The organism is Streptomyces sp. NPDC053513, from assembly GCF_044544765.1.
GTDB lineage: Bacteria > Actinomycetota > Actinomycetes > Streptomycetales > Streptomycetaceae > Streptomyces > Streptomyces litmocidini.
Window position 1 is genome coordinate 1 of record NZ_JBITXP010000015.1, and the last position, 110,624, is coordinate 110,624.

111 protein-coding genes (1 of these 111 running past the window's edge) are annotated in these 110,624 nt (G+C 73.5%); 59 read left to right on the plus strand and 52 right to left on the minus strand.

Going from position 1 to position 110,624, the window contains the following annotated elements:
• The 5 genes from ACIGW4_RS24335 to ACIGW4_RS24355 form a co-directional block, all read left to right on the plus strand.
• On the plus strand, positions 1–1,581 hold a 1,581-nt coding region (locus tag ACIGW4_RS24335; protein ID WP_399582816.1), incomplete at its 5' end, for a vitamin B12 dependent-methionine synthase activation domain-containing protein.
• Complete coding sequence (metF, locus tag ACIGW4_RS24340; RefSeq protein WP_399582818.1) at positions 1,578–2,441, plus strand: methylenetetrahydrofolate reductase [NAD(P)H]; 864 nt, start codon at positions 1,578–1,580, stop codon at positions 2,439–2,441. The genes ACIGW4_RS24335 and metF, both read left to right, overlap by 4 nt.
• The gene (ahcY, locus tag ACIGW4_RS24345) at positions 2,434–3,837 is read left to right on the plus strand and encodes an adenosylhomocysteinase (protein WP_399582819.1); all 1,404 of its coding nucleotides are present in this window, start codon (positions 2,434–2,436) and stop codon (positions 3,835–3,837) included. Before metF ends, ahcY begins: the two co-directional genes overlap by 8 nt.
• Before the next feature lies 1 nt (position 3,838).
• Positions 3,839–4,507, plus strand: coding sequence for a maleylpyruvate isomerase family mycothiol-dependent enzyme (locus tag ACIGW4_RS24350; protein ID WP_123454191.1), 669 nt, complete (start codon positions 3,839–3,841; stop codon positions 4,505–4,507).
• Positions 4,508–4,888: 381 nt separating this feature from the next.
• The gene (locus tag ACIGW4_RS24355; RefSeq protein ID WP_399582821.1) at positions 4,889–8,560 is read left to right on the plus strand and encodes an amino acid adenylation domain-containing protein; all 3,672 of its coding nucleotides are present in this window, start codon (positions 4,889–4,891) and stop codon (positions 8,558–8,560) included.
• Here ACIGW4_RS24355 and ACIGW4_RS24360 read toward each other — a convergent pair.
• On the minus strand, positions 8,529–9,287 hold the full coding sequence (locus ACIGW4_RS24360; RefSeq protein WP_123454195.1) for a helix-turn-helix domain-containing protein: 759 nt from the start codon (positions 9,285–9,287) through the stop codon (positions 8,529–8,531). The genes ACIGW4_RS24355 and ACIGW4_RS24360 overlap by 32 nt on opposite strands.
• A 245-nt stretch (positions 9,288–9,532) precedes the next feature.
• Between ACIGW4_RS24360 and ACIGW4_RS24365 the strand changes: the two genes are divergently transcribed.
• Together ACIGW4_RS24365 and ACIGW4_RS24370 are read left to right on the plus strand one after the other, a co-directional pair.
• Positions 9,533–10,198, plus strand: coding sequence for a DUF4097 family beta strand repeat-containing protein (locus ACIGW4_RS24365; protein ID WP_399582823.1), 666 nt, complete (start codon positions 9,533–9,535; stop codon positions 10,196–10,198).
• A gap of 128 nt (positions 10,199–10,326) precedes the next feature.
• Positions 10,327–10,740 (plus strand): VOC family protein, encoded by a 414-nt coding sequence (locus ACIGW4_RS24370; RefSeq protein WP_359591511.1) that lies wholly within the window; start codon positions 10,327–10,329, stop codon positions 10,738–10,740.
• A gap of 9 nt (positions 10,741–10,749) precedes the next feature.
• Here the strand turns inward: ACIGW4_RS24370 and ACIGW4_RS24375 are convergent, their stop codons facing one another.
• On the minus strand, positions 10,750–11,622 hold the full coding sequence (locus tag ACIGW4_RS24375; RefSeq protein WP_399582825.1) for a hypothetical protein: 873 nt from the start codon (positions 11,620–11,622) through the stop codon (positions 10,750–10,752).
• Between the two features lie 225 nt (positions 11,623–11,847).
• Here ACIGW4_RS24375 and ACIGW4_RS24380 point away from each other — a divergent pair, with 225 nt between their 5' ends.
• From ACIGW4_RS24380 to ACIGW4_RS24390, 3 genes are all read left to right on the plus strand, one after another.
• A complete protein-coding gene (locus tag ACIGW4_RS24380) occupies positions 11,848–12,306 on the plus strand; it encodes a group II truncated hemoglobin (RefSeq protein ID WP_123454203.1) in 459 nt (152 codons plus the stop codon).
• 205 nt (positions 12,307–12,511) lie between these two features.
• Positions 12,512–12,874, plus strand: a complete 363-nt coding sequence (locus tag ACIGW4_RS24385; protein WP_398714140.1) for a DUF2087 domain-containing protein — start codon at positions 12,512–12,514, stop codon at positions 12,872–12,874.
• A complete protein-coding gene (locus tag ACIGW4_RS24390; protein ID WP_399582830.1) occupies positions 12,871–13,500 on the plus strand; it encodes a LysE family transporter in 630 nt (209 codons plus the stop codon). Before ACIGW4_RS24385 ends, ACIGW4_RS24390 begins: the two co-directional genes overlap by 4 nt.
• 25 nt (positions 13,501–13,525) lie before the next feature.
• On the opposite strand, the gene ACIGW4_RS24395 is transcribed toward ACIGW4_RS24390, so the two are convergent.
• The gene (locus tag ACIGW4_RS24395; protein ID WP_398714144.1) at positions 13,526–13,933 is read right to left on the minus strand and encodes a PIN domain nuclease; all 408 of its coding nucleotides are present in this window, start codon (positions 13,931–13,933) and stop codon (positions 13,526–13,528) included.
• The gene (locus ACIGW4_RS24400; protein WP_398714145.1) at positions 13,930–14,148 is read right to left on the minus strand and encodes a type II toxin-antitoxin system VapB family antitoxin; all 219 of its coding nucleotides are present in this window, start codon (positions 14,146–14,148) and stop codon (positions 13,930–13,932) included. The genes ACIGW4_RS24395 and ACIGW4_RS24400 overlap by 4 nt, the downstream gene beginning before the upstream one ends.
• A gap of 191 nt (positions 14,149–14,339) precedes the next feature.
• Between ACIGW4_RS24400 and ACIGW4_RS24405 the strand changes: the two genes are divergently transcribed.
• Positions 14,340–15,677, plus strand: a complete 1,338-nt coding sequence (locus ACIGW4_RS24405) for an amino acid permease (RefSeq protein WP_399582833.1) — start codon at positions 14,340–14,342, stop codon at positions 15,675–15,677.
• On the opposite strand, the gene ACIGW4_RS24410 is transcribed toward ACIGW4_RS24405, so the two are convergent.
• From ACIGW4_RS24410 to ACIGW4_RS24420, 3 genes are read right to left on the minus strand one after another with little or no spacing between them, the layout of a single operon-like run.
• Positions 15,631–16,314 (minus strand): TetR/AcrR family transcriptional regulator, encoded by a 684-nt coding sequence (locus ACIGW4_RS24410; RefSeq protein WP_123454212.1) that lies wholly within the window; start codon positions 16,312–16,314, stop codon positions 15,631–15,633. The two genes, ACIGW4_RS24405 and ACIGW4_RS24410, sit on opposite strands and share 47 nt — an antisense overlap.
• A 34-nt stretch (positions 16,315–16,348) precedes the next feature.
• Positions 16,349–17,545 (minus strand): MFS transporter, encoded by a 1,197-nt coding sequence (locus ACIGW4_RS24415; RefSeq protein WP_399582836.1) that lies wholly within the window; start codon positions 17,543–17,545, stop codon positions 16,349–16,351.
• Positions 17,542–18,414, minus strand: coding sequence for a pirin family protein (locus ACIGW4_RS24420; protein WP_399582837.1), 873 nt, complete (start codon positions 18,412–18,414; stop codon positions 17,542–17,544). The genes ACIGW4_RS24415 and ACIGW4_RS24420 overlap by 4 nt, the downstream gene beginning before the upstream one ends.
• Before the next feature lie 142 nt (positions 18,415–18,556).
• Here ACIGW4_RS24420 and ACIGW4_RS24425 point away from each other — a divergent pair, with 142 nt between their 5' ends.
• Positions 18,557–19,126 carry an NADPH-dependent FMN reductase gene (locus ACIGW4_RS24425; protein ID WP_123454218.1) on the plus strand — a complete coding sequence of 190 codons (570 nt, stop codon included), beginning with the start codon at positions 18,557–18,559 and terminating at the stop codon, positions 19,124–19,126.
• Positions 19,123–19,923: an MBL fold metallo-hydrolase gene (locus tag ACIGW4_RS24430; protein ID WP_359591530.1), complete on the plus strand. Its 801-nt coding sequence runs from the start codon at positions 19,123–19,125 to the stop codon at positions 19,921–19,923. The genes ACIGW4_RS24425 and ACIGW4_RS24430 overlap by 4 nt, the downstream gene beginning before the upstream one ends.
• A gap of 133 nt (positions 19,924–20,056) precedes the next feature.
• Here ACIGW4_RS24430 and ACIGW4_RS24435 read toward each other — a convergent pair whose 3' ends face one another.
• From ACIGW4_RS24435 to ACIGW4_RS24445, 3 genes are all read right to left on the minus strand, one after another.
• Positions 20,057–20,356, minus strand: coding sequence for a hypothetical protein (locus ACIGW4_RS24435; RefSeq protein WP_123454222.1), 300 nt, complete (start codon positions 20,354–20,356; stop codon positions 20,057–20,059).
• A gap of 9 nt (positions 20,357–20,365) precedes the next feature.
• Complete coding sequence (locus tag ACIGW4_RS24440) at positions 20,366–21,529, minus strand: Cmx/CmrA family chloramphenicol efflux MFS transporter (RefSeq protein ID WP_399582839.1); 1,164 nt, start codon at positions 21,527–21,529, stop codon at positions 20,366–20,368.
• A gap of 244 nt (positions 21,530–21,773) precedes the next feature.
• Complete coding sequence (locus ACIGW4_RS24445) at positions 21,774–22,157, minus strand: DoxX family protein (RefSeq protein ID WP_399582841.1); 384 nt, start codon at positions 22,155–22,157, stop codon at positions 21,774–21,776.
• A gap of 187 nt (positions 22,158–22,344) precedes the next feature.
• Between ACIGW4_RS24445 and ACIGW4_RS24450 the strand changes: the two genes are divergently transcribed.
• Both ACIGW4_RS24450 and ACIGW4_RS24455 read left to right on the plus strand, forming a co-directional pair.
• The gene (locus ACIGW4_RS24450; RefSeq protein ID WP_123454228.1) at positions 22,345–22,818 is read left to right on the plus strand and encodes a carboxymuconolactone decarboxylase family protein; all 474 of its coding nucleotides are present in this window, start codon (positions 22,345–22,347) and stop codon (positions 22,816–22,818) included.
• A 12-nt stretch (positions 22,819–22,830) separates the two neighbouring features.
• On the plus strand, positions 22,831–23,754 hold the full coding sequence (locus ACIGW4_RS24455; protein WP_123454229.1) for an RNA polymerase sigma-70 factor: 924 nt from the start codon (positions 22,831–22,833) through the stop codon (positions 23,752–23,754).
• Here ACIGW4_RS24455 and ACIGW4_RS24460 read toward each other — a convergent pair.
• A complete protein-coding gene (locus ACIGW4_RS24460; RefSeq protein ID WP_399582844.1) occupies positions 23,751–23,954 on the minus strand; it encodes a DUF397 domain-containing protein in 204 nt (67 codons plus the stop codon). The genes ACIGW4_RS24455 and ACIGW4_RS24460 overlap by 4 nt on opposite strands.
• On the minus strand, positions 23,935–24,786 hold the full coding sequence (locus ACIGW4_RS24465) for a helix-turn-helix domain-containing protein (protein WP_399582845.1): 852 nt from the start codon (positions 24,784–24,786) through the stop codon (positions 23,935–23,937). The genes ACIGW4_RS24460 and ACIGW4_RS24465 overlap by 20 nt, the downstream gene beginning before the upstream one ends.
• A 115-nt stretch (positions 24,787–24,901) precedes the next feature.
• Between ACIGW4_RS24465 and ACIGW4_RS24470 the strand changes: the two genes are divergently transcribed.
• Positions 24,902–25,102, plus strand: a complete 201-nt coding sequence (locus tag ACIGW4_RS24470; protein ID WP_123454235.1) for a hypothetical protein — start codon at positions 24,902–24,904, stop codon at positions 25,100–25,102.
• Positions 25,102–25,455, plus strand: coding sequence for an ATP-binding protein (locus tag ACIGW4_RS24475; RefSeq protein WP_399582847.1), 354 nt, complete (start codon positions 25,102–25,104; stop codon positions 25,453–25,455). Before ACIGW4_RS24470 ends, ACIGW4_RS24475 begins: the two co-directional genes overlap by 1 nt.
• 80 nt (positions 25,456–25,535) lie before the next feature.
• Here ACIGW4_RS24475 and ACIGW4_RS24480 read toward each other — a convergent pair whose 3' ends face one another.
• Entirely contained in the window at positions 25,536–25,874 is a 339-nt protein-coding gene (locus ACIGW4_RS24480; protein WP_399582849.1) for a hypothetical protein, read from the minus strand.
• 20 nt (positions 25,875–25,894) lie between these two features.
• Positions 25,895–26,278 (minus strand): DUF4440 domain-containing protein, encoded by a 384-nt coding sequence (locus tag ACIGW4_RS24485; protein ID WP_399582850.1) that lies wholly within the window; start codon positions 26,276–26,278, stop codon positions 25,895–25,897.
• Positions 26,279–26,352: 74 nt separating this feature from the next.
• On the opposite strand from ACIGW4_RS24485, the gene ACIGW4_RS24490 reads away from it, so the two are divergent.
• Together ACIGW4_RS24490 and ACIGW4_RS24495 are read left to right on the plus strand one after the other, a co-directional pair.
• A complete protein-coding gene (locus ACIGW4_RS24490; RefSeq protein WP_399582851.1) occupies positions 26,353–27,711 on the plus strand; it encodes a TerD family protein in 1,359 nt (452 codons plus the stop codon).
• A 246-nt stretch (positions 27,712–27,957) separates the two neighbouring features.
• Positions 27,958–29,481, plus strand: coding sequence for a glycosyl hydrolase family 18 protein (locus tag ACIGW4_RS24495; RefSeq protein ID WP_399582853.1), 1,524 nt, complete (start codon positions 27,958–27,960; stop codon positions 29,479–29,481).
• A gap of 102 nt (positions 29,482–29,583) precedes the next feature.
• Here the strand turns inward: ACIGW4_RS24495 and ACIGW4_RS24500 are convergent, their stop codons facing one another.
• Positions 29,584–30,552, minus strand: a complete 969-nt coding sequence (locus ACIGW4_RS24500) for a hypothetical protein (RefSeq protein ID WP_399582855.1) — start codon at positions 30,550–30,552, stop codon at positions 29,584–29,586.
• Between the two features lie 121 nt (positions 30,553–30,673).
• Positions 30,674–31,399, minus strand: coding sequence for a PIG-L deacetylase family protein (locus ACIGW4_RS24505; RefSeq protein WP_123454247.1), 726 nt, complete (start codon positions 31,397–31,399; stop codon positions 30,674–30,676).
• Between the two features lie 167 nt (positions 31,400–31,566).
• On the opposite strand from ACIGW4_RS24505, the gene asnB reads away from it, so the two are divergent.
• The 6 genes from asnB to ACIGW4_RS24535 all read left to right on the plus strand — a co-directional run bounded on the left by asnB (position 31,567) and on the right by ACIGW4_RS24535 (position 39,128).
• The gene (gene asnB / locus ACIGW4_RS24510) at positions 31,567–33,366 is read left to right on the plus strand and encodes an asparagine synthase (glutamine-hydrolyzing) (protein WP_123454249.1); all 1,800 of its coding nucleotides are present in this window, start codon (positions 31,567–31,569) and stop codon (positions 33,364–33,366) included.
• Positions 33,367–33,898: 532 nt separating this feature from the next.
• Positions 33,899–34,813 (plus strand): hypothetical protein, encoded by a 915-nt coding sequence (locus ACIGW4_RS24515; RefSeq protein ID WP_399582857.1) that lies wholly within the window; start codon positions 33,899–33,901, stop codon positions 34,811–34,813.
• Between the two features lie 102 nt (positions 34,814–34,915).
• Positions 34,916–35,662, plus strand: a complete 747-nt coding sequence (locus tag ACIGW4_RS24520; protein WP_123454253.1) for an SDR family oxidoreductase — start codon at positions 34,916–34,918, stop codon at positions 35,660–35,662.
• A 29-nt stretch (positions 35,663–35,691) separates the two neighbouring features.
• Positions 35,692–37,257, plus strand: a complete 1,566-nt coding sequence (locus ACIGW4_RS24525; RefSeq protein WP_359591558.1) for a class I tRNA ligase family protein — start codon at positions 35,692–35,694, stop codon at positions 37,255–37,257.
• A gap of 142 nt (positions 37,258–37,399) precedes the next feature.
• The gene (gene mshA / locus ACIGW4_RS24530; protein WP_399582958.1) at positions 37,400–38,710 is read left to right on the plus strand and encodes a D-inositol-3-phosphate glycosyltransferase; all 1,311 of its coding nucleotides are present in this window, start codon (positions 37,400–37,402) and stop codon (positions 38,708–38,710) included.
• Positions 38,711–38,927: 217 nt separating this feature from the next.
• On the plus strand, positions 38,928–39,128 hold the full coding sequence (locus ACIGW4_RS24535) for a hypothetical protein (RefSeq protein ID WP_123454257.1): 201 nt from the start codon (positions 38,928–38,930) through the stop codon (positions 39,126–39,128).
• 216 nt (positions 39,129–39,344) lie between these two features.
• Here ACIGW4_RS24535 and ACIGW4_RS24540 read toward each other — a convergent pair whose 3' ends face one another.
• From ACIGW4_RS24540 to ACIGW4_RS24570, 7 genes are all read right to left on the minus strand, one after another.
• A complete protein-coding gene (locus tag ACIGW4_RS24540) occupies positions 39,345–40,397 on the minus strand; it encodes a helix-turn-helix transcriptional regulator (protein WP_123454259.1) in 1,053 nt (350 codons plus the stop codon).
• A 142-nt stretch (positions 40,398–40,539) separates the two neighbouring features.
• The gene (locus ACIGW4_RS24545) at positions 40,540–41,571 is read right to left on the minus strand and encodes a LuxR C-terminal-related transcriptional regulator (protein ID WP_399582860.1); all 1,032 of its coding nucleotides are present in this window, start codon (positions 41,569–41,571) and stop codon (positions 40,540–40,542) included.
• A 131-nt stretch (positions 41,572–41,702) separates the two neighbouring features.
• Positions 41,703–42,143 (minus strand): Fur family transcriptional regulator, encoded by a 441-nt coding sequence (locus tag ACIGW4_RS24550; RefSeq protein ID WP_260174427.1) that lies wholly within the window; start codon positions 42,141–42,143, stop codon positions 41,703–41,705.
• A gap of 214 nt (positions 42,144–42,357) precedes the next feature.
• Entirely contained in the window at positions 42,358–43,218 is an 861-nt protein-coding gene (locus tag ACIGW4_RS24555; RefSeq protein ID WP_359591560.1) for a methyltransferase domain-containing protein, read from the minus strand.
• Positions 43,219–43,470: 252 nt separating this feature from the next.
• On the minus strand, positions 43,471–43,953 hold the full coding sequence (locus ACIGW4_RS24560; RefSeq protein WP_123454267.1) for an N-acetyltransferase: 483 nt from the start codon (positions 43,951–43,953) through the stop codon (positions 43,471–43,473).
• Positions 43,954–44,069: 116 nt separating this feature from the next.
• A complete protein-coding gene (locus ACIGW4_RS24565; protein ID WP_123454269.1) occupies positions 44,070–44,987 on the minus strand; it encodes a M56 family metallopeptidase in 918 nt (305 codons plus the stop codon).
• Complete coding sequence (locus ACIGW4_RS24570; RefSeq protein ID WP_399582862.1) at positions 44,984–45,391, minus strand: BlaI/MecI/CopY family transcriptional regulator; 408 nt, start codon at positions 45,389–45,391, stop codon at positions 44,984–44,986. Before ACIGW4_RS24570 ends, ACIGW4_RS24565 begins: the two co-directional genes overlap by 4 nt.
• Before the next feature lie 83 nt (positions 45,392–45,474).
• On the opposite strand from ACIGW4_RS24570, the gene ACIGW4_RS24575 reads away from it, so the two are divergent.
• Positions 45,475–45,630, plus strand: coding sequence for a hypothetical protein (locus ACIGW4_RS24575; RefSeq protein WP_398714192.1), 156 nt, complete (start codon positions 45,475–45,477; stop codon positions 45,628–45,630).
• An 18-nt stretch (positions 45,631–45,648) separates the two neighbouring features.
• On the opposite strand, the gene ACIGW4_RS24580 is transcribed toward ACIGW4_RS24575, so the two are convergent.
• From ACIGW4_RS24580 to ACIGW4_RS24590, 3 genes are all read right to left on the minus strand, one after another.
• On the minus strand, positions 45,649–45,930 hold the full coding sequence (locus tag ACIGW4_RS24580; RefSeq protein ID WP_015035316.1) for a metal-sensitive transcriptional regulator: 282 nt from the start codon (positions 45,928–45,930) through the stop codon (positions 45,649–45,651).
• A gap of 42 nt (positions 45,931–45,972) precedes the next feature.
• A complete protein-coding gene (locus tag ACIGW4_RS24585) occupies positions 45,973–48,237 on the minus strand; it encodes a cation-translocating P-type ATPase (protein ID WP_123454271.1) in 2,265 nt (754 codons plus the stop codon).
• Between the two features lie 163 nt (positions 48,238–48,400).
• Complete coding sequence (locus tag ACIGW4_RS24590) at positions 48,401–48,682, minus strand: heavy-metal-associated domain-containing protein (RefSeq protein WP_041130551.1); 282 nt, start codon at positions 48,680–48,682, stop codon at positions 48,401–48,403.
• 187 nt (positions 48,683–48,869) lie between these two features.
• Between ACIGW4_RS24590 and ACIGW4_RS24595 the strand changes: the two genes are divergently transcribed.
• The gene (locus ACIGW4_RS24595) at positions 48,870–49,844 is read left to right on the plus strand and encodes a hypothetical protein (protein WP_399582865.1); all 975 of its coding nucleotides are present in this window, start codon (positions 48,870–48,872) and stop codon (positions 49,842–49,844) included.
• A gap of 53 nt (positions 49,845–49,897) precedes the next feature.
• Positions 49,898–50,587 carry a copper homeostasis protein CutC gene (locus ACIGW4_RS24600; RefSeq protein WP_399582866.1) on the plus strand — a complete coding sequence of 230 codons (690 nt, stop codon included), beginning with the start codon at positions 49,898–49,900 and terminating at the stop codon, positions 50,585–50,587.
• Positions 50,588–50,600: 13 nt separating this feature from the next.
• Here the strand turns inward: ACIGW4_RS24600 and ACIGW4_RS24605 are convergent, their stop codons facing one another.
• Entirely contained in the window at positions 50,601–51,191 is a 591-nt protein-coding gene (locus ACIGW4_RS24605; RefSeq protein WP_123454277.1) for a DUF2867 domain-containing protein, read from the minus strand.
• A 111-nt stretch (positions 51,192–51,302) separates the two neighbouring features.
• On the opposite strand from ACIGW4_RS24605, the gene ACIGW4_RS24610 reads away from it, so the two are divergent.
• Entirely contained in the window at positions 51,303–51,923 is a 621-nt protein-coding gene (locus ACIGW4_RS24610; protein WP_398714199.1) for a TetR/AcrR family transcriptional regulator, read from the plus strand.
• Positions 51,924–51,933: 10 nt separating this feature from the next.
• Positions 51,934–52,809, plus strand: coding sequence for an aminoglycoside phosphotransferase family protein (locus ACIGW4_RS24615; protein ID WP_399582869.1), 876 nt, complete (start codon positions 51,934–51,936; stop codon positions 52,807–52,809).
• 15 nt (positions 52,810–52,824) lie between these two features.
• Here the strand turns inward: ACIGW4_RS24615 and ACIGW4_RS24620 are convergent, their stop codons facing one another.
• Positions 52,825–53,229, minus strand: a complete 405-nt coding sequence (locus ACIGW4_RS24620) for a VOC family protein (RefSeq protein WP_123454283.1) — start codon at positions 53,227–53,229, stop codon at positions 52,825–52,827.
• Entirely contained in the window at positions 53,226–55,277 is a 2,052-nt protein-coding gene (locus tag ACIGW4_RS24625; RefSeq protein ID WP_399582870.1) for a HelD family protein, read from the minus strand. Before ACIGW4_RS24625 ends, ACIGW4_RS24620 begins: the two co-directional genes overlap by 4 nt.
• A gap of 426 nt (positions 55,278–55,703) precedes the next feature.
• Between ACIGW4_RS24625 and ACIGW4_RS24630 the strand changes: the two genes are divergently transcribed.
• A complete protein-coding gene (locus tag ACIGW4_RS24630) occupies positions 55,704–55,907 on the plus strand; it encodes a hypothetical protein (protein ID WP_260174429.1) in 204 nt (67 codons plus the stop codon).
• A gap of 109 nt (positions 55,908–56,016) precedes the next feature.
• On the plus strand, positions 56,017–57,351 hold the full coding sequence (locus ACIGW4_RS24635; protein ID WP_399582871.1) for a hypothetical protein: 1,335 nt from the start codon (positions 56,017–56,019) through the stop codon (positions 57,349–57,351).
• A gap of 55 nt (positions 57,352–57,406) precedes the next feature.
• On the opposite strand, the gene ACIGW4_RS24640 is transcribed toward ACIGW4_RS24635, so the two are convergent.
• A complete protein-coding gene (locus ACIGW4_RS24640; RefSeq protein ID WP_398714291.1) occupies positions 57,407–59,044 on the minus strand; it encodes a DNA repair helicase XPB in 1,638 nt (545 codons plus the stop codon).
• Between the two features lie 132 nt (positions 59,045–59,176).
• Between ACIGW4_RS24640 and ACIGW4_RS24645 the strand changes: the two genes are divergently transcribed.
• Positions 59,177–59,455: a hypothetical protein gene (locus ACIGW4_RS24645; RefSeq protein ID WP_399582873.1), complete on the plus strand. Its 279-nt coding sequence runs from the start codon at positions 59,177–59,179 to the stop codon at positions 59,453–59,455.
• A gap of 2 nt (positions 59,456–59,457) precedes the next feature.
• A complete protein-coding gene (locus tag ACIGW4_RS24650) occupies positions 59,458–59,802 on the plus strand; it encodes a type II toxin-antitoxin system PemK/MazF family toxin (protein ID WP_399582875.1) in 345 nt (114 codons plus the stop codon).
• Between the two features lie 14 nt (positions 59,803–59,816).
• Here the strand turns inward: ACIGW4_RS24650 and ACIGW4_RS24655 are convergent, their stop codons facing one another.
• Complete coding sequence (locus ACIGW4_RS24655; protein WP_398714289.1) at positions 59,817–62,405, minus strand: helicase C-terminal domain-containing protein; 2,589 nt, start codon at positions 62,403–62,405, stop codon at positions 59,817–59,819.
• Between the two features lie 72 nt (positions 62,406–62,477).
• Between ACIGW4_RS24655 and ACIGW4_RS24660 the strand changes: the two genes are divergently transcribed.
• Positions 62,478–63,362 carry an HAAS signaling domain-containing protein gene (locus ACIGW4_RS24660; protein WP_398714287.1) on the plus strand — a complete coding sequence of 295 codons (885 nt, stop codon included), beginning with the start codon at positions 62,478–62,480 and terminating at the stop codon, positions 63,360–63,362.
• A gap of 553 nt (positions 63,363–63,915) precedes the next feature.
• Here the strand turns inward: ACIGW4_RS24660 and ACIGW4_RS24665 are convergent.
• The 3 genes from ACIGW4_RS24665 to ACIGW4_RS24675 are packed head-to-tail and all read right to left on the minus strand — an operon-like array spanning position 63,916 to position 66,811.
• The gene (locus tag ACIGW4_RS24665; RefSeq protein ID WP_123454294.1) at positions 63,916–64,722 is read right to left on the minus strand and encodes an ABC transporter ATP-binding protein; all 807 of its coding nucleotides are present in this window, start codon (positions 64,720–64,722) and stop codon (positions 63,916–63,918) included.
• On the minus strand, positions 64,719–65,810 hold the full coding sequence (locus tag ACIGW4_RS24670; protein WP_260174432.1) for an iron chelate uptake ABC transporter family permease subunit: 1,092 nt from the start codon (positions 65,808–65,810) through the stop codon (positions 64,719–64,721). The genes ACIGW4_RS24665 and ACIGW4_RS24670 overlap by 4 nt, the downstream gene beginning before the upstream one ends.
• Positions 65,807–66,811 (minus strand): FecCD family ABC transporter permease, encoded by a 1,005-nt coding sequence (locus ACIGW4_RS24675; RefSeq protein WP_398713736.1) that lies wholly within the window; start codon positions 66,809–66,811, stop codon positions 65,807–65,809. Before ACIGW4_RS24675 ends, ACIGW4_RS24670 begins: the two co-directional genes overlap by 4 nt.
• Positions 66,812–66,911: 100 nt before the next feature.
• On the opposite strand from ACIGW4_RS24675, the gene ACIGW4_RS24680 reads away from it, so the two are divergent.
• Positions 66,912–67,571, plus strand: a complete 660-nt coding sequence (locus ACIGW4_RS24680; RefSeq protein ID WP_399582877.1) for an HAD family hydrolase — start codon at positions 66,912–66,914, stop codon at positions 67,569–67,571.
• Here ACIGW4_RS24680 and ACIGW4_RS24685 read toward each other — a convergent pair.
• Complete coding sequence (locus ACIGW4_RS24685; protein WP_185094597.1) at positions 67,559–67,837, minus strand: hypothetical protein; 279 nt, start codon at positions 67,835–67,837, stop codon at positions 67,559–67,561. The genes ACIGW4_RS24680 and ACIGW4_RS24685 overlap by 13 nt on opposite strands.
• 143 nt (positions 67,838–67,980) lie before the next feature.
• Between ACIGW4_RS24685 and ACIGW4_RS24690 the strand changes: the two genes are divergently transcribed.
• Complete coding sequence (locus tag ACIGW4_RS24690; RefSeq protein WP_030694234.1) at positions 67,981–68,364, plus strand: cold-shock protein; 384 nt, start codon at positions 67,981–67,983, stop codon at positions 68,362–68,364.
• Between the two features lie 8 nt (positions 68,365–68,372).
• On the opposite strand, the gene ACIGW4_RS24695 is transcribed toward ACIGW4_RS24690, so the two are convergent.
• The 4 genes from ACIGW4_RS24695 to ACIGW4_RS24710 all read right to left on the minus strand — a co-directional run bounded on the left by ACIGW4_RS24695 (position 68,373) and on the right by ACIGW4_RS24710 (position 72,045).
• The gene (locus tag ACIGW4_RS24695; RefSeq protein ID WP_398713731.1) at positions 68,373–69,224 is read right to left on the minus strand and encodes a 1,4-dihydroxy-6-naphthoate synthase; all 852 of its coding nucleotides are present in this window, start codon (positions 69,222–69,224) and stop codon (positions 68,373–68,375) included.
• The gene (locus tag ACIGW4_RS24700; protein ID WP_359591582.1) at positions 69,221–69,946 is read right to left on the minus strand and encodes a futalosine hydrolase; all 726 of its coding nucleotides are present in this window, start codon (positions 69,944–69,946) and stop codon (positions 69,221–69,223) included. Before ACIGW4_RS24700 ends, ACIGW4_RS24695 begins: the two co-directional genes overlap by 4 nt.
• Before the next feature lie 7 nt (positions 69,947–69,953).
• Positions 69,954–70,433, minus strand: coding sequence for a DUF2771 domain-containing protein (locus tag ACIGW4_RS24705; protein WP_123454299.1), 480 nt, complete (start codon positions 70,431–70,433; stop codon positions 69,954–69,956).
• Between the two features lie 214 nt (positions 70,434–70,647).
• Positions 70,648–72,045, minus strand: coding sequence for an MFS transporter (locus tag ACIGW4_RS24710; protein WP_185094599.1), 1,398 nt, complete (start codon positions 72,043–72,045; stop codon positions 70,648–70,650).
• A 383-nt stretch (positions 72,046–72,428) separates the two neighbouring features.
• On the opposite strand from ACIGW4_RS24710, the gene ACIGW4_RS24715 reads away from it, so the two are divergent.
• Positions 72,429–73,358, plus strand: coding sequence for a DUF3027 domain-containing protein (locus ACIGW4_RS24715; protein ID WP_123454301.1), 930 nt, complete (start codon positions 72,429–72,431; stop codon positions 73,356–73,358).
• Between the two features lie 722 nt (positions 73,359–74,080).
• Positions 74,081–77,230 (plus strand): sacsin N-terminal ATP-binding-like domain-containing protein, encoded by a 3,150-nt coding sequence (locus tag ACIGW4_RS24720; RefSeq protein WP_398713741.1) that lies wholly within the window; start codon positions 74,081–74,083, stop codon positions 77,228–77,230.
• A gap of 64 nt (positions 77,231–77,294) precedes the next feature.
• Here the strand turns inward: ACIGW4_RS24720 and ACIGW4_RS24725 are convergent, their stop codons facing one another.
• A complete protein-coding gene (locus tag ACIGW4_RS24725) occupies positions 77,295–78,491 on the minus strand; it encodes a calcium-binding protein (RefSeq protein ID WP_399582881.1) in 1,197 nt (398 codons plus the stop codon).
• Between the two features lie 178 nt (positions 78,492–78,669).
• Between ACIGW4_RS24725 and ACIGW4_RS24730 the strand changes: the two genes are divergently transcribed.
• Both ACIGW4_RS24730 and ACIGW4_RS24735 read left to right on the plus strand, forming a co-directional pair.
• Entirely contained in the window at positions 78,670–78,984 is a 315-nt protein-coding gene (locus ACIGW4_RS24730; protein ID WP_123454303.1) for a helix-turn-helix transcriptional regulator, read from the plus strand.
• Positions 78,981–79,385, plus strand: a complete 405-nt coding sequence (locus ACIGW4_RS24735) for an SRPBCC domain-containing protein (protein ID WP_398713725.1) — start codon at positions 78,981–78,983, stop codon at positions 79,383–79,385. The genes ACIGW4_RS24730 and ACIGW4_RS24735 overlap by 4 nt, the downstream gene beginning before the upstream one ends.
• Before the next feature lie 53 nt (positions 79,386–79,438).
• Here ACIGW4_RS24735 and ACIGW4_RS24740 read toward each other — a convergent pair whose 3' ends face one another.
• Both ACIGW4_RS24740 and ACIGW4_RS24745 read right to left on the minus strand, forming a co-directional pair.
• A complete protein-coding gene (locus tag ACIGW4_RS24740) occupies positions 79,439–81,886 on the minus strand; it encodes a cation-translocating P-type ATPase (RefSeq protein ID WP_399582883.1) in 2,448 nt (815 codons plus the stop codon).
• A gap of 57 nt (positions 81,887–81,943) precedes the next feature.
• Positions 81,944–82,240: a DUF2530 domain-containing protein gene (locus tag ACIGW4_RS24745; protein WP_123454309.1), complete on the minus strand. Its 297-nt coding sequence runs from the start codon at positions 82,238–82,240 to the stop codon at positions 81,944–81,946.
• Positions 82,241–82,403: 163 nt separating this feature from the next.
• Between ACIGW4_RS24745 and ACIGW4_RS24750 the strand changes: the two genes are divergently transcribed.
• Entirely contained in the window at positions 82,404–83,858 is a 1,455-nt protein-coding gene (locus tag ACIGW4_RS24750) for an NCS2 family permease (RefSeq protein ID WP_123454311.1), read from the plus strand.
• On the opposite strand, the gene ACIGW4_RS24755 is transcribed toward ACIGW4_RS24750, so the two are convergent.
• Entirely contained in the window at positions 83,828–84,061 is a 234-nt protein-coding gene (locus ACIGW4_RS24755; protein ID WP_123454313.1) for a hypothetical protein, read from the minus strand. The two genes, ACIGW4_RS24750 and ACIGW4_RS24755, sit on opposite strands and share 31 nt — an antisense overlap.
• A gap of 238 nt (positions 84,062–84,299) precedes the next feature.
• Between ACIGW4_RS24755 and ACIGW4_RS24760 the strand changes: the two genes are divergently transcribed.
• Both ACIGW4_RS24760 and ACIGW4_RS24765 read left to right on the plus strand, forming a co-directional pair.
• Positions 84,300–84,743 (plus strand): MarR family winged helix-turn-helix transcriptional regulator, encoded by a 444-nt coding sequence (locus tag ACIGW4_RS24760; RefSeq protein ID WP_123457423.1) that lies wholly within the window; start codon positions 84,300–84,302, stop codon positions 84,741–84,743.
• A 26-nt stretch (positions 84,744–84,769) separates the two neighbouring features.
• A complete protein-coding gene (locus tag ACIGW4_RS24765) occupies positions 84,770–86,107 on the plus strand; it encodes an MFS transporter (protein ID WP_398713721.1) in 1,338 nt (445 codons plus the stop codon).
• 112 nt (positions 86,108–86,219) lie between these two features.
• Here ACIGW4_RS24765 and ACIGW4_RS24770 read toward each other — a convergent pair whose 3' ends face one another.
• Positions 86,220–86,720 carry a GNAT family N-acetyltransferase gene (locus ACIGW4_RS24770; RefSeq protein WP_398713719.1) on the minus strand — a complete coding sequence of 167 codons (501 nt, stop codon included), beginning with the start codon at positions 86,718–86,720 and terminating at the stop codon, positions 86,220–86,222.
• An 83-nt stretch (positions 86,721–86,803) separates the two neighbouring features.
• On the opposite strand from ACIGW4_RS24770, the gene ACIGW4_RS24775 reads away from it, so the two are divergent.
• From ACIGW4_RS24775 to ACIGW4_RS24785, 3 genes are all read left to right on the plus strand, one after another.
• Positions 86,804–89,080 carry an FG-GAP repeat domain-containing protein gene (locus tag ACIGW4_RS24775; RefSeq protein ID WP_399582886.1) on the plus strand — a complete coding sequence of 759 codons (2,277 nt, stop codon included), beginning with the start codon at positions 86,804–86,806 and terminating at the stop codon, positions 89,078–89,080.
• A gap of 37 nt (positions 89,081–89,117) precedes the next feature.
• Positions 89,118–89,702: an RNA 2',3'-cyclic phosphodiesterase gene (gene thpR, locus ACIGW4_RS24780; RefSeq protein ID WP_399582888.1), complete on the plus strand. Its 585-nt coding sequence runs from the start codon at positions 89,118–89,120 to the stop codon at positions 89,700–89,702.
• 176 nt (positions 89,703–89,878) lie between these two features.
• Complete coding sequence (locus tag ACIGW4_RS24785) at positions 89,879–90,868, plus strand: aldo/keto reductase (RefSeq protein WP_123454322.1); 990 nt, start codon at positions 89,879–89,881, stop codon at positions 90,866–90,868.
• A 56-nt stretch (positions 90,869–90,924) separates the two neighbouring features.
• Here the strand turns inward: ACIGW4_RS24785 and ACIGW4_RS24790 are convergent, their stop codons facing one another.
• Positions 90,925–91,470: a MarR family winged helix-turn-helix transcriptional regulator gene (locus tag ACIGW4_RS24790; RefSeq protein ID WP_398713712.1), complete on the minus strand. Its 546-nt coding sequence runs from the start codon at positions 91,468–91,470 to the stop codon at positions 90,925–90,927.
• A gap of 38 nt (positions 91,471–91,508) precedes the next feature.
• Between ACIGW4_RS24790 and ACIGW4_RS24795 the strand changes: the two genes are divergently transcribed.
• Positions 91,509–91,913 (plus strand): carboxymuconolactone decarboxylase family protein, encoded by a 405-nt coding sequence (locus ACIGW4_RS24795; RefSeq protein WP_398713740.1) that lies wholly within the window; start codon positions 91,509–91,511, stop codon positions 91,911–91,913.
• Positions 91,914–91,916: 3 nt separating this feature from the next.
• Here the strand turns inward: ACIGW4_RS24795 and ACIGW4_RS24800 are convergent, their stop codons facing one another.
• A complete protein-coding gene (locus ACIGW4_RS24800; RefSeq protein ID WP_123457425.1) occupies positions 91,917–92,597 on the minus strand; it encodes a GDSL-type esterase/lipase family protein in 681 nt (226 codons plus the stop codon).
• Positions 92,598–92,657: 60 nt separating this feature from the next.
• The gene (locus ACIGW4_RS24805) at positions 92,658–93,506 is read right to left on the minus strand and encodes an alpha/beta fold hydrolase (RefSeq protein ID WP_398713710.1); all 849 of its coding nucleotides are present in this window, start codon (positions 93,504–93,506) and stop codon (positions 92,658–92,660) included.
• 70 nt (positions 93,507–93,576) lie between these two features.
• Here ACIGW4_RS24805 and ACIGW4_RS24810 point away from each other — a divergent pair, with 70 nt between their 5' ends.
• Positions 93,577–94,563 (plus strand): WD40 repeat domain-containing protein, encoded by a 987-nt coding sequence (locus ACIGW4_RS24810; protein WP_398713708.1) that lies wholly within the window; start codon positions 93,577–93,579, stop codon positions 94,561–94,563.
• A gap of 18 nt (positions 94,564–94,581) precedes the next feature.
• Here the strand turns inward: ACIGW4_RS24810 and ACIGW4_RS24815 are convergent, their stop codons facing one another.
• Complete coding sequence (locus ACIGW4_RS24815) at positions 94,582–95,166, minus strand: peptidase inhibitor family I36 protein (RefSeq protein ID WP_399582891.1); 585 nt, start codon at positions 95,164–95,166, stop codon at positions 94,582–94,584.
• Between the two features lie 186 nt (positions 95,167–95,352).
• Here ACIGW4_RS24815 and ACIGW4_RS24820 point away from each other — a divergent pair, with 186 nt between their 5' ends.
• Positions 95,353–96,423: a helix-turn-helix domain-containing protein gene (locus tag ACIGW4_RS24820; RefSeq protein WP_399582892.1), complete on the plus strand. Its 1,071-nt coding sequence runs from the start codon at positions 95,353–95,355 to the stop codon at positions 96,421–96,423.
• Here the strand turns inward: ACIGW4_RS24820 and serC are convergent.
• Positions 96,407–97,525 (minus strand): phosphoserine transaminase, encoded by a 1,119-nt coding sequence (serC, locus tag ACIGW4_RS24825; protein WP_359591240.1) that lies wholly within the window; start codon positions 97,523–97,525, stop codon positions 96,407–96,409. The two genes, ACIGW4_RS24820 and serC, sit on opposite strands and share 17 nt — an antisense overlap.
• Before the next feature lie 51 nt (positions 97,526–97,576).
• Here serC and ACIGW4_RS24830 point away from each other — a divergent pair, with 51 nt between their 5' ends.
• Both ACIGW4_RS24830 and ACIGW4_RS24835 read left to right on the plus strand, forming a co-directional pair.
• Positions 97,577–100,366 carry an FAD-binding and (Fe-S)-binding domain-containing protein gene (locus ACIGW4_RS24830; RefSeq protein WP_399582893.1) on the plus strand — a complete coding sequence of 930 codons (2,790 nt, stop codon included), beginning with the start codon at positions 97,577–97,579 and terminating at the stop codon, positions 100,364–100,366.
• 64 nt (positions 100,367–100,430) lie between these two features.
• Positions 100,431–101,360, plus strand: a complete 930-nt coding sequence (locus ACIGW4_RS24835) for a DUF2199 domain-containing protein (RefSeq protein WP_399582895.1) — start codon at positions 100,431–100,433, stop codon at positions 101,358–101,360.
• Here ACIGW4_RS24835 and ACIGW4_RS24840 read toward each other — a convergent pair.
• Positions 101,347–102,204, minus strand: a complete 858-nt coding sequence (locus ACIGW4_RS24840; protein ID WP_398713696.1) for a LysR family transcriptional regulator — start codon at positions 102,202–102,204, stop codon at positions 101,347–101,349. The genes ACIGW4_RS24835 and ACIGW4_RS24840 overlap by 14 nt on opposite strands.
• Before the next feature lie 143 nt (positions 102,205–102,347).
• Here ACIGW4_RS24840 and ACIGW4_RS24845 point away from each other — a divergent pair, with 143 nt between their 5' ends.
• Positions 102,348–103,283, plus strand: coding sequence for an EamA family transporter (locus tag ACIGW4_RS24845; RefSeq protein ID WP_399582896.1), 936 nt, complete (start codon positions 102,348–102,350; stop codon positions 103,281–103,283).
• A gap of 58 nt (positions 103,284–103,341) precedes the next feature.
• On the opposite strand, the gene ACIGW4_RS24850 is transcribed toward ACIGW4_RS24845, so the two are convergent.
• A complete protein-coding gene (locus tag ACIGW4_RS24850) occupies positions 103,342–103,929 on the minus strand; it encodes a GNAT family N-acetyltransferase (protein WP_398713693.1) in 588 nt (195 codons plus the stop codon).
• A gap of 178 nt (positions 103,930–104,107) precedes the next feature.
• Here ACIGW4_RS24850 and ACIGW4_RS24855 point away from each other — a divergent pair, with 178 nt between their 5' ends.
• The 5 genes from ACIGW4_RS24855 to ACIGW4_RS24875 all read left to right on the plus strand — a co-directional run bounded on the left by ACIGW4_RS24855 (position 104,108) and on the right by ACIGW4_RS24875 (position 109,377).
• Positions 104,108–104,290, plus strand: a complete 183-nt coding sequence (locus tag ACIGW4_RS24855; RefSeq protein WP_123454346.1) for a DUF1272 domain-containing protein — start codon at positions 104,108–104,110, stop codon at positions 104,288–104,290.
• A 10-nt stretch (positions 104,291–104,300) separates the two neighbouring features.
• Positions 104,301–104,672 (plus strand): hypothetical protein, encoded by a 372-nt coding sequence (locus ACIGW4_RS24860; RefSeq protein ID WP_148086891.1) that lies wholly within the window; start codon positions 104,301–104,303, stop codon positions 104,670–104,672.
• 253 nt (positions 104,673–104,925) lie between these two features.
• Positions 104,926–106,554, plus strand: coding sequence for an arginine decarboxylase (locus ACIGW4_RS24865; RefSeq protein ID WP_399582897.1), 1,629 nt, complete (start codon positions 104,926–104,928; stop codon positions 106,552–106,554).
• Positions 106,555–106,588: 34 nt separating this feature from the next.
• Positions 106,589–108,187, plus strand: a complete 1,599-nt coding sequence (locus ACIGW4_RS24870; RefSeq protein WP_399582899.1) for a class I adenylate-forming enzyme family protein — start codon at positions 106,589–106,591, stop codon at positions 108,185–108,187.
• 146 nt (positions 108,188–108,333) lie between these two features.
• Positions 108,334–109,377: a DMT family transporter gene (locus tag ACIGW4_RS24875; RefSeq protein WP_398713688.1), complete on the plus strand. Its 1,044-nt coding sequence runs from the start codon at positions 108,334–108,336 to the stop codon at positions 109,375–109,377.
• A gap of 95 nt (positions 109,378–109,472) precedes the next feature.
• Here ACIGW4_RS24875 and ACIGW4_RS24880 read toward each other — a convergent pair whose 3' ends face one another.
• Positions 109,473–110,198 (minus strand): ScbR family autoregulator-binding transcription factor, encoded by a 726-nt coding sequence (locus tag ACIGW4_RS24880; RefSeq protein WP_359591252.1) that lies wholly within the window; start codon positions 110,196–110,198, stop codon positions 109,473–109,475.
• A 133-nt stretch (positions 110,199–110,331) separates the two neighbouring features.
• On the opposite strand from ACIGW4_RS24880, the gene ACIGW4_RS24885 reads away from it, so the two are divergent.
• On the plus strand, positions 110,332–110,624 hold the start of the coding sequence (locus ACIGW4_RS24885) for a ScbA/BarX family gamma-butyrolactone biosynthesis protein (RefSeq protein ID WP_399582901.1). 742 nt of this gene lie beyond the right edge of the window; the window shows 293 of its 1,035 coding nt (coding positions 1–293); its start codon is at positions 110,332–110,334; its stop codon lies beyond the right edge, outside the window.

Genomic DNA, 110,624 nt, shown 5'->3' on the forward strand with positions numbered 1-110,624 from the left:
AAGGCCGGCAAGGCGGAGGAGCTCCTCGCGCTGTCGCTGGAGGAGCGGCTCAAGCGGCGGATCGTCGACGGCGAGAAGAACGGCCTGGAGGCCGATCTGGACTCCGCTCTGGCGGAGAGGCCCGCCCTGGAGATCGTCAACGACGTGCTCCTGGACGGCATGAAGACGGTCGGTGAGCTGTTCGGCTCCGGCCAGATGCAGCTGCCGTTCGTGCTCCAGTCCGCCGAGGTCATGAAGACCGCGGTGGCCCACCTGGAACCGCACATGGAGAAGTCCGACGCCCAGGGCAAGGGCACGATCGTCCTGGCCACCGTCCGCGGCGACGTCCACGACATCGGCAAGAACCTCGTCGACATCATCCTGTCCAACAACGGCTACAACGTCGTCAACATCGGCATCAAGCAGCCGGTCTCCGCGATCCTGGAAGCCGCCGAGCAGCACGACGCCGACGTCATCGGCATGTCCGGCCTCCTGGTGAAGTCCACCGTGATCATGAAGGAGAACCTGGAGGAACTGAACAGCCGCGGCCTGGCGTCCCGCTTCCCCGTGATCCTCGGCGGCGCGGCCCTGACCAGGGCGTACGTCGAGCAGGACCTCCACGAGATCTACGAGGGCGAGGTCCGCTACGCCCGCGACGCCTTCGAGGGCCTGCGCCTCATGGACGCCCTCATGGCGGTGAAGAAGGGCGTCCCCGGAGCCGTACTGCCCCCGCTCAAGCAGCGCCGCGTGCCCCGGCAGCCGGTGGTGGAGGTCCGGGAGCCCGAGCCGGCCGGCCGCTCCGACGTCGCCGCCGACAACCCCGTACCCGAGCCCCCCTTCCTCGGGACCCGGGTCACCACCGGCATCCCGTTGTCCGAGTACGCCCCCTGGCTCGACGAGACCGCCCTCTTCAAGGGCCAGTGGGGACTGAAGGACGCCGCGACCGTGGAGACGGAGGGCAGGCCACGCCTGCGTGCCCTCCTCGACCGGATCGAACGCGAGAACCTGGTCGAAGCGGCTGTCGTCCACGGCTGGTTCCCCTGTGTGTCCAAGGGCGACGACCTGATCGTCCTGGACGAGGACGGAGGCGAGCGGACCCGCTTCACCTTCCCCCGCCAGCAGCGGGGCCGCCGCCTCTGCCTGGCCGACTTCCACCGCGCCGAGGACTCCGGCGAGGTGGACGCGGTCGCCCTCCAGGTCGTCACCGTCGGATCGAGGATCGGGGAGGAGACGGCCCGGCTCTTCGCCGCCGACGCCTACCGCGACTACCTCGAACTCCACGGCCTGTCCGTGCAGCTCGCCGAGGCCCTCGCCGAGTACTGGCACGCCCGCGTCCGCGCCGACTGGGGCATCGGCGGGAAGGACCCGGCGTCCATGGCCGGCATGTTCCGCACCGAGTACCAGGGCTGCCGCTACTCCCTCGGCTACCCGGCCTGCCCCGACCTGGAGGACCGGGCGAAGATCGCCGAGCTGCTCCGGCCGGAGCGGATCGGGGTCGTGCTGTCGGAGGAGTACCAGCTGCACCCCGAGCAGTCGACGGACGCGATCGTCGTCCACCACCCGGAGGCGAGCTACTTCAACGCGGGAGGCCGACGCCTGTGAACCCCACGTACTCCTTCGAGTTCTTCCCGCCGAAGACCGACAAGGGCGAGCAGACCCTCTGGGACGCGATCCGGCGCGTGGAGGCGTTGAAGCCGGACTTCGTGTCGGTGACGTACGGGGCGGGCGGCTCGTCCCGCGACCGGACGATCGAGGTCACGAAGCGGATCGTGACGGAGACGACGATGCGGCCCGTGGCCCATCTGACGGCCGTCGGGCACTCGGTCGCCGAGCTGCGGGCCATCATCGGCGCCTACGCGGACGCCGGGGTCCGGGACGTGCTCGTGCTGCGCGGCGACCCGCCGGGCGACCCGCGCGGCGCGTGGACCCCGCACCCGCAGGGCTTCACGTACGCGTACGAACTCGTCGAACTGGTCCGTTCGCTGGGCGAGTTCAGGATCGGCGTGGCGGCCTTCCCGGAGGGCCATCCGAGGTCCGCCGACGCGAAGACCGACCTCGCGCACTTCGTGGCGAAGTGCCGGGCGGGGGCGGACTACGCCATCACGCAGATGTTCTTCGACCCCGAGGACTACCTGCGGCTCCGGGACCGGGTCGCCGCCGCCGGCTGCGAGACCCCGATCATCCCGGAGATCATGCCCGCCACCGACGTGCGCCAGATCCGCCGCTTCGCCGAACTGTCGGACGCGGCCTTCCCCGAGGACCTGGCGCACCGCCTGGAGGCGGCGAAGGACGATCCGGCCGCCGCGTACCGCATCGGCGTCGAGCACGCGACGCGGATGGGCCTGCGGCTGCTCGACGAGGGCGCGCCGGGCCTGCACTACATCACGCTCAACAAGTCGACGGCGGCCCTGGAAATCCACCGAACCGTCATGAGTGCAAGGAGAGTCGCAGCACATGTCTGACACCACCCCCTTCTCCGACTACAAGGTCGCCGACATCTCGCTGGCCGAGTTCGGGCGCAAGGAGATCACCCTCGCGGAACACGAGATGCCGGGTCTGATGGCGATCCGCCGCGAGTACGCGGAGACGCGGCCGCTGGCCGGGGCCCGCATCACCGGCTCGCTCCACATGACGGTCCAGACCGCCGTCCTCATCGAGACCCTCGTGGCGCTCGGCGCCGAGGTCCGCTGGGTGTCCTGCAACATCTACTCGACGCAGGACCACGCGGCCGCCGCGATCGCCGCCGCCGGCATCCCGGTCTTCGCCTGGAAGGGCGAGACCCTGGAGGAGTACTGGTGGTGCACCGAGCAGGCCCTGACCTGGCCCGGCGCCGACGGCCCCAACATGATCCTGGACGACGGCGGCGACGCGACGCTGCTCGTCCACAAGGGTGTGGAGTACCAGAAGACGGGGGTCCTGCCGGAGGCCTCGAACGAGGAACTGGCGGTCGTGCGCGCCCTGCTGGAGAGGACCGCCCTGGACTGGACGGCGATGGCCGTCGGCATCCGCGGCGTCACGGAGGAGACGACGACGGGCGTCCACCGCCTGTACGAGATGCACCGCGAGGGCGGGCTCCTCTTCCCGGCGATCAACGTGAACGACGCCGTGACGAAGTCGAAGTTCGACAACAAGTACGGCTGCCGGCATTCGCTGATCGACGGCATCAACCGGGCGACGGACGTCCTCATCGGCGGCAAGACCGCCGTCGTCTGCGGCTACGGCGACGTCGGCAAGGGCTCCGCGGAGTCGCTGCGCGGCCAGGGCGCCCGCGTCGTCGTCACCGAGATCGACCCGATCTGCGCCCTTCAGGCGGCGATGGACGGCTACCAGGTCGCCACGCTGGACGACGTGGTGGAGACGGCCGACATCTTCATCACGACGACGGGCAACAAGGACATCATCATGGCGTCCGACATCGCCCGGATGAAGCACCAGGCGATCATCGGGAACATCGGCCACTTCGACAACGAGATCGACATGGCGGGACTGGCGCGGATCCCGGGGATCGTGAAGGACGAGGTCAAGCCGCAGGTCCACACGTGGACGTTCGAGGACGGCAAGGTCGTCATCGTCCTCTCCGAGGGCCGCCTGCTGAACCTCGGCAACGCGACCGGCCACCCCTCCTTCGTGATGTCGAACTCCTTCGCGGACCAGACGCTGGCCCAGATCGAGCTGTTCACGAAGACGGAGCAGTACCCGATCGGCGTGTACACGCTCCCGAAGCACCTGGACGAGAAGGTCGCCCGCCTCCACCTGGACGCGCTCGGCGTCAAGCTGACGACCCTCCGCCCCGAGCAGGCCGCCTACATCGGGGTCCCGGTGGAGGGCCCGTACAAGCCGGACCACTACCGCTACTGAGATGTGTACCGAAGACATCCGTGACCCCTGGCTCCCGGACCGGCTCCTCCGCACGGAACGGGACCTGCTGATGCCGCTCCTCCGGCGCACGCCCGAGGAAGCGTACGAGCTCCGCACCGCGTGCCCCGGCTGGACCGCCCGCCAGGTCCTCGCCCACTGCGGGGCGGCGCTCGTCCGGATCGTCGAGGACCGCCTCGAAGAAGGCGTGTTCCTTCCGGAGGCCAACGCCTGCGACGTCGCCGAACGCGAGGACTGGCCCATCGGCCGCGTCCTCGACGAACTCGAACGCGGCCTGACGGAGGCGGGGCCGGTCATCGCGGAACGCGAGGACGGGCGGCTCGACGCGGTCGCCCTCGGCGAGTGGATCCACGCCGGAGACGTACGGGAGGCCTTCGGCGAGCCCGGCGCGTACTGCGGCGCGGCGCTCGACCTGGCGCTTCCGCTGCTGTCGGTGACGAGCCGCCGCCGGGAGACGCCACGGCTGATCGGCGACCTGGCGGGCCGCTCCGGCGGGCCGGTGGCCCTCGGCAACGAGATCGAGGGGCGGGAGCCGGCGCGGTTCCGCGGGGACGCGGCGACGCTGATCCGGATCTACTCGGGGCGGCCGCTGACCCGGACGCGCTACTCCCTCACCGGCGCCACAGAACAAGAACTCCTCATCTACCGCTGACCCAGCCCCCGCGCCCGTGCGGGGCGGCGCCCTCCCGCACCCCCGTGTGGGCAATCGTCCCGCAGGGGCGGGACGGGTGGGCACACGGGACGGCGCCCTTAGCGGCGCCTCCGCGTTCCGCGCCCTGACCCGCACCACGAGCTGGGTGTGCAACCCGGTGCGGGTTCAGGCGCAGAAGCCTCGGGCGCCGGCAGGGCGCGGGTCCGTTGTGCCCACCCTCCCCCAAGCTCTCGGCTTCGCTCGAGCAGGGGGGACCCCCTTGCCCCAGCGGAACGACTGCCCACAACGGTGGCGGCGGGGGCACCGCCCCGGCGGGCGCAGCCACAGCGGGGCGTGAAGTCCGCCCGCAGCGGCGGGTGGTACGAGTCCGAAGGGAAACCCATGTCCACGCTCGACCGGCTCCTCCGTACCCACGTCGAGGCCACGCCCGACACCCCCGCCGCAGCCTTCGGCGACGAAACGCTCAGCTTCCGGGAGCTGCACGGCGCGGCCGGGGCCCTCGCCGTCCACCTCCACGCGCGAGGCGTCCGCGCGGACGACCGCGTGGGCGTGTTCGTCGAGCCGAGCCTCGACCTGATGACCGGCGTCTGGGGCGTCGTCCTGTCCGGCGGCGCCTACGTGCCGCTCTCCCCGGAGTACCCCGAGGAGCGCGTCCGTTACATGATCGAGGACAGCGGGGCCCGCGTCGTCCTCACCCAGGACCGTTTCCGGGACCGGGTCACGGAGCTGGCTCCGCCGGGGACGGAGGTCGTCGTCATCGGGGACGTGCCCCGGAGGACGGCACCGCTGCCCGAGCCCGCCCCGCACGACCTCGCCTACGTCATCTACACCTCCGGTTCCACCGGCAGGCCCAAGGGCGTCATGGTCGAGCACCGTTCGATCGTGTCGCAGATGCGCTGGATGGCGGCGGAGCACCGCCTCGGCCCGGACGCCGTCGTCCTCCAGAAGACGCCGATGAGTTTCGACGCCGCGCAGTGGGAGATCCTCGCCCCGGCGGTCGGGGCGCGGGTCGCGGTCGGCCCGCCGGGCGTGTACCGCGACCCGGAGGGGCTGATCGACGCGGTCCGGGCCTCGGGGGCGACCGTGCTCCAGGGCGTGCCGACGCTCCTCCAGGCCCTCGTGGACACCGAGCGGCTCGGCACCTGCACCGGCCTCCGTCGCGTCTGCTCGGGCGGCGAGATCCTCTCCCGGAACCTCGCCGCGCAGCTCCTCGCCGAGCTGCCGGCGGCGGAGCTGGTCAACCTCTACGGCCCCACCGAGTGCACGATCAACGCCTCCTCGTACACGGTGGACCGCGCGGCGCTCGCGGCCGGCGGCCCGGCCGCGGTGCCGATCGGCAGACCGGCCCACGGCACCACGTTCCACATACGGGACGGGGAGCTGTGCATCGGCGGGGTCCAGGTGGCGCGGGGGTATCTGGACCGGCCCGAGCTGACCGCCGAGAGGTTCCTCGTCACGGACACCGGCGAACGCCTCTACCGCACGGGCGACCTGGCCCACTGGAACGAGGACGGCACGGTCCAGTTCGCGGGCCGGGCGGACAACCAGGTCAAGCTGCGCGGCTTCCGCGTCGAGCTGGACGAGATCGCGCTCGCCATCGAGGACCACGACTGGGTCAGGAACGCGGCGGTCATCGTGAAGGACGAGCCCCGCACCGGTTTCCAGAACCTCGTCGCCTGCGTGGAGCTGTCGCCGAAGGAGGCGGCCCTGATGGACCAGGGAAACCACGGCGCCCACCACCAGTCGAAGGAGTCGAAGCTCCAGGTCAAGGCCCAGCTCTCCGACGCGGGCACCCGGTCGGACGCCGAGCTGGCGGGCTGCCCGGTGGTGCAGTTGCCGGGCGGGACGCCGACGGACCGGATGCGGCGCACGGTCTTCGCCCGCAAGACGTACCGCTTCTACGAGGGCGGCGAGGTGTCCCGCGCCGACGTCCTCGCGGCCCTGGCCCGCCGCCCGGAGGGCATCGGCTCGCGGCAGGTCGGCAGTCTCACCGCCGCCGACCTGGGGGAACTCCTGCGCTGGTTCGGTCAGTTCACCAGTGACGAACGGCTCCTCCCGAAGTACGGCTACGCCTCACCGGGCGCGCTGTACGCGACGCAGCTGTACGTGGAGGCGCGCGGGATCGCGGGCCTGGACCCGGGGAGGTACTACTACCACCCGGTCCGCCACCGCCTTTACCTGACCGAGCCGTTGCCCGCCACGGGCGGGCCGTCCCTCCGCCTCGCCTTCCGGGGGAAGCGCGAGGCGATCGAGCCGGTCTACCGGAACAACATCCAGGAGGTCCTGGAGATCGAAACCGGCCACATGGTGGGCCTCTTCGAGGAGGTCCTGCCCGGGTACGGCCTGGACGTCAGGGCGTGCGGGGACGGGTGCTGGGAGGTCGTGCCGTACGACGGGGAGGCGGGACGGGACCCGGAGGTGGACGTCTACGTCCAGGCCCACGGGGACCGCGTCCGGGACCTCCCCCCGGCCCAGTACGCCTACGAGGACGGCGCCCTGACCCCGGTCTCGGCCTCCCTCGTCGAGAAGAAGCACGTCATCGCGATCAACCAGGCGGTGTACGAGCGGGCCTCGCTCGGCGTCACCGTCGTCAGCCGGACGGCGGACGCGGACCGCGCGTACGTCGACCTCGGGCGCGCGCTCCAGCGCCTCCAGCTCGGCGGCCACGGCCTGGGGTTCATGTCCTCCGGCTACAGCTCCAAGTCCGGCCACCCGCTGCCTGCGGCCCGCCGCGTGGACGAGATCCTGACGGCGGCGGGACGGGCGACCGGCCCCTCGTACTTCTTCGTCGGCGGCCGGGTGAGCGAGGAGCAGCGGCTGAGCGAGGGGATGTACGAGGACACGGTCCACATGAAGGGCCCGGCGGAGATGATCCGCGACGACCTCGCGCACCACCTGCCGGACTACATGATCCCGAACCGGGTGGTGGTCCTGGACCGGCTGCCCCTGTCGGCGAACGGCAAGGTGGACACGAAGGCGCTGGCCGACCTCGCCGTGGTCAACGCGGGCCTGCACGGCCGTCCGCACGTCCCGCCCCGTACGCGGACGGAGGGCAGGCTCGCGGAGGTCTGGGCGGCGGCCCTGAAGTACGAGGACGTGGCGGCGGTCTCGGTCCTGGACGACTTCTTCGAGTCCGGCGGGAACTCGCTGATCGCGGTCGCGCTGGTGACGCGGATCAACCGCGAGTTCGGCTCCTCGCTCCCGCTCCAGGTCCTCTTCGAGCACCCGACGGTCGAGAAGCTCGCGCACCGCCTCGACGGCGCCGCCGCCACCCCCGCCTCCCGTCTCGTACGGCTCCACGCGGCCGGTGCGCAGTCGCCCGTGTACTGCTGGCCGGGGCTGGGCGGCTACACGATGAACCTGCGTCACCTGGCCGAGGAGGCCGGCATCGACCGTCCCTTCTACGGCGTCCAGGCGCACGGCATCAACCGGGGCGAGGAGCCGTACGCCACGATCCGCGAGATGGCCGCCGCCGACGTGGCCGCGATCCGCCGCCGCCAGCCCACCGGCCCGTACACCCTGTGGGGCTACTCCTTCGGCGCCCGCGTGGCCTTCGAGTCGGCGCACCTCCTGGAGGCGGCGGGGGAGCAGGTGGAGCACCTCTTCCTGATCGCCCCGGGTTCCCCGAAGGTCCGCTCCTCGGAGACGGGCGGGGCGACGTACGACAACCCGGCGTTCGTGACGATCCTGTACTCGGTCTTCGCGGGCACGATCGACCCGGGCGTGCGGGCGGAGGACCGCCGGGGTTTCGTCTCGTACGTGGCGGAGAACTTCCCGGCCCTGGACCCGGACCTGATCGACCGGATCGTCGCGATCGTCGAGGAGACCTTCGAGTTCACGTACACCTTCCGTGAGTTGACGGAGCGGCAGGTGAAGTGCCCGGTGACCCTCTTCAAGGCGGAGGGCGACGACTACTCGTTCCTGGAGAACGCCACGGGCTGGTCCACCCGCCCGCCGACGGTCGTGGAGCTGGACGCGGACCACTACAGCCTGCTCCGGCAGCCGGACCTGGCGGAGCTCGTCAAGAAGATCCGCTACCGCCTGGGGCTGTAGCGCCCTCCTCCGTGACCGGGGGTTTCGAGTGGAGGACGGCCCGGCCCTGTTCGGCGGCCCGGGCCGTGCTCTCGGAGACGTAGTCGAGGAAGCGGGCGACGTTCTCCATGCGGTGGCCGGCGGGAGTGCCGGCGCCGAGGACGGTGACGCCCTGCCGCGCGGTGTCGACGATCTGCGCGATGGACCGGGCGGAGGCCATCATCGCCTGGTACCAGACGTCGTCGTCGACGATGTAGCGCTCGCGGCGGCGGTCGTCGCGCTCCCGCCGGACGAGGCCCTGCTCGTCGAGGAACGCGACCGCCTTGGAGACGGACGCCGGGCTGACCTGGAGGCGCTCGGTGAGCTCGGACGCGGTGAGGCTGCCCGTGTCGGAGAGCGTGAGGGCGGCCATGACGCGGGCCATCATCTTGGGCATGCCCGAGGCCATCATGACGGTCGTGAACGTCTCCTCGTACGCGCGCACGGCCTCGGCGTCGCGCCCGTGTGCCTGCGGGGGGAGGGCGGTTCCCCGGGGCGCGGCGGGCTTGCGGCGGTGGGCGCGCTGCTCGGTGGCGCGGTGGGCGAGGTCGGCGCGGTAGCCGGCGGGGCCGCCGTTGCGCATGACCTCGCGCGTGACGGTCGAGGTCGGGCGGTCGAGGCGCCGGGCGATCTCGGCGTACGCGAGGCCGTCGGCCAGTCCCAGCGCGATCTGCTGGCGCTCCGGCTGGGTGAGTCTGCCTCCCGGCATCGCGGTCTCCTTCGTCGTCCGTGGTGGGGGCCAGCATAGCGTTCACCCGCATTCCATTGCAACGTACCGAGCGAGGTTCGTTGCATTAGGAGCAGATCCATTGCAATGAAATCCCTCAACTGACCTGCAAAAACAAGCTCTCTACGCAATCAAGTGCTTGCCGGATCTTCGAACGCAACGTAGCTTTTCCTTCATCGGAAACAGCGCGGCGAACAGGCGCCCGCCACGGACCAAGGAGCATCACCATGCAGACGTTCGACACCACCGCCCCGATCGCCGCCGTCCTCGCCGTCCCCGCCGGCCGCATCCGGCTCATCGCCGCCGACCGGGCCGACACCACCGTCGAGATCCTGCCCGCCGACCCCTCCAGGAGCCGCGACGTGAAGACGGCCGAGCGCACCGAAGTCGCCTACGCCGACGGGGTCCTGCGCATCGAGGTCCCCAAGTCGAAGGACGGCGTCCTCGGCGGCACCGGCTCCATCGAGGTCACGGTCCAGCTGCCCGCCGGCTCCAGGGTCGAGGCGGAGGCCGCCGCCACCGAACTCCGGGGCGTCGGACGGCTCGGCGACGTCGTCTTCGAGGGCGCGTACGGCCAGATCAAGATCGACGAGGCGGCGAACCTCCGGCTCACCGCCGCGGACGGCGACGTCGAGGTCGGCCGGCTGACCGGCTCCGCCGAGGTCAGCACCGCCCGGGGCGACATCCGCATCGCCGAGGCGGGGAACGGCACGGTCGCCCTGACCACCCAGAAGGGCGACATCACGGTCGGCGCCGCCGCCGGCGTCTCCGCATCGCTGGACGCCGGCACCGCCTACGGCCGGGTCGCCGACTCCCTCCGCAACGACGGCACTCCCGGCCTGACCATCAAGGCCACCACGGCGTACGGCGACATCACGGCCCGCAGCCTCTGACCGCCCACGGCCCCCCGGCCCGTCGCCGCCGCCCGCAGGGGTGGGCGGTGGCGGGCCGGACCTCGTCGCCCGCCGAGCCGGGTCCGCCGCGGCACCCGGTTCCTCTGATCTCGTGGCAGGATCGCAGGATGCTACGACTCACCGACTTCATCATCGACTGCCCGGACGCGATGAAGCTGGCGGCCTTCTACTCCGAAGTGGTGGGGCTTCCGGTCAAGGAGGGCAGCAACGAGCACTGGGCCGGCATCCAGTTCGGCGACATCGAACTGGCCTTCACCCCGGTGGAGGACTACCGCCCCCCGCAGTGGCCCGACAGTGAGCACCCCAAGCAGTTCCACCTCGACTTCGAGGTCGACGACATCGAGGCCGAACAGAGCCGCGTCCTGGCCCTCGGCGCGACCCTGCAGCGGGAGTGCGTCGGCCCCAACGGCTACGGCTTCCGCGTCTACACCGACCCCGTCGGCCACCCCTTCTGCCTCTGCCGCAACAAGGGCGTCGTCTGGACCGATGGGCGCCCCGTCTGGCCCGAGCGCGACCGGTAGGCCGCGGTCCTAGCCGGTGGAGACCGTCCGCGACGCGCACGCGGGGCAGTGGGTCTCGTCGCCGACGGGCCGGAAGAGCATGGGCTGGGTGTGGTCACCGGCGCACTCGCGGGCACCTTCGAGGCGCGGCGAGAGCCGGTTCACGGGTGCGGGTCGGGACGGTTCCCGTGGCGGTACGTCCCGCAGGAGGTAGCGGACGAGTCCGCCGGGCCGGTGGACGGGTGTTCCGTCCCCGGGCAGGCAGTGCCGGATGTGTTCGTGGACGTCGGCGGGGGTGTGTCCGGCGTCGAGCCAGCGGGCGGCGAGGCGGGCGAGTTCGTCGCGCATGCCGGGCGGGATGTGGCGGAGGGCGGGGGAGAGGACGGGCAGGGCGCCGACGAGGGCGCGGGCGTCGTCGATCCGGGGCGACTCCTCGGCGGTGTCGGCCTGCGGGGGAAGGTGGGAGGTGTCCTCCCGGGGGTCTTTCTCCGGATGACCGTCGGCCGGCGGGGCCGTCGGCCGACCGGCGGCCGGTTTGCGGGGGCTCGGCGTGACCTGCGGGGACGCGAGGGGTTCCCGGGCGAGGAGCTTGGCGGCCTGATCGGCGGTCAGCGGGTGGCTGGAGACCAGCTGTTGGGTGGCCCAGCGTCCTCCGGCGATCTGCACGCGCCGCTCGTGCACGAAGCCCTCCTCCTTGAGTTGCCGCTTGGCGCGGGTGAAGGCGGTTGCTCCGATCCGGGCACGTTCGGCGGTGCGGGAGAGTGACTCGCGGGCGCCCTGGGGGAGGGAGAGCTGCCAGGTCAGGAGGCGGACGGCGTCGGAGCTGAGCCGGGGATGCCGGATGATGTCGTGCGAGAACTGGGTGAAGGCACGTGAGGGCGCGTTAAAGTGCCGATAGATCACGGCGTGGAGGTCCGATCCACTAGTGGTTCAGGCCCTCGTCGATGGGGTGCAAGCCGTCGACGGGGGCTGTTTTGCGCGAAACGTATCGCACGGAGGGTGTCCAGTTCGACACGCACGGTGAAGAACCCTCGTACGGGTGACGTGCACCCGAGAGCGAACATCCTTGGATCCGGGCAGCGTTGGGTGAAAGCTGAGAGGACGCATACCGGATCCCGGAGGTCCTCCATGAGCGCCGAGCACACGAACACCCTGTACGAGGCCGTGGGCGGCGCCGACGCGCTGCGCCGGCTCTCCGAGACGTTCTACGAGGGGGTCCTGGCCGACCCCCTCCTCGCCCCCGTCTTCGCCGACTTCACCGCCGCCCACGTGGAACACGTGGCCGTGTGGCTGGCGGAGGTCTTCTCGGGGCCCGCCGGGTTCACGGCGGAGCTCGGCGGGCACCAGGCCCTGCTCCGCGCCCACCTCGGGCTCGGCATCACGGAGGAACAGCGGCTGCGCTGGATGGAGTTGATGAAGGCGGCCGTGGAGAAGGAACTCCCGGACGACGACCTGCTGCGCCGCCGGGTGATGGAGTACTTCGACTGGGGCACGCGGATCGCCGAGGACGTCTCGGCCTCGGCCCCCGGCACCGACCTCGGCACCCCCGGCCCCACCCCGCGCTGGGGCTGGGACGGCCTGGCCTGAACCGGGCCCTTCCCGGGTCGCTCGTTCGGGTCCCGCCGCCGTGCGGGCGGCGGGACCGGCTGGTCTGCTGGTCGGGATTCCTTCCCGGACTTACAGGAGCAGAGGCCATGGCCGAGGGCGTGATCGTGCGGCCCGAGCCCAAGTGACCGGGTGAGCCGGGGAAAACCCTTTGCGGGGCGGGGCGCGGGGCGCCACGCTCTCGGGCATGACCAGTCACCCCTCCCGCCCCGCAGCGGAGTCCCGCCCCGCCACGGAGCACCGCCCCGCAGCGGAGCCCCGTCCCGTCGCGGACCTGTTCTCCGCCGACGGGCGCCTCAAGGCGGTGCCGCGCAAGCCCGCCCGCCGCGAGGCGCTGCTCGCGCACCTCGCCGCGACCCTCTTCGAAGCGGACCGCACCTACCGCGAGTCCGAGGTCAACGAGGCCCTGCGTGCCGTGCACGAGGACTTCCCGGCGCTGCGCCGGTACCTCGTGACCGGCGGTTTCCTCTCCCGTACGAAGGACGGCGCGGACTACCGCCGACAGCAGCGGCCCGACTCCCCCGGAGGCGCGATCCCCGCCGTCGCGTGACGGCCGCGGTGGTGGCCGGCGCGCTCGCCGGCTACGGCATCGCGATCCCGGTCGGCGCCGTCGGCGCCTACCTCGTGGCCGTCACGGCCCGCACCGGCTGGCGCACGGGCGCCGGCGCGGCCCTCGGGGTCGCCACGGCCGACGGGGCCTACGCCCTGCTCGCGGTGGCCGGCGGCTCCGCGCTCGTCCCCGTGCTCGCGCCTGTGACGACCCCGCTGCGGTGGGCGTCCGCGCTGGTGCTCACCGTGCTGGCCCTGCGGGCCGCGTGGGGCGCGCTGGCCGCGTACCGCGACGGCGGCCTCGCCTCCCGTGACGACGGCACGGCCCTGACGCTGGCCCGTGCGTACGTCGCCTTCCTGGGGATCACGATCCTGAACCCCATGACGGTGGTCTACTTCGCCGCCCTCGTCCTCGCCACGGGCCCCTCGGCCCCCGACACGCTGCCCGACCGCACGGCCTTCGTCCTCGCCGCGCTCGCCGCCTCGGCCAGCTGGCAGCTCCTCCTCGCCCTCGGCGGCACCCTCCTCGGCCGTGCCCTGACGGGCCCCCGGGGCCGCTTGGCCACGGCCCTCGCGTCGAGCACCCTGATCGTCGCCCTGGCGATACGGCTGGTGGCCCGGGGCTGACGCACGACGCCCACAAGGGCGACCGTCAGGCGCCGGGCAGCAGCCGGATCATGTCGATGCCGGGGCGCACCTTGGCGATGGCCGTGAAGTCGTCGTCCACGTGCAGCAGGGTCAGGCGGTGCTGCTCGGCCGTGAGCGCGATCAGGATGTCCATCGGCGACGGCCCCCGGTGGTGGCCGATCCTGAGCAGGTCCCGCTGTACGGCGATGACCTTGGGCCAAGGGTCTTCCGGTGCCGGGACCCAGGTGAAGGTCTGGCTCGGCATGGTGGTGAAGGGCTCGCTGTCGCGGTCCGAGCGCAGTGCCCGCATCAGCTCCGCTTCGACGGGTGGACAGAGCGAGACCTGGCCGTGTGCCACTCGGGACGGCCAGGGCTCGCCGACCTGCCGGCGCAGGAGCCGCCGCACGGCCGACGTGTCGGCGAGGTAGTTCACCGGCCGGACCGCTCCTGCTCTTCCAGGAAGTCGAAGTCGAGGAAGTTCTCGGCGTTCTCCTGGAGCCATCGCAGCGCCCGGGCGCGGTCGTCCGCGCTGATCGACGCCGCTATGGCCAGCGCCCGGTTGATGGTGTCCCGCTTGGTCTTGGTGCCGAGCTGCTGCTGTGCGAAGGCGAGCATGTCGTCGTCGATGTCGACCAGGGTCTTGGACACGGGAACCTCCACCGGCAGGCCGTATATATCTGCACGAGGGTTATATATCGCGTTCGGCCGCACGGGCAGGCGGTGCTTCTCGTCGCCCCCCTCCTCCCCCCCCGCCACGTCTCACTTCACGGGATCCGCTTGCCGTCCCCCGGGGCGAGGCGTCAGGCTCCGGGGCTGGTCGTTCGGAGTTCGGGGGGAACATGACGGAGCGGGTGCTCGGGGCGGGGCTGCGGCAGCGGCATCTGGCCATGATCGCGTTGGGCGGGGCCATCGGGGCCGGGCTGTTCGTCGGGTCGGGGGTCGGGATCGCCGCCGCCGGGCCCGGGATCCTCGTCTCGTACCTCCTCGCCGGGGCGCTGACCGTGCTCGTGATGCGGATGCTCGGGGAGATGTCCGCCGTCCGCCCGGTGAGCGGCTCCTTCGCCGAGCACGCGCGGACGGCCTTCGGGCCGTGGGCTGGGCTGCTCGCCGGGTGGATGTACTGGGCGCTGCTCGTCGTGAGCGTCGCCGCCGAGGCCGTCGCCGCGGCGCACATCGTCGGCGGCTGGGTGCTCGCGGTGCCCGGCTGGGCGTGGGTCGCCGTCTTCATGGGGGTCTTCACCGCGAGCAACCTCACCGGCGTATGGAACTTCGGCGAGCTGGAGTTCTGGTTCGCCGGCCTGAAGATCGCCGCCATCGCCGGCTTCCTGCTGCTCGGCGTCCTCGTGGTCGGCGGGCTGGTGCCCGGGACGCCCTCGCCCGGGGCCGGGCACCTCCTCCACGACGGCGGCTTCCTGCCGCACGGCTGGCACGGCGTCGCCGTCGGCGTCGTCGCCGCCGTCTTCGCCTTCGGCGGCCTGGAGACCGTGACCGTCGCCGCCGCCGAGTGCGCGGACCCGGCCCGCGCCGTGCGGGCCGGCGTCCGGGCCGTGATGTGGCGGGTCGCGGTCTGCTACCTCGGCTCGATGGCCGTCGTCGTGACCCTCGTCCCGTGGAACGACCCGGCCGTGGCCGACGGCCCGTACGCCGCCGTCATGGGCCGGATCGGCGTGCCCGGCGCCGCCGACCTGATGAAGGCCGTCGTCCTCGTGGCGCTCCTGTCCGCGATGAACGCCAACGTCTACGGCTCCTCCCGCATGTTGTACGCCCTCGTCGGACGCGGCGACGCGCCGCGCGCCCTCGGCCGGCTCGGCGGACGGTCGGGCGTCCCGTACGCCGCCGTCCTCGCCTCCGCCGCGTTCGGGTTCGTCTCCGTCGTGCTCAGCATGGTCTGGCCGCGTACGGTCTTCCCGTTCCTGCTCCACTCGATCGGCGCCGCGATCCTGCTCGTCTGGGCGCTGATCGCCGCCTCCCACCTGCGGCTGCGCGGCCCCTCCGTACGGGCCGCCGCCGCCCTCGCCGGGATCGGCGGGGTGCTGCTGTTCATGCTGGGGGACGCCGCGAGCCGTACGCAGCTCCTCACCACCGGGGGGTGGGCCGTGGGCCTGCTGGCCGTCGCGTGGGCGAGGAGCCTCAGGAACGCGCGTACCGGGCCAGGAACAGATCCACTCCCGAGCTGATCACCCGCGTCAGCTCCGCGTCGTCGATCTCGGCGTCGGGGGAGAAGGTGCGGACGAGCTGCGGCACGCCCACCGTGGCCGCCACCAGCTGCTGCACGGCGAGCGCCGGGTCGGGCGCGTCGAGGACGCCGCGCGCGTTCAGCTCGGTGAAGGCCTCGACCAGCGGGCCGTTGTTCATGTCGTAGCTGACCCGGTACCAGAGCTGACCGAGCTGCGGGAAGCGGTCGATCTCGCCGATGACCAGGCGGCGCAGCTTCATGATGTCGGGGCGCAGCAGGATCCGGGCCCAGTCGGTGGTGAGCCGGACGAGCGCGGCCCGCAGGTCGGGGGCGTCGGCGATCGTGGAGTTGGAGGGCTCCAGATCGGCGTACGTCTTCGGCAGGACGCCGCCGATGACGGCGAGGAACAGGCGCTCCTTGCTGCCGAAGTGCTTGTAGATCGTCGCCTTCGAGACGCCGGAGCCGCGGGTGATCGCGTCCATGGACGCCGCCGAGTACCCCTCCGCCAGGAACTCCGCGAGCGCCGCGTCGATGATCGCCTGGCGCTTGCGCGAGGCCGCGTCCGCCGGGTCCGGGATGATCGGGATGCCGTACTCGTCGATCGCGTCGGCGGGCTGTGCGTCGGCTCCGGCTCCCATGGGTTTCCTTCGGTGGTGGCGGCTGGAGCTTCCACTATATGAACTGAACGGTTTGGTCTGCAAAGGCCGCCAGGGCGGGACCCGCCGCGACGCCGATCAGGAAGGCCAGGTTGAACAGGCCGATCGCGAGACCGTGCCGGGCCGGCGGCAGCCCCCCGGTCGCGGCGCCCGTGAGCAGCCCCTGACCGCCGGCCGTGACGAGCGCGCTCGCCCCCGAACCGATCAGGACGGCCACCGCCCAGGGCGCGGTCACGGCGAGGACGAGCGCCCCGGCCGAACCGAGCACGAGGACCACCCGCAGCCGGGCCGGGCCGAGCCCCGGAGCCGCGCGGACCAGCTGCCAGGACAGCAGCGCCCCGGCGAGCGCGGCGACGGACGAGGCGGCTCCCGTCTCCACCGCGCTCCAGCCGGTGAGGGCGGTGACGCGGCGCGGAGCGGCGTACAGCAGGAAGAAGTTGACGGTCGAGAGGGCCAGCATCAGGCCGGTGGCGGCGAGGAAGCGGCGGTCGCGGAGGATGTCGAGGGGTGGTCCGGTTCTCTTTCCGGCGGTACGGGACGTGTCGTCGCCCGGCGTCGGCGACCCGCTCGCGAGCCGGAGCACCGGGCGCAGGAACGGCAGGCAGAGCAGCGGGAGCACCAGGGCCGCGCGCCAGCCGAACGCCCCGGCCGCCGCCGCGCCCACGAACAGGCCGGCGGTGCCGCCGACCGCGCTGCCGATCGCGACCACGCCCGGGGTGCGGCCCGAGCGGTCCCGGCCGGCGAGCTGGAACGCGGCGACGTTCAGCCCCGCCGCCCCGGCCGCCTCCAGGGCCCGCCCGGCGACCGCCAGGGGCAGGTTCGGGGCGAGGAGGACGAGGAGCGCGCCGAGGGCCACGAGGACGGCGGAGGCCCTGACGATCCCGGCGGGGCCGTGCCGGCGGCCGGCGGTGGCGGAGAGGAGGGGGGTGCCGACGGCCATGCCGAGGCCGAAGGCGGTCATGAGCCAGGCGGCCGCCGCCGGGCCGACGCCCAAGGCCCGTGCCGCTTCCGGCAGAGCGAGGCTCGGCCCCGACACCCCCATCGAGGCGGGGGCCGCGAGCGCGGCGAGCAGGGTGCCGGTCTTGACGGTGCCCTGCCGGACCCCCTCGGCCGGTGCCGGTGTCGGTGTCGTGTCGCCGTCCGCGGCCCGGTGGTCGGTCTGTGCCCACCGGTTCCGTCCCGCGGAACGCCTGCCCGCGAACTCCCCGCTCATACCGGCATCCGCCCCATCAGGCCCTGCCTGAAGTCGCGCTCCGCCTCGCGGAGTTCCGCGGCCGTGTTCATCACGAAGGGGCCGCTCCGGGCCACCGGTTCGCCGATCGGTTCGCCCGTCAGGACCAGGACCTCGGCCGCGGTGTCCGCCGCCTCGACCGTGAACCGTTCGCCGTCCCCCGCCAGGACCGCGAGGTGGCCGTCGGGGAGGTGTTCGCCGGCCACCGTGGCCTCGCCCCGCATCACGTACACCATCGCGTTGTGGTCGGCCGGGGCGGTGAACTCGGCGCGGGTGCCGGGGGAGAGGCGCCCGTGGGCGACGAGTACCGGCGTACGGGTCTCGAAGGGGCCGGTCACGCCGTGGCTGGTCCCGGCGAGGACGGTCAGTTCGGCGCCCCCGGGGGTGACGGCCACCGGCAGGTCGCAGGGCTCGACGTTCTGGCTGCGCGGCGGGACGCCCTTGAGGCGGGCGGGGAGGTTCAGCCAGATCTGGAGCATGTGCTGCCGGCCGCCCGAGGCGAGGAACTCCGGCGTGGGCAGGGCCTCGTGGACGATCCCGGAGCCGGCGGTGAGCCACTGGACGCCGCCCGCGCGGACGACGGCGCGGTGGCCGCGCGAGTCGGCGTTGGCGACGTCGCCGTCCAGGACGTACTGGATCGTCTCGAAGCCCCGGTGCGGGTGCGGGGGCGCGCCCTTCGCCTCGCCGGGCGCGAGGTCGACGGGGCCGACCTGGTCGATCATCAGGAACGGGTCCACGAAGGGGAGTTCCGCCGTGGGGAAGGGGCGGCGGACCGGGAATCCGGCGCCCTCGTGGGTGTGGAAGGGGCGTGCCGTGCGGGCGACGGTCCGCCCGGTGGTGAGTGCGGTCATGTCCTCGAATGAACTACACCATTCAGTTCAGTGTCAAGACTGAACCGTTTCGTTGACAGACTGAACCGATCGGTTTAGCTTCGTGGTCGTCACGTCAGGAAGTCCGGCACGCGCCGGCCCGTCGACCCACCGGGGGACCCCCATGACCGCGTCCACGATCCTCGCCGTCTCCGGCTCGCTCCGCGCCACCTCGCACAACACGCAACTGCTCCGCGCCGCACAGAAGTTCAACCCCGGCGGCCTGGAGATCGAGATCTACGAAGGCCTGCGCGAGATCCCGCCGTACGACCTGGACCTCGACACCCCCGAGAAGCGCCCGGCCGTCGTCGCCGACCTCCGCCGCCGGGTCGCGGAGGCGGACGGGCTGCTCATCGCCACCCCGGAGTTCAACTACTCCGTCCCCGGCGTCCTCAAGAACGCGCTCGACTGGATCTCCACCGACTGGACCAGGACCGAGGGCCTCCCCCTGCACCGCAAGCCCGTCGCGATCCTCGGCGCCGCGCCCACCAACTTCGGCACCGTCCGGGCGCAGCTGGCCCTGCGTCAGGTCTTCGTCTGGACCGACAGCGACGTCGTCGTGAAGCCCGAGGTGCACGTCTTCCGCTCCCACGAGCGCTTCGACGCCGACGGCAACCTCACGGACGAGACGACGATCGAGCTGCTCCAGGGCCTGCTGGGCGCACTCCGGACCAAGATCGAGGCCCGCTCGTGACGGCCCCGGCGCCCGCCGCCACCGCAGGCGCCCCCGCCGCCGTCACCGCCACCTACCTGGGCACGGCCACCGTCCTCCTCCGGATCGGCGACCTCACCGTCCTCACCGACCCGGCGCTCGACCCGGCCCCCGCCGACTATCCGGGCGCCCGTCCGCTCCACCGCACCACGGGACCGGCCCTGACCGCCGCCGAACTCCCGCCCGTCGACCTGGTCCTGCTCTCGCACGACCAGCACGCCGACAACCTGGACCCGACCGGCCGCGAGGTCCTGGCCGGCGCGGACCTGGTGCTGACCACCCCCGAGGCCGCCGAGCGGCTGGGCGGCCGGGCGGTGGGGCTCGCCCCCTGGGAGAGCCGGAAGGTCACGGCCGGGACGACGACCGTCACGGTCACGGCGACCCCGGCCCGCCACGGCCCGGAGGGAACGGAACAGGTCACCGGCCCCGTCACGGGCTTCGTCGTCGCGCACGAGGGCGGCACGCTCTACGTCTCCGGCGACACCGTCCGCCACGACGCCCTGACGGAGATCGGCGACCGCTTCCGCATCGACACGGCCTTCCTCCACCTCGGCGACGCGCACTTCCCGTCCACCGGGGACCGCGCCTTCTCGATGAGCGCGACGGAGGGCGCGGCCCTCGCCCGGACCCTCGGCGCCCGGACGGTGATCCCCCTCCACTACGACTCCTGGGACCACCTCGCCGAGGACCCGGCCCGCATCACGGAGGCGTTCGAGGGCGACCCCGGGTCGGCGGGACGGCTGCGGTGGCTGCGGCCGGGGGCGGCCGAGAGACTCTGAGTGCCCACGGGCCGGGAGCCGCGTCCGACGGCCCGCGCGGACGGCTCGGCCGGGACCGGCCGCAGGCCGCCGCCCGAGCCGTACGACTCGGGCGGCGGCCCGACCGGCCCCGCCCGAGCCCGCGTACGGAGGGTCAGCGCCCCCGCCGGGCCGTCATCGCGACGGCCCCCGCCACCGCGAGGGCCGCGCCCGCCGCCATGACGCCCCGGCCGGAGCGGTACGAGAGCACCGACCAGCACGACCGCGCCGACAGCAGGGAGCCGACGCTCGCCCAGGACCCGACCGAGAGCGCCGAGGCGGCGGAGCCGATCGACCCGACCGAGAGGAACGACCCGACCGAGCCGATCGACAGGGTCGAGTTGACCGAACCGATGGACAGGAACGAGCCACGGGACCAGAGCGAGAGACGCGAGGAAGAGCACGAAGAGGCCATGGCGCGAGCCTAGGCGCTGCCGGCCGCGACCACGGTGCGGAACGGGAACGCGATGAGCAGGGCGACCCCGACCAGCAGGCCGCTCGCCCACAGCGGCCCCAGGTCCCCCAGCCCGGTGCCGAGGGTGGCCGCGGCGACCAGGGGGCCGACGGCGGCGCCGACGTTGAGCGCCGCCGTCGCGTACGAGCCGGCCATGGTGGGGGCTCCCGCGGCCTCGTAGAGGACCCGCGTGATCAGCGTGCCGCCCAGCGCGAACGACGCGGCGCCCTGCACGAACACGAGGACGAACAGGGCGGCCGGCTCCTCGGCCAGCACCGCCAGGGCCGGCCAGCCGAGGAGCAGCAGCGGACCCCCGACCGCGACGACCGCGCCGGGACGCCGGTCGGACAGCCGCCCGGCGACGACGACGCCGACGAAGGACCCGGCGCCGAAGAGCATCAGGACGACGGAGATCCACAACTCGTCCAGCCCGGCGGTGCCGGTCACCACGGGGGCGAGGAAGGTGAAGCTCGCGAACGTCGCCGCGTTCACCAGCGCGCCGAGCAGCATCGCCAGGACCAACCGCCGCCCCGTGAGCCGGGCGAGCTCCGCCCGCAGGGCCGGCCCGCCCGTCGCCCCTTCCTTCGCCCGTCCCGCCGGGATCCCCTTCAGGATGCCGAGGGCAGCGGGCAGACAGAGGGCGGCGACCGCCCAGAACGTGGCCCGCCAGCCGAGCAGCGTGCCGAGGACCGATCCACCGGGGACACCGGCGATCGTGGCCACCGTCGTGCCCGACAGCAGCACGGCCAGCGCGCGTCCCTTCCTGTCGGGCGGGACCAGCGTGGCGGCGGCCGTCAGGGCGACGGCGAGGAACCCGGCGTTCGCGAGCGCGGCGACGGCCCGGGTGGCGAGCATGACGGGGAAGCTCGTGGTGACGGCCCCCACGACGTGCGCCGCCGCGAAGACGAGGACGAACCCGAGGAGGCCGGCGCGCCTGGGCCAGTTGCGGGCGAGCGCGGCCACCAGAGGGGCGCCGACCGTCATGCCGACCGCGAAGGCCGAGGTGAGGACGCCTGCCGTCGCGACCGTGACGTCGAGATCCGAGGCGATGGCCGGCAAGAGGCCGGCGAGCATGAACTCCGAGGTGCCCATGGCGAAGACCGCCAGGGCGAGCAGGTACAGCGGAAGAGGCATCGAGTGGCTCCGAGGTGAGGAGAAGCGCGAGAAGGTCATCTCGTCACCGCGGCCGGCCCCCGGGACCACCGCCGTCCCACCGCGGAACGCGGCGCGACGACAGGGCTGTGAGCTCAGTGGTTCAGGGGGCTGACGGCGCGTGACCGAAAGCCCCCACCTCGTCTGACTCAGGACTCGACATGGCCCGCACGCTACCCGACCCCGTCACCCGCGTCATGCCGGTGACCCGGCAACGCCGGGACGCTCAGGCCGTGAACGCCTCGGGACCGAACCGCCCCCACACCAGGAACAGGCACAGCCCCAGGTAGATCACGTCTCCCGCGATCGTCGCCCGCTCCCCCCGCTTCAGCCGCACCGTCAGCGCCCCCACGAACAGCAGCACCAGGACCGTCGCGGTCACCGGCACCAGGACCGGTGCGACGTCGAGCACGGCGGGCAGGATCAGGCCCGCCGCCGCGAGCAGCTCCACGGCGCCGATCGCCTTCAGCGCACCCGGGCCGAACTCCGTCACCCACTGCGCCGACGCGCCCAGCGCCGCCATCCGCTCCCTCGGCAGGAACATCTTGGCGCTGCCGACGAGACAGACGAAGGACATCAGTCCGGCGACGATCCACAGGGCGAGATCCATGGTGCAGCTCCTTGGACGAGGTTCGGGTCGAGGTGTGCCCGCGTCCCCGGGACGAGACGCCGCCCCCGCCCGTGACACCCGCCGCCTGAGACCTGGATCACACGACAGGGCGTGTCACAGGACGCGGTGCCGTCTCGTCTCGGGGACGTAAGCCCACCGACTCGCACCGGACCGAGGAGACACCGCCATGGACGCGCGCATCGACTTCTTCGCCAGCCCCACCGCCGGCAAGGCCCTCAAGCACCTCATGGCCGCCGGCCGCATCCTCAAGGACTCCACCCTCCCGGCCGCCGTGCAGGAGCTCGTCTCCCTGCGCGTCAGCCAGATCAACGGCTGCGGCGTCTGCCTCGACATGCACACCAAGGAGGCCATCGCGGCGGGCGAGAGCCCCGTCCGCCTCGGTCTCGTCGCCGGCTGGCGCGAGGCCACCGTCTACACCGAGGCCGAGCGCGCCGCCCTCGCCTTCGCCGAGCAGGGCACCCGCGTCGCCGACGCCGGCGAGGGCGTCAGCGACGAGGTCTGGGACCGGGCCGCCCAGCACTTCGACGAGGAACAGCTCACCGCCCTCGTCCTTCTGGTTTCCTTCATGAACGCCGCCACCCGCATGAACATCATCAGCAGGCAGCCGGCCGGCGGCTACGAGGTCGGCGCGTTCCACTGAACGGGGAGTGACATGGGCAAGGTCGAGGAGTTCCAGGAACTGCGACCCCTGCTGTTCTCGATCGCGTACCGGATACTCGGCAGCGTCAGCGAGGCCGAGGACGCCGTGCAGGAGGCCTGGCTGCGGTACGACGCCTCCCCGACCACGCCCGCGTCCCCCAAGGCGTTCCTCTCCGCCACGGTCACCCGCATCGCCATCGACGTACTCCGCTCCGCGCGCGTCCGCCGCGAGGAGTACGTCGGACCGTGGTTCCCCGAACCGCTCCTCGACGACCCGTACGAGGACCCCGAGCGCGCCGCCGAGCTCGCCGACTCCGTCTCCATGGCCGCGCTGCTCCTCCTGGAGCGCCTCAGCCCCCTCGAACGCTCCGTCTTCGTCCTGCGCGAGGTCTTCGGCTTCGGCTTCGACGAGATCGCCTCCACCGTCGGCCGTACGGAGCAGGCCTGCCGCCAGCTCCTCGTACGCGCCCGGCGGCACATGCAGGACGGCCGGCCCCGTTTCGAGGCCGACCGCGCCGAACGGCAGGAACTCGCCGCCCGCTTCTTCGACGCGCTGAAGGGCGGCGACGTCGACGGCCTGCGGAACGTCCTCGCCGCCGACGTCCAACTGGTCGGCGACGGCGGCGGCAAGGCCCCGCAGCTCGCCCGCGCGATCGCCGGCGCGGACAAGGTGGCCAGGCTGCTCGCCGCGCTCTTCCCCGCGATGCTGCGGATCGACCTCACGCTGGAGCCGCACCAGGTCAACGGCCAGCCCGGCGCGATCGTCCGCGACCGGGACGGCAAGGTCCTCCACACGCTGGCCCTCGACATCGTCGACGGCCGCGTCCTGACCATCCGCTCGATCGTCAACCCCGACAAGCTCGCCCACCTGGGCCCGGTCGCCGACGCCTGGGCCATCAACGACCAGGTCCGCGCGGCCCTCCGGGAGCAGCCCTAGCCCGCCTTGACGGCCTCGACGAACGACGCCCAGGCGGCCCCGGGGAGAAGGAGGACGGGGCCGTTGGGGCGCTTGGAGTCACGGACGGGGACGAGGTGGGGGATGTTGTCGGCCACTTCGACGCACTCGCCGCCGTCCCCGTTGCTGTAGCTGCTCTTACGCCACACGGCGGCGGTCAGATCAAGGGCGCTGCTGGCCATGTCGGTAGTCCTCAGCCGCTTCTTCGATCAGGGCGAGGGACGCCTCCGGCGGCAAAGCGGCGGCCCTCAGCCGATCGTATGCCTTGCGGTACTGCTTCAGGAGGAACGGATCGTCGATGGTCTGACCGTGGTACGGGCCCTCCGTGTACATCAGCGGCGGTTCGTCCGCGAACTCCATGAACATCATCGACAGCTCCATGAACGGCTGCGTCGGTGCGTTCCACGGCAGGATCTGCAAAGTGGCGCAGCCTCGCCGGAGGAAGGCGGCGATGTGGTCCAACTGCTCGGCCATCTCCACTGGTGCGATCGTGAAGTTGCGCACCAGAGACTCGTGCATGATCACCCAGTAGTCCGGACTCTTCGGACCGTCGAACAGCTCCGCACGCTTCAGACGAGCGTCGATCTTGGCCTGGGCTTCCTCGGGGGTGTCCCTCGGGTGGGTGGAGCGGATCACTGCCCTCGCGTAGGTGGCGGTCTGGAGCAAGCCAGGAATGAGCGCGTTGCTCCACCGATCGATGGCCAGCGCGCGCTTCTCCGACTCCGCGATCGGTGCGAAGTACTCCGCGTGCGCGCCCTTCTTCGCCTTGCGAACGTCCTCGCAGCCGCGCTGGAAGAAACCGTCCGTCCCCAGCACCCGGTCCACGTGCTGCGCCAGATCCAGCGGCATCGTCCGCTTGCCCCGCTCGATCTCGCTCAGATACGTCACTCCGTAGAAACTGCCCTCCACCAACCCCTCCAGCGTCAGCCCCGCCTCCTCCCTCTTGAAGCGGAGCTCCTTCCCGTAGAACTGCGGGACGCTCGCCGAGCCGTCGATGTCCTTGCGCGCAGCCACCGTTGACCGCCTTTCGCACCTTGCTCCGTGGAGCGGGAAACGCTTCCCACGGTAGGGCGCGGGGCGGCAGCGTGTGAGGGGTTCGTCACGGCACGCAACGAAAGGTGGACGCCTCATGGACGACGACATCAGCCCGGACGTCGACGCCCTCCGCACCGCTCTCGCAGCTCACGGCATCACGCTGCCCTCCCTGGGGGTGGACCTGGTCACCTTCGCCGGGTCCGGCATCCGGCCCCCGCTCGTCGCGCTCGGCAACTGCAACGTGGCGACCGCACGCCAACTGGCCGATGTCCTGCGGAAGGCGGCCGGCGGCTGATGCTCCCGCTCACGGTGGAGCTGCTCGCGCTGCCGAAGGAGGTGGCCCAGGTGCGGCGGATGGTGGAGGGGGACGACGTGCGGCTCTGCGTGAGCGAGCTGCTGACGAACGTCATCCGGCACGTGGGGGAGGGGACGCCGGTGACCTTGCGGGTCGTCGCCGCGCGGGGCGGGCGGACGCGGGTGGCGGTCACCGACCCCGACCCCCGCGTCTGGCCCGTCCTGCGAGTCGCGGCGGACGACGCCGAGTCGGGGCGCGGGCTGGCGCTGCTGGAGGCGGTGGCGGCGCGGTGGGGCGTCGACCAGGGGCCGTACGGGAAGACGGTCTGGTGCGAGCTGGGCGCGGAGCGGTAGAGCCAGCCCGCTCCGTGCAACCTTCTGCCCTCGCGTGCGTCACACATCAGGTGCGGCGCTGTGGAGTCGTTTCCCGCGCGTCATGCCTGGTCGGCGTCCTCCTCCGCCTTCACCCAGTCCAGCTGCGCGTCGCTCAGCGGAGGGGCGAACCCCTCCGGGAACAGCATCATGAGCGGCTGCGGCCACATGTTCTCGGGACCGTGGTCCTCGCAGTGCAGGACCAGGAGGTGCGGCCCTTCCCCGCAGGCCTCGTGCCGGTAGACGCGGTCGTGGGACCGGCAGGAGTACCAGAACCTCGTGCAGTCGTCGTCGGCCGGCTCGTGGAAGTCCGGGTCACGGACGGTCAGCGTGACCGGTTCCTGCCGGTTGAACCGGGGGATGGGGCGAGGGTCGCACCACAGAAGCCGAGGAGGGAGCACGCGCCCATTCTGCCCCCGCCTCACGCCTCCGGCACGGGCGTGGACTGGTGGTAGTACATCCGCCACCCGGACTCCTCGTCCCGCTTCCGCCAGATCGAGCTCCTCCGGGCGCGCGTGCCGTCGAGCACGGTCTCGAACGTCAGGTGCACGACCCCCGGCGCCAGGACGGTGCCGGTCATCCCGGAGTGCGTGAACCGGGGGCCGTCCTCGGACGCGCCCTGCATGGCCGGCAGGGCGGAGAGCATCGACTCGCGGTCCCACCTGCGCCCCGACGTGCCCACTTCGGTGAACTCCGGGTCGAGGAGCCGTTCCGCCAGCTCCCGGGACGACCGTCCGGCCGGGCTCAGCAACTCCAACTCCCGCTCGATGGCCTGGGCCACGCCGTCTTCGTCGTTCACGTTCATCGGAGCATTGTGCCCCGGCCGGAAACTCGGCGGTCGACGGGACGGGGGTCTCGCGGCACTGCCAGGATGCGGGCATGACACAGATCATCAAGGGGGGAAACCTTCCGCTCAGCGGCGAGCCGATGCGGGTCGCCGTCGTCCGCCGGTCCGGTGGGCCGGAGGCGCCGAAGGTCGACGCGGCCGCGCTGCTCGTCGATGCGGACGGCAAGGTCAGGGACCGGGGCGACCTGGTCTTCTACAACCAGCCCGAGCACGCCGGGAGCGGCATACGGCTCCTGGGGGAGGCCCAGGGCGAGGGCGGGGTCGTCGCGGACTGGCTGGAGATCGACCCCGGCCGGATCGAGGCCTCCGTGGAGCGGGTCGTGGTGGCGGCGTCCTGCGACGGAGGGGCGTTCGGCGAGGTCGAGGACCTGTACGTACGGGCGGTGAGCGCCACCACCGGGGCGCAGTTGGCGCTGTACGCGGTCGAGGACGCGACGACGGAGACCGCGATCCTGCTGGGCGAGTTCTACCGCAGGAACGGGGGGTGGAAGTTCCGGGCGGTGGGGCAGGGGTACGACTCGGGGCTGCCGGCCCTGGCGACGGACTTCGGCTTCTCGGCGTCGGACGAGGAGGCGGACGACGAGGCGGGGGACGAGGGCGTGGTGGTGGCGGAGGCCCCCGCACCCGCGCCCGTCACCGCGCCTCCCCCCGTCACCGAGCCCGTGCCCCCGCAGGCCGCCCCCGTCCCCCTCGCCGTCGAGAAGGCCGGTGCCCCCGTCCCGTACTCCGGTGCCCCCGTCCCGTACTCCGGTGCCCCGGTCGCCGCGCCCCTCGGGCGCCTCAACGCCCTCCCCGCCGAATTCGGGCCGGAGTTCCCGTACTTCGAGTACCAGGGCGACGGCAAGGAGGATGTCGAGACCGGCCTCACCCTTCCCCGGGGCTTCATCGCCGTCGACGTGGTGAAGAAGGGCGCCGGGTTCTTGGACATCGTCACGCTGACGGTCCGCAAGCGCCGGTGGCGGCAGGTCGTGCGGAGCCGCATGGTCGATCTGCGCGGGGTCGGCGTCCTGCACCACGACGGGCAGTCGCCGTTGCGGCTGAGGGTCGACACGCGCGGCCGGTGGATGATCCGGCTCCGGCCGGTGTCGACGCTGCGGGCGTTCGACGGGCCGGTGGAGGGGTACGGGCCGGACGTCCTGGCGTACACCGGCGACGAGACCGGCGTCAGGTTCCGGTACGAGGGCGACGAGGACAAGAAGGGGTACTTCGGGGTCGCGGCCCACCGGAAGGGCGGGCACTGGGAGTACCGGTTCAGCCGGCGCGACCGGGGGCGCGGGAAGGGCGACCTCCCGCGCGGGCCGCGCCTCCTCGTCGTCGAGGCGGACGGGGCCTGGTCCATGGAGCCCCGGCCGGGCGGCGGCGGGGGGTTCTGGAGCCGGTCCGGGCGCTAGGCGGGGCGGACGGGGGCTGTGCGTGGCTCATCGGGCCGATCGGGCCGGTCGCGCGCATCGCCCCAGTACGCGCGCGGGGTCTTCGGGGGCGGCACGCGACCGATCGGAAAATTGGTCTAGTCCAAGTTTGGTCCAGGCCATTGACGCGGCCATGGCGACGGGGGTTACGTCGTACCCCGACAACCGTGCCCGACAACGGCGTTGGCGCACCCGTAGCCCGTACCCCCCACCGTCATTGGGATTGTCATGAGACGACGCGTACGTTCGCTCCGCTCGGCCCTCACCGCCGCCGTGACCGCCGTGGCCGCCCTCGGCCTCGGGGCCGTCGCCACCGCCCCCGCCCAGGCCGCGACCCCGCTCCCCGCCCGGGTCTTCGCCCCGTACTTCGAGTCCTGGACCGGGGAGAGCCCGGCCGCCCTCAGCGCGCAGTCGGGCGCCAAGCACCTGACGATGGCGTTCCTGCAGACCGCCACGAAGGGCTCCTGCACCGCGTACTGGAACGGCGACACCGGCCTGCCGGTCGCCCCGTCCTCCTTCGGCGCCGACATCGCGACCATGCGGTCCCGCGGCGGCGACGTCATCCCCTCCTTCGGCGGCTACACGGCCGACACCACCGGCACCGAGATCGCCGACAGCTGCGCCGACGTCAACCAGATCGCCGCCGTGTACGAGAAGGTCATCACGACCTACGACGTCACCCGGCTCGACATGGACATCGAGGTCGACTCCCTCGACAACGCCGCCGGCATCGACCGCCGCAACAAGGCCATCAAGCTCGTCCAGGACTGGGCCGCCGCCAACGGCCGCCAGATCCAGATCTCGTACACCCTGCCGACGACCACCCACGGCCTCGCCGACAGCGGGCTCGCGGTGCTCAGGAACGCCGTCGCCAACGGCGCGAAGGTCGACGTCGTCAACCTGATGACCTTCGACTACTACGACAACGCCGCCCACGACATGGCCGCCGACACCAAGACCGCCGCCCAGGGCCTGTACGACCAGCTCGCCAGGCTCTACCCGACGAAGACGGCCGCCCAGCTCTGGGGCATGGTCGGCATCACCGAGATGATCGGCGTCGACGACTTCGGCCCCGCCGAGACCTTCACCCTCGCCAACGCCCGCACGGTCTACGACTGGGCGGTCTCCAAGGGCGTCAACACCCTCTCGTTCTGGGCGCTCCAGCGCGACAACGGCAGCTGTGCCGGCGGCGCCGCCGCCGACAACTGCTCCGGCATCCAGCAGAACACCTGGGACTTCTCCCACATCTTCGCCCCCTTCACCAGCGGGACGACCGCCCCGGCCGACGACTTCTCGGTGACGACGACCCCGGCCGCCGCCACCGTCACCGCGGGCGCGTCCACCTCCGCCACGGTGAGGACCGCCGTCACCTCCGGGACGGCGCAGACGGTGAACCTCACGGTCAGCGGCCTGCCCGCCGGCGTCACCGCCACGCTCAGCCCCTCCTCGGTGACGGCCGGGGGCTCCTCGACCCTCACCGTGAAGACCACGGCGGCCACGGTCTCCGGCACGTACCAGATCGTCGTCAACGGGGCGAGCCCCTCGGCCGGGCACGCGGCGGTCCTCTCCCTGACCGTCACCGGCGGCGCCACCCAGTGCACGGCGGCCCCGTGGGTCTCCTCCTCCGTCTACACCGGCGGCCAGCAGGTCTCGCACAAGGGCCACACCTGGAAGGCCAAGTGGTGGACGACCGGCGAGGAGCCCGGCACCACCGGCGAGTGGGGCGTCTGGCAGGACCTCGGCGCCTGCTGATCCCTCCGTGAGGAGGCCGGTCCCTTCGTAAGGAGGCCGGTCCCTTCGTACGGAAAGGGGCCCGGAGTCGTCGACTCCGGGCCCCTGCCCGCTCCTGGGGCCTCACAGGGTCCCGAACCTCTTCCGGTTGCCGTTGTCGGTGGCCTGCTGGTCGCCGGAGATCAGGAGGACCGCGTCGGGGAGCGTGCCGTTCAGGTAGTCGCCGAAGGCGCTCGTGGCCTTGGCGAGGTTGTCCAGGACGGTGCCGAGCGTGGCGGAGACCGCCGCCCCGAGGTCGCCCGAGGCGGCGCCCGCGCCGTTCTGGGAGGCGGCCGGCGTCAGGGTGCCGGCGGGGGTCCCGTAGACCTCGGTGGCGACCTCCCGGAGGGCGCCGGCGGCCCGTACGTGCTCGGCGTGGTCGACCTCGATGCCCTTGCCCGCGCCCGATCCGGTGCCGGAGGGAAGGGGCCCGCCCCGGGCGTCGCCGCCTCCGGCCCCCGCCACGGCGGCTCCCGCGGCCACGGCCGGGGCCATCCCGCCGGAGGCGGTTCCGGCGAGGGCGGCGGCGACGTCCGGGAGGCCGGCGACGGCCGGGTCCTCGAGCAGCAGGGCCAGTCGGCTCGCGATGCGCTGCCCGCACTCCTCGACGACCCGGGCCGACGAGACCTTGGCGGCCTGGACGGCCGGCGGAAGGGCGGCCTCGGATCCCCCGAGGGTCAGGGGCGCGGTCAGCTGTGCGACGAGGAGGGTTTCGGTGCACTGGGTCGCGATCCCGATGATCCTGTCCTTGGCGAAGGTGAGGATGTCGGCGACGTCCCTTGCCGCGACGGTCGTGTTCGTCCCCGCGTCGGCGAGGGACTGGACCTTCTGGGTCCGGACCGTGTTCCAGTGCTCTCCGAGCGCGTCCATCGCCTCGCCGCGGCCCGACGACAGAAGTCGGGTCATGTGCTGGTTCGCGTCCGCCGAGGCGTTCGAGACCGCTCCCGCGTAACCGTCGAGGCTGTCCGCCAGCGAGTAGTACGGCCCCTGGTCGGCCTTCGGCTGTTCGAGCACGCTCGTCATCAGGTACTGGTACAGCTCCGCTGCGTCCATGGTGTGAACTCCCCCTCGTCACGCGCGTGTTGGTGACCCGCGCCCCCCTGCGTGCCGCCCACGGTCCCACTCGCCCCGTGCGGCCACAAGGGCGACGCCCGGCGCGCCCCGGCCCCGGCGGTCAGTCGATGCGGACGATCTGGAAGGCCTCGGCCAGTCGGCCCGGGGGCAGGCCGCCGGCCGTCGCGTGCTCGCCGAGCCAGTCGCGCAGGAGGCCCGCCAGGTCGTCGAAGTGGGCCGTCTGCGAGGTGTGGATGCGCAGGGCCTCGACCTTGCGGTCGAAGACGGAGGTGACGTCGACGTACTGGTTCGGGGTGGGGCCCGTCATCAGCCACAGCTCGTGGACGGTCCACGGCTCCAGGCCCTCCTCCTTGAGGAGCTCCGGGTGGGCGAAGGGGTTGCGGGCCTCGGGGTAGACGGCGCGCAGGCAGGCGTCCCCGACCGCCCGGTGGTCGGGGTGGAGGTCGGCGGCGCGGGCCCAGTTGATCTCGGGGGACGGGACGACGGCGCGCTGCGGCCGTACTTCGCGGATGACCCGGCACAGGTCGCGGCGGAGCTCCACGGTGGGCTCCACGAAGCTGTCGGGGTAGCCGAGGAAGCGGACGTCGGCGACGCCGCTGAGCTTGGCCGAGTGGACCTGTTCGGCGCGGCGCAGGTCCGCCATGGCCTGGCGGGGGAGCGCTTCGTCGTAACCGCCCGCACCGCCGTCGGTGACGATGCAGTACGTGACGCGGGTGCCGCGCTCGACCCACTGCATGACGGTGCCGCTGACGCAGAACTCGATGTCGTCCGGGTGCGCGGCGACGACGAGCAGGGACTCGGGGGCGGTTCGGTTGAAGTCCTCCATGGGGCCAGCCTGTTGGGGCGGGAGGGGCGTCGCAAGGCCATGTCGTGGCGTGAACAGGACATGGCACTTACGCGCCATTCAAAAATTTGGTAGATTCAAATCATTGGGTGCGAACAGTAAGTCGACGGAATGCGTCGATCGGGTACGTCGATTCGGAGGCGACCGGCATGTGCAGGATTCTCGGCTCCTTCGCCGCCGGGGCGGACCGCCCCGAGCCGGCCCAGCTCGCGGCGGTCTCCGCCCGCCAGCGCCACGGCGGCCCCGACGAGCACCAGGTGCTCAGCGGGCCCGGCTGGTCGCTCGGCTGCGACCGGCTCGCCGTGACCGACCCCCGCGGCGGACGGCAGCCCTACCGGCTGCCCCACCTGCCCGGCGTCCTCGCCGTGCTCAACGGCGAGATCTACAACCACGCCGAACTCCGCCGCACCCTCGCCGCCCGCGGCCACCGCTTCCCCGACCGCTGCGACGGCAGCGTCCTCCCCGCGCTCTACGCCGAGTACGGGCCCGCCTTCGCCGAACACCTCGACGGCATGTTCGCCGTCGCCCTCCTCGACCTGCGGCCCGGCACCACCCGACTCGTCCTCGCCGTCGACGACATGGGCATGAAACCGCTCCACCTGCACCACGACCCCCACGACGGCTCCACCCGCTTCGCCTCCGAGATCCCCGCCCTCCTCGCCTTCGAAGGCGTACGGATCTCCCCGCGCGACGACGCCCTCGACACCGTCCTCGCCACCCGCACCTCCTTCTCCGCCCACACCGCGCTCGACGGCATCGACGTCCTCCCGCCCGGCGCCACCGCCCTCGTGCGACCCGGCGCCGCCCCCGTCGTCCGCCGCCGGGGGCCCCACCGCGCCCGGCCCGTCGGCGACACCCAGGACGTCCTGCGCCACGAGGTCCGCCGGCTCGCCCGGGCCGACGTACCCGTCTGCGCCGTCACCAGCGGCGGCCTCGACTCCGGACTCGTCACCGCCCTCGCCGCCGAACACGCCCGCGAGGCCGACGCGCCCCCGCTGCACACCTTCCACCTCACCTACCGGGGCCGGTGGCCCGACTCCGAAGCCGCCCACGCCCGCGCCGTCGCCCGCCGCGCCCGGACCGTCCACCACGAGGTCGCCGTCGACCCCGACGAACTCGGCTCCCTCCTCACCCGGACCGTCCGCCACCTCGGCCAGCCCAACGCCGACCCCATCACCCTCTCCACCTACGCCCTCTTCCGCGCCGTCCGCGAGAACGGCTTCACCGTCGCCCTCACCGGCGACGGCGCCGACGAACTCTTCGGCGGATACGACCGGATGCGCGCCGCGCTGACCGCCGGCCCCGAATGGGCCGACACCTACACGGACGCGCTCTCGGCCGCGCCGAGGCTCGTCCGCGAACACCTCTACACCTCCCACTACCGCGCGTTCATCGCCGACCAGGGCTCCGCCGCCGACCGCATCACCCAGGAACTCCGCTCGGCCGAGGCCGTCGGCGCGGACCGGCTCACCGCGATGACCGCCTTCGAGACGCGGTGGCGGCTCCCCGCGTACCACCTGCGGCGCCTGGACCACCTCTCCATGGCGTGGGCGGTGGAGGCGCGCCTGCCGTTCTGCCAGCCGTCGGTCGTCACCCACGCGCGGGCCCTGCCGGTGGCCGCGCGAACGGGCAAGCGCGCACTGTACGAGGCGGGCGCGGAGCTGCTGCCGCCGTCGGTGCTCCGCCGCCCGAAGCAGCCCTTCACCCTGCCGGTGGCGGCGATGCTGGCCCCCGGAGGCCCCTTGCTCGACCTGGTCCGAGAGATGCTCTCCCCGGCACGGCTGGTCCTCGGCGGGAAGATCCGCGCGGACCGGGCGGCGAAGCTCCTGGCGCGGCACCTGGCCGACCCCACCCCGCAGAGGGCCCTGACGCTCTGGTCCCTCGCGGTCCACGAACTCTGGACGGAGGTCGTCCAAGGCATGCGGATCCCGGTGGGCTGTGCGGCCTGACCCCCCGGGACCTCCACGTCCCGAACCCGCCATGCCCGACACCGCCGAGGCCTCCGCGCCCGCGGCCGCCGTGGCTTCCGCCCGCGGTGCGGCCCCGGCTTCCGCGCGCGGTGCGGCCCCGGCTTCCGCGCCCGCGGCCCCCGGCCCCTGCCCGTGCGAGCCCGCGTCCTGCGGGGCGGTTCCCACCCGCCGTGTGGGCAATCGTCCCGCTGGGCGGGACGGGTGGGCACACGGGACGGCGCCCTCCAGCGGCGCCTCCGCGTTCCGCGCCTTGACCCGCACCACGAGCGGCGGTGCACACGGGGTGCGGGTTCAGGCCCAACAGCCTCTGGCGCCGGCAGGGCGCAGGCCCGTTGTGCCCACCCGTTCCGCCCCAGCGGAACGACTGCCCACAACGGGGGCGGCGGGGGTGGGCACCGCCCAGCGGGTGCAGCCCACAACGGGGGGCGCGGGGGCACCGCACCGGCGGGCGCAGCCCGCAACGGAGGGCGCGGGGGCGTCGGCCCGGTGGGCGCAGGTCGCCACAGGGGGCGTGGGGGCACCGCCCCGGCGGGCGCGGTCCGCGACGGCCGCCGCCGTCGTCGTCCGTGCCCACGACGCCCCCGGCCCCACCCTCGTCCTGCGGGGCGACCGGCTGCCCTCCGGGGTCCTCGCCCTGGGCAGGGAGCTCGGGCAGCTGCTGCGGGCCCTCGCCGGGACCCCCCATGCCGGCATCGGCAAGATCGCCCTCTACGACCCCACCGGCCCCACCCCCCGCTACCGCTTCGTCCAGGCCCTCCCCGGCGGCTCCTTCGACTTCCGGGCCGGGTGCGGGCACTCGCTGCTCGCCTGTGTCGTCGCCGACGGGCGGCGCGAGCCCGTCACCGTCCGGTCGGTGACCACGGGGGACAGGGTGTTCTGCGATCCCGAGGATCCCGAGGGTCCTGAGGATTCCGAAGACAGGGCGTACACCCTGCACTTCCTCCGGCCCCCCACCGCCCCCGGCACCCTCCCCACCGCCCGCCCCGTCGACGTCCTCGACGGCGTGCCCGTCTCGCTCGTGCGGTACGGCAATCCGTACGTGTTCGTCGACGAGCGGCACCTCCCGGAGAACGCGGCGTACGAGCGGCTCCAGGCGCTCCGCGCCACGGCCGCCCGGCTCCTCGGGCACCACCCGGACTCCGCGCTCCCCAAGATCGCCGCCTTCGCCGACGGGCCCGAAGGCCTGGCCGTCCGCGCGCTCACCGTCGGCGGCTGGCACCCCCGGCTCGCCCTGACCGGTGCCGCCGCCCTCGCCGCCGCCGGGGCGATCGACGGCACCGTCGTGCCGCCGGTCCGCGGGACCGTCCGCACGCCCACCGGCACCGTCACCGTCTCCACGGCGCCGGACCGCGTCCGCGTCCACCACAAGCGCGCCGAGGTCCTCGAAAGCCTCGAACTGCCCTGGCGTATCCACGCAACGGCGTGAACGCGCACCCTTCTCACCAGGCTCGCGCCCCTTCTGCTCTGCCACGCTGAACGCACGCTGAAAAAGGACCGGCACCGGTATCCGTGGGGAGAGCAGACACACATGAAATTCGAGAATCTGCGTGTCGTCGTGACCGGCGCGTCCCGCTATTTCGGTCGCGCGCTCGCCGTCGGATTCGCGCATCTCGGCGCCGAGGTCTACGTGTCGGCGCGGACCGTGGAGGCCGCCGAGCGGACCCGTACCGAGGTCGTGGGCTCGGCCCGTGACCGCATCCACGCCTTCGGCTGCGACCTGAGCAGGCCGGCGGAGATACGGGAGTTCGCGGCCCGGGTCGGCGAACGGACCGACCGGGTCGACCTGTTGGTCAACAACGGCGCCCGCTGGCTCGACGGCATGGACCTGGAGTCGGCGAGCGACGACGAGATCGTGGAGACGATCGAGTCGACGGCCGGCGGCACGGTCCTCATGGTGAAGCACTTCCTGCCGCTGCTCCGCGGCTCGCTGCGGCCCGACATCGTGAACATGGTCGCCGTCCGCGACGCCGAGGGCGCCTCCGCCGCGACCGCCTCCGCCGCCCACGAGGCCTTCTGGGCGGCGAAGAGCGCCCAGGCGGGCTTCGCGGACATCCTGTCGCGCCGGCTGAGGCCCTCGGGGGTCCGCGTCTTCTCCCTCTTCCCGCCCGACTTCTCGACCTCGGACCCGCGCTTCGCGGAATGGGACGGAGCGAATCCGGACGGAATGGCGCCCGACGAGAAACTCACCACGCAGGCCCTCTTCGAGTGCATCGTCTACGCCGTCGAGCAGCCCCGCGACTGCTTCATCCGCTCCTTCCACTTCGAGCCCCGCTGACCGTCGCACCACCGCGTCAAGGAGGTCCCATGAGCACCCCCGTCTGGATCACCGCGACCCCTCCCGCCACCCACGGCGAACTCCACATCGGCCACCTCGCCGGCCCGTACGTCGCCGCCGACGTCCTCACCCGCTTCCTGCGCGCGGAGGGCGAGGCGGTCCGGTTCACCACCGGCACCGCCGATCACGCCAGCTCCGTCGAGGTCCGGGCGCTGCGCCACCACCGCAAGCCGGAGGAGGTCGCGGAGGGCTACCGGGCCGCGATCACCGCCGACTGGCTGCGGTCGGGCGTGGAGTTCGACCACATCGTGCGCCCGCGCCGTGACAAGGGGTACGGACGCTGGGTGCAGGACCTCTTCGCGAAGCTGTACGCGCAGGGCGTCATCGCTCCCCGGACCCGGCTGCTCCCGTACTGCGAGCCGTGCGGCCGCTGGCTGCACGGGGCGCACGCGACGGGCACCTGCCCGCACTGCGGCGCGGCCAGCGACGGCGGGATGTGCCACGAGTGCGCCCGGCCGAACGACGGCGGCGATCTGATCGGGGCGCGCTGCGCGCTCTGCGACACCCCGGCGGTCGCCCGCCGCTGCCGCCGGCTCTACGTGCCCCTGGAGCCGTTCCGGGACACGCTCGCCGACTACTGGGCGACGGCGGGCCTGCCGCCGCGGCTCGCGGCGCTGTGCGAGTCGCTCGTCGAGGACGGGCTGCCGGACATCGCGGTCGGCCACCCCGGCGAGTGGGGCCTGCCGGTGCCGGTGGAGGGCTTCCCCGAGCACCGCGTCGACGGCTGCTTCGAGGCGGCCGCGATGCACCTCTTCGGCTACGACGTGACGGGTCCGCTGCCGCGCCGCGCGATCCACTTCTGCGGCTTCGGGCACGCCTTCTGCCACGCGGTGCTGCTGCCGGTGCTGCTCCTCGCGCAGGACGTGAAGCTGCCGCAGGACTTCAACGTCAACGAGTCGTACGTCGTCGAGGAGGGCGTCCGGGAGGGCAACGTCTGGGCGCTCGACCTGCTCACCGAGTACGGCTCCGACACCCTGCGCCGGCACGTCCTGCAGGCCCGTCCGCTGGGCCGTCGCACGGTCTTCCGGCGGGAGCGGCTCGCCGCCGCCCGGCGCGAGCTGGACGAGAACTGGAACAGCTGGCTGTCCCGGCTCTTCTCGGCCGTACGGGAGGAGTGCGGCGGCCTCGCCCCGCAGGCGCTGCCCGGCGGCACCGGCTGGGAGATCCTGGAGCGGCGGCTGCACCGGGGCGTGGACGACCTGCGCGAGGCGTACGGGCCCGACGCGTTCGATCCGCGCCGGGCGGTCGCCGTCCTGGACGAGATGGTCCGCTCGGTGGCCGACTTCGGTCACGTCAACGCCCACGAGCGGTGCCGGCCCAGCACCTCCTGCCGTCACCTTCCGGCGCTGGCCGGCCAGTTGGCGGTGGCGTCGGCGCTGGCGGCCTGGTCGCGGCCGGTGATGCCGGAGGGCGCCGACCGGCTCGCGGCGGCGCTGCGGGTGGAGCCGGGGCGGCCGGTGGACTGGCACGCGCTGGTGCCGCCGCTGCCGGGGACCCGGCTCGCACCGCCGTCGGGCCCGGTCTTCGGTTTCTGACGGCCCTTCCCCGCTCCGTACTACTAAGCAACTAAGTACTTCCGTAGGAATCCCCTGCCGCGTGACCGTGCGCGCGACGCGCAGGGGCACGTGGCCCCCCACCTCCCTCTCACAGGAGTCCCACGTGTCCCTGCGCGTCGCCATGCTCAGCGTCCACACCTCCCCGCTCCACCAGCCCGGGACGGGGGACGCCGGCGGCATGAACGTCTACATGGTCGAGCTCTCCCGCGCCCTCGCCGAACAGGGCCTGGAGGTCGACCTGTTCACCCGCTGCCGGGGCGAGGGCGCGCCCCCGCTCGTCGAGCTCGCGCCGGGCGTGCGGGTCCGGCACCTGCACGCCGGGCCGCGCCGGGCGCTGCCCAAGGAGGCCATGCCCGGCCTGGTGGTGCCGTTCTCGCTGGCCCTGCTCAAGGAGGAGCGGCGCTACGACCTGGTCCACTCGCACTACTGGCTCTCCGGACAGGCGGGCCGGATCGCCTCGGTGGGCTGGCGGATACCGCTCGTGCACACCGCCCACACCCTGGCCCGGGTGAAGAACGCCTCGCTCGCCGAGGGCGACACCCCCGAGCCGGAGCTCCGCGTCCGGGGCGAGCACCAGGTGGTGGGCAGCGCGGACCGGCTGATCGCGAACACGGCCGACGAGGCGGAGGCGCTGCGCTCGCTGTACGGGGCGGAGGGGGCGCGGACCGAGGTCGTACGGCCCGGGGTGGACCTGCGCACCTTCCACCCGGGTGGAGGGACCTCCCGGGCCGCGGGGCCCGGGGGAGGGCGGGCGGCGGCGCGGGCCCGGCTCGGGCTGCCGGCCGACGCGTTCGTGCCGCTCTACGCGGGCCGCATCCAGCCCCTGAAGGGCCCGGACGTCCTCGTACGGGCGGTGGCGGAGCTGCTGCGGGAGGCGCCGGGGCTGCGCCGCCGGCTCCTGGTGCCGGTGGTGGGCGGGCACTCGGGAGCCTCCGCGCAGGGTTCGGTGTGGCGGCTCGCGGAGGAGTTGGGGGTCGCCGACGTGCTGCGGCCCTGCCCGCCCGTACGCCAGGAGCGGCTCGCGGACTGGTACCGGGCGGCGGACGTGCTCGTGGTGCCGTCGCGCAGCGAGTCGTTCGGTCTGGTGGCGGTGGAGGCGCAGGCGTGCGGGACGCCGGTGCTCGCGGCGGCGGTGGGCGGGCTGCCGACGGCGGTGTGGGACGGGGTGACGGGGCTCCTCGTGCGGGGCCACGACCCGGTGGAGTACGCGCGCCGGCTGCACATGCTCGCGACGCACCCGGAAGCGGTGGAGACGATGGGCGCGGCGGCGGTGCGTCATGCGCGCGGGATGAGCTGGCGGGCATCGGCGGCGCGGACCGTCGAGGTGTACCGGGGGGCGCTGGAGCGGGGGGTGGGGCAGGGGCGGCGGCACGCCCCTGCCCCGGCGGCCCCTCTCTCCTGGAGGAACGAGAAGGCCGTAGCACAAGTCTAGCATCTCTTTTGGTTCGACCAAAGGTATGGCGGGCTCCGGATGCCTCAATTCCGTTGTGGTGATGGCGCATTGACGCATCCACGCCATGGCAGATCCACGCACGGAGAATCCCTGGATCCGATTCGGGGGCCGGGACAGAATGGAGATGTCTTCAGGGAAAGCCCGGCGGCACGGGCCCCCGGAAGTCCGAATTCACATTCCAAGTCCTGGAGGAATCATGTCCGTCGCGCAGAACACCGGTATCCGCAAGGCCGTCCGCCAGTTCGTGGTCGCGGCGGTGGCGTGTACGGCGGTCGCCGCCGGCGCCGCCTTCGCCGTCTCCCCCGACAGCGCCCCGGTCACCCCCCACGCCGTCGCCGGCGTCGCGGAGGACAACGGCTGGCCGGTCCCGCCGGTGAACCCGACCCCCACCAACTGATCGAATTCCCCGGGACATTCACCCGGAATTCCCCTGAGCGGCCCCTGACCGGTCCCCCTGACCGGCCCCCCGGGCGATCCCCCCACCGTGAGGCCCCGCAATCGCTGCCACGATTGCGGGGCCCCGCGCATTCCCGCGCCGCCCATTCCCGAGCCGCCCTTCCAGGGCCGCCCTTCCAGGGCCGCCCTTCCCGACCGGCCCCTTCCCGAAAAGGAATCAGTCCAGCCAGCCGAGCCGCACCGCCCGCGCACCCGCCTCGAAACGGCTCGTCGCCCCCAGCTCCTGCATCAGCTCCGAGATCATCCGGCTGACCGTCCGCAGCGACACCCCCAGCGTGCGCGCGATCCGCTCGTCCTTCATCCCCGAGGCCAGCATGTGCAGCGCAGCCCGCTGCTGCTCCGACAGGCCGTCACCGCCCGCCTCCGCCGCCGCCTCGTTCCCGTACGGGGTCGCCGTGTGCCAGCAGTGCTCGTACAGGCTCAGATACGGCCGCACCAGCGCGCTGCCCCGCGCCAGGATCGCGCCCTCGCCCGGCTCCTCGGGCCGGATCGGCACCAGCGCGAACTGCTGGTCGGCGATGATCAGGTTCATCGGCACCACCGGCGCGAGCCGGATCTCCACCCCCAGCTCCGCCCGCTGCCCGAGGAACTTCTCCATCCGCGGGTCCGTCGCCTCCTGCCGGCCGTAGACGGCGCGCACCCGCACCCCGTTGGCGAGCTGCCGCCGGTCCCGGTCGAGCATCAGCTCCGGGTTCTGCCGGCCCGGCGTCCCCGGGTGCATCGAGGCCGAACTCTCCTGCATCACGTCGGTGATGTCCTCGATGGCCTGCTGGATCCTGCGGTAGTCCGTCAGCGCCTCGACGTGCGCCTCCGCCCGGGTCAGCGCCTCGGCCCGCAGATAGGAGCCCGCCAGCACCTCCAGCGTGCTGTACGCCTGGTCCGCCTCGGCCAGGTGCTCCCGCAGCCGCTCCCGCTCCCGCTCCAGGAGCCGCAGCAGCGCGATCTCCGGATCGATCGCCGCCACCGTGTCCGTCTCGGACCGCCAGCTGCCGTCCTGTACGGCGTCGACGGTGGCGTGCACCTGCCCGGTGGGCACGATGAGGCCCAGGGAGAGGAGTTCGCGGCGACATCGCTCGTACTCCTCCGGCGCGAGCCCGAGTTCCCCGCGGACCTCCTCGAAGTCCGAGACGCCCCGGCGGCGCAGCTCCTGGTACACGGCAAGCAGGACGTCGGTCGTGCCGTCCCCCGTGCCGTCGCCCGCGGTGACCATGGCGAAGTGACCCCCTCATCCTCCGAGTCGACCCCGCCCTCACCCCGTCATACGGCGCAGCGGGATTCCGTCGTGCGTTTTCCGCGGCCCGCGCGGCCCCCGTGGGCCGTGCGCGTCCCCCATGACATCCGAACTCCTCGCACTAGCCCACGGGTTCCGGCCCCTCGCCGTCGAGCAGCCCGAGCCGGGCCGCCTTGACGCCGGCCTCGAAGCGACTCGCCGCCCCCAGCTCCTGCATGACCTCGGACAGCAGCCGGCTCACCGTCCGCAGCGAGACGCCGAGGTTGCGCGCGATCTGCTCGTCCTTGATGCCCGAGGCGAGCATCTGCAGCGCGACCCGCTGCTGGTCCGACAGGCCGTCGCCGCCGGACTCCCCGGGCTCCTCGCCGTACCGGGCGGCCGCCTGCCAGCAGTACTCGTACAGCGCGAGGTACGAGCGGACCAGACCCGGCCCGCGGGCGAGGATGACGGGCGAGTCCGGGTCGTGCGGGTCCGTCGGCAGCAGGGCGAAGTTCTCGTCGGCGAGGACCATGTTCATCGGGACGACGGGGGAGAGGCGCAGCTCCACGCCGAGCGCCGCCCGGTCCTCCAGGTGCTGGGTCATCTCGGGCACGGTGCCGACCCGGCGGCTGTACATGGCGCGGACCCGCACCCCGCGGGCGGCCCGGGAGCGGTCCCGCTCCAGCTCGGCGGCCATGTCCTCGCGCCGTACGGACCCGGTGTGCATGACGTGGACGGCGGTCCGGACGGACCCGGTCAGGTCCGCCAGCTCCCGCGCCACCCGCTGCGGATCGGTCACGATCTCGACCTCGACCTCGGAGCGGGGCGCGGCCCCGGCCCGCAGGAACGGCCCGGCGAGGGCTTCGAGGGCGGTGTGCGCGCGGCTGGTCGCGGCGAGCCGCTCCTGGAGCCGGTCGCGCTCCCGGCGCAGCAGCCGCAGCAGGGCGACGTCCGGGTCGAGGACGACGGGGCGGGGGTTCGGGCCCGGGGCCTCGGGGGCGGCGGTGAGTCCTAAGGAGGCGAGTTCGCCGCGACATCGCTCCCGCTCGTCGGGGGAGAGGTCGAGACGGTCGGCGACCTCGTCGAAGCCGGCCTCGGGGCGGGCGCGGAGCTCCTGGTAGACGGCGAGAGCCTGATCGCTCCCCGCCCGGGACACGGCGGCGTTTCTGGACACGGCGCAGCAGACTCCCCTCGGATCCGGCGGACCCTGTCGAATCGCCCCGCTAGACCCTGCCACAAAATCGAACGACACGCACGGAGTTGATCGGGGCCGGAAGGACGGGCACGCGGAGCGGTGACGGCGGCTCAGGCGCCGGATCCGGCCGCCCGGCAGTCGGGGCACAGACCCCGGAAGACGACCTCCGCGTCGTCCACCCGCCACCGCGGCAGGGCGCCGCGGGGCGGCTCCGGCGCGGTCGCGGAGACGTTCTCCACGCGGCCGCACGCGGTGCACAGGGCGTGCTGGTGGGGCGGCCCGGAGATCTCGAACACGGCGGGCAGGCCGGGCCGGTCGAACTTGGCGACCAGGCCGGTCTCCTGGAAGTGCCGCAGCATCTCGTAGACGGCCTGGCTGGTCAGCGTGCCGAGCCGCTCGCGGGCCGTCGTGGTGATCGCCTCGACGTCCAGATGGCCGCCGGCGGCGAGCACCGTGAGCACCTCCAGGCGCGGACCCGTGACCCGCAGCCCGACGTCGCGCAGGCGCTGGATCACCGCCTCGCGGCCCGTCAGCTCTTCCACGACTGCCATCTTCTCCGCCCGCCACCTGGTCGGCCCAAACTTTTGTGGGCATCGTACCTCTTGCTCGTCAACCTCGGCAGGTGCTCTTCGGCCGACCCTCCGCCCGTATCCGTACAGGCCGGCCCACCGCCCGCATCCGTCAGGCCGGTCCTCCGCCCGTATCCGTACGGGCGGCCCACCGTCCGTGTCGGCCGTCCGGTCCGGGTCGGTCGTCCGCCCCGTCTCAGTCGTCCGTCCTGCACACCAGGAGAACGGACTCGGTCCGCTCGTCGATCCGGTGGCGCCGCCGGCCCTCGATGTGCAGCCCCGCCGAGTGCAGCTCGGCCGCGAGCCGCTCGGGATCGACGATCCACTTGTCCGTGGTCAGCACCACCCGCTCCGAGGAGAGCTTGCCGGTCCTGGCGGCGTAGTACGTGATCCGCTCGCTCATCGACGGCAGGTCGAAGACCTGCCGGGCCACCACCCACTCGTCGATGCCGTCGAAGCGCGGCACCTGGAACGCCCAGGTCCGCCGCGGCTCCGCGATCAGCCCCGGCAGCTGGTGCGCGGTGTAGTCGAGGGCGAGCGCCCCGCCCGTCTCCAGGTGGGCGGCGACCTCGCGCAGCAGCTCCGGCCGGCTGGCCGGCGGGACGGCCGAGACCATCGCGCCCGCGAGCAGCGCCAGCCGGTAGCTGCCCTCCAGGCGGAGCTCGGTCAGGTCCGCGCGGTGGGTGACGACGAGCCCGGCCACCTGCGGGCCGATCCGGCGGGCCCAGCCTTCGAGGCGCTCCAGGGCCGAGGCGTCCCGGTCCACGGCTTCCACGGCGAAGCCGTGCCGGGCGAACGGGACGGCGAGCCGCCCGGCGCCGGAGCCGAGGTCGAGGACGGGTCCGCCGGTGGAGCGGGCGAGGCTGAGGTAGCGGACGATGTCCGCGCTGTGCGGGCCGAGCAGGGCGTCGTGCAGCCAGACCGAGCCCTCGTCGGCGGGGGAGACCGATTCGAGCCCGGGGAGGGTGTCGGCGGTGACCCGGACGCCGGCGCCGGGGGCGGGCTCCTGGCCGAGGCCGTATCGGGACGGCAGGACCGGAGCGAGCGCTGCGGGCACGACGGGCAGGGAAGTGCCGCTCGGTGTGTGCATCGCTCCTCCAGGGGCTCGCTCGGTCCATGCCGTCCGGACGCGAGGTACCCGTGCCGCCGGGCCCGCGCCGCTGAACCCATCCTGACCTGGGAGCGAACCCCCGATCCACCGGATCGGGCTGCGTGAACACGCGATGGCGTGGATCTGCCACGGTGGGCTTCGGCCGAGCGGCCGGAGGAGGGCGGCCGGCCGGTCGAGCGGCCGGAGGAGGGGGGCCGGTCAGTCGAGCGGCCGGCTCCACCGCCTCGGGGAGAGCGCCGCGAAGCCGAGGCGGGCGTAGAAGGGGAGCGCCGGGTCGGCCTCCGCCGGGAGCTCCACGCGCTGCTCCCGGGCCCCGTAGCCGCGCATCCGCTCGGTCGCGGCGGCGAGCAGGGCCGTGCCGACGCCGGCCCGGCGCGCGCCGGGCTCCACCGCCAGCGCGTACACCTCGCCCTCGCCCGGTACCGGGACGCCACCGGCGGCGACGCCGACGACCGCGCCCTCCGGGCCCGTGGCGACCAGCCAGCCGAGCCAGCCGGGCGCGCCTCCCGGAATTTCAATTTCCGCGCGTATGCGGGGGAGGGCGCATTGGGCGGAGATCAGCCGGCGCATCGGGATTTCGTCCAGTATTCCGGCGTAGCTGCTCCGGATGGTGTCGGCAAGCAGTCTGGATATCGTGGTCGCGTCGCCGGCCGCTGCCGTACGAACGCCGGCGAGCTGCATTGGTTGTGCACCCTTCGACGTGCCGAGTCCGAGCCCCAACGTACCCACAATAGCGGCGTATTCCGTGATCCGTGACCGATGCGAAATCTACGAATTCGCTTAGTAAATAACGGTGTTCACGTATTCCCGGGGAACGAGCAGCACGCGATGACCAGGGGGGCCATCGCGAGCCCCGCCGCCGCGATCGTCAGCACCCCGTACAGCACGGGGTGTCCCGCGCTGTACGGGGTGAGGATGCGCCGCATCCGCAGTGCCGCCGAGGGGCCGCCCGCCCCGAACGCGGACCGCGGCGCCCGCCCCGAGGCCAGCGCGTACAGCGCCGTCGCCAGCGCGTCCCGCGTGCACCGGCGCAACGCCCGGTCGTCCGCGGCCATTTCGAGCAGCAGGGGTACGGCGGGCCCGCCGTGGCGCGCGAGCGGGAGGCGCGGGAAGACGACCGCGAAGGCCTCCGCCGCCGCGACGAGGAGGTGGTGCCGGCCCGCGATGTGCGCCCGCTCGTGCGCGAGGGCCGCGGCGAGCTGGGCGGGCGTCAGGGCGTGCACCGCGCCGGAGGAGACGACGACCCGGCGCGAGCGGCCCGGCAGGCAGTAGACGGCGGGCCGGTCGTCGTCGAGGACGGTGGCCCGCAGCGCGGGGTCGTACCGGCCGACGAGCCGCAGCACGCCCGCGTGCCGCGCCCGCATCCGCCGGGCCCTGGCGAGGCGGCGCACGAACGCGACGGTGGGCGCCGACAGGACGAGGAGCGAGAGGCAGAAGGCGAGCCCTTCGCGCCCGTCGAGGTCCAGCAACTGGTCGAGGGTGGGCGGCCGGAGCGTGAACAGCATGTCCGCCAGCCGGTGGCTGTCGTCGCCCGACAGGACCAGCTGGGCGGGCAGCAGCGCGGCACCGGCGGCGAAGCCGGCGCCGCACGCGGCCCAGACGCCGAGGGCGAGCCGGGGCGCCTGCTGGGCCCAGCGGGCCCGGGCCACCAGCCAGGGCACGACGAAGCCGGTGAGGAGGGCGAGACCGAGCGGGACGAGGAGGTGGTGGTTCACGCGCGGCCTCCGGCCCGGCCGTCCGGGACGTCAGGGGCGGCGGGGGCTTCGCCCCGGGCGGTGCGGAGGGCCGCGTCCAGGGCGGCCATGTCCTCGTCCGAGATGACCTCGACGAAGCGGAGGAGGGCGGCGGGGCGGTCCCGGCTGTCGCCGAGGGCGTCCCGCATCAGGCCCGCCGTGTACTCCTCGCGCCCGCGGACCGGCTCGTACAGCCAGGCCCGCCCGGACTTCTCGCGCCGGAGCCAGCCCTTGCGGTGCAGGATGTCCGCCACCGTCATCACCGTCGTGTAGGCGACCCGGCGGCCCCGGTTGATGTCGTCGACGATCTCGCGGACCGTGGCGGGCCGCTGCCATGCCCACAGTCGGTCCATGATCTCGGCCTCCAGCTCTCCCAGCCGGCGCACGCGCATCCCCTCCCCCATAGGGCCTGTCATCGTACGGGCCGCTTCCCCGCGCCAGGTATACCCCCCAGGGGTACGATGGCGGGATGTCGACCCTCATGAAGAACCGCCCCTGCGCGAAGGTCTGCGACTCCGGTCTCCCCGGTGCGGTGGAGCTGGTGCTCCTCCGCGAGCTGCTCGGCCTCTGTCTCCGGCTGAGCCTCACGCTGTCCGCCGACTGCCCTTCGCGCAAGGGCGGTTGATGTCCGTCCGTGTCTCCGTCAGGTCCGGATCAGCCGGGCGATGGCCTTGGAGGCCTCGCCCACCTTCACCTTCGCCTGGTCCCCGCCCTGGGCGATGGCCTCCGTGACGCAGCAGCTCAGGTGCTCGTCCAGGAGGGCCACCGCGCAGGACTGGAGGGCCGCGTTGATGGCGGAGACCTGGGTGAGGACGTCGATGCAGTAGACGTCCTCGTCCACCATCCGCTGCACCCCCCTGACCTGGCCCTCGATGCGCCTCAGCCGTCTGATGATGTCTTCCTTGTGCTGTCCGTAACCGGCCACGACGGGCTCCTCGGGGATCAGGGGTTCACAGGGCGGGAATGATCAGCGGTCGGCGGCCTGGAAGCCCCGCAGGCGGAGGCTGTTGCCGACCACGAAGACCGAGGAGAAGGCCATGGCGGCGCCCGCGATCATCGGGTTGAGCAGTCCGGCCGCGGCGAGCGGCAGGGCGGCCACGTTGTAGGCGAAGGCCCAGAAGAGGTTGGAGCGGATGGTGCCGAGGGTCCTGCGGGAGAGCCGGATCGCGTCGGCCGCGGCCCGCAGGTCTCCCCGTACGAGGGTCAGGTCGCCGGCCTCGATGGCGGCGTCCGTGCCCGTGCCCATCGCGAGCCCCAGGTCCGCCTGGGCGAGCGCGGCGGCGTCGTTCACGCCGTCGCCGACCATGGCGACCGAACGTCCCTCGCCCTGGAGGCGCTTGACCACGTCGACCTTGTCCTGCGGCATGACCTCGGCGATGACCTCGTCGATGCCGACCTCGGCGGCGACGGCCTCGGCGACCGCCTTGTTGTCACCGGTGAGCAGGATCGGCGTCAGGCCGAGCGCGCGGAGCCGCTTGACGGCCTCGGCGCTGGTCTCCTTGACGGCGTCGGCGACCTCCAGGACCGCGCGGGCCTTCCCGTCCCAGGCGACCGCGATGGCCGTCTTGCCGGCCTTCTCGGCCTCGTCCTTCGCGGACCTGAGCCCGGCGGGCAGCTCCATCGCCCACTCTTCGAGCAGCTTCTCGCGGCCGACGAGGACGGCGTGGCCCTCGACGACGCCCTGGACGCCGAGCCCGGGGACGTTGGCGAAGTCCTCGGGGGTGGGCAGGGTGCCGACCTTGGCGGCGGCGCCGGTGGCGACGGCCTGGGCGATGGGGTGCTCGGAGGAGTGCTCCAGGGCGCCGGCCAGGCGCAGGACGTCGGTCTCGTCGGTGCCCTCGGCGGTGTGGACCTTGATGAGGGTCATGCGGCCGGTGGTGACGGTGCCGGTCTTGTCGAGGACGATCGTGTCGACCTTGCGGGTGGTCTCCAGGACCTCGGGGCCCTTGATGAGGATGCCGAGCTGGGCGCCGCGGCCGGTGCCGACCATGAGGGCGGTCGGGGTGGCCAGGCCGAGGGCGCAGGGGCAGGCGATGATCAGGACGGCGACGGCGGCGGTGAACGCGGCGGTCAGCCCCTGTCCCGTACCCAGCCAGAAGCCGAGGGTGCCGAGCGCGAGGGCGATGACGATCGGCACGAAGACGGCCGAGATCTTGTCGGCGAGGCGCTGGGCGGCGGCCTTGCCGTTCTGCGCGTCCTCGACGAGCTTCGCCATGCGGGCGAGCTGGGTGTCGGAGCCGACGCGGGTGGCCTCGACGACCAGGCGGCCGCCGGCGTTCAGGGTGGCGCCGGTGACGGAGTCGCCGACCCCGACCTCGACGGGCACGGACTCGCCGGTGAGCATGGAGGCGTCGACGGCGGAGGACCCTTCGACGACCGTGCCGTCCGTGGCGATCTTCTCGCCGGGGCGGACCAGGAAGCGGTCCCCGACCTGGAGTTCGGCGGTCGGCACGGTGACCTCGCGGCCGTTCCTCAGAACGGTCACCTCCTTGGCGCCCAGCTGCATCAGCGCCTTGAGCGCGGCGCCCGCCTTGCGCTTCGAGCGGGCCTCGAAGTACCGGCCGGCCAGGATGAAGGCGGTGACGCCGGCCGCGGCCTCCAGGTAGATGTTCCCGGCGCCGTCGGTGCGGGCGATCGTGAACTCGAAGGGGTGCGTCATGCCGGGCGTGCCGGCCGTGCCGAAGAACAGCGCCCACAGCGACCAGAGGAACGCGGCGATCGTGCCGACCGAGATCAGGGTGTCCATGGTGGCCGCGCCGTGCTTGGCGTTGGTCCAGGCGGCCTTGTGGAAGGGCCAGGCGGCGTAGACGACGACCGGGGCGGCGAGCGTGAGGCTCAGCCACTGCCAGTACTCGATCTGGAGCGCCGGGACCATCGCCATCGCGATGACGGGCACGGCGAGCGAGACGGCGGTGACCAGCCGCTGCTTCAGGGGCCGCAGCTCCTCGTCGGCCTTCTCCTCGTCGGTGGGGCCCTCGGCGCCGGGCGTCCCGCTCTTCGGCGGCTCGGGCTCCTGGGCGGTGTAGCCGGTGGCCTCGACGGTGGCGATCAGGTCGGCGACGGCGATGTCGGCGTCGAAGGTGACCTTCGCCTTCTCGGTGGCGTAGTTGACGGTGGCCTCGACCCCGTCCATGCGGTTGAGCTTCTTCTCGATGCGGGCCGCGCACGAGGCGCAGGTCATGCCGCCGATGGCGAGCTCGACCTGGGCGGTGCCCGGAGTGGTCGTGGTCATTTCCTGCTCCTCGGGTGTAGCGGGGTTCGGGGGCCGGGGTCCGGGCGTGGTGGCGGGCGGACCCCGGCGGCCGGGGTGGTGCGGGCGGTGTCCGCCTGCCGGGCGGACCGTCGGGTACCGGGACGGGGGACGCCGGCGGGGTGCCGGTCTGCCCGGCGGCGGATCAGGCCCGGCCGGTCAGCTCGTAGCCCGCGTCGTCGACGGCCGCGGTGATCGCGGCGTCGTCGGGCTCGCCGCCGGTGGTCACGGTCACCAGGCCGCCGGCGACGTCGACGTCGACGGAGATGACGCCGTCGAGGGCGCTGACGGACTTGGTGATCGCGCTCTTGCAATGGCCGCACGTCATGCCGGAGACGGCGTAGACGGTCACGGTGCTGTCGGCGACCGCGACGGCGGTGGTCTCCGTGGTCGAGCAGCTGTTGTCGGGGGTGCAGCAGGAGCCCATGGCTTCCTCCTCGGTCGGTTCCTCGTCCGGATACCCTCGGGGGGTATCTGGTTGTGAGGTCATGTATACCCCCCAGTGGTATCCGGTGCAAGTGGGGGAGTGACTTGACTTGATACCCCCCAGGGGTATGGTGAAGTGCATCGGACGCACGAAGGACCACGCCACCCCACACGTACGGAGAGCAGTCATGAACACCGGAGTGAAGATCACCGCCTTTGCCGCCGCGCTCGCCGCGACCTTCGGGACCGCGTACGGGGTCGGCAAGGGGGTCGGCCCCGTCGAGGAGCCGAAGAAGGCGGAGCACGGCGACCACGCGGAGGCGGCCCCGGCCGGCGGCCACGAGGGCCACGAGGAGGGCGCCACCGCCCCGGCCCCGGACCTCCCCGGCGGCCTCCAGGTCTCCCAGGACGGCTACACCCTCGCCCTGGAGACCCCCACCCCCGCCGTCGGCCGCAGCACCCTGAAGTTCTCCGTCAGGGACGCGGCCGGCAGGAAGGTCACCGCCTTCACCACCGAGCACGGCAAGGAGCTGCACTTCATCGTCGCCTCGCGCGACCTCAACACCTTCCGCCACCTGCACCCGGTGAAGGCCGCCGACGGCACCTGGTCGGTGGACGCGGACCTGCCCGCCGCCGGTGGTTACAAGGCCTTCGCCGACTTCAAGCCGGCGGCCGCGGCGAAGGGCGTCACGCTCGGCGCCGACCTCGCGGTCCCGGGGGCGTACGCCCCGAAGCCGCTGCCCGCCGTGGCCCCGACCGCGACCGTGGACGGCTACCAGGTCCGCCTGGGCGGAGTCCTGGACCCGGGCAGGGCGGGCGAGTTGAGGCTCACCGTCACCAAGGGCGGGAAGCCGGTCACCGACCTGGAGCCCTACCTCGGCGCGTACGGACACCTCGTCGCCCTGCGCGACGGCGACCTCGCCTACCTCCACGTGCACCCGAACGAGGGCGGCCCCGGCCCGGACGTCTCCTTCACGGCGACGGCGCCCAGCGCGGGCACGTACCGCCTCTTCCTCGACTTCCAGCACGAGGGGAAGGTCCGCACGGCGGCCTTCACGGTGAAGGCGGGAGCGACGGGCAGGGCCCCCGCCCCGGCCCCCGCTCCGGCCGCGAGTGGAACGGGTGAGGCGGGGCACGGTGCAGGAGAGCACGCGCACGGCTAGTCTGGACATTGGACTAGACCTGTAGAGCCGTCATTCATGGAGGAACGGGCGCGATGACCGACCGTGCAGTGCTTGAGGTGATCGCCCTCGACGAGGAGGACGCGGTCGCCGCCCAGACCGGTGGCGCCGACCGGCTCGAACTCGTCACCGACATGGCGGCGGACGGGCTCACCCCGTCCACGGCGTCCTTCGCCGCCATCCGGGCGGCCGTCGACATCCCGCTGCGCGTGATGCTCCGCCTCGCCGACGGCTTCGCGGCCGGCGACGTCGACGCCCTGGTCGGCCGGGCGGAGGAACTCCGCTCGGCGGGCGCGACCGAATTCGTCCTCGGCTTCCTCACCCCCGACGGCGAACCGGACCTGGTGGCCGTCGAGCGCCTGATCGCCGTCCTGGACGGTTGCCACTGGACCTTCCACCGGGCGATCGACCGCGCCGCCGACCGCGACGGCCTGCGCAAGCTCCTCGCCGACCTGCCCGGCCTCGACACCTACCTGACGGCCGGCGCGGCGACCGGCGTCGACGACGGCCTGCCGACCCTCCGCGCCGAAGCCGCCCACGCGGGCGAACCGGGCTACGAGGCCCGGATCCTCGTCGGCGGCGGCCTCCGCCTCGACCACCTCCCCGCCCTCCGCGCGGCCGGCCTCACCGCCTTCCACATCGGCGGCGCGGCCCGCCCCCGGGGCTGGGCCCACCCGGTCGCGGCGGAAGCGGTACGGACGTGGCGCGAGGCGATCGACGGGTAGGTCCCGGCCGCCCTCACCCGAGCAGGCGCTCCCGGTCCCGCCAGGCGGCCTCCCACTGCCGGGTCATCGCCGGGTAGACGACGAGGTACCGGAAGGGGGCGATCAGGGACATGTAGAGGCGGCCGAGGCGGCCGTTGGGCTTCACCAGCACCGCCATGCGCAGCTCGTGGCCGCCGTCGGGCGCCTCCACCCAGCCCAGGTGCATCACCGCGTGCACGGTCCCGTTCGCCAGTTCGAGGGCGCACTCGTCGGGCAGCCTGTACAGGGGCAGGAACGGGCCCGGGCCGAGGACGTGCTCCGCCGTCGCCGTCAGGTCCTCCGGCATGCGCGTGCGGAGCGACCGGACCCGTGGGCCGATGCCCGCCCGGGGCTTGTCCCAGCCGAGCAGGGCGCCCAGCTTCCAGCGCACCGCGAAGAGGAACCTCGCCGGCCCGGTCTCCTGGCCGAGGGCGGCGCCGGCGGCGATCGCCGCGAGCACGTGCGGGAAGTCGTCGGGCCCGGCGCCCGGGGTGCGGAAGGACCAGACGTCCTCGGTCGTGAAGTCGGGGACGAACGCGTGGATCCGCCACGGCCGGGTGGTGTGTTCGGTGACGGGGAGCTTCATGGCGCTGCCGCCTTCCCAGTTCTATACGCTTGCGTATAACGACGAGGCCAACGATGCCAGACCTGATGTACGGAGGCGTATATTCGGTCGGCGAGTGAGGGAGGACACACCGTGGGCGCCGCACGCACACCCCGCGAACGCTGGGTCGAGGAGGGACTGGCCGTCCTCGCCGACGGCGGGCCCGACGCCGTCCGCGTCGAAGCCCTCGCCAAACGCCTCGGCGTCACCAAAGGCGGCTTCTACGGCCACTTCGCCGACCGCGACGCCCTCCTCGCCGCCATGCTCGACACCTGGGAACGGGAAGCCGCCGACCAGGTCGTCGACCGCGTCCGGCAGGAACCGGACGGCGACCCGAGAGCCCTCATCACCCTCGCCGGCATGCTCACCTTCTCCGGCGACCGGCTGCGCCCCATCGACCTCGCCGTCCGCGACTGGGCCCGGCGCGACGAGACCGTCGCCGCCCGCCTGCGCCGCGTCGACAACCGGCGCATGGAACTGCTCCGCGAGATGATCGGCACCTTCTGCGCCGACCCCGACGAGGTCGAGGCCCGCTCCCTCATCGCCTTCTGCGTGGCCATCGGCCACCACTTCCTCGCCGCCGACCACCGGGGCCGCACCCGCACCGAGGTCCTCGCCCGCGCGGGCGACCTGATCCTGGACCGGCCGGAGGAGCCGCCGACATCCCGTGGCGTCCGTCGAAATCCCGTGGCCCGGAAGGACCTTGACGGCTAGCTTCACCCTCATGACCGCCCCCGCCATCGACACCGCCCTCGTCGAACGGCTGATCGCCGCCCAGTTCCCCGACTGGGCGGGGCTTCCCGTGCGGGAGGTGGACTCCGCCGGCACCGACAACGCCGTGTTCCGGCTCGGCGACGACCTCGCCGTACGGCTCCCGAAGGCCGACTGGGCCGTCGGGCAGGCCGAGAAGGAGCAGCGCTGGCTGCCCCGCCTCGCGCCGCACCTGACCCTGCCCGTGCCCGTGCCGGTCGGGCGGGGAGTGCCGGGCGAGGGGTACGACCGGGCGTGGTCGGTGTTCGCCTGGCTGGACGGCGACGACGCGTACGACGTCCCGCTCACCGATCTCACCCACGCCGCCGTCGAGTTGGGCCGCTTCGGCGCCTCCCTGCGCGCCGTCGACGCGACCGGCGGTCCCGCCTCCTGGCGGGGCGGTCCGGTGGGCGGGCGCGACGCGGAGACGCGGGAGGCGATCCTCGCGCTCGGCGCCGACGACCCCGACGCGGCCCGGGCCGCCACGGCCGCCTGGGAAGCGGTGCTGCGGGCGCCGGAGTGGGACGGGGAGCCCGTCTGGCTCCACGGCGACCTGCTGCCCGGCAACCTCCTCGGCCGCGCCGGACGCCTGACCGCCGTCATCGACTTCGGCGGCCTCGGCACCGGAGACCCCGCCGCCGACATGATGTGCGCCTGGACGCTGCTCACCGCCGAGACCCGGCCCCTCTTCCGGGAAGCCGCCGGGGCCGACGACGCGACCTGGGCGCGCGGCCACGGCTGGGCACTCTCCTGGGGCCTGATGACGGAGCAGTACTACCGCGTCGAGAACCCGGCCCTGGCCGCGGTCGCCCGCCGCACCTTCGCCGAAGCCCTCGCCGACACCCCGTAACGGCCCGCGCCGGGGTCACACCGGTTCCGCCACCAGCTCCACCTCGAAGCCGTCCTCGTTCTCCAGGTACGCCGCGTAGTGCCCGTCCCCGCCCGCGTACGGATGCCGGTCCGCGAACAGCAGGCGCCAGCCGTGTGCCGGGGCCTCGGCCGCGAGGGCGTCGACGGCCGCCCGGTCGCCCGCGTGGAAGGCCAGGTGGTTGAGGCCCGGGCGGAGGCGGTCGTGCCGGTCCGACGTACGCGCCGGGGACTGCTCGACGACCAGGTAGCAGGAGCCGAGCGCCCAGCTCCGGCCGCCCTCCCAGGACTGGAAGGGCGCGTAGCCGAGCGCCCCGAGCAGCCAGCCGAGGCTCCGCTCGGCCCGCGCCAGGTCGCCCACCCACAGCTCGACGTGGTGCAGTGCCCCGACGCGGGCGGTCACAGCGCGCCCAACTGCTCGGGCAGCGGCGCCGAGTGGACCACCGTCAGGCCCGACACCGCACGCGTCAGCGCCACGTACAGCCGACGCAGACCCGTCCGCTCGTCCGGTTCGCCGTCGACGACGGCCGCCGGCTCGTCCAGGACCACGTAGTCGTACTCCAGACCCTTCGCGAGCGAGGCCGGGACCAGCGTGAGGCGCGACTCGGCCGTCGTCTCCTCGCCGGGGGAGAGGTGTGCCAGACCGGCCGCCGCCAGCGCCTCCGCGAGCGGCGCGATCCGCGCGTCCGCGGCGATCAGGCCGATCGAGCCCTCGTGCGCCAGCGCCTCCACGCAGGCCGCGACGACGTCCTCGTCGAGCGCGTCACTGGGACGGACGTCGAGGGATCCGGGGTTCTCCCGCACGGACTCCACCGCCGCGAGCCCCGGCGACATGTGCGGAAGGAGCCGCGAGGCGTACGCGATCACCTCGCGCGGCACGCGGAAACCGGCCGTCAGCTCCTCCACCACCGCCTCCGGCTTCCCCAGGTGCCCGAGCGCCTGCGCCCAGCTCTCCGTCGCCCACGGCGTCGTGCCCTGCGCCAGGTCGCCCAGGACCGTCGCCGAACCGGTCGTGCAGCGGCGGCCCACCGCCCGGTACTGCATGGGGGACAGGTCCTGCGCCTCGTCGAGGACCACGTGCCCGAGCGAGTGCGTCCGCTCCACCAGGTCCTTCGCCTCGTCGATGAGGACGGCGTCCGCCGCCGACCACTTCGCCGCCTTCACGCTCCGCGCCGGCTTCGCCCACAGCAGCAGCTTCTGCTCGTCCTCCGTGAGCAGCCCCTCCGCGTGCTCGGCGAGGAACTCGGCGTCGCTCAGTAGCCGCAGCACCAGCTTCGCCGGCTCGACCGGCGGCCAGCACTCCTTCACGACGGCCTTCACCGCCGCGTTCCGCGCGACCGCGTTCTGCACCCGGTCGTCGGGCGCCTCGCCGGCCTCCTCCATCCGGACCAGGACGGCGTGCGCGATGCGCTGCGGCAGGGCCTCGCGGGCGGCGCCGTACCGGATGTCGCGGTCCAGCAACTCCCTTACGATCTCCTCCAGTTCGTACGCCGGGACCCGCCAGCGGCGCGAACCGCGCACCACCATCAGGGGCTCCTTCGGCAGCGTCACGTGCGAACGGACCGCCCGCCGCAGCACCTCCGCCATCCGCGCGTCGCCCTTCACGACCGCCGTCGCCGCCTCGTCCGTGCCCCGCACCTCGACGTGCGCGACGAGGTCGTCGACCGTCGCCTGCTGGACCTCCAACTCGCCGAGCGCGGGCAGGACCTGCTCGATGTAGTGGAGGAAGGAACGGTTCGGCCCGATGACCAGGGTGCCGGTGCGGGCGAGTCGCTCCCGGTGCGCGTAGAGGAGGTACGCGACACGGTGCAGGCCGACGGCCGTCTTTCCGGTCCCCGGACCTCCCTGCACGCACACCGTTCCGGACAGGTCGGAGCGGACGATGCCGTCCTGCTCCGGCTGGATGGTGGCGACGATGTCCCGCATGGGGCCGACGCGGGGCCGCTCGATCTCGGCCTGGAGGAGACGGCTGGTGTGTTCCAGCTCCTCGGGGTCGGAGAGGTGCTCGTCCTCGTACGCGGTGAGCTCGCCGCCCGTGTAGCCGAAGCGGCGCCGCAGCCCCACGTCCTGCGGGTCCTTCTTCGACGCCTGGTAGTACGGCTGCGAGACCGGCGCACGCCAGTCGATCACCATCGGGTCGCCGTCGGCGTCGTGGACGTGCCGCCGCCCGATGTAGAACCGCTGCCCCTCCTGCGTGGTGTGCAGGTAGTCGAGCCGCCCGAAGAACAGCGGGGTGTCGGCGAGGTCCGCGAGCGCCTTGATCCGCTCCTCGATCTGCCGCCCGAGCACCAGGGAGTTGACCCAGTTCGCGGTGACGTCCTTGATGTCGAGCGCCTCGACGTCCTCGCGCATCGCGCGCAGCGCGGCGCGGGAGGAGGTCAGATGGGCGCGCTCGCGCGCGAGCGGATCGTCGGGCGCACCGGGAGCGTCGGATGCGGTGGATGCGGACACGGTGAAGCCTCCGGGCAGGTGGATACGCGGACACGACAGAGTGGCCGCCGGTTTCCGACCGGGCGGCGGCGCTCCACGGAGGGAGGCGGGGAAGCCGACGAGTCTAACTCCGGCGATCGGCCGGAGCGAATCCTTTTCCCTTAGGGGGTGCCTTGCCGATCAGGCCGGGCTCGCGGCGTCTGGCACCGCGCCTCGCCGCGTTGTCGTCGGTCGACAACGCTCCTTCCCCAAGTTCTCGGCTTCGCTCGAACAGGGGAGACCCCACTGCCTCCCTCCTCCGCCTTGCGATGCACGGCACCAGACGCCGCTCCCTGATCCGGCCTGATCGGCAAGACACCCCCTAGGGGAAGGGGTCCGACGCGAGGGGGACCGGGGTTCCACCCCCAGGCCGATGTATCCGCAATGTCCGGATTCCATCATGGAGGCATGGCAGCGACGACCTTCCCCCTCGTGACCGACGTCCCCCGTGCCCGCCCCCACCGCCTCACCACCGCCCTCCGCGCGATACGCGCCTTCGGCGGCGCGGCGGCGACGGTCGCCCTCCTGGGCGACTACGGCCCACCGGAGGCGGGCGTCCGCGACCCCCGCCCGACGTACGCGGGAGCCCGCGAGCGCACCGAGCGCCTCTGAACCCCACCCGATCCCCTCGCACGCGCTCCGGCGTGCAACTCTTCGCCGTCCTCGACGGTCTCCTCATCGCATCGCTCTGTTTTCGAAGCAGTGAGGAACACAGGAGATCATGAGGAAGTCCTCCTTCGGCCGTCTCGCGCGGCTCGCCGCGTGCGCCACCGCGGCCGGCCTGGTCACCGTCGGCGTGACCGCCGCGCCGGCCGCCGCGGACAGCGACCAGCTGTGGATCGTGTCCCCCTGGGAGCTCGCGCTGCCCAAGGGCGTCGACGGCGGCGAGGCCCCGGCCGTCACGCTCGGCCTGGGGCTGTACCACGACAACCCCGGCGTCCGCGTGACCGACGGCGAGCTCACCGTCGACGTCTCCGGCCTGAGCGGCGTCGCCGACGTCACCTGGCCGGACACCTGCGCCCCGTCCGGCGCCACCGCCGTCTGCTCCTTCCCCGAGGTCCCGCTGACCGGCGAAGCCTCCGTGGAGGTGAAGCTGCGCGCCGCCGCCGGCACCGAGGCGGGCGTCACCGGCCAGATCACGTACCGGGGCACGGCCCACACCGACACCGGCCTGATGACCGCGTCCAACGGCTCCACCACCGTCCGCGTCGCGTCCGGCCCCGACCTCGTCGTCACCCAGGCCGCGCCGGTGACCGGCGTCGCCCCCGGCAGCACCGTCCCGGTGACGGTCTCCGCGGTGAACCGGGGCAACGAGCCGGCGAACGGCGTCCAGGTCACCCTGTACGCCACCCGCGGCCTCGACCTCGGCACCGTCGCCCCGCAGTGCGTCAGCGAGCCGCTCGGCGAGGGCACGATCAAGCCGATCACCAAGATCGACTGCACCTTCGACGACGTCGTGGCCCCGGGCGGCTCCTTCGCCCTGCCGGCGGCGCTGCAGGCGAAGACCGCCCCGTACGCGCTGTCCGAGCGCATCGACATCGGCGTGCACGCCCGCGGCGCCGCCGAGGACCTCGACCCGGGGAACAACGGCACGGTCGCCTCGATCGGCGTCGCCAACACCGCGGACTTCGCGGTCCGCGGCGCGCGGCTCACCGCCGCCGCCGGCGAGACCGTCCGCGCGGACGTGACCTTCCGCAACCGCGGCCCGGCCTGGATCGCCAACCTCGGCTCGGGCGACCCGGTCGGCTCCGTCGACGTCACCGTCCCGCGGGGCTCCACCGCCACCGCCGTGCCGGACGCCTGCGAGCCGCGCACCGCGGACGGCGGCTGGTGGGAGGGCGAGGTGCGCACCGGCGCGCCGCGCTACGTGTGTCAGCTGCCGATCTGGGTGGCCGAGAAGCAGACGGTGACCTTCCCGTTCGAGCTGCGCGTCGACACGGTCGTCACCGGCGCGAAGGGCGCGATCGTCCTGAACCCGCCGTACGGCACGGGCTTCCCGTTCGACCCGAACGCCGACAACGACAAGGCGAAGCTGGTCCTGAACCCGGCGGTCTGACGAACGGAGCGGAGGGCCCCGGTGCGGGACCCTCCGCTCCTCCCCGGGCTCGGCCTCAGCCCAGCAGCTCGTCCGCGTCCACGATCCGGTACGCGTACCCCTGCTCCGCCAGGAAGCGCTGCCGGTGCGCCGCGAAGTCCTGGTCGATCGTGTCCCGCGCGACCACCGAGTAGAAGTGCGCCTGGTGGCCGTCCGCCTTCGGCCGCAGCACCCGGCCCAGGCGCTGCGCCTCCTCCTGGCGGGAACCGAAGGTGCCCGACACCTGGATGGCGACCGTCGCCTCCGGCAGGTCGATCGAGAAGTTCGCGACCTTCGACACCACGAGCACGTTGATCTCGCCGTTGCGGAACGCGTCGAAGAGCTTCTCCCGCTGCGCGTTCGAGGTCTCGCCCTTGATGACCGGCGCGTCCAGGTGCGCGCCGAGCTCGTCCAGCTGGTCGATGTACTGCCCGATGACGAGGATCTGCTGCCCGGCGAACTTCTTCACCAGGGCCTCCGTCACCTTCCGCTTCGTCGCCGTCGTCGCGCAGAAGCGGTACTTCTCCTCCGCCTCGGCCGTCGCGTACGCGAGCCGCTCCGAGTCGGTCAGGTTCACCCGCACCTCGACGCAGTCGGCGGGCGCGATGTACCCCTGCGCCTCGATCTCCTTCCACGGCGCGTCGAACCGCTTCGGACCGATCAGCGAGAACACGTCGGACTCCCGCCCGTCCTCCCGCACGAGCGTCGCGGTCAGCCCGAGCCGCCGCCGCGCCTGCAGATCGGCGGTGAACTTGAAGACCGGCGCGGGCAGCAGGTGCACCTCGTCGTAGACGATGAGCCCCCAGTCCCGGGAGTCGAAGAGCTCCAGGTGGGGATAGATCCCCTTCCGCTTCGTCGTCAGCACCTGGTACGTGGCGATGGTGACCGGACGGATCTCCTTGCGGGTGCCGCTGTACTCGCCGATCTCGTCCTCGGTCAGCGAGGTCCGCTTCACCAGCTCGTGCTTCCACTGCCGGGCGGAGACCGTGTTCGTGACGAGGATCAGCGTCGTCGCCTTCGCCTGCGCCATCGCCCCGGCCCCGACCAGCGTCTTGCCCGCGCCACAGGGCAGCACGACGACACCGGAGCCGCCGTGCCAGAAGCCGTCGACGGCCTGCTTCTGGTACGGGCGCAGCGACCAGCCGTCCTCGGCCAGGTCGATCCGGTGCGCCTCGCCGTCCACGTACCCGGCGAGGTCCTCGGCCGGCCAGCCCAGCTTCAGCAGCGTCTGCTTGATCTGCCCGCGCTCGGATGGGTGCACGGCCACGGTGTCCGGGTCGATCCGCGCCCCGACCAGCGGCTGCACCTTCTTGGACCGGAGGATCTCCTCCAGGACGGGCCGGTCGGTCGTGGTCAGCACGAGCCCGTGCGTGGGGTGCTTGGAGAGCGTGAGCCGCCCGTACCGGGCCATGGTCTCGGCGATGTCGACGAGCAGCGCGTGCGGCACGGGGTAGCGCGAGTACTCGACGAGCGCGTCGACGACCTGCTCGGCGTCGTGCCCCGCGGCCCGCGCGTTCCACAGCCCCAGCGGCGTCACCCGGTAGGTGTGGATGTGCTCCGGCGCCCGCTCCAGCTCCGCGAACGGCGCGATGGCCCGACGGCAGGCCTCGGCGAGCTCGTGGTCGACCTCCAGGAGCAGCGTCTTGTCGCTCTGGACGATGAGTGGCCCATTCACGTGCGATCTGGTCCTTCCCGGGCCGCTTTCGGTGACGGCCAATCCTCCAGTGTGCAGCATGGTCGTGCCCGGCGTTCCGGGCGTGCGATGCTCGTATGACAGATGTACTACGCACGGCGCGAGGTGAGGCTCATGGCCGGACGAGCGGCGGAGACGGCCGGGACCCCCGCCCAGGTCAGGCTTTCCCGACAGGACTGGGCGGACCTGAGGGAGACCATGGCGATACTGCGGCTCGAATCCACGTCGGACGCCCTGCGGGAGGCCATCCGGTTGCTGCACCGGGAAGCCCGTCAGATCGAGGCCGCACGGAACATCGCCCGCTTCTACGGCGAGGGCGGCGCCCCCGGCCCGCTGCTCGACGGCTTGGTCACCGAGGCGGACCTCGCGGCGGCCGACGCGGCGGAGTTCTGAAGGTGGCCCCGACCCTCTCGATGCCTCCACTGCGGGGCCAGGTGTGGGCGTGCGCGTTCCCCCGGCCGATCGGCCCCCACCCCGTGGTGGTGCTCACGGCCGACCGGATCTCCCGGCGCCTGTCCGGGGTCACGGTCGTGCTGGTCACCGGCACGCCCGGACCGGCGGAGACCCATGTCGCCGTCGGCCCGGAGAGCGGCCTCAGGAAGTACGCGGAGTCGTACGTGAACTGCACGGAACCGCACACGGTCGGCAAGCCCCGCCTGCGCCGCATGCTCGGCCTGCTCGCGCCGGCCGAACTCACCGCCGTCGAGGAACGGGTCCGCGTGGTGCTGGAACTGGACTGACCACGGCCCTCCCGTCACACCTGGTCGTCCGCCAGCTCCGCCACGCCCGTGATCCGGTGCAGGGGGTACGTGCGGACCTCGTCGGCCGTGTGGTCGTAGCCCGTCACGAAGCCGCCCTCCACACGGACCGGGGCGATGACGCGCTGGCTCGCCGCGCCCTCCGCGTTGACGTAGCCGATCCAGACGGCCGAGCCCGTCAGCGCCGCCGCCTGGACCGTCGCCAGGGTCTCGGCCGCCGAGGTGCGGGGGAGACCGCCCGTCGACGCCACGGGCGCCGCGGGCTCCTTCCGTACCGCCGTCGCCGCCCGGTCGCCCGCCCGGATCGCCTTCACCGCCGCGCCGAGGAGCGTCGTGTCGGGGACCGGCGGGCCGTCCGGGACGGGCACCGGGGCCGTACGGGCAGGGGTGCGGTACGCGTCGGCGCGGGTGACCAGGACGTCGCCCTCGGCGGACTCGGCGGCCGGGGCGTACCCCATCGCCCGCAGCCCGTCCAGCAGCGACGCCGGGTCCGCCTGCGCGGCGAGCACCGTCGGCGCGAGGCGGCGCAGGCCCAGGGCGGCGGAGCGCCGGTCGGCCAGGATCTCGCCGAGGACGGTGTCGTCGTCGCAGCGCACGTACGCGGAGGCCGCCCCGATCCGCAGGTGGCCGTGCCTCCTGGCCACGTCGTCGATCAGATACGCGAGCGGCTGCGGCACCGGCGTCCGGGAGTGCGCGGCCAGGAAGTCGTGCAGGTCGGAGGCCGACCGCCCCGAGTCGAGGGCGCGCCGCACGGAACCGGGCGTGAACCGGTACACCGTCGCGCCACCCTTCGATTCCACGTCCGCGAGGACCGCGAGCGCGTCCGCGAGGGGCCGCCGCAGCGGTCCCGGCGCCACGGCCGTCAGATCGGCCTGGAGCAGCACGTGGTCGACGGCCTCCGGAAGCAGCGGCGCGAGCAGGGTCGCCGCCCGCCCGGCGGCCACCGACAGCTCGACCCGGCCCCCGTGGTCGGCGGGCGTCGCCGCCTCCGCGAGCGGCAGGTTGAGCAGCGCCCGGGCGTGCGCCGCGAGCGCGCCCCGGCCCGTGAGCCCCAGCAGCTCGGCCTCGGCGAGCGTCCACCGCGCGAGCCGGGACCGCAGGTCGCCCGGGGCGTCGGGGGCGGGGCCGGTCGCCGCAGGGTCGTCGGCGCCCGGGGTCTGCGGCGCGCGCGGCGGGGCCGGCTGCGCGGCGCCCCGCGGCGGCCGCTCCCAGCGCAGCCGGGCGAACACCGTCCCCGGGTCCGCCGCGGCACCCGGCGGCAGGGTGGCGAGCAGCTCCAGGACCCGGTGGCGGACCTCCGGCGCGGGCGCGCGGTCCAGATCCGGGCCGAGGGCGGCGAGCGTGCGGCCCTTCGCGTCCTGGCCGCCCACCAGCCCCGCCGTGCGGGTCGCCGTGAGCCAGGGCGCGACGAGCCGCGCCCAGCGCTCGGCGGGCGGCAGGTCGAGCCAGTCGTCGTACGCGGGCGTCGGCGCGTACCGCTCGTCCGCCTCCCCGTCCGAGGCGAGCAGCCCCGCCCCGAAGCACAGCTCCAGCCAGAACGCGGCGACCTGCTCCGTCACGTCGAGCGCCGCCGCCGTCCGCTTCAGGTCCCGTACGGACATCCCGCCCGCCCGCAGCACCTGCGGGCCGCCCTGGTCCCAGGACTTCAGCAGCTCCTCGACGGTCGCGAGCGTCGCGTACGCCTGCCCGGCGGCGGCGCTGTCCACCACCTGGGGACGGTACTCGCGCGCCGCCTCCACCACCGGCGCCACCGGCTCCGGCGCCCGGTGCGCCCGCCCGCCCCGCAGATGCAGCGCCACCTCGCGCGGCAGCACCATCGTCCGCGCCGACACCGGCAGCAGCAGCCCCCGGTCGCGCAGCCAGCGCACCGGCGGCGCCGGATTCGCCGTCACCTCGCCGTACGGCGGACCCCACACCAGCCGGTCCAGGACGGAGAGGGCCTCCGGGGACGCCTCGTCGAGCAGCGCGCCCATCCGCGCCCGGTCGGTGAACAGCTCCGTGAGCGCCGCGACCGCCGACACCGGATCGTGCGTCGGGGGCAGCCCGGCCGCCGCGATGATCTCCTGCACCCGGCCCGGCGACATCCCCGCCGTCGCCTCCGCGACCGTCGGCCCCAGCCCGGTCGGCGACGGGTGCTGCGCCGAGGGCGCGAGCAGCTCCCGCGCGGTCCGCACCAGCCGCAGCCGGTCGTCCTCGCCCCACACCAGGGCCTGTTCGCGCAGCAGCGCCACCGTGCCCGGCAGCGCCGCCTCGATCACCGGATCGCCCTCGTCACCGGTGAGCAGCGCGAGCAGCACGGGGTACGGGGCGGGGTCCGGAGCCACGGCCAGCGCCTCGGCCGTCTGCAGGGCGAACCGGTCGAGCCGGTCGAGCGCCCGCACCACCGAACCCCGCGTGCCCGCGCGGGTCGCCAGCTGCGTCAGGTCGTTCGGCACGGGGCTCAGCAGGTCCGGCCGGGCGCGCAGCAGCGCGGCGAGCCCTTCGTCGCCCCGCGCGCGCAGCGCCTCCGCGAGCGTGCGCGGCGCAGCGCCGGCGCTGGTTGCTTCGGCCACGTGCGCCTCCCGGTCGAGCTCACCGATCCCCATCCGGACCACGTTAGCCGCTGTTCAGGCGCTAACGTCGGGCCGTACCGGGTGGACCGGCCGTGGAGGGGCGCCGTGGGGATCGAGAGCGACCAGTTGGTCTACGACTATCTGAGCCGGGTCGGCGATCTGGCCCAGCAGCGGCAGCTGCCGGCGAGCGACCGCAGGAAGCTCGTGTCCGGCCTGCGCGACGAGATCGACCGCAGGCGCGCCACGCACGGCGAGGAGAGTCCGGCGGCGGTACGGGACATCCTCGGCGACCTGGGGACGCCGGACGAGGTCGTGGAGAGGGCGGGGCCTCGGGAGGCTCCGGGCGTGTCGAGCGCCGCGATCCCCGCGCAGGACAGGCAGGGTCCCGACGGCGCGGGGGACTGGTGGAACACGGACACCGACGAAGCGGGGCTCCTGGGTTTCGTCGGCGGCATCGAACGCCCGGACCTCTTCGCGCCGCCCGCTCCGGCGGAGGAGAAGGCCGAGGCCGAGGCGGAGGAGGCCGCGCCGGGGAAGGCCCGCCGCCTGGCGCGGATCCTCCGGCTCCGCAAGGCCCCGGCCCCGGCCCCGGCCGCCGGGGCGCCGGAGGCCGGGCCGGAAGCGGAGGCGGCGCCCCGCGGCGCCCGCGTCCGCCTCGCGAACCCCTTCGTCCTGCTCGCCGCGCTCCTCCTGCTCGGCGGCGCCGTCTTCGGCTCGCTGATCGCCCTCGCGGCGGGCTGGCTCCTCGCGTACGCCTCCCGCCGGCTGACCCCGGGCGAGATCAGGACCGCCGTCCTGGTGATCCCCGGCCTCGCCGCGGCGAGCGGGATCGCCTGGATCTGGGGACGCGTGGAGGGCCGCTGGGGGGAGGCGGTGGCGCCGGGGGGTGAGGCGATGGGGGCGGCGATCTCCGAAACCTGGCCCTGGACCCTCCGGGGGGCGGCGATCGCCTCGTCCCTGTTCCTCCTCTGGCGCTCCCGCAAAACCTGACCCCCACCCACCGGGCCGACGCCCGCCCCCACCGCGGGCTGCGCCTGCCAGGCGGTGCCCCGCCGTTGCGGGTACGCCCGCTGGGGCGGTGCCCACCCCGCCGCCCCGTTGCGGGCTGCGCCCACCGGGCGGTGCCCACCCCCGCGCCCCGTTGTGGGCAGTCGTTCCGCTGGGGCGGAACGGGTGGGCACAACGGACCCGCGCCCTGCCGGCGCCAGAGGCTGCTGTGCCTGGACCCGCACCGGGTTGCGCACCCGGCTCGTGGTGCGGGTCAGGGCGCGGAACGCGGAGGCGCCGCTGAAGGGCGCCGTCCCGTGTGCCCACCCGTCCCGCCCAGCGGGACGATTGCCCACACGGGCAGGGGGAGCCGCCCCGCCGGGCGCGGGCGCAGCCCGCACGGGCAAGGCGGGGACACCGCCCCGCAGGGCGCGGGCCCCGCGCGGCAGGGGTACCGCCCCGCCAGGTGCGGGTCCCGCAGGGAGGTGGGGGAGGGGCACCGCCCCGCCGGGCGTGGGTCCCGTGCGGGGGCGTCGCCCCGTGGACGCGGTTCGGGTCAGGTGAGGGGTTCCGCGGCCGGGGCCCAGGGGGCGGCCGGGACCACCAGGGGTGACCCCGTCACCGGGTCGGGGACGACGACCGACGAGAGCCCGAAGACGTCCCGTACGAGGGACTCCGTGACGACCTCCGACGGCGGGCCCGAGGCCACCACCCGCCCCGCCTTCATGGCGACGAGGTGGTCGGCGTACCGGGCGGCCTGGTTCAGGTCGTGGAGGACGAGGACGACGGTCCGGCCGCGCAGCCGGTTGAGGCGGCGGACCAGGTCGAGGACCTCCACCTGGTGGGAGATGTCCAGGTAGGTGGTGGGCTCGTCGAGGAGGAGCAGGTCGGTCTCCTGGGCGAGGGCCATCGCGATCCACACCCGCTGCCGCTGTCCGCCCGACAGCGCGTCGACGGGCCGGTCGGCGAGGGCGGTCACGTCCGTACGGGACATGGCGTCGGCGACGGCGCGCTCGTCCTCCTCGGACCACTGCTTCCACCAGGCCTGGTGCGGCTGGCGCCCCCGGGAGACGAGGTCGGCGACGGTGATGGCCTCGGGCGCGACGGGCGTCTGCGGCAGCAGCCCGATCGAGCGGGCGATCCGTTTCGTCGGGAGCTTCGCGAGCGACTCCCCGTCGAGGAGGACCGCGCCGCCCGCCGGCTTCAGCAGCCGTCCGAGCGCCCGCAGCGTCGTGGACTTGCCGCAGGCGTTGGGGCCGACGATCACGGTCACCTTGCCGTCGGGGACCGCGAGGTCGAGCTCCTCGACGACGGTCCGGTCCTCGTAGGCGAGCGTCAGCTCGCGGGCCTGCAGTCTGCTCACGACTTTCCTCCAACGGCGCGGCTCCGGACGATGAGCCAGATCAGGTACGGGGCGCCGACCGCCGCCGTGAGGACGCCCACGGGCAGTTCGACGGGGGAGAGGAGGCGCCGGCCGAGCAGGTCGGCGACGACCACGATCGCCGCGCCCGTGAGCGCGGAGCAGAGCAGCGGGATCTGCGCCGTCCGGGTGGTGCGGCGGGCGATCTGCGGGGCGAGCAGGGCCACGAAGTCGACCGGTCCGGCGACGCCCGTCGCCACCGACGCGAGGACGACGCCGACGGCGACGAGCCCGAGCCGGACCCCGCCGAGCCGTGCGCCGAGCGCGGTCGCCGTGTCGTCGTCGAGGGAGACGGTCCGCTGGGCGCGGGCCGCCCACAGCACGGCGGGCAGCAGGAGGAGCAGCGTCCAGCGGATCGGCGCGGACTCGTCCCAGCCGCGGCCGTTGAGGGAGCCGGTCATCCAGATCTGGGCCTGCTGGGCGACGAGGTAGTCGCCCTTCGTCATGAAGAGCGTGATGAGGGAGCGCAGCGCGACCGCGATGCCGATGCCGATGAGCACGAAGCGGGTCGCGTGCAGTCCGCCGCGCCAGGCGAAGGCGTACACGAGGGCGGCGGCGAGGACGCCGCCGGCGATGGAGACGTACGGCAGGACGGTGTACGAGGTGAGGCCGAAGGTCATCGCGGCGACGGTGACGGCTCCGGCGCCCTGGCTGATGCCGATGATGTCGGGGCTGGCGAGCGGGTTGCGGGCGACGGTCTGGATGAGGCCGCCCGCGATGCCGAAGGCGGCGCCGACGGCGAGGGCGACGACGAGCCGGGGCGCGCGCAGCTCCTCGACGACGAACGCCGACGGCGACGGACGGCCGAGGAGGACGCGTACGACCTCGCCGGGTGCGACGAACCTCTCGCCGACGCAGAGGTACGCGACGCAGGCGGCGGCCAGGAGGACCAGGAGGCCCGTGGCGACGAGGGCGGAGCGGCGGTGGACGAGGAAGGACGCCCGCCCGGCACGGAGGAGCCCGTACCCGGCGGGCCGTGCTCCGGCGGGGGCCGCGCCCTTCGGGGACGGGTCTCGCAGGACCGCGCTCACGCCGCCACCGCCTTCCGTCGTACCAGCGCCACCAGGAACGGCACTCCGATCAGGGCCGTCATCACCCCGGCCGGGACCTCGCCCGGCGGGAAGACGATCCGGCCGGCGACGTCCGCGACGAGCAGCATCACCGGGCCGACGAGCGCGGCCATCGGCAGGACCCAGCGGTGGTCGGAGCCGACGATCGCGCGGGCGATGTGGGGGACGGCGAGGCCGACGAAGGCGACGGGGCCGGCGGCGGCGACGGCCGCGCCGGTGAGGACGGTCGCGCCGAGGCCGCCCACGATCCGTACGGTCGCGACGCGCTGTCCGAGCCCCTTGGCGACGTCCTCGCCGAGGGCGAGCGCGTCGAGTCCGCGCGCCACGGAGACGACGAGGAGGGCGCCGAGCAGCAGGAAGGGCCAGACGCGGCCGACGATCTCGGTGTCGCGTCCGTCGAGGGAGCCGATCTGCCAGAACCGGAACTCGTCGAGGGCGGAGGCCCGGGTGGTGAGGACGCCGGTGGTGACGGAGAGCAGCAGCGCGTTGATCGCGGCCCCGCCGAGCGCCAGCTTCACGGGTGTGGCCCCGCCGCGTCCGCCGGAGGCGATCGCGTGGACGGCGACGGAGGCGAGGGCGGCGCCGGCGAAGGCGAACCACACGTACCCGCTGAGCTCGTGCACGCCGAGGAAGGCGATGGCGAGGACGACCGCGACGGAGGAGCCCTGGCTGATGCCGAGGATGCCGGGGTCGGCGATCGGGTTGCGGGTGATGCCCTGGAGGGCGGTGCCGGCGAGCGCGAGGGCGGCGCCGACCATCAGCCCGATGAGGGTGCGGGGGACACGGAGCTGCCGGACGACCTCGGCGTCGTCGCCCGTGGCGCCGTGCAGCAGGGCGTCGAGGACGGTGGAGGGCGCGACGGGGCGGGCGCCGACGGCGAGGCTGAGGAGGACGGCGAGGAGCAGGGCGACGAGGGCCGCCGAGGTCGCGAGGACCCGTCTGGTTCGGAAAGCGGCTGGCATCGGGACCCATCGGCGGAGTGCGAGTTTGGTTAGGCTCGCCTTAGTCTAAGCAACGCCTCTGTTCGAACACCCGGACCCCGGGGCCGGTGAGAATGAGCCCATGACGACCTCGCCCGCGAACCCGCCCACCAGCCCGCTCGCCGACCCGCCCACCAGCCCGCTCACCGTCGGATTCGACCTCGACCTGACGCTGCTCGACACCCGCCCGGGCATCAGGGCGGCCTTCGTCGCCTTCTCCGCCGAGGTCGGCGTCCCGATCGACGCCGACCTCGTCGTCAGCCGCCTCGGGCCGCCGCTGGAGCAGGAGATGGCGCACTGGTTCCCCGCGGAGCACGTCACGGAGATGACCGCCCGCTACCGGGCGCTCTACCCCTCGTACGCGATCGAGCCGACCGTCCCGATGCCGGGCGCCCGGGACGCGATCGAGGCCGTGCGCGAGGCGGGCGGCCGCACGATCGTCGTCACCGCGAAGAACGGCCCGCACGCCGAGCTGCACCTCGCCCACCTCGGCATCGAGCCCGACGCGGTCGCCGGCGGCCTGTGGGCCGAGGGCAAGGCGGAGGCCCTGCGCGCCCACGGCGCCGAGGTCTACGTCGGCGACCACGTGGGCGACGTCCGGGGCGCCGCCACCGCGGGGGCGTACTCGGTGGCCGTCGCGACCGGGCCCTGTCCCGCCGAGGAGCTGGCCGCGGCCGGCGCGGACGTGGTCCTGGCGGACCTGACGGACTTCCGCCCCTGGTGGGAGGGCTACCGGGGCTGAGCCGGAACGGCCGAAGCCCGCCGGGCCTGCCGCCGCTGGGCCGCGACCGACCGCAGGAGCCCGGCGGCGGCGACGAGGAACCCGACCCCCATCAGCATCGACACGAGGTACGCGACGGTGGGGAAGGGGTCCGTCCCGAGGAACAGCGGGGCCACGGTGACCAGCGTCGCGACCGCGCCGACGGCGAACAGGATCACACCGGCCTTGACCAGTCCGTCACCGGGGGCACTGTCGTCCACCGGCGCGGCGGGGGTTTCACTACGCATTCGGCCAGGGTAGTTCCCAGGCCGGAGGAACACGTCGGCGGCGTCTTGTCACCGGCCTCCTGACCATTAGCCTGGTGCCGGCGGGTCGGTCGACGACCCGCCGTTTGCCATCCCCATCGACGAGGACGAGGACGAGGACAGACGTGCCTACCGGCAAGGTCAAATGGTTCAACAGCGAGAAGGGCTTCGGCTTTCTCTCCCGCGACGACGGCGGCGACGTCTTCGTGCACTCGTCGGTGCTCCCCGCCGGAGTCGACGCACTGAAGCCGGGGCAGAGGGTGGAGTTCGGTGTCGTCGCAGGTCAGCGCGGCGACCAGGCGCTGTCCGTCACGATCCTCGACCCGACCCCGTCCGTCGCCGCGGCGCAGCGCCGCAAGCCCGACGAACTGGCGTCCATCGTCCAGGACCTGACGACGCTCCTGGAGAACATCACGCCGATGCTGGAGCGCGGCCGCTACCCGGAGAAGGCGGCGGGCAAGAAGATCGCCGGCCTGCTCCGCGCGGTCGCCGACCAGCTGGACGTGTGACGGCCCCCTTACGGGAACCGCAGCGCGTCCGGGCCGAGGGGCGGTACGAGCCCCTCGGCCGCGGCGCGCGTGAGCAGCCCGCGGACCGCCGCGTAGCCGTGCTCGCCGAGGTCGGCCGTGAACTCGTTGACGTAGAGGCCGATGTGCTGGTCGGCCACCTTCGGGTCCATCTCCTGGGCGTGCTCCAGGACGTACGGCCGGGAGGCCTCGGGATCGTCCCAGGCCATCCGCACCGACGCGCGGGCGGACGCGGCGAGCAGCCGGAGGGTCTCGGCGCCCAGCGAGCGGCGGGCGACGATCGCGCCCAGCGGGATCGGGAGCCCGGTCGTGGACTCCCAGTGCTCGCCCATGTCGGCGAGGCAGTGCAGCCCGTAGTTCTTGTACGTGAAGCGGGCCTCGTGGATGACGAGCCCCGCGTCGACCTTCCCGTCCCGTACGGCGGGCATGATCTCGTGGAACGGCATCACGACCACCTCGCCGACCCCGCCGGGCACGGTCTCGGCCGCCCACAACCGGAACAGCAGGTACGCGGTGGAGCGCTCGCTCGGCACCGCGACGGTCCTCCCCGCCAGGTCCGCGCCGGTCGCCGCGTCGCGGGTGAGGACGAGCGGGCCGCAGCCGCGGCCCAGGGCGCCGCCGCAGGGCAGCAGGGCGTACTCGTCGAGGATCCACGGCAGCACGGCGTACGACACCTTCAGGACGTCGTGCGGGTCGGTGCCGCCCTCCGCCCAGCCGTTGGTGACGTCGATGTCCGCGAACGTCACGTCGAGCCGGGGCGCGTCCGGGACCCGGCCGTGCGCCCAGGCGTCGAAGACGAAGGTGTCGTTCGGGCAGGGCGAGTAGGCGATCTTCAGTTTCACGCGTGCGCCTCCACGAGGACGGTACGGCCGAGCAGCTCGAAGGTGTGCCGGAGGGCGCCCAGGGCCTCGCCGATGCGCCAGGCGGCGCGGTCGCGCGGCCCGACGGCGTTCGACACGGCCCGGATCTCGACGACCGGCACGCCGTGCGCGGCGGCGGCCTCGGCGACGCCGAAGCCCTCCATCGCCTCGGCGGCGGCCTCCGGGTGGCGCCCCGCGAGCTCGGCGGCGCGAGGGGCGGTGCCGGTGACCGTGGAGACGGTGAGGACGGGCGCGAGGACGTGCGACGGGCCCCCGGCGGCCAGGGCGGCCGTGATCCGGCCGGTGAGCGCCTCGGGCACGGGGTGGACGGACCGGCCGAAGCCGAGCTCCTCGACGGCGAGGTACCCGTCCGGGGTCTCGGCCCCGAGGTCGGCGGCGACGATCGCCGAGGACACGACGACGGACCCGAGCGGCGCGGCCGGCTGGAAGCCGCCGGCGATCCCGGCGGAGACGACGAGGCCGTAGCCGCCCCCGGCGAGGGTCTCGCAGGCGAGGGCCGTCCCCGTCGCGGCGGCGACGGCCGCGGGGCCGACCCCGCCGACGAGGACGTCGACGTGGCCGTGACGGCGCAGGGCGAGGCCCCCCGGCAGCGGGACCGGGTCGGGCGCGCCGGGGCCGAGGCCGGCGGCGACGGAGTCCGCCTCCGCCGCCACGGCCGTCACGATCAGGATCCGGTGGACCACCGGCGGATCAGGAGTCCTTCTTCAGCTGGAAGTGCCAGATGCCGGTCAGCTTCTTGCCGGTGTTCTCGACGATGGTCACCTGGGTCTTGTCGGTGGCCTCGCCGGGCTGGCTGGAGAAGAAGGCGCTGGCCGGAATGGTCCGGTACGTCTTCTTGTACGGCTCGGGCTCGGCCTGCTGGCCGCCGAGGAAGATCGTCCAGCCGTGGTCCGCGATCTCCGGGTCCACGCCGAAGCGGATCTTGTCGTCCGTGGAGACCGTGATGGTCTTCTCGGCCTTCTTGTTGAGGCACTGCTGGACCTGCGACTCCTTGATGGCGTCGCCGTCGTTGTAGCAGGCGGCCTCGGAGTGCACCGAATCGGTCCCGACCGTCAGGGTCGCGAGCGGAGTCGGCTTGTCGCAGGCGGAGAGTACGAGGAGCCCGGCGGAGACGGCCCCGAGGGCGACGGCGGCCCGGCGGCGCGAGCCGGAGAAGAACGCAACGGTCATGAGCCGAAGGCTATCGGGCCGCCGCGCCCGCGCCACGCGGGGGTACGGCGTGCCGCTGCGGCGTACCGCTTCGCAGGGGGTGCCGGAGGCCTCGACAGGGGTGCCCCGGGCCCCCGTGCCCCCGGGCGCGCCCTTGACCTCACCAGGGGGACGCCCCGCATGGGCTGGGGCGTCTGGGACGGTGGGGACGGCCCAGGGCCTCGTACGGGGCGTCCTAGGACACCTTCGCCTTCGGGCGGCCCTTGGGGCCCGAGCGGCTGCGGGACGCCGAGAGGAGGCCGCGGACGGAGAGGAGCGCGCCCAGGCCCAGGATCGCGGCGGCGACGGACATGCCGAGGGTGCCGTTCAGGGGCAGGGCGATGCCGATCCCGCCGCCCACCACCCACGCCATCTGCAGGGCCGTCTCGGAACGGGCGAACGCCGAGGTCCGCACCAGCTCCGGCACGTCCCGCTGGATCAGCGCGTCCAGCGACAGCTTCGACAGGGCCTGGGTGAGTCCCGCGACCGCGCCGAGGACGGCGACCATCAGGCCGCCGAAGAAGACGGCCGTGCAGACCGCCGTGCCGAACACCACCGTGATCATCGTGGCGATGATCACCTCGGGCCCGTGGCCCCGGTCCCGCAGCAGCGAGCCGACGGCCGTACCGCAGGCGTTCCCGGTGCCCGCCGCCACGCCCACGATGCCCAGGGAGACGGCGGCGCTCTGCCCCGACAGCGGATGCTCCCGCAGCAGGAACGCCAGGAAGAAGATCAGGAAACCGGACAGCATGCGCTGGGCCGCGTTCGCCGTCAGGCCGCGCAGCACCGACGGGCCCACCGTCCGCAGACTCGGCTTCTTCTCGCCGTGGGTCAGCAGGTGCGCCCGCCGCTCGCCCTTCGCGGAGTCCACCTTGTGCGGCATCCGCAGCGCCCAGAACGTCCCGAGCAGGAACAGGGCGCACGCCCCGTACAGCGGCCAGCCCGACCCGATCATCTGCAGGCCCGCCCCCACGGGCGCGGCGATGCCGGTGGCGAGCAGCCCGGCGAGGGTGACCCGGGAGTTCGCCTTCACGAGCGAGAAGTCCGGTGGGAGGAGGCGGGGCACGACGGCGCTGCGGACCACCCCGTACGCCTTGGAGGCCACGAGGACGCCGAGCGCCGCCGGATACAGCTCCAGACCGCCCGTCGCCACGGCCCCCGACATCATGACCGCGAGGACCGCGCGCGTCAGCATCGCGCCCGCCATCGCCGCCCGCCGCCCGTGCGGGATCCGGTCCAGGAGGGGGCCGATCACGGGGGCGAGGAGGGTGAAGGGGGCCATCGTGACGGCCAGGTAGAGCGCGACGCGGCCGCGGGCCTCGTCGGTCGGCACGGAGAAGAAGACGGTGGAGGCGAGGGCGACGGTGATCATGACGTCGCCGGCGCCGTTCACGGCGTGCAGCTCGATCAGCTTCCCGAGCCCCGACTCGCCCGCGCCGTGCGCGTGGGTGGCCTTCCGGATGCCCCTCGCGGTGCCGGTGAACGGCAGGTGCAGGGCACGCCCCACCTTCCGGCCCGCTCGGCGGAGCGGCCCGGCGGGATCATGCGATCGTACGGGGGACCGTGCGGCTGCCACTCCGTCATAGTGCCCCACGGGCCCGCCCGACGAACCGTGGCGCGACGGGAGAGGGCCGCGGGAGGGCCCGTTGCGGACCCGCGTTCGCCGGGCGGTGCCCGCACGGCGGGCGGGCGGCAGGGGCTTCCGGCGCCCGCGATCCCGACCACTTGGGACGGGCAGGTGGGCGGAGGCTCGCGAACGGGGTAGCGTGCGTAGCGCGTCACCGGCGGAATCTCTCGGCCGCGCGCCTCTTCGGCATCCCGCAGAATGGATGACGTTAGGTGTGCCCGAGACGCGCGAGACAAGTCGGGTGCGGACGTCGATGCGGCCCCCTGGTCCGCTCCGCCCGCCGCCCGTGGCTTCGCTCCCGCCCCTCGGCCGGCGCACCCGTGAGACGGCGTAGGAGAGAAGCGAGACCTGTGAGTGCTGCGACGACGCGAAGCGGTACCCCGCGTACCCCGCGAGCCACGCGTATCCCCGACCGCCTGTGCGCGGAGGCCGTAGACCTCGCGCGGGAGGCCGCCGAGGAGGCGGCCGCGCCAGGGATCGTGGGCGCGCACGTCGAGGTCGTCGCGGAGGGCGACCGGGTCGTCACGCACTTCTTCGAGTCCAAGGAACCCGGCTACCGGGGCTGGCGCTGGGCGGTGACCGTCACCCGAGCCTCCCGCGCCAAGAACGTCACGCTTGACGAAACCGTCCTGCTGCCCGGCGCCGACGCGCTCCTCGCCCCCGAATGGGTGCCGTGGAGCGAGCGGCTGCGGCCCGGAGACATGGGGCCCGGCGACCTCCTCCCCACGGAGCAGGACGACCTGCGCCTGGAGCCCGGCTACACCGGCGAGGACGCGCCGCCGCCGAACTCCGTGGTGTCGGAGGAGATGTCCGACCACCTGGACGAGGAGGACGCCGAACTGACGTCCCGCACCCCGTCGAGGGGCGCCATCGCCGCGGTCGCCGAGGAACTCGGCATGCGCCGGGCGCGGGTCCTCTCCCGCTACGGCCTGCACATGGCCGCGGACCGGTGGGACGAGGCGTTCGGCGCGAAGACGCCGATGGCCCAGGCCGCGCCGGCCTCCTGCGAGTCCTGCGCGTTCCTGGTGCCGCTGGCGGGGTCCCTGAAGCAGGCGTTCGGCATCTGCGCCAACGAGTTCTCGCCCGCGGACGGGCGGGTCGTGTCGCTCGCGTACGGCTGCGGGGGGCACTCGGAGGCCGCCGTCATGCCGAAGCCGCCGCGGCCGGCGCCGCCGGTGCTGGACTCCATGGCGGCGGACGAGTTCCCCCTCCGGCCGGCGAAGGACTCCGGCTCCACGACGGAGCCGGACGCGGCGTCGGAGGACCTGGGCCACTCGTAACGAGCCCCCTGGCCGCCACGCCGCACGCCCCGGCCCGACCGGCCGACGCCCGCGCCCGGGTGGGCGGTACCCCTGCCCGTGCGGGACCCGCGCCCGGCTGGGCGGTGCCTCTCCCGCCGGGGCGGCGCCCCCGCCCACCCGCCGCGCGGGCCCGCGCCCTGCGGGACGTTGCCCCCTGCCCGTGTGGGGCCCGCGCCCTGCTGGGCGGCGCCCCTGCCCACCTCCGTGTGGGCAATCGTCCCGCTGGGGCGGGACGGGTGGGCACACGGGACGGCGCCCTTCAGCGGCGCCTCCGCGTTCCGCGCCTGAACCCGCACCACTGGTGCGGCACACAGCCCGGTGCGGGTTCAGGCACGTGAGCCTCTGGCGCCGGCAGGGCGCGGGTCCGTTGTGCCCACCCGTTCCGCCCCAGCGGAACGATTGCCCACAACGGGGGGCGGGGGTGGGCACCGCCCGGTGGGCGCAGCCCGCAACGGGGACGGGCGCTGCACCGGTGGGCGCACCCGCGACGGGGTAGGCGCCGCACCGGTGGGCGCGCCCGCGACGGGGGCGGAGGCGCGGCCCGCCCCGGGGCCGGCGGAGGGGCGGGATCGTGGTGGGGCGGGGTTCGTGACCCCGCGCGCCCCCGCTCACCCACGTGCCCCGCAACCCGCCCGGCCCGCCGCACGGTACCTTCGGGCCCCGGGCAATGGTCCGGGACCGACCGCCCGCAGAACCGCAGACTGGAGTCAGACGTGAGCGTCAGCGTCCGGACGACGACCGACGGAACCGATCCCTTCGGCACCGCACGGCTGCGGCGGGGCGTGCTCGACGCCTGGGGCGCCGGCCCCGCCCGGTTCCGCGAGGACGCCAACGCCGAGGAGGACCTCGCGCTCGGCGGTTACCGCGACCGCCTCGTCGTCGAGCTGGCCCAGAACGCCGCCGACGCAGCCCACCGCGCCGGCGTCCCGGGCCGCCTCCGCCTGACCCTGCACCCCGCGGACCACGAGGGCCCCGCCGTCCTCGCCGCGGCGAACACCGGCGCCCCGCTGGACGCCGCCGGCGCCGAGTCGCTGTCCACCCTGCGCGCCTCCGCCAAGCGCGAGCAGGGCCACGGTGCCGTCGGCCGCTTCGGCGTCGGCTTCGCCGCCGTCCTCGCCGTCACCGACGAGCCCGCCGTCCTGGGCCGGCACGGCGGCGTCCGCTGGTCCCTCGCCGAGGCGCGGGAGCTGGCCGCCGAGGCCGCCCGCTACAGCCCGGGCCTCGGCGACGAACTGCGCCGCCGCGACGGCCACGTACCCCTCCTCCGGCTGCCGCTGCCCGCCGAGGGCACCGCCCCCGAGGGCTACGACACCGTCGTCGTCCTCCCGATGCGCGACGCCGCCGCCGAGGACCTGACCGAGCGCCTCCTCGCCTCCGTCGACGACGCCCTGCTCCTCACCCTCCCGGGTCTCGCGGAGGTCGTCGTCGAGACACCCGAAGGAGGGGTACGGACCCTCCGCCGCTCCGAGGAGGACGGCTACGTCCGCATCGACGACTCCGCGACCGGCGGCCACCGCTGGCGGACCGTCACCCACGGCGGCCCGATCGAGCCCGAACTCCTCAGGGACCGCCCGGTCGAGGAGCGCCTGCGCCCGCACTGGTCGGTCACCTGGGCCGTGCCCGTGGACGCCGAGGGCGCCCCGAAGTACCCCCGCACCACGCCCGTCGTGCACGCCCCCACCCCCACCGACGAGCCGCTCGGCATCCCGGCGCTCCTCATCGCGTCCCTCCCGCTGGACACCGCCCGCCGGCACCCGGCGCCGGGGCCGCTCACCGACTTCCTGGTGCAGCGCGCGGCCGACGCGTACGCCGAACTGCTCTCCGACTGGCGGCCGGTGACGACCGCGGCCCTCGACCTGGTGCCCGGCCCGCTCGGCAAGGGCCCGATCGACGGGGCGCTGCGCGAGGCGATCCTGGACCGGCTGCCGAGGGTGGCGTTCCTGGCGCCCGCCGCGCCGTCCGAGGAGCTGCCCGCGCTCCGCCCGATCGAGGCGGAGGTCGTGGAAGGCGCGGGCGCGGAGACCGTCGAGGTCCTCGCCGAGGTGTTCCCGACGCTCCTCCCGGCCGGCCTGGAGCGGCGCCCCGAGCTCCGTACCCTCGGCATCGGCCGCGTGCCGCTCACCGAGGCGATCGACCGCCTCGCCGGGGTGGACAGGGCGCCGACGTGGTGGTGGCGGCTGTACGACTCGCTCGCCGGCGTCGACCCGGACCGGCTGACGGGCCTCCCGGTGCCGCTCGCGGAGAGCGCCGAGGGCGCCAGGATCCGTACGACGATCGGTCCCCGCCAGGTCCTCCTCCCGCAGGACCGCACCCCCGCCGAGCTGACCCGGCTCGGTCTGAAGGTGGCGCACCCGGAGGCGGCGCACCCGCTCCTGGAGAAGCTGGGCGCCCTGCCCGCCACGCCCCGCGCGGTCCTGACGACCCCGCAGGTGCGGGCGGCGGTCGCCGCCTCCCTCGACGCGGGGGAGATCTGGGACGAGGACGCCGACGCCCTCGACGCCGAGGAGCTCGCCGAGACGGTCCTCGCCCTCGTCCGGGACGCGGAGCTCGAACCGGGCGACGAGCCCTGGCTCGGCGCGCTCGCCCTCCCCGACGAGGACGGCGAACTCTCCCCGGCCGGCGAGCTCGTCCTGCCGGCCTCGCCCTTCGCCGCCGTGATGCGCGAGGACGAACTCGCCTTCGTGGACGGCGACCTGGCCGCCCGCTGGGGCGAGCAGCCGCTCGCCGCGTGCGGGGTGCTCGCGAACTTCGCCCTGATCCGCGCGACCGACCTGGTCCTCGACCCGGACGAGGTCGAGCCGCGCGAGGGCGACTATCCGGAGCCGGACGACGCGGGCCTCCTCGACGCGGTCGACGTCTGGTGCGAGGACGTCCTGGACCGGCTCCCGGAGAGCCCCGTGCCCCCGGTGGCGACGGAGATCGTGGCCGTACGGGACCTGGACCTGGTCGACGACGACTGCTGGCCGCAGGCGCTCGCCCTCCTCGCGCAGCCGCCGCTCCGGGACGCCCTGACCCAGCCCGTGCGGGTCCTCCTCCCGGACGGCACGACGGAGACCGTCCGCTCGTACACCGCCTGGTGGCTGCGCGACCACCCGGTCCTGGACGGCCGCCACCCGGCGGGCCTCCGCGCGGAGGGCTCGGACCCGCTCCTGGCCGGTCTCTACGACTCCGCCGACGCGACCGGCTTCGAGGACGAGCAGGTCCTCCGCGCCCTGGGCGTCCGCACCTCGGTCGCGGCCCTCCTCGACGAGCCGGGCGGCGCGGCGGAGCTCCTGGCCCGGCTGGCGGACCCGGCGCGCGAGGTGACGGCCCCGCAGCTGCACGCCCTGTACACGGCCCTGGCGGACCTGGACCCCGAGCAGGTGACGCTGCTCCCCGACGAGCTGCGGGCGGTCGTGGACGGTGCCCTGGTCGTGGTCGACGCGTCGGAGGCCCTGGTGGCGGACGCCCCCGACCTCCTCCCGCTGGCCGGCGACCTTCCCCTGCTGCCCGTCTCGCCGTCCCGCGCCGCGGACCTGGCCGACCTCTTCCAGGTCCGCCGGCTGAGCGAGGCGGTCGAGGCCGAGGTGACGACGGTCGGCGAGGAGCACGAGGTGCCGCCCTCGGTCCACGCCCTCCTGGGCCCGGCCACCCCCGCCTCGTACATCGAGCACGAGGAACTCCACGCCGGCGGCACCGAACTCGACTGGCGCCGCACCCCGGACGGCGTCGTCCACGCGGCCACCCTGGAGGGCGTGGCGGCCGGCCTCGCCTGGGCGGCCGGCCAGTGGCCCCGCCGCTTCGAGGTGGCGGCCCTCCTGGAGGACCCGTCGAGGACGGCGGAACTGGCGAGGGACCGCTGGTTCGACTGAGGTCCGGGAGAGGCTCGCGCGGACCGGACCGGACCGGACCGCCGGTGCCGCCCGCTCCCGTCGGTCAGAGCCGCCCGTTCCTGCCGGCCCGTCCCGCGAGGCGGTCGTACAGCGGGCGGTCCGTCCGGGCGGGGGCGGCCTTCCGGGGGGAGCGCGTGGCCGGCTGGGTCTCGCAGCCGGCCACGATGTCCGTCCCGGCCTCGCCGTCGCAGTCGTCGATGCCGGCCTGGCCGTCGAGGACGTCGCCGGCGGGGCCGCCGCGCAGGTGGTCGTCGCCGTCGCCGCCGCGCAGGGCGTCCCGGCCGCCGGCGGTGCCGAGCGTCCGGCTCCAGTCCGAGTTGTCGCCGAAGATCCGGTCGTCGCCGCCACGGCCCTCGATCAGGTCGTCGCCCGCGGTGGTCCCGGTGGGATCGACGAGGGAGTTGTCGCCGATGAGCACGGTCTCGCCCGTGGCGCCGCCGAGGATCCGGTCGTTGCCGGAGCCGACCGCGGTGCCGCCGGACGTGTGGTCGCCGACGGCGCCGAACGCGCCGTCCGTTCCCAAGTCGATCAGGTCGTCGCCGCCGGCGCCGGTCGCGTTGCCGAACGGCGCGAAGCTGTCCCCGGTGACGTCGCCGAGGGTGCCGGCGCCTTCGAGGATGACGTCGTCCCCGGCGCCCGACGCCGCGTAGTAGCCGAGCGAGTCCCCGACGACGACGTCCTCCCCGTCGCCGCCGATGATCCGGTCCGGGGCGCCGCCGTTGGCGCGGTCGCCGGAGTCGTCCCCGTAGAGGATGTCGTCGCCGTCCCCGCCGACGAGGACGTCGGGGGCGGCGCCCTCGGCCGTGCCCTGCGTCGCCGCGTTGTCGCCGAGCAGGAAGTCGTGCCCGGTCCCGCCGTCGAGGAGGTCCCGGCCGGTGGGGCCGGTGACGTCGCCGGTGTACGCGCGCTCGTCGCCGATCGCCTCGTCGTTGCCGGCGTCGCCGAAGACCCGGTCGTCGCCGGTCCCGCCCGTGACGCGGTCGTCGCCGTCCCCGCCGTGGATGCGGTCGTCGCCGCCGAGGCCGCAGATCCGGTCGTTGCCGCCCTTGCCGTCGATGACGTCGTCGCCGGGCGTGCCGATGATGACGTCGTCCCCCGGGGTGCCGACGGTGCCGGTGACGGTGGCGGCGGCCTCGAAGCAGGTGGGCGCCGCGGCGGCGGGGCCCCCGGCGGTGACGGTGAGGGCGGCGGCGACGAGCGCCGGGGCGCACAGGAGGCCGACGGTTGTTCTGCGGGCCACGGGGGTTCCTTCCAGAAGGTGGTCACGTGGCGTGATGTCTGCCCGGGGTGAGGGGTGCCCGGGTGGACGGAAAGTGATTTCACCCGATGGGTCGGCGGCCGCCCGCGCCGTGGGCCGGCCCCCGTAACGCGTCGGAAGGTTTTGACGCGTCGGAAAGTTCCGACGTATCGTGGGGGTCATGCCGACCGACGTGTTCGGCGTGCTGGCCAACCCGGTGCGCCGCAAGCTGCTCGAAACACTGCGGGAAGGGCCTCGCTCCACGGGCGAGCTGGCCGGGATGTTCGAGCTCGGAAGACCCGCCGTCTCCGAGCACCTGGCGGTGCTCCGCGCCGCGGGACTGGTGCGCGAGGAGCCCCGCGGGCGGCACCGCTTCTACCACCTCGAACCGGCCCGGCTGGCCGAGGTGGGCGAGTGGCTGCACCCGTTCGAGCGGTACTGGAAGCAGCGTCTGGACGCGCTGGCCCATCTCCTGGACGAGGAAGCCGAGACATGACCGAGAGCGCCGCGCTCACCTGCGAGAAGTTCCTGCCCCACGCCCCCGCCGCGGTGTGGAAGGCCCTGACCGACCCCGACCTGCACGCCCGCTGGTGGGCGGCCGGCGACGTCAAGGCCGTCGTCGGGCACCGCTTCACCCTCGACATGGGCGCCTTCGGCGGTCAGCCCTGCGAGGTGACCGCCGTGGAGGACGAGCGGCTGCTCGCCTACCGCTTCGCCGAGGGCACGCTCGACACCACCGTCACCTGGACGCTCCGGCCGGAGGGCGAGGGCACCCGCCTCGTCCTCACCCACGCCGGCTTCGACCTCGACTCGCCCCTGGGCCGCCAGGCGTACGAGGGGATGGGCAGGGGCTGGCCCCACGTCCTGGACCGTCTGGACGCCACGCTGCACGGCTGATCGCGACTGATCGCGCGATCGCGTGATCGCGCCGGGCCGGAGGGGTCCGCCCCTTACGTCGGGAACCTCCGGTCCACCCACCGCCACGCCAGCTCCAGCAGGACGCAGCCCGCCGCCGCGATCGCCACCGCCGTCCACGGCATCGTCACGCCCACCAGTTTCAGGGCGAAGAACTTCTGGAGCCAGGGGACGGCGAGGACCAGGAGGAAGGCCCCTCCCATGGCGGCGACCAGGGCGAGCCGCCACCAGGTGTAGGGGCGGGCGATGATCGCGAGGACCCAGAGGGAGACCAGGAAGAGCGTGAGGGTGGCCGCGCTGGTCTCGGCGCCCAGGGCGTCGGTGCCCGTGTAGTGGTGGCGGGCCAGGAGGTACGTGGCGAAGGTGGCCGCCGCCGCGATGACGCCGCCGGGGATCGCGTACCGCATGACCCGCCGTACGAAGTTCGGCTTCGCGCGTTCCTTGTTCGGGGCCAGCGCGAGGAAGAAGGCCGGCACGCCGATCGTGAGGGTGGAGAGCAGGGTCAGGTGCCGGGGGAGGAACGGGTACTCCACCTGCGAGACCACCACCAGGATCGCCAGGAGGACCGAGTAGACCGTCTTCGTGAGGAAGAGGGTGGCCACGCGGGTGATGTTGCCGATGACCCGGCGGCCCTCCGCCACCACCGACGGGAGCGTCGCGAAGCTGTTGTTCAGCAGGACGATCTGCGCCACCGCCCTCGTCGCCTCCGAGCCCGAGCCCATCGAGACGCCGATGTCCGCGTCCTTCAGCGCGAGGACGTCGTTGACGCCGTCCCCCGTCATGGCGACGGTGTGGCCGCGGGACTGCAGCGCCGCCACCATGTCCCGCTTCTGCCGCGGGGTGACCCGGCCGAAGACCGCGTTCTCGTCCAGGGCCTTCGCCATGTCCTCCCGCTCGGTGGGGAGGGTGCGGGCGTCGATCGTGTTCTCCGCGCCGGGCATGTTCAGCTTTCCCGCCACCGCGCCCACCGAGACCGCGTTGTCGCCGGAGACGACCTTGGTGGCGACCTGCTGGTCGGCGAAGTAGGCGAGGGTGTCGGCGGCGTCGGGACGCAGCCGCTGCTCCAGGACGACGAGGGCGGCGGGGCGGGCGCCGGTGGCCACGGCCGGGCTGTCGAGTTCGTGGGCCGCACGGGCGAGGAGGAGGACCCGCAGGCCCTGTTCGTTGAGGTGGTCGATCTCGCCGAGGACCGGGTCCTCGGCGGACAGGAGGACGTCCGGTGCGCCCAGCAGCCACGTCGAGTTCTCCCCGTCGCCCTCGCTGAACGACGCGCCGCTGTACTTGCGGGCCGAGGAGAACGGCAGGCTCTCCGTGCAGCGCCATTCCACGGTGTCCGGGTAGGCGTCCTTGACGGCCTGGAGGGAGGCGTTCGGACGCGGGTCCGACTCGCCGAGGGCGCCCAGCACCTGCCGTACGTACGCCTCGTCGCTGCCGTTCAGCGGGCGGAGGTCCGTGACGTCCATGCCGCCCTCGGTGAGCGTGCCCGTCTTGTCGAGGCAGACGACGTCGACCCGGGCCAGGCCCTCGATCGCGGGCAGCTCCTGGACGAGGCACTGTCTGCGGCCGAGCCGGATCACCCCGACCGCGAAGGCGACCGAGGTGAGCAGGACGAGGCCCTCGGGGATCATCGGGACGATGCCGCCGACCGTGCGGGCGACGGCCCCCTTGAAGTCGTTGTTCTTCACGACGAGCTGGCTGATGACGAGCCCGATCGCGGTCGGGACCATCATCCACGTCACGTACTTGAGGATCGTGGAGATGCCCGTGCGCAGCTCGGAGTGGACGAGGGTGAAGCGGGAGGCCTCCTCGGCGAGCTGGGCGGCGTACGCCTCGCGGCCGACCCTGGTGGCGGTGAAGGCGCCGCCGCCGGCGACCACGAACGAGCCGGACATCATCCGGTCGCCGGGCCTCTTCACCACCGGGTCGGCCTCGCCCGTGAGCAGCGACTCGTCGACCTCCAGGCTGTCGGCCTCCGCCACCTCGCCGTCGACGACGACCTTGTCGCCCGGTCCGAGTTCGACGAGGTCGCCGAGGACGATCTCGGAGGTGGAGATCTCGGCGGTGACGCCGTCGCGCCGGACGGTGGGTTTCGCCTCGCCGATGACCGCGAGCCCGTCGAGGGTCTTCTTGGCGCGGAGCTCCTGGACGATGCCGATGCCGGTGTTGGCGACGATCACGAAGCCGAAGAGGCTGTCCTGGATCGGCGCGACGACCAGCATGATCACCCACAGGACGCCGATGATCGCGTTGAAGCGGGTGAAGACGTTCGCGCGGACGATGTCGGTGGTCGAGCGGGAACTGCGGAGGGGGACGTCGTTGACCTCCCCGCGCGCGACCCGCTCGGCGACCTCGGCGGAGGTCAGGCCGACGGCGCGGTGCACGACGGGCGGTTCCGCCGGGGCGGTCCCGGTGGCTCCGGCGGTCCCGGGGGTCCCGTCGCCGGCTCCGTCTCCGGCCGCGTCGATCTTCGCCCGCTGAGTCATGTTCTCGACGGTACGACCGGTTCCGGTCGTTCACCTGCCGAGCAGGGCGAACCGGCGTCAGGCGCCGGGGCGGGCCTCCGGGGGCTCCGTCGTCCGCGCCGCCGCGTTCGCCGCCGCGTGCCGCTTGATCGCCGCGTCCCGCTTCCGCACGTACCAGATGCCGATCAGGCCGAGTCCGGCGCCGGCCAGACAGGTCCAGACCCAGGAGGTGAGGCCCCGGTCGTCGAACCAGCCGTAGAAGGGGACCTGGACGACGAAGAGGACGAACCAGAGGATCGTTCCGCCGGTGATGGTGGCGACGACGGGCCCTTCGAGGGGCTCGGGTGCCTCGTGCTTCGGTGTCCACTTCGCCATGGGCCCAGTCTAGGCGGCCCGTTTTCGTGTCCTCGTACGGTCTACGCGCGGAGATGGACGCCCACTCGTTCATGTGTTCATACTGAAACGGTTTGCCTGTGGCGGGTTTCCCTTGTACGAACCGCCAAAAAAGGACTTTCTGAACCTCTGAAGAGGAACCCCCATGAGCTCGACGGCCACCGCCAAGGCCACGCCCCCGGAGACCCCCGGCGCCCCCGGTGCTCCCGTCTCCGGTCTCGACCGCTACTTCCGGATCTCCGAGCGCGGCTCCACCGTCGCCCGCGAGGTCCGCGGAGGCTTCGCCACCTTCTTCGCGATGGCCTACATCATCGTGCTGAACCCGATCATCCTCGGCAGCGCCAAGGACATGTACGGGCACCAGCTCGACAGCGGCCAGCTCGTCACCGCGACCGTCCTGACCGCCGCCCTCACGACGCTCCTCATGGGCGTCATCGGCAACGTCCCGATCGCGCTCGCCGCCGGCCTCGGCGTCAACACGGTCGTCGCGCTCCAGCTCGCGCCGAAGATGTCCTGGCCGGACGCCATGGGCATGGTCGTCCTCGCCGGCATCGTGGTCATGCTGCTCGTCGCCACCGGTCTGCGCGAGCGCGTCATGAACGCCGTCCCGGTCGGCCTGCGCAAGGGCATCGCGATCGGCATCGGCCTCTTCATCATGCTGATCGGCCTCGTCGACTCGGGCTTCGTCTCCCGCATCCCCGACATCGCCCACACCACCGTCCCGCTCCAGCTCGGCGGCGACGGTCACCTCACCGGCTGGCCCGTCCTCGTCTTCATCCTGGGCACCCTCCTCACCCTCGCCCTGATCATCCGCAAGGTGCCGGGCGCGATCCTGATCTCGATCGTCGTCATGACGCTCGTGGCCATGGTGATCAACGCGGTCGCGAAGGTCCCCTCCTGGGGCCTCACCACCCCGGAGTGGCCCGGCAACCCCGTCGCCTCGCCCGACTTCGGGCTCGTCGGCAAGGTCAGCCTCTTCGGCGGCTTCGACAAGGTCGGCCTCCTGACCGGCGTCCTCTTCGTCTTCACCGTCCTGCTGTCCTGCTTCTTCGACGCGATGGGCACGATCCTCGGCGTCGGCGACGAGGCCAAGCTGATCGACGAGGACGGCAACTTCCCCGGCATCAACAAGGTCCTCCTCGTCGACGGCCTGGCCGTCGCCTCCGGCGGCGCGACCTCCTCCTCGGCCACCACCTGCTTCGTGGAGTCCACCGCCGGCGTCGGCGAGGGGGCCAGGACCGGTCTCGCGTCCGTCGTGACCGGCGGTCTGTTCGCGGTGGCGCTGTTCCTCACGCCGCTCGCGACCATGGTGCCGTCGCAGGCGGCGACCCCCGCGCTGCTCGCGGTGGGCTTCCTGATCCTGGCCGGGTCGGTCAAGGACATCGACTGGAGCGACTTCACCATCGCGGTGCCGGCGTTCCTGGCCATGGTGATGATGCCGTTCACGTACTCGATCACGAACGGCATCGGCATCGGCTTCATCGCCTTCAGCGTGCTGCGGCTCGCGGCCGGCCGGGGCCGTGAGGTCCCGGTGGCGATGTACGTCGTGTCGGCGGTCTTCGTCTTCTACTACGCGATGCCGGCGCTCGGCCTCACGTGATCACCGGTTCCGGTGCCGGTTGAGGCCGGGCCGTAGAACCTCTCCGTCTCGTCGACCGCGGTCTTGAACCGCTCGTCGAAATCCTCGCGAATGAGCGTCCGGGCCACGTAGTCCTGGACGCTCATTCCTCTTTTCGCGGCGTGACTCCTGAGCCGGTCGAGCAGCTCACCGTCGATGCGCAGGCTGAGCACTGTCGATCCCATGTCGTTCAGGGTCGGGGCAGCCGGGGCTCCTTTGCGTCACTTTCTGGATCCGACTCACTCATTTGGGTGATACATGGATGCCGAAGCGTGATCTGGCGGGCGCTGTGCTGCCGTGCGGCGCCCCGCGGTGTCGCGCGGCGCCCTGTCGGTGCCGCTCGCCGTGGTGCGGGTGTGATTCGTGCTACCTCCGGGTGTTCCCGTTGGTATTTAGACAGAGTAATGAGTTAGCCTAATGAACATGCCTGACCTGTCCCACGGCACCGCCGACGACGCCGCGGCCGTGAACGCGCTCCGCTCCTCCGTCATGCGACTGGGCCGACGCCTCAAGCACCAGCGCGTCGACGAGTCGCTGAGCCCCACCGAGATGTCGGTGCTCGGCACCCTGTCGCTCTGCGGCTCCGCCACCCCCGGTGAGCTGGCCCGCAAGGAGCACGTCCAGCCGCCGTCGATGACCCGCATCGTCGCGCTGCTCGAAGCCAAGGGACTGGTCCGGCTCGAGCCGCACCCCGACGACCGCCGGCAGAAGGTGGTCAGCCAGACCGAGCAGGCCGAAGCCATGCTCGAGGAGTCCCGCCGCAAGCGGAACGCCTGGCTGGCCACCCTCGCCGAGGGTCTGGACGAGGACGAGTGGGCCAAGCTGCGCGCGGCCGCCCCGGTCCTGGAGAAGCTCGCCCACCTGTAACCGAGGCGCCAAGGAGGCGACGCACTTTGAGTACGGGACCCGGAGCAGACTCCGCACCCGTCCATAAACCCACCCTCGACACCCGCGGGCGGGGAGGAACCTTCTCCTCGCTCGGGATCCGGAACTACCGGCTGTTCTTCACCGGAGCGATCGTCTCCAACACCGGTACGTGGATGGCCCGGATCACCCAGGACTGGCTGGTCCTGAGCCTCACCGGCTCGGCCGCCGCCGTCGGCATCACGACGGCCCTCCAGTTCCTGCCCATGCTGCTCTTCGGGCTGTACGGCGGCGTCATCGCCGACCGCTACCCGAAGCGGCGCCTGCTCCTCGTCAGCCAGGCCGCCCTCGGGCTGTGCGGGCTCGCGCTCGCCGCCCTCACCCTCTCCGGGTCCGTCCAGGTCTGGCACGTCTATCTGATCGCCTTCCTGCTGGGCATGGTCACGGTCGTCGACAACCCCGCCCGGCAGACCTTCGTCTCCGAGATGGTCGGGCCCGGGCAGCTCCGCAACGCCGTCTCCCTGAACTCGGCCAACTTCCAGTCCGCCCGGCTCGTCGGACCCGCCATCGCCGGTGCCCTCATCGCCGGCGTCGGCAGCGGATGGGCCTTCCTCCTCAACGGCCTCTCCTTCCTCGCCCCGCTCACGAGCCTCCTGCTCATGCGGACGAGCGAGCTCCACAAGGTGGAGCGCGCCCCGCGCGGCAAGGGACAGCTGAGAGAAGGACTGCGGTACGTGGCCGGGCGGCCCGATCTGATCTGGCCGATCGTGCTGGTCGGCTTCATCGGGACCTTCGGGTTCAACTTCCCGATCTGGCTCACCGCCTTCTCCGGCGACGTCTTCCACGTCGGCGCCGGCTCGTACGGCTTCCTCAACACCCTGATGGCGGCCGGCTCCCTCGTGGGCGCCCTCGCCGCGGCCCGCCGCGGCTCGACCCGGCTGCGGATGCTGGTCATCACGGCGGGCGTCTTCGGCGTCCTGGAGATCGCGGCGGCCCTCTCGCCCGCGTTCTGGCTGTTCGCGCTGCTGCTCGTGCCGATCGGCCTGCTCGGCCTCACGGTGAACATCACCGCGAACTCGGCCGTCCAGATGGCCACCGATCCCGCCATGCGGGGCCGGGTCATGAGCCTCTACATGATGGTCTTCGCCGGCGGCACGCCGATCGGGGCCCCGCTGCTCGGCTGGGTCACCGACACGTACGGCGCGCGCGTCGGCTTCGCCACGGGCGGCGTCATCTCGCTGGCCGCGGCGGTCGTCGTGGGGCTGGTCCTGGCCCGGGTCGGCGGCCTCAGGCTCGCGATGGGCTGGCACCGGGGGCATCCGCAGGTGCGGTTCGTGCCGCGGGATCAGCTGGCGACCGCGGCGTAGCCCTCGGGCGGGCGGCGGTCTCGGTGCGGGTGCGGCTTCGCTGCGGCGTCGTTGCCGGGTGCGGCTTCGGTTCGGGGGCGGTGCCGCGCCCCGCCCCCTCCCGCCGCCGTCGTCAGACGCGCCGTTCCAGGACCTGGCCCGGCCAGGCGCCGACCTGGAACGGCTCGGTGCGGGTGAAGCCCTGGCCCTCGTAGTACTCGATCAGGCGGCCCTCGCTGCCCGCGAAGCAGTCCACGCGGAGGAGCTGCACTCCTTGGCGTCGGGTCTCGGCCTCGGCGTGGGCCAGCAGTGCCGCACCCACCCCGTGGCCGTGGAAGCGGGCGTCCGTCGCCAGGAAGCGGACGTACAGCTCGGGCTCGTCGGCCGGTTCGACGTACTGGCCGGGGTGCGGCGTCAGCGTCATCGTGCCCGCCGGGACGCCGTCGACCTCCGCGATCCACGGGTCGCCCTCGGACATCGTCCGCGCGACCTGCTCGACGGCCCTCGGGCGGGTGGAGAACGGCTCCGTGCCCCACTGGGCCGTGATCCCCCTGCCGTTCAGCCAGACGACCGCGCTGTCGAGTACCGCGAGTATCGCGGGGAGGTCCTCCGCCCCGCCCTTCCTGATCTTCATGCCGGAGAGGCTAGTCGTACAACCCTTCGGCGAGGTGGGGAGTCGTGATGGGCGTATCCGGGTGGTCAGGGGAGGGAAGCACCTTGCGTACTGCTTTGTCGCGTCGTGTCTCGATGTCGGTGGGGATCGTCCTGGCGGCGGCCGCCGTGACGCCGTTCGCCGCGTCGACGGCCACGGCCGCTCCCGTGGCGGTGGTGTCGGCCGCCGAGACCGCCGCCACACCGATCCAGGTGCCGTTCCTGGCCTCGGGGGGAACGCTGCTCGGCGCGGGGAAGACCGGCTTTCTCTCGCGCTCCGAGGGCGGGCCCCGCTGGACCCGCTACACCGACGGCGTGTCGAAGGTCGTCGAGGCGCCCGCGGGGGAGTGGGAGGTCCTCGGCACCGCGTCGGACACCGTCCTGCTCGTCAAGCACGTGTGGCACCGCTCCACCGTCGAGGAGGTGCGGGTGTACGACATGGCGACCGGCGCCGCGCCGGTCGTCCTCAAGGCGGCGGACATCCCCGCGCTGGACGCCGACAGCTACGGTTTCGTCGGCACGACCCTCCTGACGAGCGTCTACGACCGCCCGCCGACGCAGATCGAGGTGGCCGGCGGCAGGGTGTCCGTCCGTGAGGTGGCAGGCCTGCCCGCGTTCTCCAGCTGGCTGTCCGGCCGACTGCCCGGCGCGGCCCTCGTGAAGTACGACGACGGCACCGGGCACGAGAGGACCGGCGTCGTCGACCTCGCCACCGCCCGTCTCGCCGAGAGCTACGAGCGGAGCGCCACACCGACCTCCGGGCGGTCCTTCGAGCCGGAGTCGTTCCTCACTCCGGGCCGCGTCGCCTGGACCGAGGCGGTGGACGGCAAGCCTGTTCTCGCCACGGCGGTACGAGGGCGGAGCGAGGTCCGGCGGATCCCCCTCGGCCCCGACGCGGACGCCCGCCTCACGGGCGGCCTGGTCGGTGACGACTGGTTCGCGTTCGGTGCCACGACCGGTGACGCGACCCCGTGGCACACGTTCACGGCCCGCTCCCTGAAGGACGGAACGTCCGTCCCCCTCCTCGACCACGCGTGGTCCGTCACCCCCGCGGCTGACGGCGCCCTGCTCGTCCTGGGCGTCACCGCCGCCCGTGGTGAGGGCGTCTACCGAGTGGCCGTCGGCGCCGACGGCAGGCCGGCCGCCGAGCTGATCGCCTCCACCGGCGACGACGACGGCGCCACCCCCCTCACCTACGTCGGCACGGGCGTCCCCGCCGTCATCGACCTGGACCGCACGGCCCGGCCCCGCCTGACCTGGACGTTCTCCTCCGCCAAAGCGGACCTCTCCGTCGTCCTCACGAGCAGGGCGACGGGGGAGACCTTCCGGAAGGACCTCCGTCCCGCGGCCGGCGCGGGGGGCTTCCCGGATGGATCCCTCGGCTTCGACTGGGCCGCCGAAGTGGCCGACGCGTCCAGCACGGACCCGAAGGCCGCGCCCAACGGTACGTACGACTGGCAGGTGGTCGCCACGCCGTGGAACGGGATGCCGACGGTGAGCGCCTCCGGCAGCTTCACGGTCACCCGTACCCCCAAGCCGCACGACTTCGACGACAACGGGGCACCGGACCTGGTCGCGCGGGACGGGGACGGCTACCTCGACCAGATCGGCACGCGCTGGGACGACGCGGCGGGACGGCTCGTCGCCCTGCCGAACCAGCACTCCGGTCTGCGCGGCTGGAGCGTCTACGACCGGGTCGAGGCCGTCGGTGACCTCGCCGGTTCGAACGCCGCCGACCTGGTCGCCCGGGACCGGGGCGGGGTCCTCTGGCTCCACCGGGGCACCGGCAGCTCCTCGCGCGTCGGCTACGAGTCCCGGGTGCGCGTCGGCGGTGGCTGGAACACGTACGCCCGGTTCAGCGGCGGGAGCGATCTGACGGGTGACGGGCGGGCCGACCTGGTCGCCGTCGACAAGGCGGGGGACCTGTACCTGTACAAGGGGACGGGGGACACCTCCGCGCCCTTCGCGCCGCGGAGGAAGACCGGGTACGGCTGGGGGATCTACAACCGGATCACGGCCGTGGGGAACGTCGGCGGCGGCCCGGCCGGTGACCTCGTCGCCCGTGACAAGGACGGCGTGCTGTGGCTGTACCTGGGCAGGGGTGACGGCACGTTCGCGCCGCGCACGAAGATCGGCGGCGGCTGGAACGCGTACGCGGACGTCGTCGGGATCGGTGACGGCAACAAGGACGGCCGCCCGGACCTGTACGCCCGGACGGCGCAGGGCGCCGCGTACTTCTACGCCGGCACGGGCGACTGGAAGGCCCCCTTCAGGGCCCGGACGTCGACCGGGGCGGGAGCGGGGAGGAGCTGGGCCGGGGAGCCGTACCAGCAGGTCTCCTGACCCGGCCGCGGGGCCCGTCCCCTGCCAGACTTCCCCCATGAGGCTTTTCGCCGCCGTCGTGCCCCCGCCGGAGCGGCTGGACGAGCTCGGTCGCGTCGTCGACCGGCTGCGCCGGCTGCCCGGTGCGGACGGGATCCGCTGGACCTCGCGGCCCGGGTGGCACTTCACCCTGGCCTTCATGGGGGAGGTCGACGAGGAGCTGCTGCCCGAGCTGCGGGTGCGGCTCGGACGGGCCGCGCACCGGACGCCGGCCTTTCCGCTGCGGCTGCACGGCGGCGGCCACTTCGGGCGGCGGGCGCTGTGGGCCGGTGCCGCCGGGGATCTGGACGAGCTGCGGCTGCTCGCGGAGCGCGCCGACGCGGCCGCCCGCCGCGCCGGGGTCCCGATGGAGGAGCACCGTCGCTACCAGGCCCATCTGACGGTCGGTCGTGCGAAGGGGGAGGGGGTGTCCCTTCGTCCGTTCGTGGACGAGCTCGGTTCCTTCGAGGGGGAGCGGTGGTCCGTGGCCGAGCTGGCGCTCGTGCGGTCGAACCTGCCGGTGAGCGGGGTGGTGGGGGAGCAGCCCCGGTACGAGACGGTCGGCGCCTGGCCCCTTGGGGGGCGGGAGGGCGAGTCGGGTTAACCTCGACGGGTGGATCCGAAGACTCGAAACCTGATCATGGCCGGCGCCCTCGTCCTGATGTTCGCGATCATCGCGGTGTCGTCGCTGGTCGGTCAGTAACCCCTGGTGACCCGTCCCTGCCACGCTGTGGGAAGGTCCTTGCTTCGAGTGCGCTCGAAGCAGTTGGCTTGAGCGTCATGGAGTACACGCAGCTCGGACGCACCGGACTCAAGGTCAGCCGACTCGTCCTCGGGACGATGAACTTCGGACCGCAGACGGACGAAGCCACCAGTCACGCCATCATGGACACCGCCCTCGACGCGGGGCTCAACTTCTTCGACACCGCGAACGTCTACGGGTGGGCGGAGAACAAGGGGCGGACGGAGTCGATCATCGGCTCCTGGTTCGCCAAGGGCGACGGCCGCCGTGACCGTACGGTCCTCGCCACCAAGGTCTACGGGAACATGGGCCCCGACGGCGAGGCCTGGCCCAACCACGACAAGCTCTCGGCGCTCAACATCCGCAGGGCCGTGGAGGCCAGTCTCAAGCGGCTCGGCACCGACTACATCGATGTCTACCAGTTCCACCACGTCGACCGGGCGACTCCCTTCGAGGAGATCTGGCAGGCCGTCGACGTCCTCGTCCAGCAGGGCAAGGTGCTCTACGCCGGGTCCTCGAACTTCCCCGGCTACAAGATCGCCCAGGCCAACGAGGTCGCGGCGCGGCGGGGCTCGGTCGGGCTCGTCAGCGAGCAGTGCCTCTACAACCTCTTCGAGCGGCGCGCCGAGATGGAGGTGATCCCGGCCGCGCAGGAGTACGGCCTCGGGGTCATCCCCTGGTCGCCGCTGCACGGCGGTCTGCTCGGCGGCGTCCTGAGGAAGGAGACCGAGGGCAAGCGGCGCACGGAGGGGCGCGCGGCGGCCACGCTGGCCGACCCGACGGCGCGGGCGCAGCTCCAGGCGTACGAGGACCTGCTCGACAAGCACGGTCTGCAGCCCGGTGAGGTGGCTCTGGCGTGGCTGCTGACCCGGCCCGGGGTCACCGGGCCGATCGTCGGGCCCCGCACCCCGGAGCAGCTGGCGGGCGCGCTGGCCGCTCTGGAGCTGGAGCTGAGCGAGGAGGTGCTGGCCGGGCTCGACGAGATCTTCCCCGGGCCGGGGCCGTCCCCGGAGGCCTTCGCCTGGTGACCCCCTGAGGGGGCCGGGTCCCGGGGCCTGCCTGACGGGTCCCGTCGGATCAGGTCCTAAGGGGCTCCCAGCCAGCTCGTGGCGTCCAGGCGGAACGCCGTCTCGGCGGGGACGACGTTCCGCAGGGCCGCCTCCATGTCCCGGACGCGGTCCGCGCCGAGTGCGGTGATCCATTCCGCCCGCAGGTCGTCGAAGACCGCGGCGGAGCGGGCGAGGGCGTCGTACCCGCGCGGGGTGAGCCGGACGAGTTTGCGGCGCGCGTCGGCGGGGTCGTCGGCGCGCTCCGCGTAGCCGACGGCGAGCAGGCGGTCGACGGTCTTGCCGGCGGCCTGCTTGGAGACGCCGAGGCGCCGGCCGATGTCGCTGGCGGTGGCGCCGTGGACCCCGATGGCCTGCATGGCGAAGCCGTGGGCGGGGCGCAGGTCGGGGTGGCCCTCGTCGGCGAGGCGGGCGTGCAGCCGGTCGATGAGGGTGCGGAAGCCGCCGAAGAGGAGCAGGGGCAGTTCGTAGCCGGGGGTGTCGTGCACGGGGGGTGCCCCCTTGCCCTTATCGACAACCTGGTTTACGTTTTCTCCAGCGACATGGTCAACCATGTTGTCCATTCTAGCCCGGGGGAACCGCCTTGACCGCACCGCTCGACATGCCCGCCCGCACCGCCGCCGCCGTCGCCCTCCTCAAAGAGACCTCCCCGGAGACCCTCGACGGCTTCCTCCGGCTCAGCGCGATCTTCGAGTCCACCACCCTCGACCCGCACTCCCGCGAGACGGTGATCCTGACCGTCGCCGAGCGCAACCAGTGCCACCTCTGCGTCGACATGCACGAGGGGAAGATGGCCGCCCTCGGACCCGCCCCCGACGCCGAACGCCTCGCCGCCGTACGGAAGTTCACGCTCCAGGTCCTCGCCTCCTCCGGCGCGGTGAGCGACGAGGACCTCGCCGCCTTCGAGAAGGCCGGCCACACCCGCCGCAACGCCCTGGAGGTCGTCCTCGGCATCGGCGCGTACACGGTGTCGACCTTCGCGAACCGCCTGGTCCGCGCCGCCTGACCGTCAGGGCGCGTACGGGCCGCCCAGGCCCCACGCCTGGTGCATCGCGTCGGCGAAGGCGGCCGCCAGCTTGCGCTCGCCGCTGGGGCCGGGATGGGTGCCGTCGTAGGTGTCGGCCCCGAGGTCGTACGACTCCGGGACCGTCGCGAGGAGGAGGGGCGAGGCCGCCGTGTCCAGGTCGGCCACCGCCTTCGCGAGGAGCTCGTTGAAGCGGGCGCACTCGGCGGCGAACGGCGCGTCGTACCCGGCGCGGACGTTGGGGATGACCGGCAGGAGGACGGCCCGGACGCGCGGGTTCGCCGCACGGGCCGCCGCCACGAACGCCCGGACGTTCTCCTCCGTCTGGTCGCTGTTCGTGTAGAAGCCCAGGTCGATCAGGCCCAGGGAGATCAGCAGCACGTCCGCCCCCGTGGCCGCCACCGTCTCGCCGATCACGGGCGCCATGTGCAGCCAGCCCTCGCCCCAGCCCGCCAGGTGCCGCCGGGCGCCGGCGGGGAACGCGGGATCGGGGTACGCCTCCGACGACGGGGCGTCGGCGGCGGGGTCGTACAGGCCGGAGCGCGGCCCGACGATCTCGTACCCGCCGGGGAGCGTCGCCTCCAGGTGCTCCCACATGCGGTACCGCCAGGTCCAGTCGCCGGCGCGTCCGATGGTCATGCTGTCGCCGACGAACAGAAAACGCATGGTCACATCATCGCGGACCGCGCCCCGGACCTGCGACGTGATCCGGGACACGGGCGTCCTTCAGCGCTTCAGGAAGCCGTCGACCGTCGCCGCGACCCACTCCGCGTCGTCGTGCCACGGGTAGTGTCCCGCCCCCGCCAGGACCGCGAGCTCCGCCTTCGGGAACAGCTCCGCGTACGCCGTGGCCGTCGGCACCGGCGTGTTCGCGTCGCCCTCCCCGGCCACGACGAGCACCGGACGGTCGAACTCCGCGAACACCGCGCGCGTGGCCTCCGGTTCGAAGGCGCCCTCGCTCGTGTAGATCCCCGCGGCCTCTCCGTTCCGCCGCCGGTCGCTCTCGGCGTGCCGCTCCCGCGCCGCCTCGTCCCAGGTTCCGTGGAAGAACGGCGCCACCGCCCGGAAGGTCTCCGCCGAACCCCGGCCCGCCGCCAGCTCCCCCAGGGCCGCGTACGCCTCCGCGAACCACGGCTCCCCCTCGCGCCACGGCCGCCGCGCCGCCGCGAGCCGCTCCTCCCCGCTCGTGTCGAGCCCGACCGCCGCCGTGCCCGGCGCGAGGAGGACGAGCCGGGCCACCCGCTCCGGATGCCGTGCCGTGTACAGCGCGGCCAGGTTCGCGCCCGCCGAGTGCCCGAGGAGGTCGACCGTGTCGAGCCCGAGGTGCGCGCGCAGCGCCTCGACGTCCCCGACCTGCCGGTCGCATCGGTACGAGGCCGGGTCCTCCGGCACCGCCGAGGCGCCGGTGCCCCGCGGGTCGAGCCGGATCAGGGTGCGACGGGCGTCGAGCCCGCCGAGGTCGCCCAGATAGGCGGAGTCCTGCATGGGGCCGCCGGGCAGACAGATCAGCGGGGCGCCGGAACCGGACGCGTGGTACGCGAGCAGGGTGCCGTCGGAGGCGGGGAAGGTAGGCATGGGCGCGACCCTGACAGGGGCCCCGGTACGGGTCAATCGGGTTTCCGTGCCGTCGTGGCACGCTTGATCCATGCGATCTGCTCTGTGCGCCCTCGGCGCGGCCGCCGCCCTCGCGCTGCTCCCGGCCGGCCATGCCCGTGCCCAAGGGCAGGACCCCGACCGGGACTTCACGATCGAGGACGCCCGGATCACCGAGTCCAGCGGCCTCGCCGCGAGCCGGGCCCACCCCGGGATCTACTGGACGCACAACGACCAGGACGCGCCCCTGATCTACGGCGTCGACTCCCGTACGGGAAAGACCGTCGCCACCCTCACCATGGCCGGCGTCGGCACCCCCCGCGACATGGAGGCGATCGCCGTCGGCCCGGACGGCGACATCTACGTCGGCGACATCGGCGACAACCTCGACGGCTCCTGGGACCACGTCTGGATCTACCGCTTCCCCGAGCCGAAGACCCTGAAGGACCAGACCGTCCGGGCGAAGCAGTACGTCGTGAAGTACGCCGACGGGGCCCGCAACGCCGAGGCCCTGATGGTCCATCCGAAGACCGGCCGGGTGTACATCGCCAGCAAGAACGAGAAGGGCGGCGGCCTGTACGCGGGCCCCGAGCGGCTCTCCCCGTCCGGCACGAACGTCTTCCGGCGCGTCGACGAGGTGCCCTGGGTGACCGACGGCGCCTTCTCCCCGGACGGCGACCGGCTCGTCCTGCGCGGCTACTTCACGGCCGAGGAGTACGCCTGGAAGGACGGCCGCCTCGGCGACGGGGGCACCCCCGTGGGCGCCCCCTTCCAGGGCCAGGCCGAGTCCGTGACGTACACCCCGGACGGCTCGGCCCTCATGTTCGGCTCGGAGGGGAGGAACAGCCGGGTGGTGCGGGTCGAGCGGGATTCCGGGCGCCCCGCGGAGAAGCCGACGGAGGCGCCGGGCGGTGCGCCCGAGTCCCCGTCGGCCCCCGCCGCCGAGGGCGAGAAGGGCAACGTCACCGTCGGCTTCCTCGTCCTCGCCGGCGCCACCGTCCTCGTGGTCGGCGCCAAACGCCTGCTGCGCCGGGGCTGAGCCGCCGGGGACGGCGGATCAGCAGGGGCTCAGCCACCACACCCAGCGCCAGTCGGCGTGACGGTCCTCGCTGTAGCCGCCGGGCGAGGTCCAGCGGACGATCCCGTCCCGGTCGTAGAACCTGGCGTACAGGGTCGAGCGCTGGTTGTTGATCCACGATCCGGTCGTGTTCCAGTAGATGCGGACCGGGTAGTTGCAGGTGAAGAGCCGCAGCTCGTCGCCCCCGAAGTTCTCGCCGCTGTAGGCGCACACGTACGTGTAAGGGCAGCCGGCCAGCACGCCGACGCCGGCGTCCTTCGAGCCGAGGTCCCTGGCGTGCTCCTCCCCGGGCAGCGCGAGCAGCAGTTCGCCGCCCGGTACGGCGATCTTGTTCGCGCCGATCTGGGTGCCGTGCACCTTCGCGAGGTAGCCGTCGACCCGCTCCTGGAGGCTCTTCGCCTGGGCCCCGGTCAGTCCGGCGGCCCTGGCCTGCGCCGCGAACTCGCCGCCGCCCGTGGCCGCTCCGGCCGCGCTCGGCGCGGCCACGAGGGCCAGGACCGCCATCAGCAGGGCGGTGAAGACCTTCGCCCACCCGCGTGTCCGTGAGGAACTCTGCTCTGCCACTGGGTCATCCCTCCGTCGCGCCCCGACGCGGTGCCGGGGCGGGGCACCACTGTGCGGTGCGCGGTCCGTCCGCGTCGTTGGCGATGGGCGCAGATTCGCGTCGCAGTGGGCGCAAAAGACCGCGCTTTTCAAGCGAGTTGACCGACATTCCGCTGTCGTGAGGCCCGCCCGGTGCCCACGATGGACGTGGACACGTCACTGGGGGTGAGGGTGAGAACATCGGTCTCCACCACGAACGTCAGCGCCCGTGACGGCTTCGAGTGGTGGGCGCAGATGGTCGGCGACGCGATCATGCCGGTGACGATCACCAGCCCGCACGCCGACCGTTTCCGGGGGTCCGCCACGGCGATCGAGCTGGGCGACACCGACCTCTCCGTCCTCGCCTTCTCCCCGATGTCCGCCCGGCGCGCCGCCGCCCACATCCGGCGCGCGGACCCGGAGCACTACTTCCTCTTCCTCGTCCACGGCAGCCCCATCGGCATCGAGCAGCGCCGCAACAACTCCCTCCTCGGCGCGGGAGACATGGCGCTCTTCGGCACCTCGACCCCCCTGATCTCCCAGTTCCACGACGAAGGGCGGCTCTCGCGGGTCACTCTGCTGCGGCTGTCCCGGGCCGCCCTGCCGCTGTCGCCGGACCGGGTGGAGCGGCTGCTCGGCACCGCGTTGCCCTCGCGGGCCGGGGCCGGGGCACTGCTCGCCTCGTACCTGAACGGCCTCGGTGCCCAGGCCGACCGGTGCGGGCCCGCCGAACTGCGGCGTCTGGGCGGCATCGCGCTCGACCTGTCCGCCACCCTCCTGTCCGCCGCGAGCGACAGCCCCGCCCCGCTGCCCGCCGAGACCCGGCAGCAGGTCCTGCGCGCCCGGATCCGGGCCTTCGTCGACCACAACCTGTCCGATCCCGAGCTGGGCCCGGCGGTGATCGCGGCCCACCACCACATCTCCGTACGCCTGCTCCACCTGCTCTTCCGCGAGGAGCCGGAGACGGTCGGCGCCATGATCCGTCGGCTCCGCCTCGAACGGAGCCGCGCGGACCTCGCCGACCCGCGCCTCGGCCACGGCGGGATCGGCGAGATCGCGGGCCGGTGGGGCTTCCGGCACCAGGCGGACTTCAGCCGGGCCTTCCGCCGCGCGTACGGCATGGCGCCGAGCGACTACCGGCGGGAGAGCCGGGATCCGGCGGGAACGCCGAAGGGCCCGGCGCGGACGGTGTCCGCTGCCGGGCCCTCGTACGGCGAGAAGGTCAGAGCTTCTCGATGACGTAGTCGATGCAGGCCGTCAGGGCCCGCACGTCCGCCGGGTCGACCGCCGGGAACATCGCGATCCGCAGCTGGTTGCGGCCCAGCTTGCGGTACGGCTCGGTGTCCACGATGCCGTTGGCGCGCAGCACCTTCGCGACCGCCGCCGCGTCGATCTCGTCCGCGAAGTCGATCGTGCCGATGACCTGCGAGCGCTTCGCCGGGTCGGTGACGAACGGGGTCGCGTGCTTCGACTCCTCGGCCCAGGTGTACAGGGCGTCCGAGGACTCCTTCGTCCGGGCCACGGCCCAGTCCAGACCGCCCTGGCCGTTGATCCACTTCAGCTGCTCGTTGAGCAGGAAGAGGGTCGAGAGAGCCGGGGTGTTGTACGTCTGGTTCTTCAGCGAGTTGTCGATCGCCGTCGGCAGGGAGAAGAACTCCGGGACGTGGCGGCCGGACGCGTGGACCTTCTGCGCCCGCTCCAGGGCGGCCGGGGAGAAGGCCGCGAGCCACAGGCCGCCCTCGGCGGCGAAGGACTTCTGCGGGGCGAAGTAGTAGACGTCCGTCTCGGTGATGTCGACCGGGAGGCCGCCCGCGCCCGAGGTCGCGTCGACCAGGACGAGCGCGCCCTCGTCGGCGCCCGCGACCCGCTTGATCGGGGCGGCGACACCGGTGGAGGTCTCGTTGTGGGTGTACGCGTAGACGTCGACGCCCGCCTCGGCCACCGGCTCCGGGTGGGTGCCCGGGTCGGAGGAGATCACGGTCGGCTCGGCAAGCCAGGGAGCCAGCTTGGCGGCCTTCGCGAACTTGGAGGAGAACTCGCCGAAGGTGAGGTGCTGCGACTTGTTCTCGATGAGACCGTGGGTCGCGACGTCCCAGAAGGCGGTGGAGCCGCCGTTGCCCAGGATCACCTCGTAGCCCTCGGGCAGCGAGAAGAGGTCGGAGATGCCGGCACGTACCTCGCCGACCAGGTTCTTGACCGGAGCCTGGCGGTGGGACGTGCCGAGGAGGGAGGTGCCGGTGGCGGCCAGGGCGTCCAGCGCCTCCGTACGCACCTTGGAGGGGCCCGCGCCGAAACGGCCGTCGGCGGGCTTGATGTCAGCGGGAATCTGGATCTCAGCCACGAGGCGGAGGGTATCGGGTCGCGGAGGCGCCGGTCGTCGGATGTCCGCCCGATGAGACGAGGAGTGAGACATCCTGGCGTTGTGGGAAGACACGAGGAAGACCCGTCCGGACTCGCCGCCGACCTGCGTGCCGCCGTCGCCGGCGAGGTCGACTTCTCCGTCACCGCCAGGGCTCTGGCGACGATGGACGCCTCCAACTACCGCCGCGTTCCTGCCGGTACGGTCGCGCCGCGCGACGCCGCCGACGTCGCGGCCGCCCTGGAGGTGTGCCGGGCGCACGGCACCGTGCCGGTCGTCGTCCGGGGTGCCGGGACCTCGATCGGGGGGCAGGCGACCGGCACCGGCGTCGTGCTCGACCTCACACGGCACATGGGCGGGATCGTCTCGCTGGACCCCGAGGAGCGGACGGCCGTCGTCCGGCCGGGGCTCGTCCTCGACCGGCTGCGGGCCGCGGCCCGCCCGTACGGGCTGACCTTCGGCCCCGACCCGTCCACGCACAGCCGCTGCACCCTCGGCGGCATGATCGGCAACAACGCCTGCGGGGCGCACTCGGTCGCCTGGGGGACCACGGCGGACAACGTGCGCTCGCTCGAAGTGGTGACGTACCGGGGAGAGAGGTTGACGTTGGGGGCGGGTGGGCGGGGTGCGCCCGCCGGACTCCTGGAACTCGTCGACCGCCGTCTCGCCCTCCTCCGGACCGGCTACCCGGCCGGACTGCCCCGCCGGATCTCCGGCTACGCCCTCGACGCGCTGCTCCCCGAGCGGGGCGTGGACGTGGCCCGCTCCTTCTGCGGCAGCGAGGGCACGCTCGGCGTGGTGACGGAGGCGACGGTGGCCCTCGTCCCGCTGCCCGCCGAGCCCGTCCTCGTCGTCCTCGGGTACGCGGACGAGAGCGCGGCGGCGGACGCGGCCGCCGGGCTGCTCCCCTACGGGCCCCTGACGGTGGAGGGCATGGCGGCCGATCTCGTGCGGGGCGCCTCCGGGCTGCCGAAGGGCGGGGCGTGGCTGTTCTGCGAGGTCGACGGGGAGGCGGCGGCCCGCGATCTGGTTCGGGCCGCGGACGCCGTCGACGCGGCCGTGGTGCGGGAGGCGGCCGGGCAGCGGGCGCTGTGGCGGATCCGGGAGGACGCGGCGGGGACGGCGACCCGGACGCCGGGGGGCGGGGATGCCTGGCCGGGCTGGGAGGACTGCGCGGTGCCACCGGCGAGGCTCGGCGCGTACCTCCGTGAATTCCGCGCCCTGCTGGCGGACTTCGGGCTCCGGGGAGTCCCGTACGGGCACTTCGGGGACGGGTGCGTGCACGTGCGGATCGACTTCGACCTGTGGACGGGCAGGGGCGTACGGGACTTCCGCCGGTTCTCGGAGGCGGTCGCCGACCTCGTGGTCGCCCACGGCGGCTCGCTCTCCGGCGAGCACGGCGACGGGCAGGCGCGGGCCGAACTGCTGCCGAGGATGTACGGCGAGGAACTGGTCGGCCTCTTCGGCGCGGTCAAGGACGTGTGGGACCCGGACGGGGGCCTCAACCCGGGGATGCTGGTGCGGCCGAAGCGGCTCGACGAGGGGCTGCGCTTCGAGGGGCTGCCGCTGGTGGGGGTCGGCAGGGCCGCCGCCCGGTGCGTCGGGGTGGCCAGGTGCCGGGTGGACGGGCCGAGCACGGGGCCGGGCGTGATGTGCCCCTCGTACCGGGCGACGGGGGAGGAGAAGCACTCCACCCGGGGCCGGGCGCGGCTCCTGCACGAGATGGCGCTCGGCGAGGTGATCACCGACGGCTGGCGCTCGGAGGAGGTGAAGGAGGCCCTCGACCTGTGCCTGTCCTGCAAGGGCTGCCGCAGCGACTGCCCGGTGGGCGTCGACATGGCCGCGTACAAGGCGGAGTTCCTCGACCGGCACTACGCGGGCCCCGGTGGCCTGCTGCGCCGGCCGCGCTCGCACTGGACGATGGGCCGACTGCCGGGGTGGCTGGCGCACTTCGGGCGGGGGCTGAACGCGGCGATGGCGCTGCCGTTCGCGGCGCGGCTCGCGGGGGTGACGCCGGAGCGGACGATGCCGAGGGTGGCGGAACGGTCCTTCGCGTACTGGTTCGCCCAGCGCGCCTCGACCCGCCCGCCGGCCCTCACCCTCTGGCCGGACACCTTCACGAACCACCTGGCGCCCCAGGTCGGCGAGGCCGCCGTCCGCGTCCTGGAGGACGCGGGCCTCGGGGTGGAGCTGCCCCCGGGCCGGGTCTGCTGCGGGCTCACGTACGTGTCCACGGGGCAGCTCGGGGCGGCACGGAGGGTGATGCGCCGGACGCTCGACGCGATGGGGGCGGGGATCGGTGGCGCCGGGGAGGAGGGTGCCGGGGGGCGTGTCCGTCCCGTCGTCGTCCTCGAACCCTCCTGCGCGGCGACCCTCCGCACCGACCTGCCGGAGCTGCTCCCGGACGATCCCCGCGCGGCGCGGCTCGCGGGGGCGGTCCGCACCTTCGCGGAGGCACTGGAGGAGCTGGCCCCCGACTGGGCCCCGCCCCGCCTCGACCGGCCGGTCACCGGCCAGACCCACTGCCACCAGCACGCCGTCCTGGGCGACGCGGCGGACCGCCGCCTCCGGGAACGGGCGGGCCTGACGGGCGACCTCGCGGGCGGCTGCTGCGGCCTGGCGGGCAACTTCGGCTTCGAACCGGGCCACTACGAGGTGTCGGTCGCGTGCGCGGAGGACCAGTTGCTGCCCGCCCTGCGCGCCGCCGGAGGCGCGACGGTCCTGGCGGACGGCTTCTCGTGCAGGACGCAGATCGGCGACCTGGCGGACGTGCGCGGGCGGCACCTGGCGGAGGTGCTGGCGGAGGGGCTGGACGAGGAGTAGAAGGGCCACGACGCGGGGGCCACTGCCGCACTCGCGTCGAATCCGACCTGTTTAGAGTGCGGGGATGAGCACCTCCCCCGCCGCCCCCGCCTCCTGTTCCTGCTGCGGTGAGCCCCTCGCCGACGAGCGGCGCATCGACCTCCGCTTCGGCCTGCCCGACGTCGCCTTCGAGCTGCCCGAGGAGGCGCGGCGGTCGCCCGGGCCGAGCGCGCTGCTCGCCCTCGACGGGGCCGGGTCCTTCGTGCGGTGTCTGCTGCCGGTGCGGCTGACGGGGGAGACCGAGCTGGTGCTCGGGACGTGGGTGGAGGTCGACGAGGAGACCTTCCTGCACACCGCCGCCGTCTGGGAGGACGAGGCCGCCTACCCGGAGCTCGTCGTGCGCGGCCGGCTCGCGAACGCCGTACGCCCGTGGGGCGAGGAGGTGCTCGGGGCGGAGTTCACCGGGCGGATCTCCGACCCCGGGGAGCTGCCGTACCTCGTGGAGGGGAACGACCCGGCGGCCGTACGGCTGCTCGGCGAGACCTGGGACCGGGACCACGTGCTCGCCCGCTTCCCGCACCCCCTGCCCGTCGCCGTGCGGACCGACCTCGACGAGGGGTGGTCGGTGGAACGCACGGCGGGGTTCTCCGCCCGGTTCGAGAACGGCGCCGACCAGTTCGCGGCGGCGGACCGCAGTGTCGCCGTGGGGCTCTTCCAGGACACCGAGCCGGGCCGTACCGCCGAGGACTTCCTCGCCGCGCTCCTCGAACGCGCCCCCGAGGCGCCGGAGGGACAGCACCACACCGAGCGCCTGCCGGACGGCGGCGTGCGGTACGCCTTCTGGTTCGCGCCCCGGGACACGGGGCGGACGCGCCACGAGCTCACGGCGTACGCGGTGGAGCCGGACGGTTCGGCGGCCGGGCTGTTCTGCTCGTACGAGGACCCCGGGCAGCACGCCTGGGCCCTGCACGTCTGGCGCTCCCTGCGGCGGGAGGCCGTGGTCACCTCCCGCTGACGATCTCCCGGGCCATCGTCACCAGCGCCTCCGTCGCCGGGTGCGGAAAGGCGTCCCGCCAGGCGAGGAGCACCGGCAGCGGGGGCGCGTCGGGGAGCGGGCGGTAGGTGACGCCCGGGTGGGGGTGGAGGGCCACGGTGGAGGCGGAGGAGACGCCGATGCCCCGGCCGGCGGCGATCGCCGTGAGCCAGTCGTCGGTGTTGGCGACGGTGAGGGTGGCCGTCGGGCGGGCGGCGGGGGGCCAGAGCGCGAGGGTGGTCGCTCCCGAGACGGTGTTGAGGACGATCGTCTCGCCCGTCAGGTCGGTGAGCGCGAGGGCGGGGCGGTCCACGAGCGGGCTGTCGGCGGGCAGCGCGGCCACCCGCTCCTCGGTCGTGAGCTCCGCCGTGACCAGACCGGGCGCCTCCACGGCCCCGCGCAGCAGCGCCGCGTCGACCTCGCCGCGGGCGAGACCGGCGGTGCGGTCGTCGATGCGGAGGAGTTCGAGCGGGGTCTCCGGGTGGGCGCGCTGCCAGCGCCGGAGCAGGGGCGTGGTGTACGGGCCGAAGGCCGACCAGGCGTGCCCGAGGCGGAGCGGGCGGTGGCGCAGTCGCGCGGGGTCGACGGCGGCTTCGAAGGCGGCGAGGGCGGCGGCCGCCCGGTCCTGGAACGCGCGGCCTTCGGCGGTGAGCGCGAGGTGGTGGGTGGAGCGGTCGACGAGCCGGGCGCCGAGGTGCTGCTCCAGGGCGGCGAGCGTGCGGGAGACGGCGGGCTGGGTGAGGTGGAGCCGGGCGGCCGCCCTGGTCAGGCTGGACTCTTCGGCGATGGCGAGGAAGCAGCGGAGGTGGCGCAGCTCGATGCTCATGCGTCCGGAGCATAACCGCAGCGCAATCGGCATTTCCGGTGCGGCGCACGGGCTCTTAGCGTGGGAAGGGCATTCCGGCTGCGGGCCGGACGGACGGTCCACTACGCTGGACTCGTAGTTCATTAAAGTGGACCGATGTGTGGATGGAGGAGTCTTCGGTGGACAGTCCCGCCAAGGAGGTGGCCCCGGCCGCGGCACCCGCGCCAGCGGTCCGCTCCGCGGCCGGGCGCCGGTTCGGACCCGTCGCGCTCGTCGTCGCCGGCGGGCTGTCCGTGCAGTTCGGCTCCGCCGTCGCCGTCCTGCTCATGCCCCGCGCGGGCGCCCTCGGAGTCGTCACCCTGCGGCTCGTGCTCGCCGCCGCCGTCCTGCTGGCCGTCTGCCGGCCCGGGATCCGCGGCTACGGCCGCGCCGACTGGGGGACGGTCGTCGCCTTCGGCACCGCCATGGCCGGTATGAACATCCTCTTCTACCAGGCCGCCGACCGGATCCCGCTGGGCGCCGCCGTGACCCTGGAGGTCCTCGGCCCGCTGATCCTCTCCGTGGTCGCCTCCCGCCGGCTGATGAACCTCCTGTGGGCGGGGCTCGCCCTCGGCGGCGTCGTCCTCCTCGGAGGCGGCGGCTTCGACCGCCTCGACCCGCTCGGCGCGGCCTTCGCGCTCGCGGCGGGCGCCATGTGGGCCGCGTACATCGTCTTCAGCGCGCGCACGGGCCGCCGCTTCCCGCAGGCCGACGGGCTCGCGCTCGCCATGGCCTTCGGCGCCGTCCTCAGCCTGCCGCTCGGCATCGCGGAGGCGGGCGACAGGCTCCTCGTGCCGTCGACGATCGGCCTGGGCCTCGCCGTCGCGCTGATGTCCTCGGTCCTCCCGTACACCCTGGAACTCCTCGCGCTGCGCCGGCTGCCCGCGCCCACCTTCGCGATCCTGATGAGCCTGGAACCGGCCATCGCCGCGACGGCCGGCTTCCTCGTCCTCGACCAGGCCCTGTCCGGCACCGACGCCCTCGCGATCGCCCTCGTCATCGCGGCGAGCATGGGCGCGGTCCGCACCCAGGCGCGCCGCCGCGACGGGGGACGGTCCTGACCGTCCCGGTCCGGCCCCCGGATCCTGGTCGCCCCGGTCCTGACCGGCCTCCGAGGGATCAGGCGTCGCCCTGGACGAGGGCGTGCAGGTGCTGGTCGTGCCATCCGTCGGCGTGCAGCAGCGCGCTGCGCATGGTGCCTTCGAAGGAGTACCCGGCCTTGTCGGCCACACGGCAGGACGCCGGGTTGGCCACAGAGTGGCACAGGCGCAGGCGATGCAGGCCGAGGTCGTTCAGGGCCCACTCGCCGAGGCGTTTCGTGGCCTCGACCGCCACGCCGCCGCCCCGCGCGGCGGGGAGGAGCCAGTAGACGATCTCGGCACTGCCGCCGGCGAGGTCGATGTCGCCCCATCCGATCAGCCCCATCGCCTCCCGGCCCGGCCGGGCGACGGCCCAGATCGCGCTCCTCTCGGCGCGCCACCGCTCGTGCATGCGCTCGATCCGCCGGCGCGCCCCCTCCGGCGTCTCCTCCGGCAGCCGGTTCCACCGGTGGATCGCGGGGTCCCGGCCGGCGGTCACCAGGACGTCGGCGTCCGAGAGCCGCCAGGGGCGCAGCTCCAGGCCGCCCGGCAGCCCGAGCACGGGCTGCTCCATTCCGGCCATCCGGCCTGTGGGGACGACTGCCGGTACGGGTGATTCGGAGATCATCGCGGCATCCTGCCACGGCCTCCGGCCAGGTCAGCCGCCGAGCCACCGGAATCCGCCCCGGGTGACCCGATCCCGTCGATCTTTGGCCACCCGGCTGTTGAGGGGGCCGGGGGCGGCGCCGATCATGGGGGGACTGTCAGTCGTACGTCGTCGGTCGGACGAGGAGGGGGAGCCGGACATGGCCCTGGAGATGCGTGAACGGTGCGAGCGTTGTGAGACCGAGGCCCTGGCGCCGGACGGGCCCGCCCGGATCTGTTCGTTCGAGTGCAGCTTCTGCGTCCCGTGCGCCGACGCCATGAACGACGTCTGCCCCAACTGCGGCGGCGAGCTGGTGGCGCGCCCGCGGCGCGTCCGCGGATAGGGGCCGGGACGTGCGGAGGGGGAGTCGGGCGCTGACCGCGGTGGTCGCCGCGGTCCTGCTGGGCGGCTGTTCGTCGTCCGACGCCGACGAGGTGAGGGCGTACTGGCAGGACTACTGCACCAGGCTGGGTGCGTGGCAGGAGGCGCGGAACTCCGTGGACGCCTTCCCGAAGAAGCCCGGAAGCCCCGCGGACGGAGGTGCCGGGGCGCTCGCCCCGACCGTGGTCTCCGCCGCCCAGGTCCTCGACTCGAAGGGCCACGACGAGGACAGCGCCCGCGTCCTCGACGACACCGTCGCCGCGGTCACGGGCGCCGATCCGGTGGCCGAGGGACGGATCGTCTCCTCCTGCGACCGGGCCGGTTTCGAGAGCCTCATGCGGTAGGCCATGCGGGAGGCGCGGCCGGGGAAGCGCCGGAGCGCCGGGGTCCGCATCCGCGGGCGTCCCGGCGCCCGCGCAGGTCGGAGGGGGAGTCCCCGGCGGGGTCCATCAGCGTCGCTGATGATAGTTGATACCTTCGCGAAGGTTTTTATTTCATGGGTCCATGACCGCATCCACCAGCTCCACTCCGGAGCCGGCGACACAGCCGGCTCGTCCCGGGGCCTACCCGGACGGCAGGACCCCCCTCGCTGACGCCGTGCTCGCAGTCGCCCGACGTGACATCGCCACGTTCCACGCGCTGCCGCTCTCGCACGGCCGGTCTATCCGCGACTCCCACATGCGGGAGACCTACGAGGCGCTCTTCGGCGTCGCGCAGCTCGCGGCCGACGTGTCCTACAGCGGCACGATGCTCGACTCCTTCTTCCGGCCGCGGGGCCCGCTCCGCGAGGCCCAGCGCCTCGCGGCCCGCAGCTTCGGCGCCGACGCCACCTTCTTCCTCTCGGCCGGCACGAGCACCGCCAACCGGGTCGCCCTGACCGCGCTGACCCAGCCCGGCTCCCGCGTCCTCGCGGACCGCTCCTGCCACCAGTCGGTGCACTTCGCCCTCAACTCGCTCGGCGTCCAGGTCGCGTACGCCCCCATGCAGCGCTGCTGCGACGGCTGCCCCCGGACGTACGCGGACCTGCCCCGGCTCCTGGAGATGTTCCGCGCCGCCGCGGCCGAGGGCCGGCCCTTCGACACCGTCGTCCTCTCCGCCGTCTCCTACGACGGCGTCCGGTACGACCTGCCGACCGTCCTCGCCGAGCTCGCCGCCGTCCACCCCACCGTCTCCGTCCTCGTCGACGAGGCCTGGGGCGCGGCGCACCGCTTCCACCCCCGGCTGCGCCCGCTCACCGCGCTGCACGCCGTCGAGACGCTCCGCGCCGCCGACCCGCGCCTCGCCATGAACGTGGCCGTCACCCACTCCGCGCACAAGTCGATGTCCGCGCTCCGCCAGGGCTCGTACCTGCACCTCATCGGCGACGGAGAGGCCCAGGAGCGCACCGCGCAGGCCCTCTTCCAGCACCACACCACCTCGCCCAGCTGGCCCGTCCTCGCCAGCCTGGACCTGGCCCGGCTCCAGGCCGAGACCGAGGGCGAGTCGCTCCTCGGCCGCTCCCTCGGTCTCGCCCGCACCCTGCGCGTCGAGCTCGCCACGGACCCGAGGCTCTCCGCGTACCGCCCGCTCGGACCCGACGGCCACCTCACCGACGCCGCGCAGCTCGTCAGCGACGACCCCACCCGGGTCCTCGTCGACATCAGCGCCCTCGGCATCACGGCCGCCGACTTCCGCCGGATGCTCTTCGACGAGTACGCGCTGTACGTGGCCCGGGAGAGCGGCGACGCCGTCCTCTTCCACATCCACATCGGGGTGGACGAGGCGACCCTGCTGCGGCTCCTCGACGCCCTGCGCACCATCCAGCGCACCTACCGGAGCGCCTCCGCGGCCCTGGCCACGGGCACCTCCGAGCACTTCATCATCGCCTACCCGCCCGGCATCCCCATCACGGTGCCCGGCGAGAAGCTCTGCGAGCGGACGCTCAGTCAGATCGACACCTTGCGCTCCAGCGGCTGCGAGATCTACACGCTGCGGAACCCCACCGTCTCCGCCCGCGAGCTCGCCGTCCAGGCCGCCGCCACCGGCTCCGTGCCGGTCACCGCCGACCACCTGACCGTCGAGAGCCTGACCGGCGAGAACCTCCGCGGCGAGGGCCTCGCCGCCGAGCAGCTCGGCACCGAGCGCCTCAGCACCCAGCAGCTCGCCGGTGCCGCGGCCGCCGTCTCGGCCGCCGGCACCACCGCGGCCACCGTCACGGCCGCCGCGACCGCCGTCTCCACCAGCTGATCCGCCACTTCCGGACCCCGAGGAGAGCACCTCCATGATCAAGATCGCGGACATCCGCAAGCACGCCGCCCGCTGGCCCCAGCGCGTCGCCGTCGTCGACGGCGAGACCCGCATGACCTGGGCGAACTTCGCCGACAAGGTCAGCCGGGTGGCCTGCGCCATCCAGGACCTGCTGCCCGAGACCCGGCCCGCCCGCGCGGTCTTCCTCGCCGAGAACAGCTGGGAGCTGGTGGTCTCCATGGCCGCCGTCAGCTCCCTCGGCATCCCCTGCGTCGGCCTCGACTACACCGCCGGGCCCGTCGCGACCGCCGCCGCGCTCGACCAGCTGGAGCCGACCGTCGTCATCACCTCCAAGGCCCACCGGAGCCTCGTCGAGGAGTGCGGCTGGCCGGGCGGCAGAGACATCCTCGACATATTCGTCGACAGCGAGCCCGCGGGCCTGCCCGACGGCCGGACCGTCTCCGTCAGCTTCACCGACCTCCTCGTGTCGGCCCCCGGCGAACCGCGGCCGGTGGAGCAGCCCTTCGAGGCCTTCTCCTTCACCTCCGGCACCAGCGGCGTCCCCAAGATGGTCGTCCGGCGCACCTCCTTCGAGGCCCGCCGCTTCGCCGACCTCGTCGACCAGTACGCCTTCGACGAAGAGGACGTCCACCTCGTCACGGTGCCGCTCTACCACGCCTCCGGGCCGGGCTGGGCGCGCATCTTCCTCACCCTGGGCGGCACCGTCGTCCTCGGCCCCCACGACGACGCCGAGGAGCTCATCCGCATCATCCAGGACGAGGGCGTCTCCACCACCCTGATGGTGCCGCCGGTCCTGGCCCGGGTCGTCGCCCACCCGAACTCCGAGCACCTGCACAAGACCTCCCGCCTGCACTTCGTCCTCTCCGGCGGCCGGCACCTCAACCGGTGGGTCATCAACAACGCCTGGGACCGGCTCGGCCCGGTGCTCCACCTCTACTACGGCACGACCGAGACCGGCGTGAACGTCATGATCGGTCCCGAGGAGCTGCACGTGGCTCCCTGCCGCTCCGGCCGCCCCATGCCCGGCAACACCGTCGTCGTCCTCGACCCCGAGAACAAGCCGCTCCCCAAGGGCAGCCGGGGCCGGGTCGCCATCGCCAGCTACCAGCTGATGGACAGTTACGCGACGAGCGAGCCCGACTTCATGACCCTCGACTACGGCGGCCGTACGCAGCGCTTCCTGCTCACCGGCGACAGCGGGCTCATCGACGAGGCGGGCCGGCTCGAACTCACCGGACGCAACGACGGCGTGGCCAAGGCCGAGGCGGGCAAGCCGCTCGACGTCAACATCTTCGGCCTCGAAGCCGACCTGATGGACCTGCCCTGCGTCCGCGAGACGGCCGTCCTGCGCACCAGCCTCCCCGGGGTCGGCGAGGCGCTCGTCGTGCCCTTCACCCCGGTCGCCCCCGAGCGCCAGGAGAGCGGCTACCGGGCGGTCAGCGCGGCCTGCGCCCGCCGGGTGCCGTGCCTCCCGGCGTACGTGGTGCCCGTCGAGTCCATCCCGTACAGCCCGACCGGCAAGGTCCGGGCCGCCCAGCTCCTGGAGTCGGTCCTGCCGCTGCTCGACATCCGCCCCGCGGAGTCCCGCGAGCCGGAGACGGCCGGGGTCTGACCCGCCCCCCCTGTACGTGGCCGGGTTCCGGAGCCCGTACCCCCTCCTCCGGATCCGGGACCCGGCCGCTCCCCCCCCCGTACGGCCCCCGCACTCCCCTGAACCCCCCTCAACTCCCATCCGGCTCAGGCCCGACAGGAAGACTCATGAACAGTCAGAACACGTACACGCGAGGCGTTCTCCTCTGCCTCCTGGCCACGGTGTCCTGGGGCGCGATGTTCCCCCTCATGGACTCCACCCTGAAGCACATCGACCCCTTCACCTTCACCGTGATGCGGTACACCATCGCCGGTGCGATGTTCCTGGTCTTCCTCCGGATCCGCGAGGGGAAGGCGGGGCTGCGCCTCAAGGGCGAACGCATCGGCCTGGCCTGGCTGTTCGGCACGGCCGGCTTCGCGGGCTTCCAGTTCCTGGTCTTCTTCGGCCAGGACCTCATCGGCGAGCGGGGCGCCCTGAACGCCTCGATCATGATGGCGACCATGCCCATGATGGGCTTCCTGGTGAACTGGGTGCTGAAGAAGGTCGTTCCGCCGAAGTTCTCGCTCGTCTTCATCGCGATGTCCTTCGTCGGCACCATCCTCGTCGTCTCCGACGGTGACATCGGCTCGCTGATCGCCGACCCGAAGACGGCCGGCGCCGACGCCCTGCTGCTCTTCGCCGCGCTGTGCTGGGTCGTCTACACCTCGGGCGCGAGCTACTTCCCGACCTGGTCCCCGATCAAGTACACGGCGATCACCACGGTCCTCGGCCTCGCCAGCGCCGCCGTGATCACGGCGGTCATCCTGGCCACCGGCGGCGTCCCGGTCCCGACGGCCGGCGCCGTGGGCTCGATCCTTCCCCAGCTCGCCTACATGAGCGTCATCGCCGGCTTCGTCGGCGTCCTCGGCTGGAACTTCGGCAACCGCTACCTCGGCCCGCTCAACGGCGTCCTCTTCATGGACGTCGTGCCGATCACGGCCTTCGTGATCTCCGCCCTGACCGGTGTCGTCCCGGCCGGCATGCAGATCGTGGGCGCCACGCTCACGGCGGCGGCGCTGGTCTTCAACAACCTGTACCTGCGCCGGGTCGCCGCCAAGGCCGCCGCGGCCGCCCCGGCCCCGGTCGTGGCTTCCGGTTCCGGTTCCGGTACGGCTTCCGGTACGGGTTCCGCTTCCACGCCGGCGCCGGTCGCCTCGGGCAGCAGGTCCTGACCGGCACCGACCCGCTGAACGCGTACGGCGTGGCCTCCCGCATCCGTGGGGGGGCCACGCCGTTTCCCTGCTTCTCACGGCGGGCACGCGGCCGATCAGCCGCGCAGCCCTTCGAGGAGGACGGTCCGCAGCTCCTCGTGCCGCTCGGTGAGGTCCCTGCGGCGGCTGAGGACGTCCGAGATGTGCTGCATCCCGAAGAAGGCGGAGACCAGTACGCGGGCCGCCGCGCGCGGTTCCACTCCGTCCCGCAGTTGTCCCGCGTCCCGGGCCTCGGCGATCAGCCGGCTGAGGTAGTCCTCCCAGCCGACGTACGGCTCGGGGAGCTCGGCGTCGATGAGGGCCCGCTCGATCTGGAGCCGCGCACCGGCCTGGACGACGATGTCCCGCGCGAACGCCCGGGTGACCGCGTCGAGGACGGCGACGAGCGTGTCGAACGGCTGCTCGTGGTCACCCTCGGCGCCCTTGAGGATCTCGGGCCAGCGCGCGTAGTGCTCCTGCACGACCGCGACCGCCAGGGCCTCCTTGTTCGTGTAGTGGAAGTACACCGCCCCCTTGGTCATCTCCGCGCGTTCGGCCACGTCCTGCAGGGTCACGGTCGCGTAGCCGCGCTCGGCGAAGAGCTCGGCCGCCGACTGGAGGATGTGCACCTTCGTGCGCCGGGCGCGCTCCTGTTTCGGTTCGCTCCGGGGCTTGGGGTCGCCGCTCCGGGGCCTGGGTTCGGTGTCCCGCTGCCTGGGTTCGGTGCTCCGGGGCCTGGGTTCGGTGCTCCGTTGCCGGGGTCCGGGGCCCCGTTGCCCGGCTTCGCTTCGTGGTGTCGCCATGTCCGTCCGCCTCTCTCGTTCCTACGCCTTGCAATATACATTCTCGAAGGTATATTTCTTGCTGCCGAGGGGCCACCGAGGTCCCTCGTCGCCACGATGCTTCACCTTGAGGGGGATAAGGATGTCCATCGGTGTGCTGCAGACCGTGTTACCCGTCGAAGCGCCCACGCCCGTCGAGCCCCTGGAGTCGCTCGTCCGGGAGGCCAAGGAGGGCCTGAGCTTCGACCGCACGATCTCCCGCCGGTTCGTGCACCGCGCCTCGGTGACGGAGGTCTTCCTCACCGACGCGGCCGTCGCCGGGGCCGACCGCTTCCTGGTCGGCGCGCAACTGCCCCGGAACCACGCCCTGTACCGCCCGGAGACCACCGGGCAGTGCGACTTCATGCTGCTGGTCGAGACCGTACGGCAGGCCGGCATCTTCCTGAG

Bases quoted from the DNA above. Each gene is read 5' to 3' on its own strand.
- ACIGW4_RS24870 (WP_399582899.1), top strand. From the start codon at position 106,589: ATGATCAAGATCGCGGACATCCGCAAGCACGCCGCCCGCTGGCCCCAG.
- ACIGW4_RS24685 (WP_185094597.1), bottom strand. From the start codon at position 67,837: ATGCGTAGTGAAACCCCCGCCGCGCCGGTGGACGACAGTGCCCCCGGT.
- ACIGW4_RS24785 (WP_123454322.1), top strand. From the start codon at position 89,879: ATGGAGTACACGCAGCTCGGACGCACCGGACTCAAGGTCAGCCGACTC.
- ACIGW4_RS24415 (WP_399582836.1), bottom strand. From the start codon at position 17,545: ATGAGCGGGGAGTTCGCGGGCAGGCGTTCCGCGGGACGGAACCGGTGG.
- ACIGW4_RS24760 (WP_123457423.1), top strand. From the start codon at position 84,300: ATGCCTGACCTGTCCCACGGCACCGCCGACGACGCCGCGGCCGTGAAC.
- ACIGW4_RS24485 (WP_399582850.1), bottom strand. From the start codon at position 26,278: ATGAACGTGAACGACGAAGACGGCGTGGCCCAGGCCATCGAGCGGGAG.
- ACIGW4_RS24475 (WP_399582847.1), top strand. From the start codon at position 25,102: ATGCTCCCGCTCACGGTGGAGCTGCTCGCGCTGCCGAAGGAGGTGGCC.
- ACIGW4_RS24790 (WP_398713712.1), bottom strand. From the start codon at position 91,470: ATGGACAACATGGTTGACCATGTCGCTGGAGAAAACGTAAACCAGGTT.
- ACIGW4_RS24370 (WP_359591511.1), top strand. From the start codon at position 10,327: ATGCTACGACTCACCGACTTCATCATCGACTGCCCGGACGCGATGAAG.
- ACIGW4_RS24805 (WP_398713710.1), bottom strand. From the start codon at position 93,506: ATGCCTACCTTCCCCGCCTCCGACGGCACCCTGCTCGCGTACCACGCG.
- ACIGW4_RS24435 (WP_123454222.1), bottom strand. From the start codon at position 20,356: ATGGCCTCTTCGTGCTCTTCCTCGCGTCTCTCGCTCTGGTCCCGTGGC.
- mshA (WP_399582958.1), top strand. From the start codon at position 37,400: ATGCTCAGCGTCCACACCTCCCCGCTCCACCAGCCCGGGACGGGGGAC.
- ACIGW4_RS24745 (WP_123454309.1), bottom strand. From the start codon at position 82,240: ATGGCGAAGTGGACACCGAAGCACGAGGCACCCGAGCCCCTCGAAGGG.
- ACIGW4_RS24500 (WP_399582855.1), bottom strand. From the start codon at position 30,552: ATGGACGCAGCGGAGCTGTACCAGTACCTGATGACGAGCGTGCTCGAA.
- ACIGW4_RS24520 (WP_123454253.1), top strand. From the start codon at position 34,916: ATGAAATTCGAGAATCTGCGTGTCGTCGTGACCGGCGCGTCCCGCTAT.
- ACIGW4_RS24750 (WP_123454311.1), top strand. From the start codon at position 82,404: ATGAGCTCGACGGCCACCGCCAAGGCCACGCCCCCGGAGACCCCCGGC.
- ACIGW4_RS24505 (WP_123454247.1), bottom strand. From the start codon at position 31,399: ATGGAGGACTTCAACCGAACCGCCCCCGAGTCCCTGCTCGTCGTCGCC.
- ACIGW4_RS24540 (WP_123454259.1), bottom strand. From the start codon at position 40,397: ATGGTCACCGCGGGCGACGGCACGGGGGACGGCACGACCGACGTCCTG.
- ACIGW4_RS24630 (WP_260174429.1), top strand. From the start codon at position 55,704: ATGGCAGCGACGACCTTCCCCCTCGTGACCGACGTCCCCCGTGCCCGC.
- ACIGW4_RS24360 (WP_123454195.1), bottom strand. From the start codon at position 9,287: ATGCCGGGAGGCAGACTCACCCAGCCGGAGCGCCAGCAGATCGCGCTG.
- ACIGW4_RS24675 (WP_398713736.1), bottom strand. From the start codon at position 66,811: ATGCCAGCCGCTTTCCGAACCAGACGGGTCCTCGCGACCTCGGCGGCC.
- ACIGW4_RS24350 (WP_123454191.1), top strand. From the start codon at position 3,839: ATGTGTACCGAAGACATCCGTGACCCCTGGCTCCCGGACCGGCTCCTC.
- ACIGW4_RS24840 (WP_398713696.1), bottom strand. From the start codon at position 102,204: ATGAGCATCGAGCTGCGCCACCTCCGCTGCTTCCTCGCCATCGCCGAA.
- ACIGW4_RS24460 (WP_399582844.1), bottom strand. From the start codon at position 23,954: ATGGCCAGCAGCGCCCTTGATCTGACCGCCGCCGTGTGGCGTAAGAGC.
- ACIGW4_RS24705 (WP_123454299.1), bottom strand. From the start codon at position 70,433: ATGACCGTTGCGTTCTTCTCCGGCTCGCGCCGCCGGGCCGCCGTCGCC.
- ACIGW4_RS24740 (WP_399582883.1), bottom strand. From the start codon at position 81,886: ATGACTCAGCGGGCGAAGATCGACGCGGCCGGAGACGGAGCCGGCGAC.
- ACIGW4_RS24880 (WP_359591252.1), bottom strand. From the start codon at position 110,198: ATGGCGACACCACGAAGCGAAGCCGGGCAACGGGGCCCCGGACCCCGG.
- ACIGW4_RS24560 (WP_123454267.1), bottom strand. From the start codon at position 43,953: ATGCAGCTCGCCGGCGTTCGTACGGCAGCGGCCGGCGACGCGACCACG.
- ACIGW4_RS24385 (WP_398714140.1), top strand. From the start codon at position 12,512: ATGACCAGTCACCCCTCCCGCCCCGCAGCGGAGTCCCGCCCCGCCACG.
- ACIGW4_RS24490 (WP_399582851.1), top strand. From the start codon at position 26,353: ATGACACAGATCATCAAGGGGGGAAACCTTCCGCTCAGCGGCGAGCCG.
- ACIGW4_RS24450 (WP_123454228.1), top strand. From the start codon at position 22,345: ATGGACGCGCGCATCGACTTCTTCGCCAGCCCCACCGCCGGCAAGGCC.
- ACIGW4_RS24495 (WP_399582853.1), top strand. From the start codon at position 27,958: ATGAGACGACGCGTACGTTCGCTCCGCTCGGCCCTCACCGCCGCCGTG.
- ACIGW4_RS24585 (WP_123454271.1), bottom strand. From the start codon at position 48,237: ATGACCACGACCACTCCGGGCACCGCCCAGGTCGAGCTCGCCATCGGC.
- ACIGW4_RS24600 (WP_399582866.1), top strand. From the start codon at position 49,898: ATGACCGACCGTGCAGTGCTTGAGGTGATCGCCCTCGACGAGGAGGAC.
- ACIGW4_RS24850 (WP_398713693.1), bottom strand. From the start codon at position 103,929: ATGATCTCCGAATCACCCGTACCGGCAGTCGTCCCCACAGGCCGGATG.
- ACIGW4_RS24755 (WP_123454313.1), bottom strand. From the start codon at position 84,061: ATGGGATCGACAGTGCTCAGCCTGCGCATCGACGGTGAGCTGCTCGAC.
- ACIGW4_RS24550 (WP_260174427.1), bottom strand. From the start codon at position 42,143: ATGGCAGTCGTGGAAGAGCTGACGGGCCGCGAGGCGGTGATCCAGCGC.
- ACIGW4_RS24615 (WP_399582869.1), top strand. From the start codon at position 51,934: ATGACCGCCCCCGCCATCGACACCGCCCTCGTCGAACGGCTGATCGCC.
- thpR (WP_399582888.1), top strand. From the start codon at position 89,118: ATGAGGCTTTTCGCCGCCGTCGTGCCCCCGCCGGAGCGGCTGGACGAG.
- ACIGW4_RS24810 (WP_398713708.1), top strand. From the start codon at position 93,577: ATGCGATCTGCTCTGTGCGCCCTCGGCGCGGCCGCCGCCCTCGCGCTG.
- ACIGW4_RS24845 (WP_399582896.1), top strand. From the start codon at position 102,348: ATGGAGGAGTCTTCGGTGGACAGTCCCGCCAAGGAGGTGGCCCCGGCC.
- ACIGW4_RS24455 (WP_123454229.1), top strand. From the start codon at position 22,831: ATGGGCAAGGTCGAGGAGTTCCAGGAACTGCGACCCCTGCTGTTCTCG.
- ACIGW4_RS24355 (WP_399582821.1), top strand. From the start codon at position 4,889: ATGTCCACGCTCGACCGGCTCCTCCGTACCCACGTCGAGGCCACGCCC.
- ahcY (WP_399582819.1), top strand. From the start codon at position 2,434: ATGTCTGACACCACCCCCTTCTCCGACTACAAGGTCGCCGACATCTCG.
- ACIGW4_RS24635 (WP_399582871.1), top strand. From the start codon at position 56,017: ATGAGGAAGTCCTCCTTCGGCCGTCTCGCGCGGCTCGCCGCGTGCGCC.
- ACIGW4_RS24835 (WP_399582895.1), top strand. From the start codon at position 100,431: ATGAGCACCTCCCCCGCCGCCCCCGCCTCCTGTTCCTGCTGCGGTGAG.
- ACIGW4_RS24645 (WP_399582873.1), top strand. From the start codon at position 59,177: ATGGCCGGACGAGCGGCGGAGACGGCCGGGACCCCCGCCCAGGTCAGG.
- ACIGW4_RS24445 (WP_399582841.1), bottom strand. From the start codon at position 22,157: ATGGATCTCGCCCTGTGGATCGTCGCCGGACTGATGTCCTTCGTCTGT.
- ACIGW4_RS24380 (WP_123454203.1), top strand. From the start codon at position 11,848: ATGAGCGCCGAGCACACGAACACCCTGTACGAGGCCGTGGGCGGCGCC.
- ACIGW4_RS24470 (WP_123454235.1), top strand. From the start codon at position 24,902: ATGGACGACGACATCAGCCCGGACGTCGACGCCCTCCGCACCGCTCTC.
- ACIGW4_RS24575 (WP_398714192.1), top strand. From the start codon at position 45,475: ATGTCGACCCTCATGAAGAACCGCCCCTGCGCGAAGGTCTGCGACTCC.
- ACIGW4_RS24605 (WP_123454277.1), bottom strand. From the start codon at position 51,191: ATGAAGCTCCCCGTCACCGAACACACCACCCGGCCGTGGCGGATCCAC.
- ACIGW4_RS24875 (WP_398713688.1), top strand. From the start codon at position 108,334: ATGAACAGTCAGAACACGTACACGCGAGGCGTTCTCCTCTGCCTCCTG.
- ACIGW4_RS24365 (WP_399582823.1), top strand. From the start codon at position 9,533: ATGCAGACGTTCGACACCACCGCCCCGATCGCCGCCGTCCTCGCCGTC.
- ACIGW4_RS24405 (WP_399582833.1), top strand. From the start codon at position 14,340: ATGACGGAGCGGGTGCTCGGGGCGGGGCTGCGGCAGCGGCATCTGGCC.
- ACIGW4_RS24655 (WP_398714289.1), bottom strand. From the start codon at position 62,405: ATGGGGATCGGTGAGCTCGACCGGGAGGCGCACGTGGCCGAAGCAACC.
- ACIGW4_RS24590 (WP_041130551.1), bottom strand. From the start codon at position 48,682: ATGGGCTCCTGCTGCACCCCCGACAACAGCTGCTCGACCACGGAGACC.
- ACIGW4_RS24525 (WP_359591558.1), top strand. From the start codon at position 35,692: ATGAGCACCCCCGTCTGGATCACCGCGACCCCTCCCGCCACCCACGGC.
- ACIGW4_RS24735 (WP_398713725.1), top strand. From the start codon at position 78,981: ATGACCGAGAGCGCCGCGCTCACCTGCGAGAAGTTCCTGCCCCACGCC.
- ACIGW4_RS24855 (WP_123454346.1), top strand. From the start codon at position 104,108: ATGGCCCTGGAGATGCGTGAACGGTGCGAGCGTTGTGAGACCGAGGCC.
- ACIGW4_RS24770 (WP_398713719.1), bottom strand. From the start codon at position 86,720: ATGAAGATCAGGAAGGGCGGGGCGGAGGACCTCCCCGCGATACTCGCG.
- ACIGW4_RS24680 (WP_399582877.1), top strand. From the start codon at position 66,912: ATGACGACCTCGCCCGCGAACCCGCCCACCAGCCCGCTCGCCGACCCG.
- ACIGW4_RS24795 (WP_398713740.1), top strand. From the start codon at position 91,509: ATGCCCGCCCGCACCGCCGCCGCCGTCGCCCTCCTCAAAGAGACCTCC.
- ACIGW4_RS24440 (WP_399582839.1), bottom strand. From the start codon at position 21,529: ATGCCTCTTCCGCTGTACCTGCTCGCCCTGGCGGTCTTCGCCATGGGC.
- ACIGW4_RS24420 (WP_399582837.1), bottom strand. From the start codon at position 18,414: ATGACCGCACTCACCACCGGGCGGACCGTCGCCCGCACGGCACGCCCC.
- ACIGW4_RS24595 (WP_399582865.1), top strand. From the start codon at position 48,870: ATGAACACCGGAGTGAAGATCACCGCCTTTGCCGCCGCGCTCGCCGCG.
- ACIGW4_RS24410 (WP_123454212.1), bottom strand. From the start codon at position 16,314: ATGGGAGCCGGAGCCGACGCACAGCCCGCCGACGCGATCGACGAGTAC.
- ACIGW4_RS24800 (WP_123457425.1), bottom strand. From the start codon at position 92,597: ATGCGTTTTCTGTTCGTCGGCGACAGCATGACCATCGGACGCGCCGGC.
- ACIGW4_RS24535 (WP_123454257.1), top strand. From the start codon at position 38,928: ATGTCCGTCGCGCAGAACACCGGTATCCGCAAGGCCGTCCGCCAGTTC.
- ACIGW4_RS24425 (WP_123454218.1), top strand. From the start codon at position 18,557: ATGACCGCGTCCACGATCCTCGCCGTCTCCGGCTCGCTCCGCGCCACC.
- asnB (WP_123454249.1), top strand. From the start codon at position 31,567: ATGTGCAGGATTCTCGGCTCCTTCGCCGCCGGGGCGGACCGCCCCGAG.
- ACIGW4_RS24830 (WP_399582893.1), top strand. From the start codon at position 97,577: ATGAGACGAGGAGTGAGACATCCTGGCGTTGTGGGAAGACACGAGGAA.
- ACIGW4_RS24730 (WP_123454303.1), top strand. From the start codon at position 78,670: ATGCCGACCGACGTGTTCGGCGTGCTGGCCAACCCGGTGCGCCGCAAG.